This is a genomic window from Methanolapillus millepedarum (genome assembly GCF_032594115.1).
GTDB classification, from domain to species: Archaea; Halobacteriota; Methanosarcinia; order Methanosarcinales; family Methanosarcinaceae; genus Methanolapillus; species Methanolapillus millepedarum.
In genome coordinates this window covers 1151187-1266529 of sequence record NZ_CP131060.1, presented here as the reverse complement: position 1 = coordinate 1266529, position 115343 = coordinate 1151187, and the positions used below count along the sequence as shown (strand labels likewise).

The window sequence follows — 115343 nt, the reverse complement described above, 5'->3', positions numbered from 1 at the left end:
TCTTCCTCAATCAATTCGACGAATGATTTAACGCTCTCCATCGGCAGTGTGGAAAAGGCGTTTCCCATATTCAAGTTGAGAAGCAGCATGGAGTTGCCGCGGGAGTAGCGCTCCATTGTTCCCGCCGGAAGTTGGTCGTAAATCGCACGGATTTCTTCTTCAGTGTCCGGAATCGTTCCGCCGTTGTATTCTTTGACGACATTCGCCAAACTGTCGGCGCTCAGAACATACAGCTGATTTTGCGTCTCATATGTTCCGAATTCGTCCATCCACTTGAGAACGTAAGGCGACGCGATGTCTTCCGTCACAATCATGATATTAATAGCGTCAGATCCGCCCATGACGGTGTTCATGTGGTTGAAATCAACCAAAGCCGGCATGTCTTGAGGAATGTATTTTGTGTAATCTGTTTCGGCCGGAATGGTGGAATCCGCGTAAACGCCTAAAATGCCGGTGATAATGGCAATCGTGAAGATGAGTTTTTTGTGTTTGAGTGTGAAACTGACCGTTTTGTTGAGTGTGGACGTAATGAAATTCTCCGGCACATCTTCTTGTTTGACGGATCCCGGGGCCGGCGCAACATTCCCTTTTGCATCAATGACACATTGTTGTTTTTTGTATCCTTCCGGAAGCAAAAAACTTGCCACTTTGTACGGCTTTCCCGTTTTTTGTTTTTTGCTTTCCAGCCGTTCGGACAATTTGTCCAAGAAATAAACAGACAAAACGCCGAAAAACAAGGCGGCGGCGTAACAGCATACACAGCCGATAATCAGCAGTTTTCCGAAATCCTGAATCATCGGAATGGACGATGTCAACAAGGATATGAAACTGATACAAGTCACCGCAAGTGCCGTAATGACGGCGGGGCCCATATATTTAAAAGTGGAAATTACGGCTTCTTTGCGCGTCGTGCATTCTCTTAATTCTTCTTCAATGCGGTTGTGGAACTGAATGGCGTAGTCGATGCCAAGACCAATAAGAATCGGGAACGCGGCAATGGATACCATCGTCATGTTGATGCCGGCGAATCCCATAAATCCGAACGTAAAAATAATTCCCATCATCACAATGGCAAGCGGATAAAGTCTCCATCGAACGCCTTTAAATACAAAAACCAAGGCGACCAACATTAAAACAACGGCGAGAAGCAACAAAATTCCCATACTGGACGACATTTCAATATTCATGTCTTCGTTGAGAGCCGTTTGTCCGGTGACAATAATATTGTATCCGGGCGGAAATCCCGCAAACAGAACAGCTTCCTTTGAAGCGGCCAAAACATCTGATTTTTGAGTTTCCGTCAGGTTCCCGTACGTCACTAAAATTAAGGAGTGAGTGTCATCATAAATCAGCGAACCGAAAATACCGGGGGCTAACGCAATTAAAGCGTCCACTTCTTCAGCCGTCGCCGGAATCTCTGACCGGCCCGTTACCCTTTCATTTATAGATTCAACGATCCCGGCCGGACTTGTAACGGAGCTGACGCCCGAAACATTGACCATCATTTCACTAAACCGGACGGAAGCCTCCAAAAGAGCCGGATCTTTTACGTCGGCGCCTTCAATCATAATCACAACGGATTCGTTGCTGAACGACCGGGTATAAAGATCCAAATCTTGATACATTTTGGAATCTTTCTGAATGAATGTATCCATACCGGAGTACATGGCAATGGAGTTCATCCCATACATGCTGACCAAAATTAAGACAAGGAAACCGAAAAAAACAAACCATCTTTTTGAAAACGTGAGTTCTCCCGTTTTCTTGAAAAGGTTTGATAACGACAATGACATAAATTATCCTCTGTTATTTTTAAAAATTTGAAAGATTTTGACAGAATGAATCAGAAGTATAAAACTTTATTTTACATAATTTTTACATTTTTCATATCATTTTCATTTATTATATTGTATACAATTATTATTATTTTGAACAACTGATATATTTTGGATATTAAGTTTCATTTCAATTGAATGAGATATATATAACGGTGTTGTTACTCTCAGGGTAACATTTTTAAATGTGAACCGTTGTGTCGTTCCACGTGAACATTCCTCTTATTGATATCATTTCATTTGTTTTTAATCTGTTACTCCTTTTCAGGTAACACTTTATACAGCTGCAAAATGTATATAATGTATATAAAATCTGTTGTCCTTCTCAGGGTAACATTTTTAACCGTTGACCGGTTTTTGGTGTTTATGATTGATCAAGGATTAATTGCCAATTTAAAGAAAATCGGTTTTGTTGAGAACGAAGCCAAAGCTTATGCGGGGCTTGTCATGCTTCAGGAAGCCAGCGCGCGTGAGCTTCATGAATTGACAAGTATTCCGCGCGCTAAAATTTATGAAGTTCTGGACCACTTGGTTGAAAAAAAGTATGTCGATATCCTTCAAGGAACACCGGTTCATTACAGGCCGATTGAACCCGATGAAATGATTCGTATGATTCGGGATGATTTTGAGAAAACGACGGATTCTCTATTGGAATCTTTTGATCAAATGGAATTGGGTGAATTCCAAAAGGATGAGGATGCCATATCGGTTTGGTACTTAAGAAGTGATTGGACGGTCCGGAACAAAATCAAGGAATTGTTTGAAAAAACAGATAAAAGCGCCATCATCGTTTGTCAAACGCCGAAAATTTTATTTGACATCGAAGACATTTTAAAGGCTGCCAAAGAAAAAATATCATTTTTGATTTTGGTGAATGATGTCAAAGACTATGAGAAATTATCGCTTGTGGTCAATAAAGTCCCGTCTAACATCGTTTCTCTTTACAGCGATCTAATGGAGAATACGAAAACAAAGGATGGTTGTTTCATTTTCTCAAGCAACAAGCAAATCTTGTTCCTTCAATACAAAGAGGATAAATTAAACGGCTTTTATCAGGAAAACGCGATTGTCAGTTTTATTTATAAGACCCTCAGTTATATGCTTTCCAATTTAGATTCGGTGGACATTCCCGAAAATTATCATCCGGTTGTTTCCCTCCTGAAAAACGGACCAGACAAATAAACCGGAATGGCTTAACGCGAAAAACAAAAATAAGTCAAATTGAGAAATGAAAGAAATAAGTCAATTTGAGAAATGAAAAAATAAGCCAAATCGAGATATGAAAAAATAATTGAAAAGTTGAAATATGTCATTGAATCCACCGGAAAAAGAAAATGTCCAAACAAACTCGAAAAAAAAATAAAGATTTAACCAAAAAAATCGCCGAGGAACGGATTCTCAAGCTTTTTGAATTGGCGGAGATGAATCATGAAATTCATCCGGAGCGCGCGCAAAGATACGTAACGCTTGCGCGCCTGATATCCATGCGCTATAATGTTCGGTTGGAACGGGAACAAAAGCGCAAAATATGTCAGCACTGCTATGCCTATTTGATTCCGGGGAAAAATTGCCGTGTCCGGATGAAAAATGGTTTTGTTTTGACAACCTGTTTTGAATGCGGCGGACAACGGCGGATTCCGTATTATTTAAAATAATTTTTAAAAACTTTTTTGAATCTTTAATTTTGGATTAAATCTGGATAAAATCTATATTCATAGACGGCGATTAGATTTTTATGCCTGGAATTTTATTCGACGACATCGGCAGTTTTCCGCTTCCGTCCGGCGTCACAAAAGAATTTGTCAGCAACGCGGCTTTTAATCGTGATTCTGATGAAAAATTATTTCCGCTTCTCAATCAAGTTTTTGAACAAAAAATCAATGCCGGCGTTCATGTTCCGAATTATGCGCAGTTTCGAGATATGACCGAGCAGTTTCTTCACCCGATTCGCGATGAAAAGTGTTGCGACGGTCCGTTCAATCTCAAAGAGGAATGTGCCGGAACGGTTGAAATGGACGTGATTGATGCTTATTTTAAACAAAAGAAGAAGAACGGCGAACTTGGAAAATATGATGAAACCGGCGAAAAACCTCTCGTCCGGATGTGTGTCACAGGTCCGACGGAACTTTATTTAAAAGAATTCGGTAGCGCCAATTACGCTGACATTTATCAGCTGTTCGCCAAAAACGTCAATTTTTTTGTCCGAAACGCAATGAGAAAGGCAAAATATTTCAAAATCCAAACCGTTTCTTTGGACGAGCCGAGCATCGGCATCAATCCGGAATTATCGCTTCCCGCTGATGAAATCATTACGGCGATGACAAACGCCACCCGCGCGGCCGGAAAACACGGCGCTGACGTTCAGATTCACATTCATTCTCCGCTTTATTACGATTTGGCTTGCGCGACACCGACCATTAATGTCATCGGCATGGAATCCGCGGCAACGCCTTCTTACATGGACATGATTGATAAAAAAGTTTTAAGCGACACAGACACGTTCATTCGCGCCGGAATTTCCCGGACGGATATTTTTAATATGGCGGGCGTCCTGAATGAAAAATACGGCGGAAACGTGTGGAACAAGCCTGATATTTTGCAAAAAATCGTGACGGACATGGAAACCCCCAAAACGATTGAAAAGAGGCTGAATGATATTTCAAAACGGTTTGGCGATTCCATCAAATACGCGGGTCCGGATTGCGGTCTCGGTTCCTGGCCGACGCAAGAGTTGGCGGCGGCACTTTTGAAGAACACCGGCGTTGCGATTGACAAGTTCAATCAAAAACAAAAGTAAACGACACAAATAGTGAACCGGTACCTCTTTTTAGAGCTGTCTTCAAAAGCGATTGCCGTAACGCGCGCGGCGCCGACGCAAAAATAAAAAGAATTCAGAAAAACGTGAAAAAATCAAATAAAAAAGAAGAAAAAAAGATTATTTGGTGAGAGCTTTTGGGGATCTCTTCAAGTATCTTCTTTTGTGGCCGGAAGACGTAAATCTTTGTGCCGGTCCCGGGTGCGCTTTTGCGCTTAATCCGTTTTCGACTTTTTTTGCGTTTCCTTTTCTTCCTTTTACTTTAACCCAGATGATGCTGCCGGTTTTGCCCATAATCAAGCCTCCTAATTCGTTTATATATTTGTATTTCGCGTTTAATGTGATCAATTTGAATGTAATTTTGAATGATAATCATAAAAAATTATAAAGATCAAATTTGTAAAGATTGAATTGTCAATGTTGACAAAAACACGTTAATCAGTATCAATCCCGCCGACTGATATTTTATTGATACGGTGTTCGTTAAACCTTTGAGGTTTGACTATAACGCCGTTTTAATGATATAAATCTTGCGATTTTTCTATTTTAAAATTTATTTTTCATTGTTTTGGTCCCCACCCGTAAATATTAAAATATGGGATGCCTACAATTGCCGATGAAAAAAATTGAATCGGATTTGGCCTATTTTAAAGATGAATCGGACGCTCTTCTCCGTTATCCGAAGGAGGATTTCATCCGTATTGTCCGTGAGGTCGGATTTGAATGCGATTTATGCGGCAAATGTTGCACAAAAGCCTTTAACGATCATGTTTTTTTATTGGACAGCGATGTCAAACGAATTTTGGAAATTGAAGACGCAGGCGAATCGGTTCTTATACCTTCTCCTTATTTTGATTTTTGCGACCAATATGGGAATTTTTATGTATCCGGTTTTTGTTTGAAAACAAAAAATGATGAAATCGGAACCTGTTCCTTTTTGGAAAACGGCCGTTGCCGGATATATGACAAACGCCCGCTCATTTGCCGGGTTTATCCGTATATGCTTCATCGGGAATTCGATGAAAACGGAACTTATGATTGGCGGCAAATCAGCGGTCTTAATGAACATGGTTTTTATGAAACGGAACTCGATACAGAGGACGCTTCCGATCTTTATGATTTAACATTTCAATATGAAAAGGAATATATTGAACAGGAGCAGCGGTTTTTAAAGGCGCTTTCGGATCATTTTGAAAAAAATAATCTCAAATTTGCTCAAAGAATTTATGATTTGAAAACACGGGAATATGAAAAGGGAAATGAAGCGACCGTTTTTGTTTATTTTGATGGAACATTTGCCGAACGAAAAGCAAAAATGATGAATCGGGATTCATGATTTAAAATCAAAAACGATCGAACTTTTTTGAAACTCAAAAAATGTGTTGCCATAACGCGCGCGGTGCCGCTTGCCAAAAAAAGAGAAAACGAAACAGAACAAAAAAGAAAAAATGAATTTGAATCATCGTTTTATTCAAATTCAATGGTTCCCGGCGGTTTGGACGTGATGTCGTAAACCACGCGGCAAACATCCGGAATTTCCGATGTAATCCGCTGTTGAATTCTGATGAGCGTTTCAAACGGCAGATTGAGAGGTTCTGCGGTCATCGCGTTGTCAGAATCGACCGCGCGGACGGCAACAATCCAGCCGTGAATTCTTTCATCGTTTTTGATGCCGGTTCCTTTGCCGATGACGGCGGCAAATGCTTGCCAGGGCTTGAATTTTTCCATCAGTTCTTCTTCGACAATGGCATTGGCTTCGCGGACGGCCGCCACTTTTTCTCGGGTCGCTTCACCGATGGCGCGGACGGAAAGTCCGGGGCCGGGGAACGGCATTCTTTCGGAAAGCGCCACGCAAAGGCCAAGTTCGCGTCCGACTTCCCGAACGTCATCTTTGTAAAGGTAATAAAGAGGCTCGACAACGCCTTTAAATTCCATCTTTTCCGGCATGCCGCCCACATTGTGGTGCGCTTTGATGCCTTTTTCGGATTCCAACACATCCGGATAAATTGTTCCTTGAATCAGGTAGTCGGCTTTGATTTTTTTGGCTTCTTCTTCAAACACTTTGATGAAAGTTTCGCCGATTGCTTTTCTTTTGAGTTCAGGGTCTGTGATTCCTTTGACGGCGGTAAAGAAACGGTCGCTTGCGTCGATCACTTGTAAATTCATGTGAGAAAAGGCCGCTTTGACTTGTTCAGGTTCGTTTTTTCTCATAAAACCGGTGTCAATGAAAATCGGGTACAAACGGTCGCCGATTGCCCGGTAAGCAAGTTCGGCACACACGGAACTGTCAACACCGCCGGAAAGAGCAATAATAGCCTTGCCATTGATTTGTTTTTTAATTTTTTCAATTTCTGTCGCAATGAATTCTTTCACGTTCTCCATTTGAAAAGCTCCTGGCGGTTTTTTAAAAATAAATACCATTGGCAATAAACAAAAATACAGTCAGCTGCAAATTCAAATCCGGGAATTTGCGCTTAAAATGTGTTTAAAAGACCTTATTCATTCGGATACCCATGATATTATTTGAACGTTTTTGTAAATGTATTTTTATGAATATTCTCTCCCGAATTTGTTTTAAATGAACGCGGAAAAATGAAAAGTTTATATAATAAAAACGGGTTTTAGGCTTGTTTTTAAAAACATCAAGGGGCTGTAGGGTAGCTTGGTCCATCCTGCAAGGCTGGGGGTCTTGCGACCTGAGTTCGAATCTCAGCAGCCCCATTGGATTTTATACATTTTGAGATTTATTTTGGTTTTTTTCTTTCGTTTTTAAAAATCATACGATCTCCGACAATGCTGTTTCTCAAATGTTATGATTTTTCATTACATTTAACTTTAAATGTTGATTTTTTGCTTTTCTTTTGCTCTGTAAATTTTATTTTTCAGCCTCAGTCTTTTCTTTTTTATTGGATCTACTTTTTTAATATTCTAATATATATTTTTTAAAAAATTGCCCTGACTCAAACAATAAAATGTTGGAAAATAAAATATCGGGAACAGTTGTATATCCTTGTTATAATTTTTTTATTTTGTTTTTTATTTTTCCTTAATGTGAAAAAAACATTCTGAAATTGGACAGTTTTAGTTCCGTTTTAAAATCCGCCGAAAAAGTACCAAATATAGGTACACGATTATTTTTTTCATTATTATTTTATAGAATATATTAATATAAAATTTTTAAAATATAATAATGTTTTTATGCTTGTTCAAATTTTTTGAGAACTATCTCGTTTTGTTAGGATTTCAATTAAAACGATGCAAAACAGAGAGACAATTTTTGGTAATTTGACTTGTTTGAATATCGGTTGAATGTGGAGGAATCTTTATTCAAAAGAATGAACTATTGCAAATTCACGCGGATTTGGCAAGAATGAAGAAACGTTTTGAAAAACATGGCTATGTCCGTGAATTTAACGAATATTATGAGTTGAACATCAGCCCGATTCATGTTCATAAAAGTAAAGAGGAACATAAACAAGCAATCTTTGTGTTAAGTTCGGCCTTGGCTGTCGTTGCCGAGGAACAAAGTGGTGTTTATGCAGCTGAAAAAACAAGCCGCCAGCAAAGAAATATCGAAAAAGACGGTTTTGAATATCGTGAGATTGATGACATATTTGATGACCGGCACAGTCAAAAAAACAACGTTGTTCACCGCAATGACAATAAAAGCAGCAATAAAAGCAGCAATAAGAATGATAATACGGATGACAGACGTGAAAACGGCAATATTAAAAATGGCAGAAATAAAAGTGAAGTCGGTCCGGAAAAACAATGGTGAGATTTAAAATGTCTTTTAGTTTTTGACAGTGATTTATTTCGGTTTTGAGACCCATGAGATATTGTTTTATACCATTATTTTGGATTAATCTTATTTTTCTTTTTTATGCATTTTATTTTAACAGGTTATTTTATGACATTAAATCAAAAAGTCTTAGAAATTCGAAATCGGCAGCGTATTAAATCAAAGCCGTTTGACGAGCCGGCCGCTTGCTGGCTTGGGACCGACAACATTCGCGGTGAAATTTTGGATGTGTTGACGGTTATTTTTCAGACATCCGGCTGCTACTGGGGAAAAAAGGGCGGCTGTACGATGTGCGGGTACGTTTATGACAGCGCGTCCGGAGAGCCGAGCGACGCCGATATTATGAAACAGCTTGAAACGGCGCTTCTCCGCGCGTCTGAAAAACAAAGATTTATGGTCAAAATTTTTACGTCGGGAAGTTTTTTGGACCCCAAGGAAATCAATCGTGACCTTCGCGTTCAGATTCTGTCCCGGCTTTCAAAAGATTCGCGCGTCGCCGCCGTTTTGGCGGAAACGCGTCCGGAATTTGTCAATCAAGAGGCGATTGATGATTGTTTGTCGGCGATGAACAACAAACCGCTGGAATTTGCTTACGGTCTTGAGACGACGTCGGACAAAATTCGGCGTGAGTCAATCAATAAAGGCTTTTCTTTTAACGATTTCAAAAGAGCTTGCAGTCTCGCCCGGCAAAACGGTATTTTTTCAAAGGCGTATTTGATGCTTAAGCCGCCGTTTTTGTCGGAAAAAGAAGCTTTGGACGACATCTTGAAAAGTATTGATGAAGCGGCGCCTTATGCCGAAACCATTTCCATTAACTTGTGCAACGTTCAAAACGGCACTTTTGTTGAAAAAATGTGGGAAAACAAAGAGTATCGACCGCCATGGCTTTGGAGCATGGTGAAAATTTTGGCGGACGCCAAAGCCCAACATCCGGAAACGTATCTGATGTCAGATCCGGTCGGCGCCGGCGCAAAACGCGGTCCGAGAAATTGTAAGAATTGCAGCTACGATGTGGCGGATATGATTCGTGAGTTTTCAAGAACGCAAGACACGAAAACATTGGAAAAAAAGGATTGCGATTGTCGCCGCCTTTGGGAAAAAGAATTGTTGTTGGATGATGTGACTTTCGGCTCTCCGATTCGCGATTAATTTTAAATTTGATTATTGGTTATTGATTTTATTGTTAAAATTCGGGATTGCTTATTATGTCTCAAAAAAAGGTATTTGAAAAAAAAATGTCCTCGGATGCGGATGGTCTTCGGTTCGCGACGCCGGAACCGGTTGCCAAATATCGGGCAGCGCGTTTGAAGTGCCGCACAATTGCCGACATCAGTTGCGGAATTGGTGGACAAACGATTTATTTTGCGATGCAGTGTCAACATGTGTATGCGGTTGAAATTGATCCGATGAAATTGGAATTTGCCAAACAAAACTGCCAAAAACACGGTCTTTCAAACATCACATTCATTTGCGGAAACGCGCTTGATCCGGCTGTCATCGCTCAAATTCCGCCGGTCGATATTATTTTTTCCGATCCGGCCCGTCCGCCGGAAGAGGAAACCCGGAAAGTGACGAGCCTTCGTCCGGGAATTCCGGATGTCATGACCGCTTATTCGGACAAATGTCAAAATTTTGCGTTTGAAGCGCCGCCTCAGATGCCGCCCGAACGAATTTTGGAGGACGGGTTCGATTGCGAAATGGAATATTTGTCTTTAAATGGTCAGCTCAATCGATTGACGCTTTATTTCGGAAAAATCAAGCGTTACAACCGCGTGGCAGTATCGCTTCCCTCCGGAAACGCGATGGTCGACGCGCCTGTTGAATTGCCGCCGGTTGTTGAAACAGATAAATCAATGATTTTTGCGTATGAGCCGGACCCGGCAATTGTCGCGGCCGGGCTTCTCCATGAATTAATAGATGATTTGATTAAAGCGACGGGTCCGGTCCGGCTGATTCGCATTGACAAAAAGAGAGTCTTGCTCACGTCCGATTTGCTGACGATTCACCCGATGGTTAAGAACAATTATATTGTTCTTCGGACGATGCCGGCAAAAACCGAAGACGATTTTGTTTCTGTCCATGAGTTTTTGCAAAAAAGCAATGTCGGAAAAGTGGTCATTCGCGGAAATGTCGATCCGAAAGAATATTGGGATTTTCGGAACAAGTTGGAAAACGGTCTTTTCGGTTCCAAAAAGGTTCACCTGTATTTGCGCGATGGGAACGCGCTCCTTTGCGAACTGATTTATGATGAAGACTAAAATAAAAGAATGAACAAAATAAATTGAATAAATTAAATAAGTCCGACGGTATGGATTAAAATTATATACGGCTCGATTTATTTTTCTTTTTAAGTCTTTTATTTTTAAAAAAGTGGTGGACAAAAATGGATGAAAAAGAAAAGAAGACGGATATTTTGGAAAAAGGCGCCATTCTTCAGCGCGACGGTGAAACATATGCGATTGCCCCGCACAGCCCCGCCGGGCTTTTGACGCCGGAAAAGCTTCGGACAATCGCGGACGTTGCTGAAAAATACAACGTTGCCGCCATCAAGATTTCTTCTTCCCAACGGATTGTTTTGGTGGGTTTAAAAGAGGAAGACATTGACAGCGCTTGGGATGATTTGGGTATGAAACCGGGTTCGGCCATCGGTGTTTGTGTGCGAAGCGTTCGCGTCTGTCCCGGAACAACGTTTTGCAAGCGCGGCAAGCAAGATTCTTTAAGTCTCGGTCTTAAATTGGATGAAAAATATCACAGCATGCAGCTTCCCGCGAAGATGAAAATCGGCGTTTCCGGCTGCCTGTTTTCCTGTTCCGAATCCGCGGTGCGCGACATCGGTTTTATCGGCGACGCCAAAGGATTCAAATGTTATGTCGGCGGCAACGCCAGCTCAAACCCGCGTGTCGGAGAACTGATCGCGGAAGGGCTTTCGGAAGAAGACGCCCTTTTGCTCACGGAAAAAATTATTGATTATTTGAAAGCAAAAAATTCCAAAAAACGGCTTGGAAAAGTAATTGAAGAGAACGGTTTGGAACAATTTAAAAAAGAAATCGGGCTTGTTTAAAACATTGATTTTTTGTCGGCGGCAACGCGCGCGTTATGGCGACACATTTTGTTGACAACTTCAAAAACGAGGGCGCGTTTTATTCAATAAATGCCAACTTTCCGCAAGTTTATATTTCAATTCAACAAAGAGCGGTCCACAGTATTTTTAAAAATCGTGCAAACCATCCCGCAAAATCAGACGCTTTGCGTCTGTATTTTGCGGATTGTCATAAAATACAGAAATGTATGGCAGCAGAATGGTGAAGCAGATTGCACCTTACCGTTTCCGGTTTCAGATTGCATCTCCTGTTTACGGTTTCGGATTGTATTGTTGTCCGTGATATCCGTAAAATGCAGATGCTGTCGCATCTGATTTTGCGGGGTGGCTTGCCCGATTTTTTAATGCCGCCGAATTTTGTTGCTTTTCGTTTAAAAGACAATATTTTTATTTCACCCCTTCTATTAATATTCCTATGCACTCTTTCAAATCAAATAAAACAAGTAAGCCGAACATATCTGAGATCCTTCAAAAAGAAGGTGCGGACGGTTATTTGATGCATGGGAATATTCATGATGCCGACATTTATTATGCCACGCATTTTCTGGCGTCGGATTCGTTTTCTTATTTGCTTTGCGCAGCCGGCGAAATTTTACTGGTTTCCGATATGGAAAAAGAACGCGCTGACCTTGAGTCCCGGGTGCCTGACGAATATATTTTGACAACATCCGCGTTCGATTACCGGGGAAAAGCCAAGACGTTCAAAAACGGGACGTTGGCTTACGCGATGGTTTTAAAGGAAATGCTGACTCGGAAAAACATTCGAAAAATCGCCGTCTCATATGATTTTCCGGCTTATTATTTTGATCAGCTTCGGAACGATTTTGATGTGATTCTCATCAAAACGCCGTTTGAAAAAAACAGAGCTGTCAAATCGGAGTCGGAAATCAACAACATCGCAGAGTCTCAAAACGCGGCGGAAAAAGCCATGGAGTCCGCTGTTTCCATGATCCGGCGCAGTGTTCCGAATGATTCCGGCGCTTTGGTTTTGGACGGCGAGATTTTAACCGGCGAACGCATTTTGCGGGAAATTGACCGTGCACTTCTTGAAAACGGCTGCGTCGGCGATGAAACCATTGTTTCCTGCGGCGAAGACAGCGCCAACCCGCATGGAAAAACGCTTGGAACTCTTTTTGCGAATCAACCCATTGTTTTTGATATTTTTCCGCAAAACAAGCACAGCCGGTATTTCGGCGATATGACGCGGACAGTTATTAAAGGAAAAGCGTCGTTGGAGCTTTTAAAGATGTATGAGGCCGTTCGCGGCGCGCAAGAGGCCGGCGTCGCTGCGGCAAAGCCGGGCGTTTCCTGCCAAGATGTTCACAATGCGGTTTGCGATTATTTGGAAAATGCGGGCTTTCACACTTATCGGAGCGGGTCCAAAGTCGGGTTTATTCATACGACCGGTCACGGTGTTGGTTTGGATATTCATGAAATGCCCAGTGTTTCCGAAAACAATCACATTCTGGAACCCGGAAATGTCATCACGATTGAACCGGGACTTTACTATCCCGGAACCGGCGGCATCCGCATCGAAGACATCGTCGTGATTACAAAAGACGGCTGCCGGAATTTGAACCGGATGGAAAAAATATTTGAAGTCTGACCAAATGGTTTTTTATAGAACATTTATAGAATAATTTGTAAACGTAGAGTATTATTTGACACATTTAAAGGCGTTAACTCATGTTTTCTCATGCGAAAAAATTTAAAAACACAGACGAAATTCTGGAAAAATACCGCGCGGCCGGAAAAATTCATCAGCAAGTGATGAAAGACGCGCGCGACAAAATCAAAGTCGGCTTATCTCTTTATGAATACGCGACTTATATTGATCAGCGGATTATCGAACTTGGCGGGCTCTCAGCGTTTCCCGTTAATATTTCCATGAACGAAGAAGCAGCACACGACACGCCGCTTTTTGAAGATTCGCGGATTTTCGGAAACGATGTTGTCAAAATCGACGTCGGCGTTCATGTGGACGGTTACATTGCGGACGGGGCGATGACGATTGATTTGTCCGGCAAAAATTCGGCGCTTGTCAAGGCAAGTGAAGAAGCTTTAAAAGCGGCGATTGATACCGTTAAAGCCGGCGTGACAACGAACCAAATCGGCGGCGCGATTGAAGATACAATAACAGCGCTTGGATTTCAGCCGATTCGAAACTTGATGGGGCACGGCCTTTCTCAGTACACGGCGCATGCGGAACCTTCCATTCCGAACTGCCGGTTCCAACGCGATGTTATTTTGAATGCCGGCGACACAATCGCTATTGAACCGTTTGCGACGGACGGTTTGGGTTATGTGGATAACGGGAGCATTAAAGAAATCTATTCCCGAATTTCCAAAAAACAAACTCGGCTTCCAATGGTCCGAAAAGTTTTGGATCAAATCGACGCTTATAACGGACTTCCGTTTGCGAAAAGATGGATTTCCGGTGAAAAATTGGATTTTGCGCTCAACCAATTGGAACGCGACGGAATCATTACCAGCTATCCGGTATTGGTTGAAGTTTCCGGCGGATTGGTTTCCCAAGCGGAACACACATTAATCATTACGGAAGACGGGTGTGAAGTCACGACAAGGGAATTGAACGGCGATTATTGATTTGTTTGATTTTCATTTATAGAGGTGGTTTTTATGGTTTTTGTTTCGTCCCGAATTGTTTTTGGAGAAAATGCATTTACTGAAAAATTGGTTGTCGAAGACCGCGAATTTGAAGGCTTTTCGATTGCGGTTGATGTAGCGCCGTTTCTGCTCATTCGTTCCAAAGAAGGATGCATGCTTGGATGCGGTTTTTTGGACATTGAGGCGGCGGATGCGCTCAATTCCTGCGCCGTCAAAGTTAAAGGTGTGAAGACTTTTGACGATATGATGACGGCAAAGGTTGTCGAGGTCAGCAAGGCGGCCAAAAAGAAAGGAATCAATGTCGGGATGACCGGAAAGGCAGCATTGCTCAGGTTCTGAACGAAAAATCAAAATTAAAGTAAAACCAAAAAAATCAAAAAATCAAAGGATTCAGAAAGAGTTCAAAAAGGATTCAAAATGCCGTTTTCAGATGCTGTTTCTTTTCGCAATGGTTTTGTTTTTTTAGACATTGAGGTGACGCCCGGTTCTAAAATTGTTCAAGTTCCGAGCGGTTATAACGAATGGCGAAAACGCATCGAAGTGAAATTGTCGGAAAACGCTCAAAAAGGAAAAGCAAACGAACAACTTCTTTTGGAAATTGCCAATCTTTTTGATATTTCCCGCACGCAAGTTGTTTTGGAAAACGGCGCGACCAATTCTAAAAAAACGATTCGTTTGGAAGGCATTTCCGATGAAGTGGTTTGTCAGATTTTAGAAAAATCATTGAAAACAGTGTCCGGAAAAAACTGAATTTAAAAATTGTTTTTTAAACAGGTTGTATTTAAAATAAATTCAAATGTGAACCGTTTCCATTTTGGAAACAGTTTCCTCCGGTTTTAATTTTCTTTTCTTCAAGTCTCTTCTCATTTGTTTATCAAAAATCAAATAGTTCAAATATAAATGGTTTCTTATTTGTTTTTCATGCAAGCAAACATTGGCGGGATTGTTCCGCTTTCGACGGTGGATTGGCACGGTCGTTCTTCAATTGTTCTTTTTTTCAACGGTTGCCCGTTTCGCTGTCCTTATTGTCACAATTTTGATTTGATTGACCGGAAAAATCCGGTCGACTTGGATTTAATTCAAAAAAGAATTTCCGAATCCAAACCTTTCATTTCAGCGGTTGTTTTTTTGGGCGGCGAGCCGCTCATGCAAGTCAAAGAAGTGTCGGAAATCGCCAAAATCGCCAAAGAGAAAGGTCTTTTGGTGGGCGTTCACACAAACGGTTATTTTCCGGATGCGGTTTCGTCGCTCATTGACAACGGCCTCGCGGATAAATTTTTTGTGGATATAAAAGCGCCGTTTGAGCCGGATTTTTATTTAAAAGTCACCGGTACGGACGCAAATGAAAAATTCGGTGAAAAAATGATTGAAAATATTCAGCAATCGCTCAAAACGATTGATGCATCAGATGCCGAATTGGAAGTTAAGACAACGGTTTTTCCGAATTTTATCGGAAGCGAAGAAGATATTTTAAAAATTGCGGGTTGGCTTGACAAGAACATCAGTCATAAGAGAAAGTTGGTTTACGTTCTTCAGCAAGGGAACGGCAGGAACGCGCCGGATCCGGTTTTGAAAAACACGCGATTTTTTGAACCGAGAGAAATGGACCAATTGGCAAAGTCAGCGGGGTCCGTTTTAAAAAATATTCCGATTTTGACGCGGACGGAAGAAGAAGGCCAAAAAGAATTTTGTTTTAAGTCAAGTTGATTTCGGGTTGATTCAGGTTGATTCAGATTGATTTCAAGTTAAATCTTTTCTTAAATTAAAAAGTTTAGGAATATAATCCCTCGTTGAATTAAATTTTTAATATTGATATCCCTTGAATCCGATTTTAAAATATATTGCTAATATTTTAAAATCATTTTTATATTTGAAATCGACCGCCATTTCTGATGGAAAATCGATATTAGGAGAAGAGTTCAATCCGGTTTGCAGTTTAAAAAAAGGATATATACCATTAGTCCTTTTTATGTTTTGTTATCCCGTCAAAACGAATCATATGTTCATCCTTTCAAAAATAAAGCAGTTTGATACCTCAACTGTCAAAAACGGATCAAAAAACGAAATCAAAAACGGAAAAAACTTGAAAGGTTTTTGGATGTATGGAAAAACGAGTAGCCTATACCTGAAAAAAAATCTCAAAGTGTCATCTTTGGGGACTTCAAAACGAATATAACAAATAACCGAACAACCTTAACGAAAACGAAGCAAAAACGAAACCATAAAAACGAAAATGAATCGGCAAAAATCCATGATATGGAGTATAGGAAAACTTTGCCGTCATTTATCCGGGAAACAAAATAAATTTGTTCGATTTCGGTCCGAAAAATATCCACCAAAAAGAGAACAGCCGAAAGATAGATCAAAAGATTTAAAAGAACAAATTTGAACATGATGGTTGTGCCGTTTATCGAATTTCGATATTTCGGCACAAACATGCTCCATCAGAAAATTAATAGAGCGCTTCAACGTGATCATGATCAATGCGCTATCTCTTGAATTTAAATTTTATTCCGATTTTTCGGAACGCAATATATAAATAAAATAAAGAAATATGTAAACCGTTCCTTAAAATTATGTTTACAAATCATTTGCGCATACTTTAATTGCTTATTGTGCTTTTGCGCGTTTTTATAACATCCGGTGGCTGGTGATCGCATGAAATCCCCTCTTCAAGATTCCAATGTTCGAAAAGTCACCGAAAAAGACATCATCCATATTTTTTCGGAAGTTTTTCATTTTTCAAAAAAGCCGGTTTTATCCGGTTCCGAATTTGATGATTGCGCCGCGATTGATTTGAATTTTTTTGTTTCGGCAAGTGCCGGTTCCGAACCAAGCGCTGATGCATCGGCCCATTCCGCTTCTCTTCTTTTCAGCACCGACACCGTTCACCGGAAAACAGATTTTCCGCCATCAATGTCGCCTTGGCAAATCGGATGGATGTCGGCAGCCGTTAATTTAAGTGATATCGCGGCCATGGGTGGAAAACCGGTTGCTTTTTTAGCGGCCATAGGTCTTCCGGCTGATTTTTCTTTGGACGACACCCGCGAACTTGCGCTTGGCATTCATGACTGTGTTTCCTTATTCGGTGCTGAAGTGATTGGCGGCGACACGGAATTTCATGACGAACTGACGATTACCGGAACGGTTATCGGTGTTTCCGGGAACAAAAATATCATTTACAGAAAAAACGCGAAGCCCGGCGATTTGCTTTGTGTCACGGGTTTTGCCGGCTCCGCCGGTGTTGCGCTTGACATTCTTTTAAATGACCCGGCCTTTCAAGCCGCCGGCGTTGACATAAACAGCGCACCCCCTTCCTTTTTAAAGAATTTGACGGAACCGTATCCGCGCGTTTTTGAAGGACTCGCGCTTTCTAAAACCGGTGCCGTCACGTCCATGATGGACACAAGCGATGGTCTTGCGGTCTCTGTTTATGAACTTGCGGAAATGTCGAATGTCGGTTTTATTATAGATGCCGAAAAGATTCCGACTGAAGAAGAAGCTTTTCGCATTTTGTCCCGCGTTTGTCCGGATTCGAGTTCGGCAAAAGAAGTTCTTCTTCAAAAAGCGCTCTATACGGGCGGCGACTATGAACTCTTGTTTACGATTTCTCCCAATCAATTAAAGCTCGTCGAAGACGTTTTTGAAAAATTAAACGCCGCCGGCAAATCAAAGTCCGGTCTTTCGTTTAAATCAGGATACGTGTCCCGGTTTTCCGTCATCGGGCAAGCGATCGGAGAAAAAACCGTTTATTTGAGAACAAATTTGGAAAATTCAATGCAGCTAAAACCTCTTTTGAAAAAAGGGTACGACCAATTTGACAAATGAAAGAATCTTTTATCAAAAATTTGTATTAATTTCAAAAATGAGAAGTTTAAATAGTAATGAATGAAATACTCACATTTATAAGTGGTCAGAAATTCAATTTTTGTCACCATTATTTAAATTTTATTAAAGATATATATAGTTCAATATATAAAATACAGAGGTCTGTAAAAAATGTGTTAAATTTAATAAAACGGAGGGAACGATAATGAACAAAATGATATTTAAAATACTGATTGCGCTTTTAGTCCTGTTTGCGATGGCAAGCGTGGCGAGTGCTGCAGCACCAGTCATAACGTTAGGCGGCGTTAATAACGCTGGTACTGACATTACTTGGAAATGGACTGGTACAGCTGGGGAAATATACGATGTAATTATTTCTGCCGGAGTTTCTCCGGTTGGTACTGGCACGGGAGTAGAGGGTTCAACCGCAGGTGAATTTTCTTATACATTCTCTGGTGCAACCGTTGGCACGGATTACACTATCAATGTTACGAGTCGAAGTGTACCCGCAGATACAACTGAGAAAACAAACAAAATCTTAAATATTGACGATATTACAAGTTTTAAATCAACGAACAGCACCACAACAGATTTTGAAATTACATGGACCGGTTCAGGAAATCTTCAAACGTGTGTTGGAGATTTAAGTGGAGCAACTTGGACGTCACAGGGTTCTACCCCCGGTTCTTTCACAATTGCTGGAAATAATGCCAGTGATAATATCATTAACTACCGCTTGAATGATAGTGAAAATTTGAGTGCTGTGAAGAATATTACTTTCAAGAAGATCACAATTACCGACCCTACAAACAAAGGAACAGATTTTATTGAATGGAATTTTACGACAATTTCGGATTGGGGCAGCGTTGATTATAAATTAAATAACACAACAGCTGAAGTAACAAATGGTTCGAACGATTCCGGTAAAATTAATGCGACTGGTTTGACAACGAGTCAAACTTACACCATTAGTATCCGTGGAAATAATTCGACAATTGGTTATGGCTTGTGGACATCAAATGGTCCAGTTTCTCTTACAGCCACTCAACTTTTCCCATCTGACGGCGCCGGAACAACAAACTTTAACGGAGCCGGCAATCCATCCGATATCACAACTGAGGTCGGTAAAGAACTTGTCGTGAATGCAACCACCGTGGTGAACTGTAGCTTTGTTTGGACGTTAAATAATTCCAGCAATCCGAGCATTAAAACAGAAAGCAATGCAACAGATAACAAAACCGATGCATTCAAATGGACGCCAACAGCAACCGGAGACTACAAATTGAAGCTGGTTGTGACGGAAAAAGCAAACTCTTCCAATACCAAAGAATTGGTTTGGAACATTAAAGTCACCGAAAAATCCACCGGAAACCGTGTTTGGTCTGATGGAATGCCGACGACTTACACTTGGGATGCCCGCAGTTTCTCCGGTTTCTATTATAACTTGGACACCGGCGAAGGCAACGAAAGCATGACGATTTCCAACATCGGACGTTCGATCAGCAAAGGTGACATCAAATACGTTACAACACCGTCAACGACAGATTATGCCTATTCAAAATGGGGTAATTACAGCGTTGTCGGATTCATGGGTGACAAATACTTTGCCGGATATGACAGCAACAACACCATGATGAAGGACGGAAACTTGTCAAAAGTGCTGACGGATTCCGACCAAAAAACCAACGCCAACATGGGACAATATATCGCTCTTGAAGAGGGATATTCTTTAAAAGTGGATCAAATTGACCTGAAAGGAGATAAAGTCCGTTTGGTTCTTGAAAAGAACGGAAAAGAAGTGGACTCCGGTTTTGGTTCATCAAACGGCACCGTGGCTTTTAACAAATCGTTCAGCAACAAAAATTACACCATTGTTCAGGTTCACATCGGCTCTGTTTTCCAAGGAACGGAAAGCTCCATTGTGACGATCGACGGTCTTTTCCAGATTTCAGATAGTTTAACCAAGCTTGAAAGCGGAACCAAGATTGACAAAATGGAAATTTCAAGCGTCAGCTCTTCTCAAATCGAAATGACCAATCACGAAAGCGTCAGTTTGAGTTCCGGCAGCAACGTGACGTTGATGGGAAAGATGAAAATCGAAGTGGCCGACAGCGGCACACTCCGGTTCGCGCCGTACATCGAATACACCGACCCCGGAAAATATGAAGTTCGCGGGACGGTTTCCGATTTCAATAATTCCGGTTACATCGTCAGCAAATGGACGCCTCAAAACTTTGAAGGATTCTTCTATGACATCGATGATGACAATTTCAATACCGAGTCCATCAGCGTGGCAACGGATTTGAACAGCACCAGAACCATCGCCAAAGGAGATTTGGTTTACAACTCAACCGTGGTCACGACCGATTACAATTATTCCTCTTGGGGAAAATATGATGTCGTCGGATTCATGGGCGATAAATATTTTGCCGGCTACAACAGCAGCAAGAGCATGCTCAAAGACGGTTATTTGTCAAAGGTGCTTGTGGATAACGATGACAAAAGAAACGCCAACATGGGACAATATATCGCTCTTGAAGAAGGATATTCTTTAAAAGTGAGTCAGATTGACCTCAACGGTAACAGCGTTCAGTTGATTCTTGAAAAGAACGGAAAGGAAGTGGATTCAAACATTACCCGTTCCGGAAATGACGCGACTTTCGAGAAGAAAATCGGAAACGAAAACTATACCATCGTTAAAGTACACGTCGATTCCGTTTTCCAGGGAACCGAAAGCAGTATCGTCAGCATCCGCGGTCTCTTCCAAATTTCAGATTCCCCGATGAAACTTGATGACAGCGCTCGGTACGGTAAAATGGAAGTGTCTTCTCACTCCTCAACAGGCATTGAGCTGAGAAATCAGGATACTGTCGGCCTTTCTTCCGGAAACACTGTTGATTTCCTGACCGTCGGCAACACCACCATGTCTTTCAAAGTCGGCGACAACTCCACACTGAGATATGCGCCGATTGTGATTCGTGAAATCGGATCCAATTCTTCTTTGGAAGTCAAGGCGTCGCCGAATCCGGTTACTGTCGGTAAAGCCGTGAACATTACGGTTTCCGACCGCGGAACAACGCTTGAAGGTGCCACCGTGATTGCCAACGGAAGCACAATTGGCACAACCAATTCTTCCGGCATGATTTCCTACACGCCAAACAGCGTCGGAACCATCAAAATCACGGCAACGAAAGCCGGTTATGTTGACGGAAGCGCGTCATTGACCGTGCAGGCCGAAGCCAAAAACATGTCCATGTCGATTTCTCCGGATGAAGTTTATCCGGGAGCAGCGGCAACGATCCGTGTTTATGATTCTCTTTCCGGGTCCAATATTTCGGGTGCCAAAATCTATGTCGGCAGCGATAATGTTGGAACAACAGATTCCGGCGGACAGTTCAATTACACGTTCAACAACAGCGGAACCTACACCGTTCTGGCCAACGCCACGGATTATCTCAACACAACCAAGACGGTGAGCGTGGTTTCCAAAGTGAATTTCGTGTTCTCGAATTTCTCGTTAAGCCCTGAAAATTTGAGCGCCGGAAAAACCACGAAATTGTCGTTTAACATCACCAACAACGGAATCGAAAGCGGCTCTCACACCGTGACGCTTCAGTTGGTGGATTCCACCGGAAATGTCGTTGACGAAGATTCAAAAACAGTCAGCTTGGACGTTGGAAAATCCAAGGACGTTACATTGTCCGTGAAACCCAAAACGGAAGGAACTTACACCTTGGTTCTGAAAGAAGACAATAATGTTGTCAGCAATCTCCCGTCCAATATGGGAACCATCTCAGTCGGACCGTCCAGCGGTCTTTCAACGGCGGTTTACGCGGTGATTGCGGTTGTCGGCATCATCGTCTTGGCAATTCTCGGCTACCTCGGCTATCTTTTCGGCGTGAAAGGCGCAACGAGAAGCAACTATAAAGATGTCAGCCGGCAAGTGACCAGTGACTTGAAGGGTAAATTCAAAAGAAACAAATGAATCGAATGAAAAAATAAAAAAATAAAGTGAAAGAGTTTGCCGCTTTGGCAGACTCTTTTTTTTGTTTTTAATTCTGATTTTTGGATAAATTTGTTTTTAATTTTGTTTTTAATTTTGATTTTAATTTTGATTTTAATTTTGATTTTAATTTTTTGCACAAATCTATTTTTTATTTGTTTTATGCATTTATTTGCTTTCGTTTTTTTAATTTTGATTTTATTTCGTTTCTGTTAGCGTCCGATTTTTTTTGTCGCGATTTCAATCGCTTCCGTAATGCTTTCTTTGGGCATGATCGTTGTAACCGGAATCGACACGATTTTTTCCACCGTATGGCTGACAATCGGGGCGCAAACCAATGCTTTTGCGCCGTCGCGTTCGGCTTTGACGGAGACGATAATCGCTTCTTCGATGGAATTGGCCGAATATTCCTTTATTGTAATCAGGCGGCCGCCGATTTTTCTTTTGGTTTCGGTGATGGTATCAAGAACCATTCGGGCCGCAATCACGGCAATAAATTCTTCCGTTGGTGTTTCATGTTTTTTGACGGTATCGACAATTTGGCGCAACGTTTTAATGTTTGGGGCACGGTTGCCGGATAGTATTTTGTAAAGCGTGCTGTGCGGAATGCCGGCTTCTTTTGAAAAATCGACGGCGTTCATATTCAAGTCTTCTTTAATCACGCGGTGCAATACCATTTGGAATTTTTCATCCGATTCAAAAGCGGCTTTCATCAAGCGGTCGGACATGCTCATAGGGGGTCAACTCTCCGGGGGTCAATCAATTAATCAGATTAATGGACACAATGGACAATCTTTCAAAAAATCCGTTTTCATAAATATATCTTTCCGTTTTTTACAATATAATTTCCTTTTTGTCCCGATAAGGATATTATTTTTCTAAAATCGGATAGTTTTTTATATTCACTTTCAGAAATGAAGGATTTGTGTTTGGTCCGAGATTTTGTCAACAAGTCTCTCCGGCACGGTTTTAATTTATTGCGTTTCAATTGAAAATTGTTAACGTCGATTGAAACAGTTGTTTGATTAAACGTTTCAATTCCATTTGATTTTTATAAATCGTTTCCTATATTGGGAATGTACGTCAATTTCATCCGGTTCAGCCAAATGCAAACTTTACGGAAATGGTTGAACCGGCCGACAAATCACAGAGTGAGGTTAAATCATGAAAAAAGTATTATCCGTTCTTCTTATTGCGCTTTTAGCTGCAACTGTCGCGCTTTCCGGCTGTGTCGGCAATGACAGCGGAAAAAGCACAAATGTCACAATCGGCTACCAGCCGAGCACACACCAAATGGCCTACACGTCCGCCGAATCTTTGGGCTGGTGGACATCCAATTTGACAGAATTAAATGTCACCGCCGTCGGCAACAAATCCTTCCCGAGCGGTCCGTCCGAAGCGGTTGCTTTATCTTCAAATGCCATTCAGGTGGCTTATATCGGCGCCGCCCCGGTGATTCCGGCTGTTGCGCAGAACAACGCCGATTTGAAAATCGTCGCTGCCGTTCAAATTAACGGTTCTTCTTTGGTTGTTCCGGTGAACGCGACTTACAACGGTCCGCAGGATCTGGTCGGTAAAAAAATCGCGACCTTCCCGCCGGGATCTATCCAAGACACTCTTTTAAAAGCATGGCTTTTGGAAAACGGTGTCAATTTGAGTCAAGTTGAAATTAAGGGAATGGATGGCGGAGAAGCGCAAACGGCTCTTGCATCCGGATCGGTTGATGCTGTCTTTTTGCCCCACCCGACTCCTTCCGTTATTGAACAAAACGGCATTGGTAAAATTGTTTACAACTCCGGTCAAATGGAAGCCAACCACGCCTGCTGCGTGATTGCTGTCAGCCAGAAATTCATTGACGAGCACCCGGATATTGTGAAAGAAATCGTTCGCGTTCACATTGACGCCACCGAATACACCAACCAAAACCCGGAACAAGCCGCTGAATATTATGCCAAAATGACCGGCGTTTCCAAGGATGTCGTGCTGGCCTCCATCAATGAATGGGATGGGCAATGGGTTTCCGACCCGCACATGATTGAGGATTATGTTGTCTCTTACTCTCAATCCCAGTACGAGCAAGGATTAATTCCGAGATCGTTGACGGCAGAAGACCTCTTTGACACCAGTTTCTACGATGAAATCATGGCCGAAAGAAACGCTTAATCTTAATTTTTCAAAAGCAGCTTTAAAAATAATATGTAAGTAAATCTTCGGATTTACTTTTCTTTTTTATTTTTGTAATTCCATCAAATAGATACAATTTTTTTAATTTCATCAAAAGTCACACAATTTTTATAATTCCATCAGCAGGAAATCGCGCAAATAAATGTGCCGGATTCCTTCCCGCGTATTTCCGGAAAATTCGTCCATGGAAACAACAATTTTCGGATAATTGTCTTTGATTTTTTCTAAATTACCAAATTCGCGATCAATTGTTGTCTGTTCGGACAGCAGGTAGCAAGTCTGCACATAAATGGTTTCGTTTTTCTTTTTGGCAACGAAATCAATTTCATTTTGTCCGAGTTGTCCGACCTTCACGTCATAATTGTTGTACAGCAAATGGTTGTGGACAACGTTTTCAATCAGTTTTCCGATGTCTTCTTGCCGGTAGCCGACGATGGCATTTCGAAGTCCTAAATCTTCAAAGTAGAACTTTTCACCGATTTCGAATATTTTTTTTCCGACAATGTCCGTCCGTTTGACCTTATGAATCAAATAAGCGTTTGCCAAATGGCTGATATATGTGATGATTTGAGATGGAACAATGCTTGTTCGTTGTGATTTCAAGTAATCGCTGATTTTTTTTGCGGAAAAGAGTTGCCCGATATTATCCGCCAAAAAGAGGACCAAATTTTCCAAAAAAACAGTGTTTCGAACCTCGCTTCTCATAAAAACATCACGGTAAATCACCGTATTGTAAACGCCTTTGAGATAATCGTAGACAATTTCATCCTCTAATTCCAAGTGTTTCAGATAAGGAAGTCCGCCGTATTTGATATATTTCATCAAAGACTCGTTTGTATTTTCCAGTTTGTGAAATGTGAGAAATTCAGCGTAGGACAAACTGTAAATCGGAATTTCAACGTACCGACCGCTTAAAAATGTTGCCAGTTCTCCGGACAATACCGCAGCGTTGCTTCCGGTACAATACAAGTCATATTCGGGATCCAAAAGAAAGCTTCTCATTGCTTTTTCAAACTCTTTGATTTCTTGGATCTCATCGATAAATACATAATTTTTGACATTTTTTTGCGTATGAGATAAAACATAATCATGGAGGTCGGATGCGTTTTTGATATGGTCGAATTTCATATCTTCTTTGTTGATGTAAAGGATATGCGCATCGGGGTCTTTTTCAGCAATCTCGGCAGCGATTTGTTTTAAAATATAACTTTTACCGACGCGCCGCTGCCCGGTTAACACTTTAATCAGTTGCTTATCGACAAACGGCCGGATTTTATTTTGATATCGGTTTCGAGCGATCAGTTCATCTTCCATTTTCCGTCTCCGCTTTTAATGATGATTTTTCATTTTATGTTTATGTTTTGTATATATGCTAAACAATGTTGTTTAAATAAAAAGTTTTGCATATATGCTATGAAATCAATTAAAATTTCATTTTCTTATCATATATACTAAACTTATTGTAATTATTCTATTTTCTGAGCATATATGCTAAATAGAATCAAAAAACTCCGGCAAAGAGATACTCGGAAAAATAAAATAAAAAATAAAAAAAGTGAAAAAAAGATTTAAAAGAAAAATGAAAAAAAGAGAAAACAACGTGAAGTTGTTTTCAGAACGTATCAAGTTCGCCCTTGGCTACCATTTCCGTAATTCTTCGGGTGTTGGCAAGCCACTCGTCCACAATTCCTTCAGCTTCCTTTCGGACGGAATCAAACTTGGCGCCCGGCTTGGTGACAATTTGAGCGCTTGCGATGAGCGGTTGATCAATCGGGTGTCCGATTTGAGACAACAATTTGACGTAAACGTCATCTACGTCATCTAACTCGACCGCGATTTGGCGGGCAATTTGCGTCGCTAAAAGATTGTAGATCTTACCGATGTGGTTGATCGGGTTTTTACCGCTGGTGGCTTCCATGCTCATCGGGCGGTTTGGTGTTATGAGACCGTTTGAACGATTTCCGCGGCCGACGGACCCATCGTCGCCCATTTCGGCGGACGTGCCGGTAACGGTCAAAAAAACGGATTCCTTTTCGATTTCATCTGCCGTGTTTATCATCACGTCAACGTTTCTGTCGGTGTATTTCGGAACCAAATCCAGCACATAATCTTTCATTTCATCAATACAATTGACATAAGCGCCGATATCATCAACATATTTTCCGACAAGGCCGCTGCAAATGGTCAGCGTGATATCGTCGCCGTTTCGAAGACCCATAACTTTCATGTCTTCGCCGACGTATTTATTTCCTTTCTTTTTCTTAAAATCTTCAATCAAAGACCGCTCGGTATTGTAAACGATTTGTTCCAGTTCGGAAAAAGGAGCGTGACCGACTCCGAAAGACGTGTCGTTGGCCACCGGCATTTTTCCGTCCCGCCCGAACACATGCGTCAAATCCGACGACCCGCGTCCGAATTTGCAGTCTAAAATGACATCAGAGTCAACATCCAAGCTCGGAAGCGTATTTTTCAAGTAGTTGCGGGCGGTTTTTAAAGCGATGGTGTCGGTCGGAATATCAATTCCTTGAAAATCTTTCGTCGCGCGGCCCACCAATAAAATGTAAATCGGTTGAATGACTTGGCCGCCTCCGAATTTTGGGATAGATCGTCCGGCAACAATTTGAGTTTCATCGGTGTTGTGGTGCAAAACGCCGCCGCATTTATCAATATATTCTTTACACAAGGCGCGGCTGACTGATTCCGCAAGACCGTCCGCAATGCTGTCGGGATGTCCGACTCCTTTTCGTTCAACCAGTTCAATTTGTTGTTTTTCAATCGGTGTCGCCATGTAAGGCTCCACACAAATATTTCTCGGCATTAGACCCCTCTGTGTTTTCATTCGTTCTTGTTTTTAATGTCGTTCGTTATTCAATTCTGATTTCGTTTATTTTTTAATTTATTTTTTAATTTATTTTTTAATTTATTTTTTAGTCTTACTTTTTCGTTTTATTTTGGAAAGTAAACAAGGAATAGCCAGTATGTTTCAATACTATATATTGTTTACATATGAATATAACTTGCAGTAATTAAGTTTTATAAAGTTGAGTTGTTTATAAATTCGGTCAATTTGTTTTTGATAAAAGAATCATTAAGTTTTTAATGAAAAACGGATTGTATTTCTCATTCTTTGAATTGTCACTTATTGTTTATTCTGTTACCCGTTATTTATTCGAAAGGAAAATCAAAATGATTCGTATTGCTATTCCCAACAAAGGCCGTTTGCACGAGCCGACTCTCGCGGTTTTTAAAGACGCGGGACTTCCGGTTTACGGCGGCGGCAATGAAAGCCGTCAATTAATCGCTAAAACATCGGATCCGGACATCACTTTTATTTTCGCGCGCGCGGCGGATATTCCGCTTTATGTTGAAGAAGGAACAGCCGATTTGGGAATTACCGGTCTTGATTTGGTGGTTGAACGCGGTGCCGACATCGAATGTTTAACGGATTTGAAATACGGCAGTTCCCGCCTGGTTTTGGCAGTTCCGGAATCTTCTCCGGTGGCGGCAGTTGAAGATTTAAAAGGAAAACGCATCGCGACCGAGTTTCCTGAAATTACCAAACGCTTCTTCAAGGAAAAAAATGTTGACGTTGAAGTGGTTCAAGTCAGCGGCGCCTGCGAGATGACGCCGCATATCGGTGTTGCGGACGCGATTGTGGACATCACAAGTTCCGGAACGACCATGATGATTAACAAGTTGCGGCCGGTCTCCCAGGTGTTTGAATCCAAAGTTTATCTGATCGCGAACAAAGAAAGTTTGAAACAAAAAGACAAGCTTTCGGACGTTAAAACGGCGATTGAGAGCGTTCTTTTGGCGAAGACAAAGCGTTACATTATGATGAACGTGCCGGCGTCGCATCTTAAAGATGTTGAAAAAATTATTCCGGGACTCAACGGCCCGACCATCATGGAAGTTGAAGCGTCCGAGCCGACTTTTGCCGTTCATGCGGTCGTCGAAGCCGATCAAATTTTTGTCCTCATTCGGAAGTTAAAAATCGTCGGCGCGCGCGACATTTTGGTTTTGCCGATCGAACGTCTGATTCCTTAAGGTGCTGTCATGGCTGATTTTGAAATCATTCCGGCCGTTGACATGAAAAACGGAAAATGCGTTCAGCTGGTTCAAGGTGTTCCCGGAAGCGAAATGGTTTCCCTTGACGATCCGGCGGCGGTTGCCGTCTCTTGGGTGAATAAAGGCGCGAAAACGCTTCATTTGGTGGATCTGGACGGCGCTTTTGAAGGCAAACGGCGCAACGGTCCGATTATCGAAGATATTATTTCCCGGGCAAAACCGCTTGGCGTTCAGATTCAAATCGGCGGCGGAATCCGTTCTTTCGAAGACGCGAGCCGTTTGCTCTCTCTGGGTGCTGACCGTGTTATTTTAAGCACGGTCGCCATGAAAAATCCGAAGATCGTTCAAGAGGTGTCGGACAGTTTCGGGAAAAAATCGGTGGTCGTTGGCCTTGACTCTAAAAACGGCTATGTGGCGATTGAAGGTTGGACGGAAATTTCCAAAGAAAAAGCGGTTGATGTCGGAAAAAAGTTTGAGAACCTCGGCGCCGGTTACATTTTGTTTACCAATATCGATTCGGAAGGGCTTTTAAAAGGCGTTGACACGAATCCGACGAAAGAGTTGGTCGAATCGGTCAATATTCCGGTGATTGCGTCGGGCGGCGTCACAACCATTGACGATTTATTTAAATTGAGAACGATCGGTGCTTTTGGCGCCGTGGTCGGAAGCGCGCTTTACACGAACAAATTTACGCTTGAAGATGCAATTTCAGCTTTAAAGTCAATTGTTTAATACTTTGAATGTCATGTTTAAATTATTAAATCTCAAGGAATAATTATGGCACCAAAAGCAAGAAAAGCGTCTTTTTCCCGAAAAACGAAAGAGACCGACATTACGATTGACATTAATTTGGATGGGACCGGCGTATCGTCCGTTCAGACCGGTATCGGTTTTTTTGACCACATGCTGGACGCGTTTTCCCGTCACTCCGGTTACGATTTGACAGTAAAAGCCTCGGGAGATTTGCACGTCGACGGCCACCATTTGGTGGAAGATACCGGCATCGTTCTCGGAAAAGTGATGGCAGAGGCGCTTGGCGACAAGCGCGGAATTGCGCGTTTTGGCGAAGCCCGGATTCCGATGGATGAGTCTTTGGCCGAAGTGGCGCTTGACATCGGTGGCCGCGGATTTTTGGTTTTTAAAGCCGACTTTTTCGCCCCGTCCGTCGGTGATTACAGCACACAGATGACGAAACATTTCTTCGAATCATTTGCCATGTCGTCCGGTATCAATCTTAATATGAAAGCGGAAGGCGATAACGATCATCACAAAATTGAGGCGCTTTTTAAAGCGTTCGCGTACGCCATGAAACGCGCAACTATCATTGAAAGTGATTCGATTAAAAGTACGAAAGGCGTTCTTTAATCTTTTTTTATTTTTTGTTTTTCTTTTTTGGCGGGCGGCCGGCGCGCGCGTTATGGCGACACATTTCTTTTGGATTTCAAAACCATTTGCGGTTCCATTTTTGAATCAGGAAGACTTTGGCAGTTTTTTTGAATCAGTAAAGCACTTGGCAGTTTTTTTTGAATCAAGCAAACCACCCCGAAAAATCAAACGCTTTGCGTTTGATTTTTTCGGATTTCATGAAATGACAGAATTGGAGTCGGTAGATGCAAACTGTAAAATAGAAACAGTGGGTGCAAACTGTAAAATAGAAACCGCAGGTGCAAACTGAAAGTAGAAACAGCAGGTGCAAACTGTAAAATAGAAACCGTCGGTACAAACTGAAAGTAGAAACCGGCAGATGCAAACTGAAAGTAGAAACAGCAGGTGCAAACTGAAAGTAGAAACAGCAGGTGCAAACTGTAAAATAGAAACCGTCGGTACAAACTGAAAGTAGAAACTGGCAGATGCAATTTAAAAATTAAATATTCACCAATACATTGGTGAAAATCCATGTCAGAATCCACATGGAAATTCCGAAAGTCAACGGAATGGTCAGGTTGTCGTCCGCTTTCAATTGTTTGGTATAAATTTCAACAATCGCGGCGGCGACAATTGAAATAACAGACAAAATTATAAAAATCCGGCTTAAATCCAAGATAAAAGCATAAGCGATCAGAAATAATAAGGAAACTCCAATAAATCCGAGCGTTCCTTCAAGTGATTTTCCGTTTTTGAATTTGTGTTTTCCAAAACGTTTTCCGATCAAAGCGGCAAACGCGTCTCCGAAAATCAAAATGGTGATTCCAAGCATCGCGACTTCTTTTGAAAACAAAAGAACCGACAAAAAACAGCCGAGCAAAAACCAAACCGAACTCACATTTCCCGATTTTTCATTTTCGCGCAGCACCGGGGAAAAATATTTGATTTTAATGTCGTTGAGCGCCGGAAAGATCCGGCACAGCTGCTCGGCAATGACCAAGGCGATGAACAAAAAGCCGATGACTAAACATGCGGTTTCTTTGTTTGTCAAATATATGAAAATGACAAAAACAAAAGACGTCATATGCAGCAATTTTCTTTTAACTTCTTGCCGATAACTGAATTTTTTCTCCGGCGGCGTTTGGTCAGACATATTTTTTCCATTTTCTTTTCAATATATTATCTCATTTAAATTATAATTTTCATTATATGGAGGGCTTTTATCAAAATCTATATATTATTTTATAACGATTTTACGTTTTGTTTACATATTTATTTTTTCAGCAGATTCTGTTATGAAATATTGTAATATGTAATATAAATTATGCAATTTTGTAAATTTTTAAAATAATCAAAGTAAATGGAAACTGCATCATTATTGTCTGCTAACGTTTTTATGATTTGCTTTCAAGTTTAATAAATTTGTCACACTTGTTGCAGTTTCACGATTTGGTTATTCTAAAACGGCAAAAATGTTCATCCAAAACGGTTCTTCAAAAACGTTTTCGTTAATTCGTAGTATCGTTATTGTTAAATTTAATTTATATTCAGGTGAATTTCATGGATACAACTTTGATTATCGGTTTTGGAATAACACTGGCCGCTTACCTTGTTGTCTTGGTGGCGATTGGTTGGTATTTCAACAAGAAACAGAAAACTGTTGTTGACTTTTGGCTGGCCGGAAGAAAGCTTGGCGCTCTTCCGCTTGGCTTTGCGTCGGCAGCCTCTTGGATTACGGGCGGCGGTATTTTAGCCGTAACAGCCATGTACTTACTCGGCGGCCTTGGGTCCATTTGGACCTTCGCGGCGCCCAACGTCATTGCTCTCTTCTTAATCGGTCTTTTGGTCACGAAAATTAAGAGCTTGCCGGCGATTACGCAGCCCGAACTTCTTGAACAGAGATACGCCGGTTCCATTCGCGGTCCGGTTGCCGTCATCATCGCGATTGTGATGATTCTTTTCGCGGCCGCCGACATTTCCGGTCTGTCTCTCATCTTCGGTGTTTTCTTCGGCTTTGATCCTCTTTTTGCGGCGGTTCTCATTGCCGTTTCCGTTTCGGTCTATGTGTTGCTCGGCGGTCTTTCCGCTGTCGTTTGGACCGATGTGATTCAATATTTGATGCTTGCGGGAATTACCATTTTCCTTGCGATTGCGGTCATTTTTACGGCCAGCGGTGACAGCATGCTTTCCGTCAGCGATTTCATTACGACGTCCGCGCCGGCCGGTTGGTGGAATCCGTTTTCTATCGGCATTCCGATGATTTTGATTTTCTGTATCGCCATCATGCCGGGATGGGTTTCCGAACACGACCAATGGCAAAAAGTATGGGCTGCCCGTGACGAAAAATCCGCAAGAAACGGTTTCTTCTTCGGTTCATTTTTGATGCTTTTGATTTTCGGTATCTCTTGCTGTCTTTTGGGTCTTGGTCTCCGGGTTTTATATCCGGAAATCGCGGATATGGGTTCCGCTGAAGTCGCTCTTTTGAACTTCATTTCATCCCATTACGGCGCGCCGGTCATCATTGCCAGCGCTCTCGGTTTGACGGCCGCTGCCATGTCTTGTACGGACACGTTCTCCACCTCCGGCGGTTCCACCATTTCCCGCGACATCTACCAAAGATACATCAAACCGGACGCTACGATGAAGGATTTGAAAGTTGTCAACAGAATCGCCGTTTTGATTATTATCGTCGGTGCAACGATTGTTTCCTTCCTTCCGATTAACATCATTGAATTCATTCACATCGCAACTTACATCGCCAGCGCTGCGTATTTCTTCCCCTTGATGGGTGGACTTTACTGGAAGCGTGCGACGAAAGAAGGCGCTATGGCTTCTTTGATTGTCGGCGGCGTCTCTCAGATTGCCATGGTTGCGATTGACCTTTACATGGGGGCAACCAATGGTGTTTATTATTTGGAGACCATCAGCCCGGTTTTCACTGCTCACGGCGTGATTCTCGGTATGGCGCTCAGCGCGGTAGCGTTGGTCGTTGTTTCATTGATGACCAAAAAGTCTTCCGTGTACAATTTGGCGCCGTTTTTCCCGGACGAAGCCAAAGTTTTGGAACGCGATGAAGTAGATCACGTGAATGTCAATTCCGAAGAGTACAAAACCTATAAAAAGGCGCTCAAAATCGAAAAGACCGGCGAACGTGAAAGTTTCCATCTTGAATTGAAAGCATCCGCACCGCTCAACTGGGAACGTTTCACGGACGAGTTGGCAAAGTCCAGCGACGCCTGGATATCGACCGGCCGGCACACGATTTACCGCTTGACGCACGGCGACCTTTTGTCCTGCCCGACGCTTTCCCGCGGAAATAACGAACAAGAGATTTGGGTTGCGGCCGAACCGCGCCTGGAAGGGTCAAACATCGCTCAAGTGGAAGTTTTCCTGGCCTACAATGAAGTCGCGGCGCTTCTCAAATCCATGGGCATTTTGACCAATCTCATTGTGCCGGAAGCCAAAAAATAAAGCTAAGGTTTTAAAAAAGTTAAAAAAAAATAAGAGACCTTGTCTCTTATTTTTCTATTTTTATTTTTTATTTCTTTTGTTTTTGATTTCTTTGTTTTGATTCTTTTGTTTTTGATTTCTTTGTTTTGATTCTTTTGTTTTTGATTTCTTTGTTTTGATTCTTTTGTTTTTGATTTCTTTGTTTTGATTCTTTTGTTTTTGATTTCTTTGTTTTGATTCTTTTTTAAATGAACCGAAGAAGAAGCCGTTGGCGTTTCAATTTTTATTTTGAATTTTTAATTTGTTTTGTCATTTGGGAACGGCTGACAAAACGGATGTTGAAGCCATGCCGGTTTCTTTGAACCTGCGTTTGAGTTTTTGAATCACGAAGTTTCCGAAAGTGAAACTGACAACCATCATCAAAAAGTCGCCGACCAAAAGGCCGACCCAAATACCCACCAATCCGTGTCCAAAGGTAATGCTGAGCAGGTAGGCAAACGGCACTTCAAATCCGATGGTTCGAAGAAGCGTGAGGCAAAGCGACCACTTTCCCATCTTAAGTCCCTGGAGCATGGACGATGTTAACATACCGGCCGGGAAGAACAGGAACAAAAGGAACATATATCTCAAAAACTCCACGATGCTGTCATGCAAGTGAAGCGATTCTCCTGTCGCGAAAACAGCGGCAATCGGTTCGGCGAATATGAAGATTAAAACGGCGACAATAAGTTCAAGCGCCATGCCGAACATGATTGCGAAATAGTAAACGTCTTTGAGCTTTTTTATATCGTGTCCGCCGTAAGAAACGCCGGCCATTGTTGTCATTCCGGTGCTGAATCCAAGCATCGGCATAATTCCCATGGAAACAATACGCCATCCGGTTGTGTAAATAGCCGCACCGCTCGTTCCGCCGACATTGAGAACAATCGCGCTCAAAAAAATAGTTGAAATCGACATGGTCAGTTGAGAAATCATCACGGGGATTCCGACCGAGAAAATTTCTTTGACGATTCCTATATCGAATTTAAATTTGCGGAAGCTGATTGTGACATATGTTTTTCTCTCAATCAGCAGCCAGTACATCACCATCAGCATGGAAACGGCAAATGAAACAACGCTGGCGTAAGCGGCGCCGTTGACGCCGAGTCCGAGCCCCCAGTCGTAAATGAAAATCGGGTCCAGCACACAATTTAAAAGCGCACCGACAATCGTGGCGGCCATTGTTTTTTTGGAATTTCCTTCGCTGTTGAGAATGGAATTGCCGATGTTCAGCAAAAAAATGAAAATAACGCAGACAATGAAGATGTTGATATAACCGGCGGAGACATGGGCCAACGATTCGTCGGCGCCCATCAGTACGAAAATCGGTTCCATGATCGGGATTGCCAACCAGCAAACAAAACTGAGGATAACGGCCAGAACAATGGCGTGTGTGGCAAAGCTATCCGCTTTCTTTTTATTTTTGGCGCCGATCGATCGAGAAATCGCAGAGCCGGCACCAACACCGACGCCGGTCGCAAGCGCCATAAGCCCCAGGAAAAACGGAAACACCAATCCGACGGCAGCCAGCGCTTCTTCGCCGAGTCCGGCAACCCAGAACGTGTCTACCAAGTTGTAAACAGCTTGGAAAACAAGAGCGACCATGACGGGAATTGATATTTTAATCAAGGCTTTTTTCGGGTTTCCGAGAAGGTCGGCAACGCCTTTGGTCATTTTTTCCGTATCGGGTCCTTTCTCATCGGCATACCAATCGGAAGCCGGTTTTTCGGTATCTGCCGCTTTCCGATTTATTGCTGTTTGAGCCGTTTGGTCTTGAATGATTTGTTCCGCTTGGCGTTCCTCTTCCGTTTTCCTTTCTGCCTTCCTTTCCGATGTCTCTTCTGATATCTCTTTCGATACCTCTTTCGATGTCTCTTCCGATACCTCTTCCGATATTTTTTCCTGTTCTTCCTTTTCTGTCTCCGATTTCATAAAATAAGGCCTCGATTTTGAAAATGAGATTTTATTTAATTTTGCCTCTTCCTAGTAAGAAGATATATTTGTAGTTTGTTCATCTCATTTCATTTTTTTGGCAGGAGGTGCGGTGTTTGAAAATTTATGCTAAATTAACTCTTTATCCGATTTTGTTTTTGATTATTTTACTCGTTTCCGAAGATTTATATATCATGCCGATGTTTGGGAATGTTGCGATTTTGATTCAATTTGTTTCTTATTTTGATTCATTTTCGACACAATAACGCGCGAAGAAATGATTGTTGCGACGGGCGATGCCTGCTCTTTTCGAACATGACTTTTCGAAGTAGCGGTTATTCGGAGTTGACAAATATGGCAAAAATGCACACCAAAAGAAAAGGTCAAGCCGGCTCGAAAAAGCCGTTTAGAACCGAAGTCCCCGAATGGGTTAATGTATCGTCCGAAGATGCTGTCAAAGTCATTCTTGACTTATGGAAGCAAGGCGTTTCCACCAGTGAAATCGGCATGGTTTTAAGAGACCAATACGGTGTCGGCGATGTTAAACTCTTGACCGGCAAAAAAATCACTCAAATCCTCAAAGACAACCAAGTCAACCCGCACATTCCGGAAGATTTGACCAACCTCATTATAAAAGCCTTGGGCCTTCGCAAACACTTGTCCGCTAACAAAAAGGACCTTCACAACAAGAGATCCCTTCAATTGACGGAATCCAAGATCAGAAGACTTGTGAAATACTACCACAGCACAAAAGTTCTGCCGATGGACTGGGTTTACAAGCCGGAAACCGCAGAAGTTATGTTGACCCGGTAAGTTCCAAAATAAATATTTACAATTTCGGGAAACAAGTTTTGTTTCCCTTTTTTTATTTTCGAATTTACTTCTTCATATTTTTTATGTTCTGGCTTTTTTTCCTCTTTTTTAAAAATAAACGGCTGGTGCCGTTTGCTTGGCTCAAAAAGAAAAAGTGTCGCTATAACACGCGCGGCGCCGGCGGCCAACAAACAAACAAACAACAAAATAAACAACAAATGAACCAAAAAAGAAATCTAGTTATAGTTTCAAATCCTCCTTTAAATTTCCCGTCGGCGGCAAACAGGAGGAATAATTATCGAAAACTCAAAATCCATCGAAACTCAAGATCTGTTTGCAAATTGGAAACAAAAGGCGGCTCTTTTTTTCGGGAGTCAGGCGATTACGCTTTTTGGTTCGTCTCTTGTGATGTATGCGATTATTTGGCACATTACATTGACAACAGGGTCGGGCGTCATGACAACGATGATTATCCTTTGTTCTTTCGTTCCGCAGTTTTTGATTTCATTTTTTTCGGGCGTTTGGGCGGACAAATACAACCGGAAAATATTGATTATCATTGCCGACGGAGGCATTGCCTTGGCGACGCTGGCGTTGATTATCTATTTGACGGCCGGTCACATGTCTATTTCCGCGCTTTTGCTGATTGCCGCTGTCCGTTCTGTCGGCACAGGCATTCAAATGCCGGCCATGAACGCTTTAATTCCGCAGATCGTTCCGCCTGACCGTCTTGTTAAAATCAACGGCATCAACGGATCGCTTCAATCAATTGTCGGTCTCGCCGCGCCGGCGGTTGCCGGTGCCATCTTGATTTACGGTAAATTCTCCACGATCTTAATGATTGATGTCGTTACAGCCGCAATCGGTATTGTGATTCTTCTGTTGATTCCTATTTCAAAACATAAAAGAGCGCAGGAAACTGTTCAAATGAGTCATTTTGCGGATTTGAAAGAAGGATTCAAATACAGCCTGGATCACCCGTTTTTGAGGCCGCTTTTTACCATTTATGCGTTTTTCACGATTTTATGCGTTCCGGCCGCTTTTTTAAATATCCTGATGGTGACGCAGGTGTTTGGAGAAAACTATCTTTATTTAACGTTGAATGAAATGTCCTTTTTTATCGGAACTCTTTTCGGCGGCCTTCTCATCGGGGCATGGGGCGGCTTTAAAAATCGGGTTAAAACGATGATTTTCGGCTTGGCCGCGTTCGGTCTTTTTACGTTCTGTTTCGGCCTCACGCAAACCCTTTGGATTTATTTAATCTTGATGTTCATTGTCGGCTTAACGATGCCGCTTGTCAATTCACCGATTATGGGCATGATTCAGGAAAAAATAGAACCCGAGAAGCAGGGGCGCGTTTTTAGTTTGATTCAAATCATTTTCACGGCGTTGATGCCGCTTGCGATGCTGTTCTTCGGCCCGGCGGCCGACGTAATTCCCGTCCAAACCATGGTTCTCTACGGCGGAGTCCTCATTGTTATCATGTCGATTGCCATTTTTTTCAACAAAAAATTCTATCGTCAGGGTGAATTTTATCCGGCCGGCGGACATGAAGTCAAGGAATGATCTTTTCAATAAATTGATTAAATGAATTGATTAAAATGAATTGATTAAAATGAATTGATTAAATGAATTGATTAAATGAATTGATTTATGTACCGTCGAACGAATGCTTCATTTCTCGTTCAGGTTTCGGAAAATTATAGAAATAATTTTCCTTCCATAAATTTAAAAAATTATAAAAACTTTCTTCTGATCTCTATTTTTATTTCTTTTCAGTCGAAACAGTCCTTCACGATTAATCCTCTTTCTTCCATTGGAAATTAAAATTTTGTTCAAATCACATCTCTCTTTTTGAAATGAAGTTTTCCGACATCCTTTTTTTTGATATTTTAAATCACATTGAATCTATATTTCGGATTCCGTTCAAAAAAACCTATTTATTTAATTTGGCAACCGTTATTGTTTTTCCATTAGAACTAAAGGGGGGTTTTACCATAACCTTTATACACCTATACTTCTATTGGATTAATTCCAATTTCAATTCGAAATTCAACGGATTCAATCTTAAAAATTTGCCTTCCCTTTGTGCATTATTATTCATTTCTTTCCATTCACGGATTTTTCAGATTTTCAGATAAACCTCCCAAAGATGTCGCCACACCATCTTTTCAAAATGCTTTCCCATTGAAAACAATAATGGGTGCAATAAAAAAATCAAAACGGCGTTAAAATATCCGACATCAAAAATTAAAATCAAAAACAATTGACGTTCCTTTCGGTAAATTTCTTTATCATCTTTGTCACACTTATCGGCCGCTCCGTTTTTTCGGGCGTTTGCTTTCCTATACAGGAGATTAATAATTATGACCAGCTCCCTGAATCAATTATTTACCCGTCTGCTTGAAAGTGAATCCATTTTCAAGAACAAAGAAGTCCTCAGACATTCCTATACCCCTGATGTTTTGGTACACCGCGACACCCAAACCGAAGAATTGGCGACAATTCTGGTCTCGGCACTCCGGGGCGAAACGCCATCCAATATTCTTATTTACGGCAAAACCGGCACCGGAAAGACGGCGGTGACGCGTTACGTGGGAAAAGAACTCGAAAATATGAGCGAGCGCATGAACGTCAAATGCTCTGTCATTTACGTCAATTGCGAAGTAATCGACACGCAATACCGACTGCTTGCGAATTTGGCCCGCCATTTCGGGGAAGACATCCCAATGACAGGATGGCCGACCGATCAGGTTTTTCAAAAGTTCAAAGAAGCGCTCGATACTCAAGAGCAGGTTCTCATCGTGATTTTGGATGAAATCGACAAATTGGTGAAAAAAGGCGACGACGTTTTGTACAATCTTTCCCGCATGAATGCGAATCTCAAGCGCGCCAAAGTCAGTATCATTGGCGTGTCAAACGATTTAAAATTCACCGACTTTTTAGATCCGCGCGTTAAAAGTTCTCTCGGCGAAGAAGAAATCATTTACCCGCCTTATGACGCCGACCAAATCCGTGACATTTTGTACCAGCGGGCGGCGATTGCTTACAACGACAACGTTTTAGACGGGTCCGTGATTCCCTTATGCGCGGCGTTGGCTGCTCAGGAACATGGCGACGCCCGGCGCGCGCTTGATTTGCTGCGCGTGTCCGGCGAAATCGCGGAGCGCAAAGAAGAGCGAAAAGTCACCGAAAGCCATGTCCGAATCGCCCAGGATAAAATCGAAGTGGACCGGATTGTAGAAGTCGTCCGTACTCTTCCGACGCAATCCAAACTTGTTCTTTTCAGCATTGTGATGCTCAACCTCAGCGTCCAAAACCAAAATCAACTCGGGCAGCCGTCCACCATTACCACCGGTGAAGTGTACAACATTTACCGCAAAATGTGTAAATCGATTGATATGGACATTTTAACGCAGCGCCGCGTGACGGATCTCATGTCGGAACTCGATATGCTCGGCATCATTAACGCGATGGTCGTGAGCAAAGGCCGTTACGGCCGAACCAAAGAAATTTCGTTGTCCGTTCCGGTCAAAAACACGTACGATGTCCTCATTGAAGATTATAAATTAAACCCGCTTCAAGGATATAACGTCAAAGTCGGATATTTCTAAATTTCCGGCTTCTGTTTTTGTTTTTTTATTATTTTTTTCGGTTTGCTTTTCTTTTTTTGCGTCAGCGTCGACGCGCGCGTTATAGCAATCGTTTTTTTCAAAATCGTCAAAATCCGGGGTCGTTTTTAAAGCCGGTAAAAAAAGAAATGAAAAAATGAGAAAAACAAAAGAGGAAAGAAAAAATCATTTCTCCATAGCCATTTCAATCAATTCGACAATATCCATGACTTTGACGTCGTTGCCGGCCGCGTCCCTTAAATTCCGGTAGCAAAGCGGGCATGTCGTCACCAAATAGTCGACACTTTTTGGAATATCGTCCAGCCGCCGTCTCGCCATCGCCATTGACAAATCATTGTAACCCGAACGGACGCCGCCGCCGCCGCCGCAGCACCGAGATTTTTCCCGGTTGGAGGTCATTTCGATGAAATTTTTCGGACCGACAACCGCTTCGATAATTTGGCGCGGCTCCTCAAAAATACCATTGTGGCGGCCGGAATGACACGGGTCGTGGTACGTAACTTTCATATCCAACTGATGAAGTCCGGCCTTTTTCAAGTCGTCCAGGTGCGACGCCAAATATTGGGAAACTGTCACCACGGAGAATTCGATCCCCATCTCCGCCGCTAAAGATTTGTAGTTATTCCGGAGCGTATTGTAGCATCCGGCGCATCCGGCAATAATTGTGTGCGCGCCTGTTTTTTGAATTTGTTCCAGATTGTGCCGGATCAAGTTATCCGCGTCAAAACCGATGCGGAGAAGCGGTGATCCGCAACATTTTTCTTCTTCCAAAAGTCCGACGCCGAGTTTGTTCAGGATTCTGTATGTTTTTTTTGCGTTGTCCGGAAAACGGTAAGAATCAAGGCATCCGACAAAGAAAATATATTCGGGATTTTTGGGCATCTCAAACGTTTCGCCGGCAATCCAACCGCGGCGGTCGTCGGAAGAGGCTAATGTATTCCCGTAAGTTTTCACATTATCATGAATTTTGGCTTGCGTCGGCGTCATTTTGCCGAGCGCGACCAACCCGTACCGAGCCGCTTCCACCAATTCCGGTGGGTTGACGCCGGCCGGGCACGTTGTTGCGCAGTAGCCGCAGGTGGTGCAGGTATTTAAGCTGTCAAAAACCGATTCATCCGTCGCAGCGCCTTCAAACAGGTCGCGAATGAGAAGAATGCGTCCGCGCGTATTCTGCGACTCCCAGCCGCTCTGCTCAAAAACCGGGCAAACCGACCGGCAGTTGCCGCAGCTGACGCAGCGGTACAAATCCCTCTTATCCATTTTTGAAAAAGACATTCGTATATTTCCTCAATAAATCATGAATTTGAATTTAAATCAATCAAAAGTTAACTGAAACTGATAAGCAAAATGTGTTTGTTTTTTCGTTTTTGATTTTTTTGACGGCAATGCGCGCGCGTTATGACGACACATTTTTTGAAGTATAACCAAGCCGGAATCGGTTTTGTTTTAACTTTATTTTTACATGCCCAGCTTTCCGGGATTTAAAATGCCGTTCGGGTCCAGCGATTTTTTAATTTCCTTCATCACGTTAAATGCCGGACCGCATTGTTTTTCAAGATACATGCCGCGTGCTGCGCCGATGCCGTGTTCGGAACTGACGGTTCCGCCGAGTTCAATCGCCGCCAAGTGAAGACGGTCAGCCGCTTCATTCAGTTTATCCCATTCTTTTTCGTCCAGCACATCAATGAATTGTCCGACATGTACGGTTCCGTCGCCGATGTGTCCGTAAATCATCGGCAAAAGACCGACATCGTCGGCGATTTCATACACTTTCGAAAGCATTTCCGGCAATTTTTTGATCGGAACGCCTAAGTCTTCCCCGACATAGATTCGGGTTTTGGTCGGATCCATTTTAGAAACCGCGGCGCCAAGAAGACTTCTTGCGTCCCAGATTTCTTTCATTTTGGAAGCGTCTCCGGTCACCAGAACACTGTTGGCAATATCCTTACAGGCGGCCGCAAGCATTTCAGCGGACTCGTCCACCGCGTTTTTGCTGCCGTCCACTTCAAACAAAATGACGTCGCCGTCTTTGGGCAAAATGACATTCGGGTCCAGCTTGGTCAATACTTGAATGGATGTTTTGTCCAAAATTTCACACGCTGACGGCGTCACGCCGGCCGCAAAAATCCGGGAAACCGATTGTCCGGCCAGTTCCGGTGTTTCAAACGACACCATGATCAGTTTTCGGGATTTCGGAAGCGGGGCAATCTTCAGCGTCGCTTTTGTGATGACGCCGAGCGTTCCTTCCGAACCGACGAAGAGCCGGGATAAATCGTATCCGGCCGATGATTTCAAACATTTAGATCCGGTATTGATGACGGTTCCGTCCGCCAGCACCACTTCCAAATCCAGCACGTAATTTTTCGTCGTTCCGTATTTAACGCAACGCATCCCGCTTGCGTTGTTGGCAATCTGTCCGCCGACGGTGCAGGTGGCGGAACTGCCGGGATTTGGGGGAAAGAAAAAGCCGTACGGTTTGAGTTTTTCGTTGAGTTTGTCTTGAACGACGCCCGGTTCCACCACGACTTGAATGTTGTCGATGTCGATTTCAAGAATCCGGTTCATTTGTGTCATATCCAGAACAATCCCGCCCGCCAGCGGAACAGAGCCGCCGGCAAGACCGGTTCCCGCGCCGCGTGTCGTCACCGGAATTTTTTGAGCATTGGCAAACGCCAAAACTTGGGAGACTTCTTCGGTCGATTTCGGAAGCGCCACAAATTCGGGGCGGCCGCGCACCTGCGAGCCGTCGGCTGAATAACAGCAAAGGTCGGACGACGCTTTTGTGACCCGTTCTCCAAAGATGCTTTTGAGTTGTTCGTAAGTGTCCATTGAGAATCAACAACAATCGAATTTATATGAATTATATTGATAAAATTTTATCGCCAATTTTATTGTAAACCTTATTTTTAATTTTGAGATTATTTTGGGTTTATATTTATGATATTTTTCATTCTTCATGTCGAATCCGTATATATATTTTGTTCAAAGAATAGAAAATTCGATTCAAATGTTTATCGAAAATGGACCAAATATTTTGGGTGGAGACAATCGGAAAAAAATAAATAACCTGCCAAACTGTTTCATACAAAGATAAATATGAAAATAAAAGTCAACAATGTCAACTTATTTTATGAAAAATCCGGCTCCGGCACACCGCTCATTCTTTTGCATGGGAACGGAGAAGATCATCACATTTTCGATGAACTTTCAAAAAAACTTCGCCAAAACTTTACGGTTTATGCCGTTGACAGCCGAAATCACGGAGAAAGCGAAAAGACGGACGATTATTCTTATGAAACAATGACAGAGGATGTTTATGCGTTTATTTCGGCGCTGAATTTGGGAAAAGTGAATCTGGCCGGATTCAGCGACGGTGCCATCATCAATTTACTTTTGGCGATGCACCATCCGGGAGTGGTTTCCAAAATGGCGCTTTTGGGTCTCAATTTAAAACCATCTGACTTTACTGAAGAAAACATTCGCTTCATCTCGGAAATGTATGAAGAAACCAAAGACCCGCTGTTTCAATTGATGTTGGAGCAGCCGAATATCGAATTGGAGAGTCTTAAAAGCATTTCTGTTCCGGCATTGGTCATCGGAGCGGAATTTGATCTTTTCCGGCCGAGATTGTTTGAAGAAATCGCGGCGGCGCTTCCAAATGCTGAATTGCTCATTATGAAAGGGCATGAGCATGACAGTTACGTGACGCATCAAGATGTTTTGTATCCGAATTTTGTTTCTTTTTTTAGTGAATGAGGAATGGATGATTGATTTTTGCTCAGTTTTGTTGTTTTTTCAAACGGTGCCACCGCGCGCGTTGCAGCAACATGTTTTTTGAACGTTGCGATAAAACCGGGGTTTTATTTTTTAATTCGGATTGGCCCGAACAAGAGTTTTTTTATTCATGAAACGTCTTTAAGAATTCATGACGAAATTTTTTGAAGTCGAGGAGCGGGACGGCGCAGCCCGCATCGGCAAACTCCTTCTTGAAAAAAGTATAAAAACGCCTTTTATGGTGGATTCCGCTCTTTTGGCGTCTGATTCCGATTATCCGTTTCAAAACACGGGAACGCTTTGGAAATTTAAGCCGGATGATTCGGAAGAAATCAAATCGGCGGTTGCTGAAATTCAAAAAAAAGGAAATGAGTTCGGAAACAAACAATTGTTCATTCTTCCGCGCGCGCAATTCACATTGACTTATCCGGAAGAAGACGACGCTAAACGAACTCGAAAAATTCGGGAGGCGGTTCTTGAAGCGGATATTTTGGGAAAAATTCCGCTGGCGGGAATGGTTCGTCCGAAACCGGCTTTTTCAAAGCATTTCAGTTCCGTTGCGGTGGACAGCTCTTTTGAAATCGATGCGGATTCCGATTCTGAGACCGATTATGAAACGGATTCTGTATTTGAAAATGACGATTGCTGTTCTTCCGAAACAGTTGTTAAATCCGTTGCCGGAAACGCTTCCGGCTCCGGCTTCAATTCCGGTTCCGAAAAGTTGGGATATGACGTTTATATCATGGAAGGCGCCGGCACATTTGAAGACGATGCCATCGGTTTTTTTAATGCGTTTTTAGACGTCAAAAACCGAATCCCGTACGATTCGGCGCTTTGGCTTCCGAATCTTGCCACGCCGGAAAATGTTGCTGTTTTGGTGTGGCTTGGCGCCGACATTTTTGATTCAACGCGCGCTGTTATTGCCGCCTATAACGATCTGTATATGACAACGGCCGGAACTTTTTATTTGGAAGATTTGGCGGAACTGCCGTGCCGATGTTCAGCTTGCGTTGGAAAATCCGCGAAGGAGTTGCGGGAAATGTCTAAAAGCGAACGTGCCGCCTTGTTGGAAATTCACAATGTGGGGGCACTTCTGGCAGAATTGTCTTTGGTCCGTGAAAAAATTCGGGCGAACCTTCTCCGGGAATATGTGGAAGGACAATGCCGGACAAAAACGTGGCTGACCGGGCTTCTCCGTTTGTATGATCGAACGGGTGGTTACGCCGAAAGGAATGCGCCGACATTCCGGCGGGAAACGCTGTACGCGACGACAGCTGAATCTCAAAACCGCGCCGAAATCGTGCGTTTTGCCCATCGGATTGTTGACCATTATGAAGCGCCTCAAAAGGAAATTTTGATCATTTTTCCCTGCGCCATGAAAAAGCCATACTCGATTTCGAATTCTCACCAGCGTTTTATTCAAGCGATTGAACGCAACCGCAAATATGTAAACGAAATCATCATCACATCGCCCGTCGGGCTTGTGCCGCGGGAACTTGAACTCACCTACCCGGCGGCGCACTACGATACAACCGTCACCGGACACTGGGATTTGGAAGAACGGGCTTGGGTCGGCGGACTTCTTGAATCTTATTTGATCAAAAACAAAAACCAATACAAACACATTATTGCGCATGTGGAAGGCCCATACCGTGAAATTTGCGAAGCGGTTTCCAATAAATCGGGAATTCCCATCATTTTTACCGGCAAAAAAAGCCTGACGTCGCAGGAAAGTTTGAAAAATTTGAGAGCAACGTTGGATGGTTTGGTGAATGCATCTATTCCGGCCGGCAACGAAAGTGAGGATGCGGATTCTGATGGAAATATCAAAAACCAAAACTTAAGCCAAGATTCAAATCAAAAACCAAACCGAAAACAAAAGCAAAAGCCGCTTCTTTTGAAACGGAATCCGAATGAGGAAAAACCGGATCAAGCGCGTGCGATTATCCGCTACCAATTCGGTCCGGTCGGCGAGGCGCTCTTTTCGGAAAAAACCATTGTCAAAGGCAATTTCCCGAAATTTCAAATTTTTGACCAGAACGAGCAGTTGGCAACGCTGGTTCCCCAATTCGGACAGCTCGCGATTTCCATTGCCGGCGCCGAAAAAATCATTCAATCGCCGGACTATTCCGGACAATACACGGTTCGGATTGACAATTTCCTGCCCAAAGGCTCGCTTCTCGCACCCGGAATTATTGACGCGGATGAAAATATCCGTGTCGGCGACGATGTGATTATTCTCGGCGACAATGTAATCGGCGTCGGAAAAGCGAAAATGTCGGGTATTGAAATGAAGACGGCGACAAAAGGCGTTGCGGTTTTGCCAAGGCACACGAAATGGATGGTTGAGCCTGAATAATAAATGCTGGAAGAAGCTATTATGATCCGCCGGGAAGAAATCCTCGTTTATGTCAAAGAAAAATACGGCGTCGATCCCGACTATCCGTGGATGCGGACGCCGAATTACGCCATTTTAAGACATGAACATAACCGCAAATGGTTCGGTGCCATCGTTGATGTTTCTGAAAAAAAGTTAGGTTTGGAGGGAAATCGAGTGGTTGACGCGATGAATTTGAAATGCGATCCTCTTTTGATCGGTTCGCTGAAAAGCGAGCCGGGCATTTTGCCGGCCTGGCACATGAATAAAGAGCACTGGATTACGGTTTTGTTGGAAACCGTTTCCCCGGAAAAAATGTACGGTTTGATTGATTTAAGTTATGCGTTGACGAAGTAAAGTCTGAATTCAGACAATATAAATTAATTCAAAAACCAGTCAATGGATCTGTTTTCATTAAATTTGAATCTATTCAAAAAAATTGAAACAAAATCTTTTATATATTTCTTGGACAATTGATTCGTGTCCGGCTTCTCCTTTTCGGACGATATGAATTGTAAAACCCAAAACAAATTTAAAAACCATTTTTGAAAGGATTCCTATGACTCCGCCTTACCCAATTATCCGTCGTTATCATCCCAACGATGAATACAGTATTCTGATACTGGAGGCGGAAGCTTTTGAGGAACACAATCCGTATGAATACATTCAATTTTATGAGTTCCTGCAGGACGGTTTTTTCGTGTGCGCCATCGGTCCCGATGTCGTCGGTTTTGTTGTCGGGTACGCGCTTTCGGACGCCGAAGGACATATTTTCTCGCTTGCGGTCAGCAAATATCACCGCAATCAAGGCATTGCTGAACTTTTGGTGGACCACATCTGCACGTACTTTTTGCTCAAAGGCCTTCAAAAAGCGTCATTGGAAGTCCGAATCAGTAATGAGCCGGCTATCAATCTTTACAAAAAACTCGGATTTACGCCGACATGGATTGAGTCCAAATACTATTCGGACGGTGAAGACGGTTATGTGATGATGGTCAATTTGAATTCCTATTTCCATCAAAAAGAGCAGCTGCGTTTGTTTGAAAGCCGGAGTGGGAAGGCAAATTCCGAGAAGAAGAAAATGAACTGAGGAGGCAAATTCATTTTTACACGCTTTTTAAATATCAAAACAACATCTTAGTTTCAATTATCATTTATCATTTTTATTTTTAAACTGTTAAAAATTGTTTTCAAATCACTCTTCAGGAAATTATTATGGTTATGGATAAATTAGGCGATTCGCTTCAAGGCGCTCTTCGAAAATTAATCGGCGCGAACCGGATCGATGAAAATGTTGTCAATGAAGTGGTCAAAGACATTCAGCGGGCGCTTTTGACGTCGGACGTCAATGTCAAACTCGTTATGGATATGTCAAAGAGGATTAAGGACCGCTCGCTTAAGGAAGAACCGGAAAAGGGCGCCGACCCGCGTGAACATGTCGTCCGGATTGTGTATCAGGAAATGATCGGCATCATGGGCAAAGGCGCCAATATTGAGCTTAAGCCGCAAACGATTATGATGGTTGGTCTTCAAGGAAGCGGAAAAACAACATCGGTTGCGAAATTGGCCCGCTTTTTCCAAAAGAAAGGATTAAAACCGGCGGTCATCGGCGCGGACAATTTCCGTCCGGGTGCTTACCAGCAGCTGAAAATTTTGTGCGACAAACTGAATGTTCATTTCTACGGCGAAGAAGGTGAAAAAGACGCTGTCGCGATTGTCGAGCGCGGTCTTAAAGATATTGAAAAGTACGATATCAAAATTATTGACACGGCCGGGCGCCACGCTTTGGAAGCGGATTTGATTGCGGAAATGGAAGCAATCAATGACAAAGCAAAACCGGACCAGAAGTTTTTGGTTCTTGACGCCGCCATCGGCCAACAGGCCGGCGTTCAAGCCAAAGCGTTTAACGATTCTGTCGGTGTGACCGGCATTATTATTACGAAGTTGGACGGAACCGCCAAAGGAGGCGGCGCACTATCGGCTGTTTCCGAAATCGGGGCGCCGATTGCTTTCATTGGAACGGGAGAAACGCCGGACGACTTTGAAAAGTTTGATGCCGACCGGTTTATTTCACGTCTTCTCGGCATGGGCGACTTGCAATCGCTTCTTGAGAAAGTTCAGGATTCGATGAAAGAGTCCGACATGAGTGTTGAAAACATCATGAAGGGACGTTTTACGCTCAACGATATGTATGCGCAGTTGGAAGCGATGAACAAAATGGGTCCCTTAAAGCAGATTATGAAAATGCTTCCGCTCGGTTCCATGGGTCTTGGCGGCGCCAAGCTTTCCGATAAGGATTTGGATGATACCGGACAAAAAATGAAAGTGTTCAAAGTCATCATGGATTCGATGACGGAAGACGAGCTCAACGATCCAAAAATCATCAGCGCTCACCGGATTTCTCGGATTGCCCGCGGCAGCGGACGCAGCCCGGATGACATTCGTGAACTCCTCAAGTATCACAAAAACATGCAAAACGCCTTTAAGAATTTTGCCGGAAAAGGCGGCGGCCGAAGCATGCAGAAAATGATGAAAAAAGGAAACATGGGCGGAATGGGAGATATGGGAAAATTCCCGTTCTGATTTTTTCCTTTTTGTTTTTCTTTTTTGGTGAGCGGTTGCGCGCGCGTTATGGCGACACATTCTCTTTTGAGTTTTCAAAAAACCATCCTCTGTTTTTTATTTTAATCATGCAAACCGCCACGCTTAATCAGACGCGTATCGCGTCTGATTAAGCGGATTCCGATGAACGGGATTGGGTACAGTATGGCAGATGCAATTGGAAATTGAAAACAGCAGATGCAATTGGAAATTGAAAACAGCAGATGCAATTGGAAATTAAAAACAGCAGATGCGATTGAAAATTGAAAACAGCAGATGCGATTGGAAATTGAAAACAGCAGATGCGATTGGAAATTGAAAACAGCAGATGCGATTGGAAATTGAAAACAGCAGATGCGATTGGAAATTGAAAAAATAAAACTCGGGGACGATTTTAATTTTTGAATTTGTTTAACAAATCGTCCCGGTTGAGTGAAACTTGTTCGCCTGTTTCCATATTTTTCAGTGAGAAAAGTCCCGATTCCAACTCTTTTTCACCGACAATCAGCACATAATCAGCTTTTATTGTGTTCGCAAACTCCATTTGCGCTTTGAAATTCCGTCCCATGATGTCGGTCTGAACGGAGACGAATTTCCGAAGATCATTGGCCAGCTTGATACTTTCCGCTTGCGTTTCCGGTTTTGAGACCAAAACAATGCTCGGGATTTTTGGGACTTGTTTGTCGCAAATTTCCATAATCCGGTCAAAACCGATTCCGAATCCGGTTGAAACAACATCGCCGCCGCCAAAAAGGCTGATCAGCTTGTAGGAGCCGCCGCCGCAAACTTGTTTTTGGGCGCCGAGTCCGTCGGCATAAATCTCAAAAACAATTCCGGTGTAATAATCAAGACCGCGTGCGACACCGAAATTAACGGTATAATCGTTGATGCCGTAGGCGGACAAAAGCGTCAATGTTTTTTCAAAAGCGTCCAATTCCGGAAGCGGTCCCGCGATTTCACGGGCTTTTTTGACGGCGGCCAAACCGTCTTTTCCGGTCAATAAAATGACCGCTTTGATTTTTTCAATCAATTGCGGCGCTGCCTTCATTTCGGCCAAAAGCGCGGTCAGGTTTTTTTCTTCTTCCGGATCCTTAGTCATTTTGTCAATGATCCGCATCACCTTTCCTTGTGATTCCAAATCTGTTGTCACTTGAGAAAGCAAATGGCGAAGAACGGACAGATTTCCGATATTCAGATCTCCTTTGACGCCGACCGCGTTTAACAAGTTCATCGCAAGCGCGATTACTTCGGCGTCAGCTTCCGGTTTTGCGCTGCCGATCAGTTCTGTTCCAAACTGCCAAAATTCTCGGAAACGTCCTTTTTGCGGGCGCTCGTAGCGGAAACAATTTTCAAAATAAAACAATTTGACCGGCTTTGGAAAGGATTGCATTTCATTCACATACGCGCGCATAACCGGCGCTGTCAGTTCCGGGCGCAGCGTCATTTCGCGGTCGCCCTTATCTTTGAAATTGTAAAGCTCCCCAATGATACCCTCGCCGGACTTCAGCGTAAAAAGCTCCAGTTCTTCAAACGTCGGCGTGATGATTTCACCGTAACCCCATCTTTTGACAACGTCCCGAAGTTTGGATTCGACGCTTCGCCGGCCGGCCACTTCTTCCGGTAAAAAATCTCGCGTGCCGCGCGGTTTTGAAATTTCCATAATCATGCTCCGTTGGTTATTTGATTTTTATTTTTGAATGACGATTGACAAAACGTCGCCGTCTTTGAGTTTGTGGTCCATACCGACCCGCTGTCCCGGATGTTTGGCGGACGGACCCCAAACGTAGGCGAATCTGAATTTTCGCTTGAAATCTTTGTGCAGCCGTTCGCAAATTTGGCCGATGTTGGTTCCGTCAAGAACGATCATCGGCTCTTCCATATCAGCCGCTTCGCCTTGCGGTTTCATATAAATGCGGATAAATTTAAGGCGTTCATAAAGCACGTCTTTGAGTTGTTCCAAATTTTGGCTGTTGTGAGCGGAAATAAAAACGGCTTCCGGATACATTTTTTTTGCATCTTCAAGCATTTTCGGGTAAGCCAAGTCTACTTTGTTGACGACAATCATGGACGACACATAACTGCGGTTTTTGGAAACGACGTCAATCAACTGGTCCACATTGATATTTTCCCTGAAAAGGACGGTTGCGTTATGGATTTTGTATTCGTCGAGAATCGATTTGATGGTTTCTTCGTCCAAATCCAATTCCACCGTCGAATTGATGCGAACGCCTCCGCGGTCTGTTTTTTTAATGACAACGTCGGGCGGGTGCTGGTCAACCCGGATGCCGGCTTCATACAGTTCTTCCTTTAAAACCGGCAAGTGAAGCGGCTGAAAAACGTCCAGCAAAAACAAAACCAAGTCCGAGTTTCGAATGACGGCAATGACTTCTTTTCCGCGGCCGCGGCCGGAAGCGGCGCCTTTGACAAGTCCGGGAACGTCTAAAATTTGAATGGTGGCGCCTTTGTATTCCATAACGCCGGGAATCACGGTCAATGTCGTGAATTCATAAGCGCCGACTTCGGAATGAGCATCGGTCAGCTTATTCAGAAGCGTTGATTTTCCGACGGACGGAAACCCGACCAGCGTCACGGTCGCGTCGCCGGACTTTTTGACACTGTATCCTTCTCCCGTTCCGGACGCCGCGCTTTTTTTCTCAACGTCGTCGTGAAGTCTGGCCAACTTTGCTTTTAAACGGCCGATGTGGTGGGAAGTGGCCTTATTGTAAGACGTTTTTTTAATTTCTTCTTCAATTTCTCGAATTTGTTCTTGTATCGTTGCCATCGTATGAATCCCAAAAAAAATTGATCATAGGAAAATGAATTGAATGTGTTTCAAATAATGACATTTTATGAATGAGATGTCATTGGTTAATTTGGATAAAATTGAACGCGTTTTCTCATTCAATTTTGAAAGCTTCGTCCGGTGTGTATCCTTCGTGAACGATTGCGTGAATTCTTTTGACAATCCGTGTCGGGTTTTCGGATTGGAAAACGTTGCGTCCGATCGCAACGCCCGCGCCGCCCGCTTCCAGAGAATCCGCCACCATTTTCAAAAGAGACATTTCGGAGTCCATGTGCGGGCCGCCGGCAATGATCACCGGAACCGGACATCCGCGAACAACCGTCCGGAATGTGTCGATGTCGCCGGTGTAGTTGGTTTTAACGATATCGGCGCCAAGCTCCGCGCCCAGCCGGGCAGCATGCGCGACAACGCTTTCGCTGAACTCGGACGTGATTTTCGGGCCGCGCGGGTAGACCATGGCCAAAAGCGGCATTCCCCATTCATCGCATTTGGCGGCAACCTTTCCGAATCCTTCCAGCATCTCCGGCTCGTCTTCAGCGCCGACATTGACGTGAATTGAAACGGCGTCCGCACCGACTTTGATGGCTTCCTCAACGGAAGTGACCAAAACTTTGTGGTTGGCGTTGGGTCCAAGAGACGTGGAAGCCGACAAGTGAATAATGAGTCCGACATCGTTTCCGTATTTCCGGTGACCGTGCTTGGCAAGTCCCATATGTCCGAGAACCGCGTTGGCGCCGCCGAGCGCCACTTTATCCACAGCTTCCGGAAGGCTGGTCAAACCTTTAATCGGTCCCGCGCCGACGCCGTGGTCCATCGGAATGATGATTGTCCGGCCATTATCTCTTTTGACGAATCTTTCCATTCGAATTGCTTTTCCGATTGTGCTCATAAAAATTCCTTTGATAAGATGTGATCATAAATAAAATGTTGGCGTGAAAAAGTGATTGAGATATTTTCTGCTTGTATTTAAATTATGTTTAAAATCCGTTCAAACGGGTATCGGTTCGATTTGTTTTTTTGGCTTTTGATTTGTTTTTTATTGACTTTAGATTTTGTTTTTGAATTACTTTTTAGATTTTTTGTTGACTTTTAATCCCTTTGTTTTCGAAAACCCGAGTTTCCATCCGGATCGACAGATCGCGTTATTTTTTGAAGTTGCCGAATTTGACGTTGGTAGTACAAATAAATTCCCAAAACGGCAACGGCCAATAAAATGCCGGCGATAATCATGTACATCGGCGCTTTTTCATTGTAATATTTGACAGAAACGTTTCCGGTGGGCGCGTTCCACTCTAAAACTTCGCGGGTATCCTCGTCGCCTATTGTATCGGGTTTTGGTGAGGCGGTACCAAGAATTCGGTTTCCGGTTGTCGTGTTCGGCGGCAGCGTTATTAATACGGCTTTTGCCCCGTCGTCAACGACAATTTTATTTTCGCCGGCCGATTGAACCAAGGTATAGGCGACGATTCCGGAAAAGTTTTGGTCAAACTCCAAAGTTGTCCCGGAAGTTTTGCTTTTCAGCGTGTAAGATACATTTGCAGGCACCGGGTTGGCATAAATTTTATCCAAACTGTCTTGAGTCATTGAAAAGTTATCTGTTGTCAAAAAATAAACATCTTTGATTTCCGGTCCGCTGAACACCAAAAATCCGGATTCTTCAATCACCGGCATTTGATTTTTGTTATCCACCAGCCGAATAACTTGAACGCTGCCGGTTTCTAAAATGTCGTATGAGCCGGATTCGACAACTTCAGACGTGTTGTTGATGGTTGGAACAAAGACGGATATGTTGTAAATGTCGGATACGTTGGCATTTTGGTTTGTGCCGTTTTCCGTGCTGTTTTCCGAGCTCAGAGGCGACAAGCAGCCGGCTGCGGTCAGAACGGCGGCCAGCGCAAACATCAAAAATAAACTTTTAAGCCATAATTTCATAAACGTCAATGTGTTTTGAATCTTAAAAATCTATTGTCGGTCTCAAAATCAAAAAAATAGGGATTTTTGGATTAATTTTCGTTTATTTTTTAGAAATCGCTCAGCTTTTTTTGTTTTATTTTGTTTTGACCTTTTGAATTTTTTCGAATGGCTTCCGAAATCTCAGGCATTTTGTAAAGAAGTCCTTGTTTTTGGCAAGCTTGCTTAAACGCGGCAGACAGTTCTTCGGCGTTTTGGGCGGCGCATTCGTATTTATTTCCAAAAAGGGTTTCATATTTTTGCCGGACGTTGGGAAATCCGCCCAAATTTTGATAGAAGTAGTCACGGTTTCCTTTCCGAAGAGTCACGCCGAAAAAACACATAGCATATTTGGCGCCGGCCGCCGCGGCCTCGTTCACAATCTCAGATATGTTTTCTTTGGAATCGGTGATGAACGGAAGAACCGGGTTCATGTAAACGCCGGTAAAAAGGTCCGCTTCGGATAACTTTTTCATGGCGGAAAAACGTTCTTTTGACGTTGAAACGTTTGGTTCTATTTTTGAGCAAACAGTGGAATCGATTGTGGTTACCGTGATTGCGATATTGACCGGCGAATGTTGATTGATTTTTAAAAAAAGATCCAAATCTCGGGCAACGAGCGCTGATTTTGTGGTCACGCTGACGCCGCATTTATACCGATCGAGGATGTCAAGGGCGCCCCGCGTCAAACACAGATCTTTTTCAAATGAATTATACGGGTCGCTCATCGCTCCTGTTCCGACAATGATTTTTTGAGCGTTTCCATCTTCTTTTTTTGTTCTTATTGATCCTTTTGCTCCGGCTTTTGATTTTGCCGACAGTTCTTTTTCAATCAAAAAAAGTGCGTTTTCTTTGGCGCGGACTTGACTAAAATTCTCAATTTGGTAACACACGCTTCTGGAATCACAGTAAATGCAGCCATGGTTGCACCCGCGGTAGATGTTCATGTTGTGCGTGTGCGCCATGTAATCCGTTCCTTTCGGGAGCGGCGTAATGATTTGTTTGGCGGGAACAAAATTAATGGCGTCAACGGGGTCCAATATTTTCGCTCCTGTCCCTTTTATTCCATTAAACCCAAACTTTTGAGTTGTTCATTGATTTCTTTGGCGGCGTTTTCCTCCGCGGCGGCTTTGGAACTTCCGGTTCCGATGCCGGTTATGTCGTGGTCCAACCGTGTTATCTCTTTGGGGAGAGTGTATCCCATCACAAAAGTCATCTCATGAGGGATGCCTTCTTCGTGAATCAAAAAAGATTTCGGTGTAAAACCGTCGTAATTTTGCTGGCAGAACTCGCTGAGCCGGACTTTTTCTTTGATCAAATTTCCGAGATAACTGTCAATATCCTGCGGTAAAATGATCATGCGGTAGACAAATTCCCGCATCGGATTCATGCCGCCGTCCAAATAAATGGCGCCGGCGACCGCTTCTAAAAACGTAGCGTTTCTTTTCCGGGCGCTGCTGGTTGCGCCTTTTTTAAGAATTAAATGAATTTCCAAATCATTTTTATGAGCGATTTCATTGAAACGTTCGTCGCTGACAACCAGCGCCTTGAGCCGGGTGAGGCCGCCTTGGTCCATTTCCGGATAATTTTTAAACAGATATTCCGAAACAATAAAATCCAAAGCGGAGTCCCCGAAAAAGGCGAGCGTCCGGTTGAGTTCTTGATATGTGGCCGTTCTTAAAAATGTCCGGTCTTTGAAAACATATCCGATTTTTCGTTCAAATTCGCTCATGAGAATCACTTCAAAGACAAAGAAGTTCGTTTGTTTGTTTACTTTCAGTTTTGAGAATAATGTTTTCAATTCATTATATATTTTGAGAATCCGGTCTTCAACAGCCAAAATATTTCTCAAAAACCTCAACAATCTTCTCAGCTAAAACCCGGCGGCTGTCTGCGATCTCATCCTCACTCAAATGCCGAAGGCGTGTTTCTTTTTGGAGCCCGGCGATTTCAAGACGCATTTCTCTGGAATTCAAAAGGCCTTTTGTAAACCATTGGGCATGAGATTTGATGTTGACATGAGAATACAGATTATATTTGTCCAAAAGAAAACAATATCTTTTAAAATCCGAAATCCGTTGGCGAAACTCTTCGCCGGGGTCAATTTCAAAATCTTTTCCCGAAAGGGATTCTTTCATGCGCTCAAAGACGGCGGGGTTTCCGATCGCGCCCCGTCCGATCATAAATCCGTCGCAATCGGTTTCAATTGCTTTTTTCAAATCATCCGGCTTGAAAATATCGCCGTTTAGGATGACCGGAATCGACAGATTTTCTTTTATTTTTTTAACGATTTCCCAGTTTGCTTTTCCGGAATATCCTTGAGCGGCAGTCCTGGCATGAACAGATAACCAAAAGGCTCCGGCATCTTCAAGGGATTCTGCCAAAGAGATTGTTTTTTCTTCATCCCGAAAAACACGGATTTTAGCGGTCACGGGAGTTTTCAAATTTTCAGATAACGTTGAGATGATGGCCGGCGGAACTGACATATCGTTTAAAAGATAAGCGCCACATTTGTCTTTTAAAATTTTCGGAGATGGGCAACCCATATTTATGTCAATGACCGATGGATGCAGTTTCTCCTCAAGACCGAGAGCGGCTTTAAGAATTGAATTCGCCGACGGACCGACAATTTGAATTCCATACGGTTTTTGATCCAAAGAGATACCCCTTTCCATCGCTGAAGGATCATCGCTTAAAAAACCGGCGGCGTTAATCATTTCCGTCAACGTGAAATCCGCCCCCTTCTCATGGCAAAGCATCCGAAAAGCCGGGTTGGTCACATCCGCCATCGGCGCCAAAAAAAGAGGATGTTTCGGAAAGTGGGAAAACATGATTTTTGTCATAACGTTTTAAGTAATTAAATGTTGTCAAAAGTAAAATCAATATCCGCAGATACATTATTTTTATAATAATAATGAATTAATTATAATGCTGTTATTTAAATTAACTGTGCTTATAAAAATATCATGATTATTTATATTCATTGAATTAATCGGATTAATACCAATTCTTCCGTTTGCGCTTCTGATAAAATTAAAAAGTTTATGTTATATATTTTTGTCGCCTTTTCAAGTTACTGATATGATTCTTCATATCAAAAATAAATCGTATTTTTTGTTTGGATTTTGTTTATTTTTCTTTTGAGAAATGATCGAGTCGTAACAAACCAAACAAGAAAGTCAAAAATGTAAAAACAACATCAATTCATTCGTTATGTGGTTTTTCGAAATGTTATGGTGATTTTATGACAAAAGAAGAAATTTTAAAAGCACTGGCTGACGCGGTTATTGCCGGCGACGACGATGAAGCCGTCGAATACGCCGAAAAAGCGCTCAAAGCCGGAATTGATCCCCAAGAAGCAATTGTAGAAGGGCTTGCCAAAGGAATGTCCATCATGGGCGATAAATATGAACGTGGAGAAGCCTTTGTCCCGCATTTGATGATTGCGTCCGCCGCTCTTTACGAAGGAATGGACGTCCTCACCCCGCACATCAAAGTCGACCCGTCCAATCGTGCCGTGACCGGTGTGATCGGAACCATTGAAGGCGATGTTCACGACATTGGAAAGAACTTGGTCAAAACAATGATGGCCGCTGCCGGATTTACAATGATTGACCTTGGAAACGACGTTCCGATTGAAAAATTCATCACGACTGCCAAAGAAAACAAAGTAGATTTGTTGTCTGTGAGTGCTTTGATGACAACAACCATGACCGGAATGGACAAAATTTCGGAATTGCTCCTTGAAAACGGATACCGCGACTCTTTAATCTTCATGGTCGGCGGCGCGCCGGTGTCGGAACAATACGCAAAAAGCGTCGGAGCCGATGGAACCTGTAAAGACGCCGCAACGGCGGTTGCCTTTGCCAAGGAAAAGACGTCCAAACTGACGCCGGCCAACGAGCGCTGGAGCGACGCCAAATTGAGTATTACCAAAACCAAATACAAGGACGCAGTTCTCAAAAAGAAGGCGGCTTCTAAGTCCGGTTCAAACATCTCTCTTGAAACTGCGAAAAAGGTCAAGGCAGAATACGAAAAAGTCGGTACCAAAAAAGCGTCCAAAATGTCTCACAAAGACCGTGTTTTCGGTGCGCTCGGCGACAAAAAAGTGGACAGACTTCCCTGCTACCCGCTGGCATGCGGTATTACCCGTAAATTCGTTCCGGCTTCTTACAAGGAATATGCCACCAATCCCAAAGTGTTTTCCGACTCGGCTTACGCCGCCGTGAAATACTTGGATGTTGATACGTTTGTCGGTTTGACAGACTTATCCGTTACCAGTGCCGATGTCGGTGCCGGCGTTTCCTATCCGGAAGAAGACACACCGTCGACAACCGGACACTTGCACGAATATGATGAAATTGTGATTCCGGAAATCAAGAAAGGAACCCGCATTTACAACCACATTCAGGCCGGAAAGCAAGCTTTGGAGAAACTCCACCGCGATGAAATTAACGCGCCGTTCGTCGCTTTCCATGAAGGACCGCTTCTGACGTTGACGCAAGCGATGGGTGCTGACCGTGTTCTTCACGACATGAGCACAAACCCCAAAGAAGTTCACAAGGCGCTTGACAGAATTACGGATTTTGTCTGCGACATTTCGACCCAGTTCTTTGAAGAAGGCGCTGCCGATGCCATTTGTGTGGACAACTTGTGGTCAAACAACGTGATTATGAGTGCTGACCAATACTGGGAATTCGACGGTAAATATGTGTACGACCGGCAGATTCCGATCTTTAAGAAGCACAATGCACCGTACGTGATTCACAACTGTGCCGACGCTGTTCACTTCGACATTCAAATCCGCAAGTTCGGAACGTCGCTTTACAGCTACGCCTACTATGAAAAGAACAGAAACAAAGGCTCAAAGAACTATGCTGACTTGATTCCGGCTTACTCCGACATCTGCTGTATGATGGGAGAAGTGGACCCGATTCAGTTCATGAACAACGATGAGCAGACATACCAAAACATTCGGAATGATACGGTCAAATTGATGGACGGTGTCTTGAAGACTCTCAAAGAAAACGGAAGACAATCCAAATATGTGCTGTCAACCGGTTGTGAAGTGCCGCCGGAAGGCTCACTCGTGAGCGTCAAAACAATGGTCGACACGGTCAAAGAAGTCGGTGAAGACATGTACAAGAAAATCATCGGCTGATTCCGTAAAAAACAAAAATAAAATACAACCAACATAAATCAGACGTAAGACATAACTCAAAACCATAAACCAAAATTGTAACTCTGCCCGACCGACGTTGAATTTGTGAAAGAAGACAAAAAAACCTCTCCTTGAAAAACACATCTTTTTTCACAAATCATTTCGGTCTTTTTGGAAAAATGCCCCCTCAATTTTTTTCCAAAAAGGGAAGAGAAAAAAGAAGAGAAACAAAAAATGAATGAAATTGGCATTTTCATTTGTTTCTCTTCTCCCCCCATTCATGAAAAATTTAAAAAATTATAATGCCAAACCCCCAAATTCCAAACCCCCTATGTCAAAATAGACTCAAAAAACATCCATTAAAGTCTGACAAAATCCAAACTTCGAACTTTGATCAATATGATTCATGAATGTTTCATCATTCAAGGTCGAAATTGAATTAAAAACGGAAAATAACTCTCACGTAATCCGACGGTCTGAGTACTACATATATCTAAAACCAATATCTAAAACCAATATCTAAAACCAATATCTAAAATCGAAAATAGTCAAAATCTCTCCAAGATTTGAAAAAGCCGCCGATTTCCGGCGGTTTTTTTCAAAAATTAATCGTTTTCAAGAGTATCCGGCTCTTCTTTACTTTTATTTTTCATTTTTATTTTCATTTTCATTCAAATAACAAAAAGCCGAATCATTTCATTCGGCACCAAAAAGGGATGTGTTTCTATGAATCTTGGTCTCGGAATTGATACCGGCGGTACGTATACAGATGCTGTTTTGATGGACTTGTCAACCGGCGTTGTCATTGAAAAAAGCAAAGCTTTGACAACATATCCGGACTTGATTGCCGGAATTTCAAATGCGATTGACGGACTCAATCCGAAAAATCTTAAGGAAATCAAATTTACATCGGTTTCAACAACGTTGGCCACCAACACAACACTTGAAGGAAAAGGCTATCCGACCGGACTTATTTTAATCGGTTATGCGGTGGAAGGCGACTTGCCGGTGGAAGATATTCTTGAAATCCGAGGCGGGCATGATACCGAAGGAAACGCGCTTGACGATCCGGCACTTGATTTTGAGATTGTGGAAGAATTCGTGAAAAGTACCCATACCAAGGTGGCTTCCTATGCCATTTCTTCTTATTTCAGCGTCCGAAATCCGGAACATGAACTGGCCGTCAAGGATTATGTTCAAACGCTGACGGATTTACCGGTCGTCTGCGGTCATGAATTGTCCCGCGCCCTTGGCGTTTATGAGCGGACGCTCACCGCTGTTTTAAACGCTCAATTGATTCCGGTGACGCATCAATTTGTCAAATCTATTTCAACGGTCATGAATGAAAAGGGCATTTCGTCAAACATGATGATCATGAAGTGTGACGGTTCGCTCGTATCGATTGAAGAAGCGCTCAAGCGCCCGGTCGAGTCGGTCTTTTCAGGGCCGGCGGCAAGTTTGGTTGGCGCCGCTCACTTGACCGGCAAAAGCACTTGCGTTACCATTGATGTCGGCGGAACAAGCACCGATATTTCCATGATTCAAAACGGCATTCCGGCCATCAGCGACTCCGGCGCCATGGTCGGCGGCTGGAAAACAATGGTTAAAGCCATTCAAATGAGCACGTCGGCGCTTGGCGGCGACAGTCACGTTTGGTTCTATCAAGATATTCATATCGGTCCGCGCCGTGTGGTTCCGCTCTCGCTTGCAGCGGCAACTTATCCGGAACTGGTGGCCAAACTGAAATGTGTAGACCGCCCGTCCGACCGCATTTTAGACGCCGTTATTCAGGGAACCTCTTTTTTCATGGGTTCCGATCCGTCTTTTTCACTTGACCTTGCGCTCAGCGCGTATGAGCAAAAAGTATACGATGTTCTTTCGGCCGAAAAAGTTCCGATGTCCGTTTATGAAATCTCCGAAAAAATCGGCGACCATCCGTTGATGTTTGTGAAAGCGTTGAACGCGTTGATTTTGAAGCGTTATGTGACTCACATCGGCTTTACGCCAACGGACGCGCTTCATGCTCTCGGTATTTATACAAAATGGAACCAAGAAGCGGCAAAGGTTGGCGCGAAAATTTTAGGGGATTACATGAACCGAAAACCGGAAGATGTTTGTGAAAGAATCCGGGACATGGTTTCCGAAAAAATGGCAGCAGATTTAGCGGCCTTTTTCCTGCCGTCGATGCGGTCTGAGGAGATTCGGTCATTGGTTCTCAGATCGCCGTTTACCAAGCTGAGACTCAATATGCCGGTTGTTCTTATCGGGGCGCCTGTTCCGGCTTATCATGAAAAATTGTGTCAGCTTTTGGACATAGAATTGGTTCTTCCGAAAGATTTTGATGTCGGAAACGCTGTCGGCGCGTTGGTCGGAGATGTCATTTTCCGGTCCGACGTTTTAATTCGTCCGAAATCGGTCGGATCGAATGTGTATATTTCATTTAACGAGTCCGGAAAAACCGAGTATGAATCGTATCAAGAGGCCATTTCCGAAGGAAAGAAGTGGATTGAAAACCGGATTTATGAACATATGGGAGCGTACGGACTTTTTAAGGATGCCGTTCGGGTCGAGATTCAGCAAACGGACATTAAAGCCGGGTACGCCATTGAAAAGCCGCTTGAAATCCGTTTATTCGGCGTCGGTGTTGGAACGCCGAGGAAGGTTGACTTGGACGCGTCAACAAAACCGGAACCGAAAAATGAAAATAAAATCACGGTTTAAGATCAACCAGAGTTAAAATCAAGGAGGCCTCTTTCGTGTCAACATCTCTTCCATCCGGTTTTGCCGGTCAAAATTCAGGATTTTCAAAAGCATCGCCTTCTCCGATCCCGGACGAATTGATCCGGGTCCTTCGGGAGCGGTCCGTCACTGAGGCGGTCGGCGAAGACCAATTGATGTTTCATATTGAGACGCTTGTATCGGATATTTTAAAAATGGTGGCTTCTTCCTATGGTCCTTTGGGCATGAACAAATTGATTGTAAATCCGGTCGGCGACGTTTATTTGACAAGCGATGGCAAAAACATCATCAAAGAAATCGATCTTTTACATCCGGTGGCCGTGTCGCTCAAACGGCTCGGTCAATCCATGGACAAATCATGCGGCGACGGGACGAAATATGCGCTCATTTTAGCCTGCGGTTTACTTTTGAACGCGGTATCGCTCCTTCGGAAAAAAGTTCATCCCATGACGATTATCGATGGATACGAACTGGCGATGGGAAAAGCGTACGAAATGCTGGAATTCGTGAGCGAAGACGCTGACGACGATATGATTTTTTCAGCCGTCAAAGCGGCCGCTTTTTCAAAGGGAATTGAAGAAGGACAAGCCACCGCTTTGGCAAAAGCCATGATTCAAACGGTTGCGGAAGTGGACAAATATTATCCGGATTCGTTTTTGGATTTGGAAGATAATGTCAAAATTTTGAAAAAAACCGGCAGCCCGGATATTTTTTCTTTTCAAGGCGTTATTTTGGATGAAACACCGGCTCGGGAAGACATGCCGAAACACATTTTATCTCCCCGAATTTTATTGCTTCGAAGCGATTTGAAAGTGAAAAGCGGGTATCTGAATCCGGAACATTTCGTTCGGATGGATAATCCGATGACAGCTTTTGAATTTAAAAAAGCAAAAAATGATGTTGCTGAAACATTTGCCGAAAAAGTTCTCCAAAGCGGCGCCAATCTTGTCTTTTGCGAAGGCGAAGTTGATTCCGTGATCGAAGAAGCATTTTCCCGCCATCATATTTTATTGTTTAAGCGTCTTAAAGAAGTTGATTTGGATTATATTTTCAGAGCGTCGGGCGCTCAATTTTCAACGATTGCGGATGATTTGACGCCGGAAGTTCTCGGATATGCCGATGAAATCGTTGTCAAAAAAACCCGGTATGAAACGTTTGCTTATTTGGCCGTTTCCGGTCCGGTCACGTCCGTTTTGATTCATGAGCCCGCCAAGTACGGCCTTGGAAAAATAGAAGAGGCAGCCGACGACGCGCTCAACACGGCGGCGCTTCTTTTGAAAAACCCGAGCGTTGTGACGGGCGGCGGCGGAACGGAATATTTCCTGACACGTTCGCTTCGTATTTTTGCGAATACATTGGACGGAAAACATCAGTTGGCGGTTTTGGAATTTGCCAAAGCGATGGAAGCCGTTCCGAAATTTTTGGCGAAAAATATCGGCATGGACCCGGTGGATTCCATGATTCAATTATCGGCGATGCAGGAAGAAGGCATTGACGCCCGAGTTGACGCGTCCGGCAAGGTTATTGCGAACAGTCCGACTGTTTTTGATTGCGCAATGGTTAAAAAATACGGGTTGGTTGCGGCTGTGGAATGTGTTTCGAATGTTTTACGCGTGGATGAGATTTTGTTGAAGAAATGAGATTTTTAGAGAAAATTTAAATTTCCCACATGCTTCGGCATGTTTTCTTTCTCTTTTTTTCTTTATTTTCCTCACAGCTTCCGCTCATCCAAAAACTATAAATAAAACAAGTTCTATTCAAGGTATTGTAAACCAGAATACAAAATTAGGTTTACATTTAACAACAAATCCGAATCGGGGAAACAACACCCCAATTCGAATCTGCTGAAAACAACAAACAAAACTAAACAATCAAGGAATAGATATCCATGAATATAAAACGATCGGTCGGGATTTTTATTGTCTTATCCTTGGTGGTTGCAACGATACCGATTGCAGCCGCAACGGAAGGCATGAAAACAATGACGCATCCGGCCGGCGGAATGAAGCAACACATTCTGACGGAAGAAGAATTGGCAGCGCTGGAAAATATGACGGAAGAAGAAAGACAAATTTATGTCTTGGATCAAGTCAAAGAACAACTTGATTTTCAGGTCGCTGCCGGCGCTCTCACTCAAGAACAAGCGGATGAAATTTACGCGCATTGCGCCTCCGGCGAATTCAGAAAAACGGACAACGGTCTCTATGGAATGAAAGGGAAAAACTCTCTGATGAAAAATCCCTCAAAAAGTATTCCGATGCTTTCCGAAGATGAAATTTCAGCTTTTGAAAACATGACCGATCATGAGAAAAAAGAATTCATGCTTTCCAAAATGAAAGACAGATTGGATGCCGATGTGGCGGAAGGCGTTTTGACGCGGGAACAAGCGGACGAAATCTATGAACAAATGTCTTCCATGGACATTTCGTTCGGGCCGGAAGGCAAATCCATGACAATGGACGTCAAGGCCGGCATTCAAATGCCCGGGCCGACGGTGTCCAAAGAAGAACTGGCCGCTTTTGAAAGCATGACCACGGATGAAAAGCAAGCCTTCCTGTTGGCTCAATTAAAAGAGCATTTGGAATCTGACGTCAAAATCGGACGGCTGACTCAAGAGGAAGCCGATGAAATTTATGCACACAGTGAATCCGGCGGTTTTAAAATCGGATTTTTAATGCCGCCGATGGAGCCTGTTGAAAATTAAAACAATAACTCAATACGCGCAATGTTGGTGTTCTCGGAACACGGGAGGTTTAAAAAATACGAAGCAAAGATTCCCATTCATAGTTTAACCCACATAGTTTAACCCACCCTGTAAATTAAAAAACATTAAAAAACAAATAAACACATAATTTAACCCACAAAAAACGTAAGCGAATAAAAACGAAGGACGAATACCCCAAAATAAAAGAAAGGCTGAAATGTTTTGGCCTTTCTTCTTTTCGTTTTCATAAATTCTCAGTTTTCAAAACTGTTTTCAAGGCAGTTTTCAAAATATTTCTCCAAAAATTCCAAAAAACAAACAAATCCCCCTCCGAAAGGTGGGGTCATTTGTTTGATGGCGATTTTTAAGTTTCAATTAAATGCTATCGCTTTTTTAAAATATTGACTATTCAGCGGTTGATTATTCAACAACTAGAAATATAAAAAAACCTTTTTAAATTAAAATCCAAACATTTCCGTTTAGGTTTGTTAAAAAGGTAAAACCATGAGACTTCAAGATCAAATCTACGACTTAAAAAAAGCTTATGAGAAAAGCGTCCGCTCCCCGGAAGAAATTCTGAATATATACAACGGCATTGAGGACAAAAATGCGATTGACGAATGTTCCGGAAAAAACGCGTTGATTCATATGGCGGCCAGTTACGCTGACGGGAAAAATATCCGGCGGTTGGTTGAAGGCGGCGCGCAAGCCGGCGTTGTCAATGCTTACGGGCAAACCCCGCTTCATTTGTTGTGCGAATCCACTCATCTCGGATTTTACCGGCCAAGCGACGATGAGATTTATGACGCGGCCTGTGCGCTTCTGGACGCCAAAGTCAGTGCCCTTCGTAAAAATGACCGTGGACAAACATGTTACCATCTGGCGGCCGATAAAGGGGTTTACCCGATGATTCAGGCCATGATTGACCGCGGTGTTAAAATCAACATGACCGATAAAGACGGCTGTACAGTTTTGCATCTGGCTGCTCAAGGCGTCCGGCATCCGCTTGAAAGCCGCAAGTATCGCGTCAACGATTATGAACGGGCGAAGGCAGAAGCAGCCAAACCGGATGTCAGTCCGACTTTTGATAAAATAAATCAAGAACAGCTTGAACGAACAGAAAAAGAGTTCAAACAAAATGAACACCTCATTGACAGTTATTTCAAAATCGTTAAAGCGGTTGTTGATGCCGGTTTAATTGACCCGGATGAAAAAGACAATTACGGAAAAACAGCTTTGGATTACGCGATTAAAAGCAATTCCAAAATCATTGCCGCCTTCTTAAAAGGCGAGTACGATGAAAACAATCCGGACAGCGCGGCCACGGGCGGCATGACGCTTCACCAAGCGGTGGACAAAGGCGACATGGTTGCCGTCAAAGCCATTCTCGCAAGCGGCGCGGATATTCACGACGTTTTCCATGAACCGTACAATAAATTGAATGGCAAAACACCGCTGGCCGTTGCCTGCGCCAACGCAAATGCCGAAGCGGTTCAAATTTTACTCGACGCCGGCGCCAACCCGAATTTCAAGTCGGGTGAAGGCGGCTACACGGCTGTTCGTTCTCTGATTTTGAATTTAAAAGACAACCATTTCCGGTCAACCGGAAAAGACGTGGAAACGATCCTGAAAAGCATGGTCAAAGCCGGTCTTGATATCAACGGTTTTTTGGATGACAACGAAAACACGGCTTTGATTGAAACATGCAACGTGATTTACAGAACGAATCTGAATGAGTCCAACAATAAAGAAGGCATGCTTTTTCATACGATTATGAACCTCGGCGCCGATGTGAATGTTACCAACAAAAAAGGTCAGACGCCGCTGATGATTGTCGCTAAGAAGGACGCGGACTTGGAAAACGCGTTCATCATGCTTCTTGAAGCCGGCGCCAAAACGGATGTTTGCGACATGGATGGAAACACGCCTGCCATGTACGCGGCCGAAAACCGCAAGCAGAATAACGCCAAGAACTTTATTGATTTGATGGCGGCGTTTGGTGATATTAAAGCAGACGCTGTGAACAACAAAGGAAAAACGGCGCTTGAAATCGCAACCGAAAAGAATCATGAAGCGGTGGTTAAACAACTTTTATCCATGCAACAATAAAATTATGAAAGCTGAGGTGATCAACTGTATGGAAAAGACATTCGGCAAAAATGCTGTCAGAAATACCGTACAGTTGGAAATGCCTCGACATGAACTTTTGAAAAATTAACTTTTCAAAAGTTTGTTTTACACAGGCTTTAAAACATATTGTTAACCTCTTCCTTTTCAAATAAACAAATCTTTTTTCATAAAATTAATATTATATTTTAATCTGTAATCATGTCATCCGTTTGTATATTTTTGATTCGCTCATCTGTTTAAATTTTAAAACGTAAACCTTTGCCAAAAGCTTAATATGGAACGATAGAGTTTAGCATTTGTCATTATTATTAGTCACACAATGTATTACAAAAAAGTGTCCCACAGGCATTTTTTTCAAAAAACGGAAGGAAAATCGGTCAAAAATGTGACTTTGACGGTTTTTCAATTTGGTATTTTGATTGATATTTTGGTTTTGTTCAAAAACGAAATTTAAAGAACGTAAGCCATCTCTCACCTTAAAAACCATTCAAAAACGACATCTAAGTCTACTTAATCATTTTTAGAGGTTACCAGAATGAAAGAAATCAGAATTCATGGGCGCGGCGGGCAGGGATCCGTCACGGCCGCTGAGCTTCTTTCCATTGCCGCTTTCAGCGATGGAAAATATTCTCAAGCTTTCCCGGCTTTCGGAGTGGAACGCCGCGGGGCACCGGTTCAGGCTTTTACGCGTCTTGATTCCGTGCCGATTCGAATCAGAAGTCAAATTTATGAGCCGGATTATGTCATTGTTCAAGATCCGACGCTCCTTGACGTCGTCAACGTGACCGGCGGTTTGAAGCCGACCGGCGCTTTAATCATCAACACCAAAGAGTCTCCGAGCGCTTTTAAACACTTGGACACGAAAGCCCGGATTCTGACGGTGGACGCGACCAAAATCGCGATTGACATTATCGGCGTTCCGATTGTGAACACCGTTTTACTCGGCGCCTTTGCGGCGGCGACCGGCGAAGTGGCGGTCCCGTCCATTCAAGACGCTGTCCGCGACCGTTTTTCCGGCGAAGTCGGACGAAAGAATGCCGAAGCCATTCAAACAGCTTACGACGCTGTCAAAAAGGAGATGGAAGAATGAAAGTAACCATCGGAGCTGTCTGCGACCCGGGAACCGCTATGGAAAACAAAACCGGCGGCTGGAGAACATTCATGCCGGTTTTTGATTACAGCAAATGCATCCGCTGCGCGATTTGCGAAGTCGCCTGTCCGGACATGTGCATCTATCCGGATCCGGCAACGGCCAACGACAAAGGAAAGTGCTTGTACAAAGCCAATTACGATTATTGCAAAGGATGCGGCATTTGCGCGAACGAATGCCCGAAAGCCGTGATTACCATGACTCTGGAGGAGAAATAATGGCTGTCAACCCGAAAGACAAATCTAAAATGGTCGTCGTTGAAGGTTCTTACGCGACGGCTCACGCCGCCAAAGTTTCCCGTCCGCAAGTGATCTCCGCTTATCCGATCACCCCGCAAACCCACATTGTGGAAGATTTATCCAAAATGATGGCGGACAGCGAAATTCCGAACTGCGAATATATCAACGTCGAGTCCGAATTTTCCGCGATTTCCGCGCTCATCGGTGCTTCAGCCACCGGCGCCCGGACATACTCGGCCACAACATCCCAAGGACTTTTGTTGATGCACGAAGCGCTTTTCAACGCTGCCGGCATGCGCCTTCCGATTGTCATGACGGTCGTGAACCGGGCGGTTGGCGCGCCGATTAACATCTGGAATGACCAGCAAGATTCCCTTTCCCAGCGTGATTGCGGTTGGATTCAAATTTATACCGAAGACACCCAAGAAGCAGCCGACACCGTTCTTCAGGCATTTAAAATCGCTGAGGACAAAAATGTGCTTCTGCCAATCATGGTTTGTATGGATGGATTCGTTTTGTCCCACGTGTACGAACCGGTTATTTTGATGGACCAAGCTGAAGCGGACAAATTTTTGCCGCCGTTTAAACCGGACAATTATTTGGACCCGAAAAATCCGAAATCGTTCGGAACGCTCGCCGACCCGTCATTCTACACGGAATTCCGGTATTCACAGGAAGAAGCCATGAAACGCGCGCTTCCGATTATTGAACAAGCTGCAAAGGATTTCCAAAAAGTCACCGGACGCTACCACGGCGGCCTCATTGACGAATACAATATGGACGACGCGGAAATCGTTTTGGTGTCGTTTGGTTCCATTCTCGGAACAATGAAAGACGTTGTTGACGCTTACCGGGCCCGCGGTGAAAAAGTCGGCATTTTAAAAATCCGTGCGTTCCGCCCGTTCCCGACAGAAGTTATTAACAAAGCCCTTTCAAAAGCCAAAGCCATTGCCGTTATTGAAAAAGATATTTCTCTCGGCCGCAACGAAGGCATTTTGTTTACGGAAATCAAAGCCGGTATGTACAACACGCCGACCCGGATTCCGATGATCGGTTACATGGTCGGTCACGGCGGCCGCGATGTCAAACCGTCTCACGTTGAAGAAATTATCGAGGAAACGAAAAAGGTTGCAAAAACCGGAAAAATCACCATTGAATCACGTTTCAATGATGTCAAGGAGGATTTGTTATGAGCACCGACAACAAGCCTTTCAATTTGCTCACGCCCGGGCACAACGGCTGCGCCGGATGTTGTGACGCGTTGGCCGCCAAATACGTTTTGATGGCGGTCGGCTCCGACTGTATTATCGTCAACCCGACCGGCTGTTTGGAAGTGATGACCACGCCGTTCCCGAAAACCGCTTGGAACGTTCCGTGGATTCACTCGCTCTTTGAAAACGGCGGCGCTGTGGCGTCCGGCGTTGAAGCGGCTCTCATCGCTCTCGGACGAAAAGGAAACACGAAAGTGATCGGAATCGGCGGCGACGGGTCCACCATGGACATCGGAATCGGCGCGCTTTCCGGCGCGTTTGAGCGCGGACACGATATCACTTACGTTTGCGTTGACAATGAAGCGTACATGAACACCGGTGTTCAGCGCAGCAGCGGAACGCCGTTTGGCGCGTCCACCACCACCAGCCCGTCCGGAAAATCATCCTACGGAAACCCGACCAAAAAGAAAGACATGCCGGCCATTATGGCGGCGCACGGATCGCCGTATGTGGCGACGACCTCCATCGGTTACGCAAACGACATGATCAAAAAAGTCAAAAAAGCGACCGACGTGAAAGGCCCGACCTACATTCACGCCCACGCGCCCTGTCCGACCGGTTGGGGTTTTGATTCGTCGAAAACCATTGAAATCGCGAAGCTTGCCGTTGACACATGCCTTTGGCCGCTTTACGAAATGGAAGACGGCGTCGTCACCAGCGTGAAAAAAGTCAAAGATCCGAAACCGGTGGAAGACTACCTCAAAACCCAATCCCGTTTCAAACACCTGTTTAAAATGGAAGGCGGCGCAGAGGAAATTAAAAAAATTCAAGCGATGGCTGACAAGAATATTTCATACTATGGGCTTGATAAATAATATTTATCAGGCTCTTTTTTTTGTTTTTTTAATAATTCAGTTCTGATTTTAACTTCTGCATAATGGTCAATATTGGAAATATACGTAGACGTTTCAATATCTCTAAGTTCTGATTTTAACTCCCCGTCGTAAACGACGGAAACCAAGCACGGGGTGGTTTCAATATCTCTAAGTTCTGATTTTAACTTCCCCGATACCTCTAAATGTTAACGTAGTAGAACCGTTTCAATATCTCTAAATTCTGATTTTAACGAATTATGCTGATGTTGGCCTCACTATATAAAGTCCTTTCAATCCCTCTCAGTTCCAATTTAAAAAAATCGAAAACCGAACAAAAGTCCGGTTTTTCATTTCAATTTGAATTTCGGCCAGATTCAGCCAAATTTCAGCACGATGTCCATCCGCCATCCACGATCAGTGTGGTTCCGGTAATGAATTTGGAATCGTCGCTCACCAAAAACAAAGCGGCATTGGCGATATCTTCCGGTGCTCCGGCGCCGCCGTGCATGGTTTTCATACCATCCGCTGCTTTTGCTTGCCCGCGCGGGTTGGCATGGATGTGACTTCCGATTTCCGTGGCGATAGCGCCCGGGCAAATGGCGTTGCAGCGGATTTTTTCATCGCAATATGTGTATCCGACGTTTCGAGTGAGTCCGATCGCGCCGTGTTTTGAAACCGTGTAAGCGGCCCCGGCTTTCCCGCCGAAAAGTCCGCCGACGGAAGCAATGTTTAATATGGTGCCGCCATTCTCGTTTTTCTTCATGAGCGGAATCGCTTTTCGAATCGCGACAAACGGGGCTGTCAAATTAACGTTCAGAACGCTCTCCCAAACATCATCCGGGACATCTTCCGCCAATTCGAAATTATCCATGATGCCCGCGTTGTTGACCAAAATGTCCAGTTTTCCGCATTCGGACGCGGCAAAATCAATCATGTTTTCAATATCTTGTCGGCTTGAAACGTCTCCTTTGAGCGGAATAATTTTTCCCGCGAACTTATCGGCTTTGACTTGATTCTTTAGTTCTTCCAGCCGCTCCAAACGGCGGGCAACAGCGATGACCGTTGCGCCTTCTTGAGCAAATAACAATGAAATCGCATGTCCCATACCTGAGCTGGCACCTGTGACAATCGCAACTTTCCCGTTCAATTTCATCTTTTCACCTCTTCTTATAACGGACTTGAAAATCCGTTGACGAACATTTATATTTTTACATTTATAAATTTAATGCACGGTTTTCTAAGAAAAATATTTATTCGTCTTGTTCGTTGATATGAATATTTTTCTATCAGATGAAAATTTAAATCAACAAGGAAAGGAATATTCATGCAAAAAGTAACATTCAAAGTTGGCGGCATGACCTGCGGTCACTGCCAGAAACGCGTTCAAAAAGCCATTTTGGAATCCGGCGGCGTTACAAAAGCCGATGTCGATGTTTCAAAAGGCGAAGCCGCCGTTGAATTCGATGAAACGAAAACCAATTTGGACAAAATCAAAGCCGCCGTCCAGAATGCCGGCTACAAAGCTTGAAGTCATTTTGCTTAAATTTTTGTCGAAATGTTTGAATGATTCTCACCGGAGGTGTTTTTATCGGAACGAAAACCATTGGCGTTAGCGGAATGAGTTGTGACCATTGCGTTCGGGCCGTTGACAAAGCTCTATCCGGTCTTGACGGCGTTTCTTCCGTTCAAATTCAACTTGACACCGAACAGCAAATCGGAACCGTCATGATTGTTTTTGATGAAACAAAAACCGATCTGTCGGCGATATTTGATGTGATTCGGCAAGAAGATTACGAACCGTTTTTGCCTGATTCCATGGCGGCAGATTCTGAAAATTTTTTGCCCGGCTCGGTCGGTTCAGCCGCTCAAACATGCCCGTTGAATCCCGCTCTTGAAAATACCGGAAAAATATCCGGTTCCATTCAATCCGGTGATGAAAAATTAGTTTTGAAAATTGAAGGCATGAGTTGTGCGGCTTGCGTTTTAAATATTGAAAAAACGCTTCTTAAAAAAGCAGGCGTCTATTCGGCCGTCGTCAACCTATCTTTAAAAAAGGGAACTGTTTGGTACGACCCTAAAGCCGTCACGCCGGACGAAATCATTGACGAAATTAAAAATATCGGATATACCGCGTCGGCGGCGCTTCAAAAATCAGACGATGTTTCGGCGGAACTTCAAAAAGACGCTGCTCGTCAACGCAACAATTTCATCGCGGCTTTTATTTTGGGCATTCCCGTGATTTTGGGAAACATGAGCCTGATGGTCAGTTGGCTTTCATTCGTTCCGGAATTTTTGCAAAATAAATATTTGCTTTTCCTTCTGACAACGATTATTATCATCGGTCCCGCCCGCCAATATTTTACGGGCGCTTTTAAGGGTCTTAAAAATGGGCTTGCGGACATGAATCTTTTAATCGCGGCCGGAACCGGATGCGCTTATCTGGTCAGCGTCGTTTCCACTTTTTGGAATTTAGGTCCCGGGTACGGCCACCTGTATTATGAAACGGTGGCGATGCTGGTCATTTTTGTGACATTCGGCAAATATCTGGAAGCAAAAACCCGCGGTAAAACATCGCAGGCGATTCAAAAACTGATGAAACTTCAACCGAAAACGTCTCACGTTCTTCGAGACGGCGTTGAAGTTGAAATTCCCGTGGAAGAAATTCTGATCGGCGATACCGTCATTGTCCGCCCCGGTGAAAAAATTCCGGCGGACGGCGCGATTATTTCCGGAAGCTCGGTGGTTGACGAATCCATGCTGACCGGAGAAAGTTTGCCGGTTGAAAAAAGCGTTGGAAAAAAAGTCGTCGGCGCCACGCAAAATTTATCCGGATCTTTTCAATTTCGGGCAGAGAAAGTCGGCGAGGACACGGTTTTGTCTCAAATCATCCGTTTGGTGGAAGACGCGCAGACCAACAAGCCGCCCATTCAAAAGTTGGCGGACAAAGTGGCCGGTAATTTCATCGTTGCCGTTTTTGTCATTGCGCTTTTTGCCTTTTTGTTTTGGTTCCTGATCGGTTACGATTATTTTGATGTGAGCGGTTCCGCCGCGTTTTTTGGCATCAGCCCGTTTATGTTTTCACTTTTGATCGCCATTACCGTTTTGGTTATTTCCTGTCCGTGCGCTGTCGGTTTGGCGACGCCGGCCGCCATCATGGTCGGAACCGGCATGGGCGCCGAAAACGGTATTTTAATCCGGGGCGGCGACGGGCTTGAAAAAGCGCAATCTCTCAAAGCGGTTGTTTTTGACAAAACGGGAACGTTGACAAAAGGAAAGCCAAAGCTGATTGATGTTGTTTTGTTGAATCCTGCTTTTTCGAGAAATGACGTTCTCCAAATGGCGGCCACCGCCGAAAACAATTCCGAACATCCGCTCGGACAAGCCATTGTCAAAGGTGCCGCTCTGGAAAATATTTTTCCTCAAAACTGTTCTTCGTTTGAGGCCGCCTCCGGAAAAGGCATCAAATCGGAGATCGACGGACATGTGGTTTTAATCGGAACCCGCCGCTTTTTATCGGAAAACAATGTTTTTGACCGCGGCGTTTCTGCTCCGGATTTGGCGATTGACTCGCAAATCCAAACGCTTGAAAGCGGCGGGAAAACCGTTGTTTTAATGGCGGTGGATTCTATTCCGGCGGCGTTGTTTTCAATTGCCGACACGTTAAAAGAAACGTCCAAGGAAGCCGTCACGGAACTTTTAAAAATGGGACTTTTCGTTTACATGCTGACCGGTGACAACCGGCGGACCGCGCTTTCGATTGCGCAAGCGGCGAACATTCATTCGGAAAACGTTATTTCGGAAGTGTTGCCCGCGCACAAAGCGGAAAAGATTCGGGAAATTCAAGATTCCGGTTTGCCGGTCGGCATGGTCGGAGACGGTATTAACGATGCGCCGGCACTGATTCAGGCCGATGTCGGCATCGCGATGGGTGCCGGAACGGACATTGCGATTGAGTCGGCGGATATCATTTTGATTCGGGACAATCCGAAAGACGTGACAACTGCCATAAAACTCAGCCGGCTGACGATTCGGAAAATCAAGCAAAATTTGGGGTGGGCATTTGGTTATAACGCCATCGGAATTCCGATTGCGGCCGGACTCTTGTATCCGCTCACGCACACCGTTCTCATCAGCCCGGAGCTGGCGGCCGCTTTTATGGCGCTCAGTTCCGTTTCTGTCACACTCAATTCGCTGTTGATGAAACGGTCCAAAATCAAATAAAAATTAAATAAGTAGCAATAATCGAAAATTATCAATCAGGGGACTGAATATGAATTCAAATCAAGAACCGGTTCAAAATGAAAAAAAGACCCGGAAATCCGTTTTTATTGAAAGCGTTTTTCTGTCCCTTGCCGTTGCTTTTCTTTTTTTGGCGGCGGTCTTTCTCAAAATCAGATATTTTTCCGGGTCTTATACGAACATTGATGTCATCGGTGGGGCGTTTTTCGTGTTTTTCCTGAGTTGGATTATTTTTTTGATTTTACTTCCGAGAGTCAGGGATATGAAAAAAACCTGATCGGAGAATCAAAAAACGTTTATGTTTTCGTTTTTAAACTGTTTTTAAAAAGAAACACCCTTCTGTGTTTTGGTTGATATCGATATTTCCGTATTAATTCAATTTGAATATGTTGAATATGTTAAATATGTTCAAATTGATTTTTAATACAATTGTATAATGAACTTACCGGCTTAAATATTTTATGTTTTACCGATTGAATGTTCAAATGTTCTCTTTTTTGGATAAAGTCGGACGACTTTGAATCCCAATTTAATATAATTTATAAAAAAATATATATTCTTAAGACGCTTAATTTCCCCATCCGCAAAAGGAGGGATTCGCCACTTGAGAGATTTTTTATATCAGACATATGACATGGTTCTTGAGCGTTTAAAGTACGCGGAAGCCAAGAATACGATTATTGTCACTCTTCTCGGCGCGTTGGTCATCGGCGGTTTTCGTATTTACAACGAAACGCCTTACCGTCCCGACATTGCGACTTTTTATTTTTGGAATTTCATTCTTTTTGCCGTTTTGGCCATCACGGTTTCTCTTTCCTCGTTTATGCCCAACATCAAACTTCAATACCTGTACAAAGGAAAAGAGCCGGCCGATTCGGACAGTTTGATTTATTACGAACACATTTCCAAATATGACGTCGATACCTATCTGACCGCTATCAATCGCCGGTATTTTGATTCGGAAGCGACGCCCGGAAATTTGGATTTTGACGTTGCCGCTCAAATCATCATCAATTCCCGTTCCGCTTACCGAAAGTATTCGATTTCCTATTACGCCATTGTCTTTTCGATTTTCGCGATTTTGACGCCCATCATCGGCATCATTTATTTCTTCTTAAGTTCGCGCGTTCACTTGACCAACGAAGACGGAAAAACGAAAGTCCAATACGGAAAAATCAAGTTTATCGAAGATATCAAAGAACTCACCATCAAGTCTAAGCGAAAGCTCCAAAATCCGATTTCAAAAAAGCGGACGCAAAATACGCAGCATCTGGAGCAATCCAAAAATAAATTTTTCACGTCAGGCATTCCGAAAACAAAAGGTCAGCCGTCCGATCCGTCCGCTTCGTCTGTTTCCGCAAATTTGGAAAAACAGCCGGCGGATGTCTTGCCTGAAATTCCACTGACAGGTCCGAATGCGTCGTCTGCGGAGGAATTTTCAAACACAGCCGCTCCGTCACAATCCTGGCCGTCGGATCCGGAAAGTTACGGATATGTTGACGAATCATCCGGCAAAACAGAGTCCGATTCGGAAGCAGACTCCGAACGTGAAATCGTAAAAACAGAGCCGCCGTTGGTTCCGACGCACGTGTCGGATGATATGGACGATGAAAAATAAAAAAAGAAGTCGTCAATAAAAAAAGAAGTTTGTCAATAGATTATGGACAAATGTTGAAAAGAGGATATGTCAGCTGCATTTCTTTTTTAAGTTATATATTTTATGTTCAAATCTTTAAAATTAAATAAAAAAACCGGTGAAAGAAACTCTTTCACCGGCAAATCGGCCTCTCGTTTTTATTTCAGCCGCAGGCGTTTTGTTTTTGATGCCTTATTTTCATTTCTTTCCGTTTCTTCCGACTTTAAATCCGATTCCCGCTGAAATCAAAGCGATTGCGGCGGTGACAACAATCCACCACATCCATGGAATACTTTTTTGTTCAAAACCTTCTCCCGCGGCTGTTGTTGTCGGGGCCGGTTCAGTTGTTGTCGTTGGTGCCGGTGTTGTTGGTGCCGGTTCCGGTTCTGTCGGCTTTCCGCTCATCGGAACAATGGTGGCTTGTCCGAAACCGCCGCCGGACCCGCCGGATTTTTTATTAACCGTCAAGGTGATTGAATCGGAGGTTGCTGAAATGCCTTTTTGGTTGGTTACGACAACCCGGTATTCCCCGCTGTCATCGGTGGCGGCTGACAAGATTTCATGAACAGCGACGGAGTCGACAGCTTCATAATCCGATATTGTCGAATTCCACTTTTGCCATTCATAGTTCAAATTGTTCACGTTTCTCAAAATAAATGAGACATCCGTTCCTTCGCCAACAGTATCGGATGGGTCGGCATACGGCTGTTCCAAGACGACAAGCTTTGCAGAGGCGGATGCCCAGTTATCGTCCCGGGTGGTATAGGGTCCGGTTACGACAACCACATACGTTCCTCTCTCGGCCGTCGTCACACCGGATATTGTCAACTCTTTTGTGTCTGTTCCGGAATAGCTTCCGCCGTTCGTTAACGTATTATTGACGTCGACACTTCCTTTATACCATTGATACGTAAAGCCGGTGTCGTCTCCTTTCACTTCAACGGAGAACGTCACATCGTCCGTTTGTCCGTCAAAAGCAACAGCATTCACCGGTTTCGTTTTAATAATCGCGGCTTTGTCAACATCCAATGTCAGCGGATTTGAAATGGCGGAGGTTCCGTCCACCGTATCTGTGACAATAACCCGGTAACTGCCAATGGAATTCAACTTCACCGGGTCAATGACGTATTCATATCCGGTTGCACCGGCAACGTCCCTGAAATTCCCGTTTCGGTTTTCTTTCTGCCATTGATATGTCCAACTGCTGTTGTCTTCGGTTGAGAATATTACACTTTCACCGGTCAACGCTTCTTCCGGTGAAACGGTCGGCTCCGAAATGACGGTGAGTGTCACCTCGTCGGATTTAATCACATTTCCAACGCCTTGGCCGGTCACTTGGACATAGTACATATATCCGTCTTTGGATTCGTCGGCGTCAATTGTCAGTATTTTCTTGTTGCCTTGCGCGCCGGCAATTTTGGTATATTTATTTCCGCCATCGGTTGATTCAAACCACCGGTATTTGAAATTCGTGCCGGTTTCATCAGCGGCGCTTTCGAGTTCCACCGACAGCTTTGCTTCCGTTCCGTCAAAGGCGATTGTGTTCACCGGCTCGGTTGCGATGACCGGCTTTTTATGAACCGTTAATGTAATGGTGTCAGATATTGCCGTCGTGCTGTCAGCTTTTGTCACCGCTACATAATAGTCGTCGGAATCTGCCATTGCGGCGTTTGTTAATTCATATGGATTGGCGGTTGATACGGTCGCAGGGGTTGAATTATTCCACTTAATCGTATAATCCGTATCTGAAAGAATATCTCCGCGAACGGTCTTGACAGTGAAAGTCGCATTTCCGCCTTCTCCGATCTCATCGGCAACGACAGTCGGTTGTTCCAGAACCGTCAATGTCAATGCGATGGTGTCGTAGGTGTTGTCCGTTCCTTGGGCATAGACGAGGTAAACGCCATGGTCGTCGGCGTCAACAGTGGTTATTTCAAAATCATCGTCGGTTCCGTTTTGTATTTCAATTCCGTCTTTATACCAAACATAGTTTTGAACATTCGCGGCGATAACATTCATGGAGACGTCTTGTCCGTCAAAAGCCACATAATTTTTGATGGTGGCGGTGTCAATCAAAGCCGCTTTGTAAACTTCCAACGCGACCGGTCCGACTTCAATGCTTGTTCCATTGGCAGTGACGACAACACTGTACGCGCCGGCATCGGCAGAACTGACTGCGTTAATTGTGTAGGTGTCAGATGTTGCACTTCCAATGTTGGTTCCACCCTTTTTCCATTGATAGGTTGCGCCTGTCGGACCTGCTGTCTCAAAAACCACTTCCGTTCCATCCAAAGCCCGCACCGGTCTTGTTGTGATTTCCGCGCTGTCAACCGTCACGTTTATGATCGGTTTATCGTAAACCCTTAGCGTGACGTTTTCGGATGTGGCGTTGTTTCCGCCGGCCATAACAGCATCGCCGCCGCCGATAACTTTGACCTTATATTTTGTGCCGTTATCTGTTGTCGCGTTCGCATTGAATTCATACACCCGGGAAGTTGCGTCCGGAATAATCGTGTCGTTTTTGTACCATTGGTAAGTCATGCCGGTAGCTGTAACGGGTGTCACGGAAAACGTGACTTTATTTCCGTCAAAAGCGTAAGTGTTTACAGGGGGTGTTATAATGGCGGCTTTGTCGTAAACGGTTAAAATGGCGGACTCTGTTGGAAGATTCTCACTTCCATATTTTGCTCTCAATTGAGCGCCGTCCCAACTGATCGGGACATTTGTCATTGTAAGAGTTGATGTACGTGCTCCCGTACCTCCCGGAGTTGAAATTGAAATCGTTGCTCCATTTACGAGTTGGTTTGTTATATTCGGATTACTATGGCCATTGATAGCAACCCACGTGCCGTTTAATTTATATTCCCAAAAAGGGGCTGTTCCTGAAGGCCAAAGTCCCGCGGTTGTATTTCCTCTTGCAACAAAAGTTGCAGTGTTGCCGACAAGAATTGTCGAATCTGATGGATGGGTATTAATCTCCGCACCCAACGCCGTTCCCGGCACCATTGAAAACAAAAGAACCAACGTTAAAACCACAACGAACATTCTTTTGTAAAATTTTCGAATCATATATTCTCACACTCAAGTTCAATCCCTTAAAGAAAAATGGTTTGTAACCATAATACAAAAAATGGTTCGCAACCATAATACAAAAAAATAATTATATATGAAAAATATAAATTCATTAAATGGTTGAATTGTATATTTTTTATACTTCTTTATATTTACACATTTAGTCATATTTATGTGTTATTGCAAACGATTTCTATTTATTTTTTAATATATTTCATAAGAATATCATCACATTTTTTAAATATAAATATGTGTATACAATTATGATAGTCTCATTCACTTCTGCCACTCTGATCGTCATATTTTATTTTTGTCGATTTCTCTTCTTTTATTGAACTGTTTTAAACTGTCTGTTCATTATCTCCGAAAATCTTTAAATATAACTTATCACATTGTCCATCCGTCTTACTTATTAACGGCGCGGGAAAAAAACCGCCTGTTAGTTTTAATCCGGTGAGAAGTGTAGGAACAACATAAGTGTCAGGGCCAATTCGAAAGAAAGCCCGTTTTCGCCAAATCACGAACAAAAAGCAATGTTCTTGGCGGAAAAACACGAAAATGTTATTGATTTCATCAATATTTTTCGTTGTCGATGTTGCGGATTAAAATCAAAAGACGGTAACCGATCCGATTTTGGGGACACCCGGAAACTCTCAAGCGAAAAAGCCCGGTTTTCAAAATCAATATCTGTTGTGTGATATTTCATTCATTCTTACGGATTCGTATCATATATTATATGATTTGCCCGTTCAAACCTTTGGTTTGTTGTTTGAATTGCTGCCCGTTCTTTATTTTAATCATTTATGTCATCGCTTTTTGACCTTGTTGTTTTTGCTCCCGGTGATTTTAAGATAAAAATCAAACCAAAAGGAGTCAAAAAATGTCAAGCATACACAGACCTGACAGAGGTTCGCGTGCGTTTAGCCCTCGCAAGAGAGCAAAAAGCCCGGTCCCGAAATTCAGGTCCTGGCCCGCAAAAGAAGGCCAGCCGAAATTACAGGCATTTGCAGGATACAAAGCCGGTATGACTCACGTCATCATGATTGATGATGTTAAAACGAGTCTGACCGCCGGTACGGAAATTGCGGTCCCCGTGACTGTCATTGAAACGCCGGCTATCCATGTGGCCGCTATTCGCGCTTACGTCAAAGACGTCGGCGGCGAAGTGGCAGCAGCAGAAGCCTGGACCACCAAATTGGAACCCGAACTTTCCAAAAGATTGCGCGTTCCGAAATCCGACAAATCCGCGGAATCTCTCGCGAAAATTGAAGAATTGCTTTCAAAAGGCGAAGTGACCGACATCCGCGTTGTCACGTACACCACCCCAAAAGCTGTTGCCAGCATTCCGAAAAAGGTTCCCGACGTTATGGAAACCGGAATCAGCGGCAAAGACGTCAAAGCGAAATTCGAATACGCTAAAACCATCCTCGGCGCCGAAATTAAAGTGACCGACGTTTTTAAGAACGGCAGCTTTGTTGACGCCGCCGCCATCACCACCGGTAAAGGAACACAAGGACCGGTTAAGAGATGGGGCATTGCCAAAATGAAAGGAAAACACTCCCGCCAAGGCAGCTTGAGACAAATCGGTACGCTTGGTCCCTGGCACCCGGACCACGTGATGTGGCAAACCCCGCAAATGGGACAAGTCGGATACCACCAGAGAACAGAATACAACAAACGCATTTTAAAAATCGGCGAAGACGGAGCAGATGTGACTCCGGCCGGCGGATTCATTAACTACGGTTTGGTCAGCGGCGAATACATCCTTGTCAAAGGAAGCGTCCCCGGGCCGTCCAAAAGATTGATCCGCTTCAGAGAACCCGTCCGATACCACAAGGCACAGCCGGCAGAACCGCAAATTCTGCACATCAGCCTGCAGTCTCAACAAGGGTGATATTCATGGTCGCAGCAAAAATTTTAGATTTATCCGGTCAACCGGTCGGGGAAATTGAACTTCCATCCGTCTTTTTTGAAGACTACCGTCCCGACTTGATCAAAAAGGCCGTGTTGGCCGCCCAAGCAAACAGAAGACACCCCTACGGTCCGACTCTTTACGCCGGTATGCAGACATCCGCAACAGGCTGGGGTTCCGGACGCGGTGCTTCCCACGTTCCGAGAATTGTCAACGGCTCGCGCGCCGCCCGTATTCCGCACGCCAAAGGCGGAAGAGCAGCCCACCCGCCGAAACCGGAAACCGATTACTCCGAAAAAGTGAACAAAAAGGAAAGACGCCTGGCCGTCCGCTCCGCAATCGCAGCCACCTGCAGCGAAGATTTGGTCATCACCAGAGGACACATCTTCATGACGGAAGAACTTCCGATTGTTGCCGACGACGCGTTTGAAAACTTGTCCAAAACCAAAGACGTTGTCTCTTTCTTTGAAGCCATCGGCGTTTACGAAGACGTCATGCGCGCCAAACTCGGCAGAAACATTCGGGCCGGACGCGGAAAAATGCGCGGCCGGAAATACAAGAGCAGAAAAAGCCTTTTGGTCGTGACCGGCGACGTTGCCGCCGTTTCCTGCGCCGCAAGAAACTTGGCCGGTGTTGACATCGCCACCGTTTCCGAACTCAACGCGGAACTTTTGGCTCCCGGAACACACGCCGGAAGACTCACCGTCTGGACCAAATCCGCCATCGCGAAACTTGCAGAAAAGGAAGGTGTTATGGAATGATGTCGGTAGAGTATCCGTTCATTACAGAAAAGGCCATGCTTCACATGGAAGACAGTAAACTTCAAGTCATCGTTGATTCCCGCGCGAACAAGCAGCAAATCAAAAGAGACGTCGAAGAGCTTTACGGTTTTAAAGTCACCAGCGTCAGAACAATGACCACCATGAAGGGGCAGAAAAAAGCAATTATCACATTCGAGAAGTCTGAAGCCGCGCACGAAATCGCAACCAGACTCGGACTCGCATAAGGTGGTTAATATGGGTAAACGAATTATCGCACAGAGAAGAGGTAAGGGAAGTCCGACTTTCACCGCCCCGTCTCACAAATTTAAAGCAGAACTCATGCATCCGGTCGTGGCCGCAGGCGCGACACTCAAAGGAACCGTCATTGACGTCGAGCACGACACAGCCCGGGCCGCTCCGATTATCAAAGTCTTCTTTGACGACGGAAAATCCCAGCTCATCATCGCAACGGAAGGCGTCGCTGTCGGTCAAATCATTGAATGCGGACCGGCCGCTGAAGTCAAAGCCGGAAACATTCTTCCGGTCGGTAAAATCCCGGAAGGTATTCTGGTGTGCAACATCGAAGGAAAGCCGAACGACGGTGGAAAATTCACCCGCTCGTCCGGAACACACGCGATCGTCGTGGCGCACGAAGAAGGACGCACCTCCGTTCAGATGCCGTCGGGCCAATTGAAATGGTTCAACCCCGAATGCCGCGCCGTTATCGGCGTTGTCGCCGGCGGCGGACGTGTTGAAAAACCGTTCCTCAAAGCCGGAAAAGTGTACCACAAGATGAAGGTTCGTGCCAAGAGATTCCCGCGCGTCAGAGGAGTTGCCATGAACCCGAGAGACCATCCGTTTGGTGGCGGTAACAGGCAACACCCGTGCCGCTCGACAACGGTCAGCAGAAACGCACCGCCGGGCGCGAAAGTCGGTCACATTGCCGCACGCAGAACCGGAAGGAAACGTTAAAGGGTGATTCAAATGGCAGCAAAGAAAACAGGTTCATCAAGATTACCGAAACGCAAGGGTGAGTTCACCTACCGCGGAAAAACCATTGCGGAACTTCAAACATTAAGCATTGAAGAATTCGCACAACTCCTTCCGTCCAGGGAGAGAAGATCGATCATCAGAGGATTGACCGAAGTCCAAAAGAAGGCCCTTGCGGACATGCGGGCCGGCAAAGAAGTCAGAACCCACGCACGGACCATGATTATCTTGCCGGAAATGGTTGGAAAGACGGTGGCCGTCTATGACGGTAAAAAGTTTATCGACGTCGAAATCCAGCCGGAAATGGTGGCTCACCGCTTCGGTGAGTTCGCGCCGACCAGAGGCAAAGTTTCCCACGGAAGCGCCGGTGTCGGAGCCACTCGTTCCAGTAAATTCGTTCCGTTGAAGTGAGGATGATAACATGGGAAGACTTAATTACTCAACCGTCGCCATTCCGGAGAACAGCTCAAAGGCAATGGCCTCCGAACTTCACATCTCTTTCAAAAAGACGCGTGAAATTTGTCACCACATTCAGGGAATGAAAGTGCCGCAAGCCCGTGCATTCCTCGAAAATGTCGTCATACAAAAGCAAGCCGTTCCGTTTAAGAGATTTACGGAAGGTGCCGGCCACAAAAGAGGACCGATGGCGGCCGGAAGATATCCGGTGAACGCCTCGATTGAAATGCTCAAACTCCTCAAAAACGCGGAAAGCAACGCCGAATACAAAGGCCTTGAACCGGCGCACATGTACATTTCAACGGCTCTCGCGAACCGTGGAAGAACCATTCGCGGTTATTTCCCAAGAGCTCGCGGGCGCGCATCCCCGAAAAATACCGAAACCGTGAACATCGAATTGATTTTAAGCGAGGTGCAATAATATGGCAGTCGAGAGAAAATTCGTAAAAGACGGATATGTTAAAGCCTCCATGGACGAGTACTTCGCAAAACAACTTGGTCGATCCGGTTACGGTGGAATGAACATGAGCCGGACACCGCTCGGAACTCAAATCACCATCTATTCCGAAAAACCGGGAATGGTTATCGGAAAAGCCGGTAAAGTGATCCGCAAGTTGACGCAAGATGTCTCCGATATGTACGGTATTGACAATCCGCAAATTGACGCTCAGGAAATTAAAAAGACCGAACTCAACGCGCAAATCATGGCGAACCGCTTGGCGTCGTCCATTGAGCGCGGCTGGTACTTCAGAAAAGCCGGAACCAACACCATCCGCGCCGTTATGTCGGCCGGTGCGCTCGGCTGTGAAGTGGTCATTTCCGGTAAATTGACAGGTGCCCGTGCCAGAACCGAAAAGTTCGTGGACGGGTATGTGAAGCACTCCGGCCACCCGGCCGAGCAAATCGTTGACGTCGGCTACGCCGTTGCCATCAAAAAGCTCGGAACTCTTGGCTGTAAAGTGAAAATCGTTCAACCGGGCGCTGTCCTTCCGGACGCGTTTAAGATTGTTGAAGGACTTCCGGTCGAAATCAAAGAAAAACCGCCGGTTGCCCAAAAAGCCAAAGAAGAGAAAGTTGTCGTTGTTGAAGAAAAGGTTATTGCCGTTGTTGATAACGCCGGCGACGTCGTTGCCGAGGAAATCATCGAAACGGTCACCGAAATGACCACTGCGGTTCCTTCCGAATCCGATGAAATCGTCGTCGAAGACTCCGACACCAATGAGGTCAGACGGGTTGTCGGCGATGTTTGGCAGCACAAACACGACGGAATTTCCGGATGGCATCCGATGGCGCGCGTTCACAAGGAGGCGAAGAAATAATGGCAATCCTCAGAACGAGCGACATTCGCAAAATGTCCGCAGCCGAACGAATTGATGAGATCCAGAAATTAAGCAACGAACTCATTCGCGAACGCGCGTTGACTTCCGCCGGCGACGCTCCGGAAAACCCGGGACGCATCGGTGAAATTACCAGAACCATCGCACGCATCAAGACAATTCAAACCGAAATGAAAGATAACTAAACATGACTGAAATTGAGATCACGCCGGACAATTTGCCCTTTCATGAATGCATCGGGCTTTCTGTCACGGTGAAAAGTTCTTGCGACCCGACAATAACAGGTCTTTCCGGAATCATCGTCGATGAATCCCGGAACACATTTCAGATTGAAACAAACGGAAAAATAAGAACGATTCCGAAAACCGGATCTGTCTTTTCTTTTTCCCTTGTTTCGGAAAAATCAGAAAATGGCCGCATATCCGCACAAATAAACGGTAAATACATGCTCTCACAACCCCAAAATCGGATAAAGAACTTAAAGAAATCAAGAAAATGAGGTTAAATTTATGGCAAGAGATATTGGAATTGATGTTCCGGAACCCTCCAAAGAGTGCGATGACATTCACTGCCCGTTCCATGGTAAATTACCGGTCAGAGGACAACTTCTGGTCGGCACCGTCATCAGCACAAAGATGGACAAATCCGTCGTCATTGAAAGAAGATATGAAAAAATGGTATCCAAATACCAAAGATATGAGAAGCGCCGCTCCATTATGCACGCTCACAACCCGCCCTGCATCAACGCAAAAGTCGGCGACGTCGTGACGATTGCGGAATGCCGCCCGCTCAGCAAGACGAAATCATTTGTTGTTGTGAAATCTGAGGAGGCTTAAACATGAAAGCCATAAGATCCAACATTCCGCGCGCTTTAAACTCCGGCGCCCGCGTCGACTGTGTCGACAACACCGGTGCGAAAGTGCTTGAAATTATTTCCGTCAAAAACTACCGCGGTGTCAAAAACAGATACCCGAAAGCCGGCGTCGGTGACTTGTGCATCGTCTCCGTCAAGAAAGGAACGCCTGAAATGAGAAAACAGGTTCTTTTGGCGGTCGTTGTCCGGCAAAAGAAAGAAATCAGACGGCCGGACGGCTTACACGTGTCTTTTGAAGACAACGCCATGGTTCTCGTGGACGATTCCGGTGTTCCGAAAGGCACCGACATCAAAGGCCCGGTGGCCCGTGAAGTCGCGGAAAGATTCCCCAAAGTCGGTACAACCGCATCCATTGTGATCTGAGGTGACAAAAATGGCAACATCAATTCAACCCAGAAAACAAAGAAAAGCCAGATACAACGCGCCGCTTCACATGCGCCAAAAATACATGGGCGCCCGTTTAAGCGACGATTTATCTAAAAAATACAACACCCGTTCCGCTCCGGTCATCACCGGCGACACCGTTTTGGTGATGCGCGGCGATTTCAAAGGCGTTTCGGGCAAAGTTGAAAAAGTCAATCTCGCGGATTGCGTTATTCACGTGGCCGGCGTCGTTTCGACGAAGGTCAACGGCGAAGAAGTTCCAAGACCGATTTACCCGTCCAATGTGATGATTACGAAATTGGAACTCAAAGATAAAAAACGCGAAGCACGTATTCGCGGACAGGAGTGAGTCACATGCACCAGAAAAGAATGTCAATGCCGACCAGCTGGAAAGTTCCCAAAAAGACCAACAAATGGATTACGGCGACAAGCCCCGGTCCGCACAGCAAAGACTCAAGCCTTCCGCTCGTCGTGATTTTACGCGATCTTTTGAAAATCGTTGACACATCCAAAGAAGCCACCCGCATTCTTCAAGAGAAACAGGTGCTCGTTGACGGTGTCGCCCGGAAAAACTTAAAGTTCCCGGTCGGCATTTTCGATGTCGTCGCCATCCCCGCGAACAATCAATATTATCGTATGCTTCAAGACACCAAAGGCCGGCTTTATCTCAATGAAATTGATGAAAACCGCGCGAAATGGAAGATTTGCAGAATCAACGGTAAGACCACCGTCAAGGGCGGTAAAACCCAATTGAACCTTCACGACGGCTCCAACATTTTGGCGTCGGAAGACTACAAGACCAAAGACACTGTGAAACTCTCTCTTCCGGACAAGAAAATCTTGGCCCGGTTTGAATACAAGATCGGCAACACCGTGATGATTACGGGCGGCCGGCACAGCGGAATGGTCGGAAAAGTAACGGAAATCGAAACCATTCGCAGTTCCAAGAACAACGTGGTGAAAGTTTCCGGCAAAAATGATATTGAAACCATCGAAAACTATGTTTTCGTAATCGGTGAGGACAAACCTGAAATTAAAGTAGGTGAACAAGCATGAGCAATTCGGAAAACCCGATGAGAACTCCTGTTATCGAAAAAGTGATTGTCCACATGGGTGTCGGCGAAAGCGGCCAACACCTCGTTGATGCAGAAAACATACTTGCGGAAATCACCGGACAAACCGTGATTCGGGCATTTGCGAAAATGACCGTTCCGGCGTTCGGGATTAAAAAGAAAGAGCCGATCGGCTGTAAAGTCACTTTAAGAGGGGACAACGCGGAAGAATTCCTCACGACCTCTTTGAAAATTGTCGAAAACACCTTAAAGAGCTCCCAATTCGACCAAAACGGAAACGTTTCCTTTGGTATCGAAGAACACACGGATTTCCCCGGTATGAAGTATGACCCGAATATTGGTGTTTTTGGGATGGACGTCACTGTCGTCTTAAAACGCCCGGGAAACAGAATCAGCAAAAGAAGAATCGCGCAGACGAAAGTTCCGGCTTCCCACAAAATGAACAAAGCCGACGCTGTTGCATTCTTAAAGGACAACTACGGTGTGGAGGTCGTTTAATATGGTACAGACAAAAAAGAGATTCGGACGCGGCGCCAGCTGTTGCAAGCGCTGCGGTCAAAAGCAATCGCTCGTCCGCAAATATGACATATATTTGTGCCGGCACTGCTTTAGAGAAGTTGCCCCGAAGATGGGCTTTAACAAGTACAGCTGAGGTGAGGAAAAATGGTATTATTTGATCCTCTGGCCGATGCTTTATCCGTGATTAAAAACGCGGAAAACGTCGGTAAAACAACCTGTGTCATCCGGCCGGCTTCCAAAATTATCGGAAACGTCCTCAATGTGATGAAAGAAGGCGGCTACATCGAGTCGTTTGAGTTCGTCGAAGACGGTAAAGCCGGCGTTTACGAAGTGAAACTCGCCGGTTCCATCAACGACTGCGGCGCCATCAAACCGCGCTACTCGATCGGTATCGACGGCTTTGAGAAGTGGGAAAAGGAATACTTGCCCGCGAAGAACTTCGGCGTCTTGGTTTTGACCACATCCTTGGGTGTCTTGTCTCACAATGAAGCGCGTGAAAAGAATGTCGGCGGAAAGCTTTTGGCTTACGTTTACTGATGGGGTGGCAATATGGCAAAAGAATTTACAGAAATTGTCGAAATCATCCCCGGTGTGACCGTTAAGTACGAAAACCACATCATGACCGTGAAAGGCCCGAAAGGACAAAATGTCCGCGAGTTTTACTATCCGGGAATTGACATCGCCGTGAATGGCGCTGAAATTACCGTCGATACGGAAAACCCGAAAAAGCAATACAAAGCCATGGTCGGCACGTTTGCGTCCCACCTCAAGAACATGATTCACGGTGTGACGGAAGGCTTTGAGTACAAAATGACCATTGTGTACTCTCACTTCCCGATGCAGACGAAAGTGAACGGAAAAACGTTTGTGATCAGCAACTTCCTTGGAGAAAAGAAGCCCCGTATCGCCAAGATTGTCGGCGAGACGACGGTGAAAATCAACGGAAACAGCGTTGTTGTGACCGGCATCAACAAAGAAGATGTCGGACAAACGACCGCCAACATTGAACAGAAAACCAAAATCAAGAGATTTGACCCGCGTGTCTTCCAAGACGGAATTTACGTGGTGGATAAAGCATAAGGTGGTCACGATGGCAAAAGAAAATACAGTTCCCGAAACAAACGCGGAAAACACGTCTGTTGACGCGGCTTGCGCAACCAACCTCCTTGATGCGGATCCTGAGTTCAGACGTTTGTTCAACGTTCGTAAAGTTCAAAAATCAAGAAAACCGTCCTTCCACAAGCAGGGCCAACACAAATTCAAGCGGCTCAGCACCAGCTGGCGCCGCCCGCGCGGTAACCAAAGCAAGCAGCGTGCCGGTTTTTACGGCAAAGGCGCGCTTGTGACCGTCGGTTACGGCAGCCCCGCTTTGATTAAAGGACTTCACCCGTCCGGTTTTGATGAAGTGATCGTCAACAACGTGGATGAATTGTCTTTGGTCGACCCCGAATTTGAAGCCGTCAGAATTGCCGGCGGCGTCGGCGGTAAAAAGAAGGCGGTCATTGTCGCAAAAGCAGCCGAATTCGGCATTAAAGTGTTAAATCCGGGAAAGGGGGAAGTTTAAATGTCCAACTTAACCAACCAAAGAAGAATGGCCTCTCAAGTCTTGGACTGCGGTCTGGACCGTGTTTGGCTTGACCCGGAACAAAGTGAGAAAATCGCCGAAGCGATTACCCGTGAAGACATTCGCGGCCTCATTTCCGAAGGCTTCATCAAGGCCAAGAAAGTGAAAGGTGTCAGCCGCGGACGCGCGAGAATCGTCGCCGAAAAGAGAGCCTACGGCCACAGAAAAGGTCCGGGTTCCCGCAAAGGTAAGAAAGGCGCCCGAACCAACAGCAAAGAGTTGTGGATGAAAAAGATTCGCGCTCTTCGTAAGAAGTTGAAGGAAATGCGCGCGAACGAGACGCTTGACAAGAAGACCTTCTGCCGCTATTACAGAAAAGCGAAAGGCGGGGAATTCAGAAACACGGCTCACCTTGAAGCGCACATTCAAGCTGAATTGAAGAAGTAAAAATAAAAATTCCTCGCAACGCTTCGGAATTTTTCAGGGCGGTGGGAGTCTGATTCCGCGAAGTTCGCTTCGCAAAAAGGCTCCTCCCGGCCGTTTTTTATTTTTAGTTTCTTTGTTTTTTTTTTTTTTTTGGTTTCAGCGGCGCCGGCGCGCGTTACGGCAACCTATTCTTTTAAAGTTCAAGAACTGAAGGTCGTTTCTTATTTTTGTTTTCGTGGATAATCCGTTTGTTTGATATAGTATCAGGTTATTGAAAAAAAGTAAATCGGTTCGTTCACTATTTGTTTTATAATATAATCCTGTGAAATGAAATTTTCGAAACGTTTCATTAATTTTAATGAGTAATCAAACAAAAACGATAACAAAAACAAAAACAAAATAGACGATAAATATGATCACAAAAACGTCCAAAATCCTCTTATTCGCTCCCGTCCTGATGATTCTTTTCATCCTGACGGCAATGCCCGCACTGGCCAATCCGGTCACCGTTACAAACGTTACGGATGCCAATTCAAATTTGACAAATTGGGCGTCAACGCCGGGTTCTTATCAACTCATTTTAGACGCTGACGGTTGGGACACTTCAGATCCGGCAACCACAATTTCAATTCCGGACAGAATCACAGACCTGATCATCGAAAGCAACAACGACTCTATAGAATTGTCCATAAATATAGAAAAAGCGCCGGATTATTCCGGCGTTTTAAATTTGACACTTGTGAATTTGAACATCGACGCGTCAGCCATCGGTCACGGTATTGACATTGACGGCGACGACGGCACAACTCTGTTCCTGGAAGGCAACAACACAATTGTTGGAAATTTGACCGGAATTCATGTCGGTTCCGGTCACTTTTTGACAATCACCGCAAACGAATCCGTTCCAAATGACCTGATTGTTTACGGCGGAGAAGGCAGCGCCGGAATCGGCGGAAAATATGTTCCCTCAGGCATCGGTGAATCCGGCGGAACAATTGTTATTAATGGTTTTGTTGTGATTGATGAGGTTAAGGGCGGTACCGGTGTAGCAAATGGTGGCGGTGGCGCGGCAATCGGTGGCGGCGGCGCCAAAGATAACAGCGGCGGGGACGGAACCATTACGGTCTCTGATTCTGTCACCATTTTGATGGCAACAGGTGGCGATAATGGTACCGGTGGTTATGGCGGCGGCGGCGCTGCAATCGGCGGCGGTGGCGGCGGTGGCGGCGGTGGCGGCGGTGGCGGCGGTGGCGGCGGTGGCGGCGGTAACAGCAGCAATGGCGGAGCCGGAACTGTTACAATATCCGACTCTGTAACAATTGCAGCAGCAACAGGCGGCAATGGTGGCGATGGCGGCGGCGCAGCAATCGGCGGCGGTGGCAGCGGTGGCGGTGGTAACGGCGGGGCCGGAACGGCTACGGTTTCAGATTCTGCAACAATTACAACGGCAACGGGCGGTAGCAGCATATACGGTGGCGGTGGTGCGGCAATCGGTGGCGGTGGATCTTATGAAGGAACCGGCGGAGCCGGAACTGTTACATTATCAGGCTCGGTGGTGGTCAAAACGGTGACAGGTGGAGATGGCGGTTTTGGAAATGATATGCCTGGCGGCGGCGGTGCTGCAATCGGCGGTGGAGGGGTCTGCAATGGGACCGGTGGCGTCGGAGATATTACATTATCAGATTCAGCAGCAATTGAAACGGCAACGGGTGGCCGTGGTATTACAGGCGGCGCGGCAATTGGCAGTGGGGGCAGTAATGATGATGTTGGTGCCGGTACCGTTACGTTATCGGATGTTGTGGTTATTGAAAATGCAGTCGGTGGCACAGGCAGCTTCGTTGGCGGTACAGCAATCGGTGGCGGTGGGGGTTTCACCGGCGGGGACGGAATCATTACGATCTCTGATTCAGTAACAATTAACATGGCGGCCGGTGGCATTGGAAAATATGCTGATGGCGTAGCAATCGGTGGCGGCAGCGGGTCATTTGGTGGAACCGGAGATATTACGATCTCCGATTCGGTAACAATTAAAGCGATGGCCGGCGGCGGGGACGGCATCGACGGTGTGGCAATCGGCGGTGGCAGCGGTTTTTATTATACTGTTGAGGGTCGTGGTGGAATCGGTGGAACCGGGACGATTACAATCAATGGCGGGACCACCATTATCACTTCGGCCGATGGTCATGACGCAATCGGCGGCGGAAATGGGGACGTAACACCCGGAACGTCAACGATTGTCATTGACGGCGGAAGCATTTACACGCCCGGAAGCGGATCTAATGATTTTGCGACGATCCAAGGATACTCGGATACGCCGGGAAGCAACAATGTCAAAAACAGCAATGGAACCGAAGTTTTTAAAACAAAAGTTGAAAAGGGAAGTGAAAACGCAAATACATTGTATCACATTATCAACGAAGATGTAACTCCCAATCTCGAATTTGACTCTTACACAGATGAATACGGAGATTTGTATTTGTACACCGTTTCCAAAGCGGCTCCGTCATCACCCGGAAGCAGCGGCGGATTTGGTCAAGCAACTGTTTTGCCGGCAACAACACCGCAAACCGAAAACAACACGGCTGAAAACAACACAATCGAACAACAAAACGGTTCAAACAATTCTCAAAATCAAAACAATTCGCAAGTTTCAACCGGCGAAGATTATGATAACAACCGCCTTCCGTCTTGGATTTGGATTGTCGTGGCGATTGTCGTAGTTGTTTTAATCGGCGACGTTGCGTATTGGTATTTCTACAAAAGAAAATAAGAGTAAACATATTGAAAATATATTGAAAAATTGTGAAAAACGGTGCCGGCAAAGGAATAAAAAGACCTTTGCCGGTTTTTTTGGTTTTTGAAAAACGATATCTTTGTTTTCTTTTTGTAACATTTTTCTTTTAACATTTTTCTTTTAATTTTTTTATTTTTGCACTATTTTATTTCTGCTTTGAGTATTTTTGATTGTTTTTTATTATTTCCAAAAATAAAAACATAAAATTATATATTTTAAAAATTATATTTATTAAAATTATTTATATTTATTTTAAAAAATGGGGGCAAAACTTTTCCGGTTTTGTTTTTCATTTCCGAAATATTATTTTTCAAAAATCGAAAAGATCTAATATGCTCAGCTCAACTAAAAAATCAAATATTAAATCCCGTCCGGCAATTCACAGATTGCTTGCATTGCTTCTCATCTCTTTCCTCTTTTTATCGTCTGTGCCGTTTGCGGCGGCTGTCGGTCCGGTTACTTTTGCAGATGATAATTTAAGAATTGCCATTTGCGACGCGCTGGGTGAAGACAACGCAACTTATGAGCCATTGACAACCGATTTAGCAGGTTTGACAACATTATCGGCTTATTCTCGCGGCATTCAAAATTTGTCGGGACTTGAATACGCGGCCAATTTGGAATATTTGGATTTGGGGAACAACAGCGTCTCCAATATTTCCGCATTAAGCGGCATGACTCAATTAGAACAACTGTTTTTGTCCGACAACAATATTTCCGACATTTCCGCGCTGAGCGGTCTGACAAATATGACAAAATTGAAATTGTATAACAACAACATTTCCGATATTTCAGCGCTTTCCGGTCTGGTCAATTTGACCTATTTAGACCTGGGCGACAACAACATTTCAAGCGTTACGTCGCTCTCAGGTCTCACGAGTTTAACCAACTTTTATGTGAGCCGTAACAATGTTTCCAATATTTCCGCATTAGCCGGTCTTACGAATTTGGCAGAATTAAAATTGTATGACAACAACATTTCCGACATTTCATCTCTTTCCGGCATGGGCGACTTAATCTATTTGGACCTTGGCGACAACAACATTTCGAATCTTTCCGCGTTGGCCGGTCTGACGGATTTGAAGCATCTTTATTTAACCAACAATTCCATCTCCAACGTCTCAGCTTTGCAATCCTTGGTTAATTTGGAAGTCCTTGAATTGTTCGGAAATCATCAAATTTCAGATGTTTCCGCATTGGCCGGCCTGACCGGTTTAAAACGACTTGATTTGTCCGGCAAACAAATTTCCAATATTTCCACGTTGAGCAGCTTGACCGGACTTGAAGAACTTTATTTGCACAACAACAGCATTTCCAACATTTCCGCATTGAGTTTCCTTTCCAACTTGACCGTTTTAACGTTATCTCAAAATCCCGTTTCCGATGTTTCCGTTTTGAACGGCCTTTCCGAGCTCGAATTCTTAGTTTTGTCCGACAATCCGGCTTATTTAACCCAGTTGGATTTGTCGGGACCAACTGCTTTGATTTTATCTAATGATTCGATTGATGGCGCCGGTATTTTCGGAGATTACTATTATGTCGGTTTTACAAAACCTGTTTCGATCGGACAGCCCGTTCAAATCAAAAATCCGGTTTATGATGCCACCGGTATCGTTCTCAATCCGGCAGAAGGGACAATCACCTGCAACGGAACGTACAATGAAAGTACAAACGCAGTGGCTTGGAGTTATCCGGATTACACATCGGAAGACAATTATGTTTCCTACGAAATTGAAGATGATTTTTTTGTCGTTATTGAATACTTCTTAACCGCTCAAAGGTCGATTTCAAGCGGCAGCGGTGTCGGAAGTGCCATGGTTATGGATTCGGTTCCATCATCCGGTTCGGCAACGGACTCAATGCCGGAAGTGCAACCGGCGCCGACACAGCAATCGCCACAATCGCCGCAAACGGCAACGACACCAACGGATTCGGGAAGCGGTGCGGGCGGATGGACGACAACCACTTGGATTCTGATTATTGCAGGTGCTGTTGTTATCATCGCATTAATCGGCGGCGCTTATTGGTACTTTACCAATCAGACTAAGTAATTTTAAACTGAATAAATTAAAAACCAAATGAATAATCCGTTTTAGTTTTCCTAAGGCGGATTTATTACTTTTTTAGTTGTTTAGTATGGTTCTTAACTCTTTTTTTAAAACATTTTATTATACATTAAAAAATATAAATAAAAATTTTTAAAATATTTATATATATATGAATGTGTTTTATTTTTTTGCTATTCTGTCTTTAAAATTCTGAATAGTTTGGAGGATCAATATGAAAAAATATTTATCTATTTTATTTGTGTGTATATTGTTAATCTCAATTTGTAGCCATCCTGCAAGTGCATTGCTCTTACCGTGGACTTCATATGGTGTCTATAATACAACTGTCAACGTTTCTTTTACAAATGATTATAGCAGTTCGTGGAAAACTGAAATAATGGCAGCGGCTTCTACCTGGGAATCAGCAGGGTCCACCTTTGCTCGTAAACCTCAATTTTGGAATAAGTCTGTGTATAACTCAACAGATGGTGTTTCATTTAGTAAATCATCTTTTACGAACGGGTCTACTGCATTGGCTACAACAAGTTTTACAAGTATTACAAAAAATGGAAAGACTTATATTAATTCCAGTCGCGTCACTTTCAACACAAATCATAATTTCACAACAAACATATCGAATATTTCCGCTGCAGGGCGTCATCCAAACGGAACAATATATTGGGGTGTTTATGATGTTCAATCTATATCACTTCATGAGTTGGGTCATAGTTTGGGTTTAGCTGATAATACTGTTAATAACAGTTCTATTATGTATCAGCCTGCAAGAATGACACAATCTTTAGGAACTTATGACAAGAATGATTTAAAAACAATATATAATGTTCTGATTGCAAAAAGTATTATGGGTAATATGGATATTGGAAATGTTGACCTTAAAAATGAAAAAATATTTATCTCAACGTCAATTAACTATATTCCTCTTTCAGAAGATCTTATGGTTGATGTTTCTGATTTGATTGTAAAAGGAAAGGTAAAGGAAGTTTTGCCAAGTAAATGGAACACGTCCGATGGTAAAAGCCCCTCTTATGAGGATATTGGAGAGTATGGCCTGTACCATGATGTTATCATTGAAGTTGAAGATATTTATAAAGGATCTTTGCCTGATTCAACAAATGAAATCAAAATTCGAAGATTTGGAGGTTCTTTAGATAATGTGGAACATACACTGGATATGAGGGATTATTCTAAAGGGAGTGAAATGATTTTATATTTAATTGAAGGTACGGATATTTCACCTTCAACCTCAAAAGATGTTACATGTTACACCGAATTAAATGGAAATGGTCAATTATTAATTGTTAATGATATGGCCTTAAATGCCTATGGCGAATCTGTAGATATTAATAAGCAAGTTATGCCTTACGTCAGGTAACTTTTGATTAATATTTTTCTAGACCGAATCAAAAGATTCGGTTTTATTTTTTGAGGTGTAAAAATGCGTTTCAATTTGGAAAAAATTTTATTTGTTTGCTTTTTTCTTTTAATTTTCTCAATATCCATTGCATCTGCATCATTTCCTTCATCTCCTGTTCTTGAAATCGACACGGGGGGTACTTACCAATTAGGTCTATATGTTCCATGCATTATTAAAATTACAACAAGCGAGCCTGTTATTTTGGAAGGTTCCGGAAAACATGTTGAATCTGTTTCTATTTTATGTGACGCCGGTGAAAACGGAGTTCATTTGACTCTTAAAAACGTGTCTTATTCAACAAAAAGTTCAAATGATTATCTTTTTGACAGTGAATATTATTCGGCTCTTTATTTTGTGAGTGGAAATAATCAGTTAATTCTTTCGGGAAATAATATCATTAAAACAGAATTTAAAGAAAACACTTTTCGATTTAAAGGGGGCGCCGGAATCGGTGTTCCAGAGGGGTCTTTTTTAGAAATTTCCGAGGTAAAAGGAGGGGTCGGGTCATTAAGTGTTTATGGTGAAACAGGCGGTAGTGGAATCGGTGGTGGCAGCGGAGTTGAGTATTTGTCATCGGATGAAGCTGTTATCAATGATGATGGAAATGCCGGTACCATTGTTATCAGGAGTGGTTCTATCACATCTTATGGTGGCGTTTCCGGAAGCGGTATTGGAACCGGCAGTTATGGTAATTCTGGAAATATCTCCATTCTTGGCGGGAATGTAATGGCGGTTGGCGGTGACGGTGGAAGTGGCATAGGATGCGGTTTTTCAGGATCTGGTTCAAATATCAGTATTTTTGGCGGTATGGTGACAGCATCCGGTCAAAAAGGGGGTGCTGGAATTGGTGGCGGTGCCGTTAAAAGTTCAACGAATAACAGTGGTCAGCTTCATATTTTTAGCGGTGTTATTCTCGATTCAGTTTTAGCAGAGAATGCGGGAGAAATTATCCTCTCAAATTCTTCTTGTTATTGGGGAGATGGTTCAAAAATTGGGTCTGGAGGAAATTGGTCGGGTCCAGATCCCGGTGTTGTTCATCTTGAAAATTTATGGTTTGGAAAAAAAGAAGAAACAAATGCGGGAATACCTTATGAATTGCAGAACATCACATACCTTGAAGATGACCAAACTCTGACATTAACTTATACAGTTAATAATGGTATGAATGATGCTGTTTTACCAACAATTGAACAAATCAATGAAAATTTCGAAGCCTCTTTTTCACCTATCAAATCTTTGAGATGGGTAGATGAATCCGAAGAAACATATTTTCCAAACTCTAAATTTACAAAAACAAATGAAAATGGGATAAATTTGTCGGCAGTTTCCAAAAATGGATTTTGGGATTGGTTGAAATCAATTTTTTTGATTGGTAGAAAACATTCTTTTTAAATTTAAATCAGCAATATATTTTAATAATATCTTCTCCATTTTATAATCATTTCGGGTTCACATCATAACATTGAATCCGCATTCGTTTTATATAATATTTTTTTGGTGAAAATATGTTGACAAACACGTTCCATAAAGTATTCGTTTTTCTTTTGGTTTCTTTGATTCTTTTGGCGGCAACGCCGGCAGCCCTTGCCGATGACACTTTGGTGGACATACCGGATGCGAATTTGAAAAAAGCAATCAATGCACAGCTGAACCTTGATATCAATCATTCGTTGACCGTTTCCGATATGGAAAGTTTGACGGAATTGTATGCTTCCGAGTTGAATATTTCAAATTTAAAAGGTCTTGAATATGCGGTGAATTTGGATGTTCTTTATTTGGACAAAAATAATATTTCCGACATCTCTGCCTTATCCAATCTGACGAATCTTTCCGAACTCGGTCTTGACGGCAACAAAATTTCCGATATTTCAGCGCTTTCCGGTTTGACGCAGCTGGAATATCTCTATGTGGACAGCAACAACATTTCAAACATTTCGACGCTTGCGAATCTTTTGAATTTGAAAGAACTTTATATCGATGCCAATCATATTTCAAATATTTCCTCTCTCGGCAACTTGACCAACTTAGAATCGTTTTCCATTGCTGGAAATCCGATTTTTGACATTTCCATTCTTCGAAATTTCAGCGGTTTGACGACGTTGGACATGGCCGGAACAGTCGTCGAAGACGCGACACCTTTGTATGATTTAAATTTGAAAATTTTGTCCATTTCTTTTGACCAAAAACCGATTGTTGATTTGTCGAAGATAAAGACGTTGAGTTTATTGTTTATTTCGGATGACCCTGTTTACTATATTGATTTGGATGAAGATACCGTCGTGTTTACAAAAACAGTTCCGGTTGACTCCGATATTACAATTACCAACCCGATTTACTATTCGTCGGGAAATCCGATTCCACCAAAAGACGGAACAATCAGTAACGGTGGAACTTATAACGCCGCGACGAATACAATTACTTGGACGGATTTGGGTACTGATTCCAGCGTCCGGTTTGATTTCGATAATGAACCCGTGCCCGGTTTTTCCGGATCCGTTGTTTATAATTTTTCCTTTACAGAACCAAAAAGCAGCGGTTTATCGACAACGACTTGGGTGATCATCATCGCCGCCATTGTTTTGATTATCGTTGTTGTCGGCGGATTTTATCTTTATTCGTCGAAAAAGAATAATAAATAATTTGAAAGACATTTCAGTAAATATTAAAATGAGTCAAAAGCCCGTTTACGGGCTTTTTCCATTTTTTTCAAAAATCGATTCAAAAACGCTTTCCAAATATAGGCCTTGTACTATATGTCCAAAAATTTGAGTTGTTTTCATGTAATTCATTTATTTGAGTAAAAAGAAAAAAGTGATATTTATGGTTTATGAAACTAATAAGTGGTATTCTATTAATTCTAAAGAAGAATGGATTGGATTTATTCGGTATTTCGATAAGTTAGATACCGATGGAGAGTTTCAATATAAATATCGTGATCCTACACCAAAAGAGAAGTATTTCCGGAGCAAAAAAGAAATGATAAAGTATCTAAATAAGGATTGGAGAAATGTTAATCCCGTTTCAGAAATTCGATTTATCCCCGATTAATTAAATTGAAGACGGGACAAAACTCAGACATTGATAAACGAATCAAAATGAAACACACACTTTTCATGCACATGGCTTAATTTCCGTGCAGAATAAAGATTATGTGTGTGAGTACTTTTTATGTAAAGTCCAACAAAAATGATTAAGTGTTTTCAAAAGAATTTGGCAAAATCATTTTTAAAATGGTTTTTAAATCACATTTTTCCGTCGTCCAAGCTAAGCTGCCATTGGATCCCGAATTTGTCGGTCACCATTCCGTAAAACCCGCTCCAAAACGTTTCTTGAAGTTCCATCGCGACTTTCCCGTCTTTTTTCAAAGCATTGAAGAGCTTTTCGATTTTTTTCTTGTCTTTTGTGCTGTACGTCAAGCTCATATTGTTTCCGGCGACAAAAGGCATTCCGGGCATGGTGTCTGAAAACATCAGGTTGTGGCCGTCAATGTTTAAAGCGGTGTAAAGAATTCTCTTTTTAACGTCTTCTGTCATCGGAAAGTCCGGATCCGGCATTTCGCCGAATGTCATCATCGGTTGTTTTTCAACGCCGAATGTTTTCGCATAAAATTCAACCGCTTCACGGCAATTTCCGTTAAAATTGATAAATGCTTGTAAAACCATAGTGCATCACTCTTTTATTTTTGAAATTGTCTGGTTTGACAATCTGAAAACAACACGATGTTAAAATATATTAATATATTTATTTTAATGAATTCAGATGAATTAAAACCTTGGTTGAAATTAAAAAAGAGTAATTGCCGGAGCCGGCAATTTTGATTTTAAAATTAATTGTTGCAACTGAATCAACAATTGGTTATTTCCTATACTTTTTTCCGGCAACGATTGCCGCCAAACCGAGAACTGCGGCAGTTAGGAAGAAAGTGAAGCCGGGCATTTCAGCTGTTTTAACACGTACATCCATTAATTGAACATCGACCTCAGTTCTGTTTTTTGTATTTTCGCGATCATCTTCAATGCTTTGGAGTAATGCGTTGACGATCAATTCTTTTTCTTGGGGCCAATTTGTATTAAAAAGAACTTTATAATCTTCCATTTGTGTTTTATTGACGCGGTATGCTTCCGGATTTTCGATTAAAATATCAAAATAAATGTTCATGTCTGCAATCACGTGATCATATGCGGTTCCTAATTTTATCAGAATTTTTTCAAGTTCGTCCATTTGGCCGGTTAATTTCATGGCGTTTTCATAGGAACGGTTCCCGCTGACGACATCCGATGCCACAACGGCAACTTCTCCATAAAGTGTTGCCATTTCTCCATATGCGGTACCAGCTTCCTGATAACTTTGGGCGATTGTTCCCAATTTTTGCCGGTCCCCATCCTTAAGTGTTGGAATTTCCTTTTTGAACAAATCGGCTTGCTTGTTGCAGAAATCCGAAGACGCTTTGTAAACTTGAGCGCTGATATTGAGTCCGGAAATGTATTCCTGAGTTACGTTTTTCAAATAGAAATTCGTGTACGATATTTTTTGAACGGTCTCGCTGTCTTTGACAACTTCGCCGGTTTCCCCGTCAATGACTAAAACGCCTGTCAATGTGTTGTTGACCGAATATTCGACGAAGTAATACGGATGCGATTCAAGGGTGTAAAGGTTCATATCCATTTGTTCCCCGTCTCCGATTGAATAGCCGCCGGCGGTGATCCAAGCATCTTCCAAACTGATTGCGCCAAGTGCCGGCGTCAGCATCATTAAAATGAAAAGTAAAGAAAGTATTCCCATCATCATTTTTCTCATCATTGTCTAAACCCCAAATTATTATATTATTTTAAAAATAAAAGATTTAATTTCAAACATATGTTTTTTTAAAATGTTTAAAATCAAATATTGTTTTCTTCGTTCTTTCTATATTAATTCATTGGCGGCCGGTGTGTTTAAATAAAATATAATTGATTTGAGCGCAAATTGAGTTGTTTAAATTTCATTCCCGGACAAAGATTAATTTTCCACATTTTTCACATTCATATTCTAAGTTCATGGCATTCATTTTTCCTCGACATCTCGGACAGATAGGATTTTTTATTTCTTTTGAAAATTTAACAGCCCCTGTGATTCCAACATTTATTAAAACATACATCCAGAGTGTAAATTGAATATTATTGGTGAACGGAAGACGGTTTAAATAAATCACTTCATAGTGATCAAACATCAGCAGTAATAGCAGAAAAAATAAGAACCCGAAGGTGATGGTTTCTATCAAATTTTTTTGATTAATGATGTGGTTGAGATATTTTACGCCCTCCAAAATTCCGGAGATCATTTAAGTTCCCCTCCGCAAAATTGACAATCGGAATCTCCTAAATAATTGCGGTTTTGGCAATTTTTACATTTTTTAAGAGGTGTTTTTAAAATTTCAATTAAAGCAATCCCGCCAATTAATGCCATCATGATTGCAATCAAATCTTCTATGGTCTTGTTCATTTTCCCTCTCCTTTATATTTTTGAAGATTATATCTATTTAAAATGCATAAAACTATTAAATTTATTTCCAAATGTAATTCTCCCCTTTCTTTATATCTTTTACGATTTTTCGGATTTCAGAATCTTTATATACAACTAATCTGTATATAGGAACCCTTTTGATAGGCGTCTTTTCGGTTAATATTTGTTAATAAAATATGCCGGCAGCTTATGAAAAGAAAAATTAAACTTTTAAACATAAAAAAATGTTGAGGAGCTAGTTATGGCAACAGGACCAAGATATAAGGTTCCGATGAGAAGAAGAAGAGAGGGACGGACCAATTACCATTCCCGTCTTGCGCTTCTCCTTTCCAAAGAGAACCGTATCGTCGTGCGCAAAAGCACACGAAACATGCAAATTCAGCTTATAGCCCCAACACCGATCGGAGATGTCACTTATTCATCCGCCATCTCAACCGAACTCGGAAAATACGGCTATAACGGACCGACAGGAAACACAACCGCAGCGTACTTAACCGGCCTTTTGTTCGGCCTGCGCAGCATCCAAAACGGATATGACTCCGGCATTTTGGACATCGGACTTCACGCGTCCACTTCGGGATCCCGCGTTTACGCCGCCTTAAAAGGCATCGTTGACGCCGGCATTGATGTTCCGCATGACGAATCCATTTTCCCGTCCGATGAACGCATCCGGGGAGAAATTGCGGCCGAGTACAACGGATCAGATCTTCCCGCACAGTTTGACGCGGCGGTCGAAAAAATTAATGCTGAGTTCAGGTGATGAAAAATGGCATATGAAGAAGCAGAATGGGTCCCGAAAACAAGACTTGGAAAACTTGTTGCGGACGGACAAATTACAACCATGGAAGACGCCCTTAAGTCCCGCCTTCCTTTGAGAGAGCCGCAAATTGTGGATCTTCTTTTACCGGACCTGACTGATGAAGTTTTAGACATCAACATGGTTCAGAGAATGACTGACTCCGGACGGCGTGTCAAATTCAGAGCGACCGTCATTGTCGGAAACGGAAACGGTTATGTCGGTCTCGGTCAGGGCAAAGACGTTCAAGTCGGAAACGCCATCAAAAAGGCGATTGAAGCGGCAAAATTGAATATTCAGCACATCACACGCGGCTGCGGTTCTTGGGAATGCGCTTGCGGAAACGAACACACTGTTCCGTACGAAGCCACCGGAAAAATCGGCAGCGTCGTCGTGACTTTAATTCCGGCACCGAGAGGTCTTGGAATTGCCGCCGGAAGCACCGCTAAAAAAGTGCTTGAAAAAGCCGGTATCCGTGACGTTTGGACCCAAACCGAAGGAACAACCCGCACAACGTTGAACTTTGCCAAAGCGACATTTGTTGCTTTGAACAATGTCAGCACAATGAGACTTCCGAAGAAAGGAAACGGAGGAGTCTAAACATGTATGCAGTTATCAGAATGAGAGGATGTGTTGCCGTCAGAGAGACGATTGAAGACACACTCCGCATGCTTCGCTTAAACAAAGTGAACCACTGTGTTTTCCTTCCGGAAAACGACATCTACAAGGGTATGATTCAGAAATCCAAAGACTATGTGGCTTTCGGAACCGTCAATGCCGAACAAGTTGCCGAAATTTTCGAAACACGCGGCCGGCTCGAAGGCGGAGAATGTTTGACTGACGCTTATGTCGCCGAAAACACGCCGTACGGTTCGATCAAAGAACTTGCAGAAGCGTTTGTTGACGGAAAAATCGAAATCAAAGACGTTCCGTTGATGAAGCCGGTTTTCAGGCTTCACCCGCCGAGAAAAGGACACGCCGGTATGAAGAGAACCGTTCAACAGGGCGGCGTTCTCGGAAACCATGGCGAAGAAATCGCTGTTCTTTTGCACAAAATGAGGTAAGGTGGAAAACATGGGACACATCAGAACTAAAAAATACAGAGGATCACGCACCTGCGGCGGCGGTACTCACAAAAACAGAAGAGGTGCCGGAAACCGCGGAGGCCGCGGCCACGCCGGTGGAAACGCCCACCACTTTATCCGTGCCATGCGCGAAGGATACAGACCCGGTTACATTTACAAAGGATTTACCCGCCCGAAAGCGGTTGTCGACCCGGTCTTTATCGTCAATGTCGGTGAACTTGATGAACTCGTTGCTTTCCTTCACGAAGCGGAAGCCGATTACATCGAGCTTGACGGCGACACCTTTGTTGTCGATTTGTACAGCATCGGCATCGATAAAGTTTTGGGAACCGGACGCGTCACCAAAAAGATGATTGTCAAAGCAGAATCTTTCTCCGAGTCCGCCCGCGAAAAAATCGAGGCCGCCGGTGGAGAGTGCATCGAAGTCGACGGTTGCGACTGTGCCTGTGACGGCGATTGTGACTGCGCAGAAGATGAAGAATAAATTTTAAAAATTAAATTCGAAAACGTGTTGTTAAAACATTGTTTCAGAATCAGATTCATGAATAAAGAAAGCCGGAGTTAATGCCGCTTTCTTTTATTTGTTTATTTGTTGTGATTTTTTATGTTTTGATTTATCACGTTACCGAATTTTTCTGTCATTATTTTGCTTGATGTTATTTTTATAAATATCAACTGCATACAATAATATATTAATACTATTAACCGTTATCACTATCTGCATTAATTTGCGGTTTTAAGATAGATTGATTCAACTTCAGGTTTCATTCATATTTATTTCAGATTTATCTTTGACGTTATTGCTTATTGATTTGTATTTTATTGTTGTCTTATTGAGTTTATGAATTACTAATTTACAGTGAATTGAGTCTATCCATTCTATTTCAAATCAAGGTGTATTCGAATGAGTTTCAGGAGTGTTTTGGAGCCTTTTTTTAGCAGGTTACCCTCTGTCGCCAGACCTGAAAAACAAGTTTTGTTTAAAAACAAAGTGATGTGGACGCTTGCGATCCTTGCGCTTTACTTTGTTCTTTCAAACGTTCCGTTGTTTGGTATGTCGGCTGAATCGATCGATTTATTTGCGCAATATCGTGCCTTCTTCGCGGGCGCCACCGGTTCTCTCATCGTTCTCGGTATCGGCCCCATTGTGACGGCGTCGATCATTTTGCAATTGTTGGTCGGCGGTGACATTATTCACCTGGACCTTTCGGATCCGAAAGACCAAGCTTATTTCCAAGGCGCTCAGAAGTTCCTCGTCTTTGTGATGATTGTTTTAGAAACGCTTCCGCAGCTTTTCGGCTACATCAAGCCGGATCCGGCGCTTGCGGCGACTTTAGGTGTTGACCTTTGGGTCGTTACGTTGTTCTTATTCATTCAGATTTGTATCGGCGGCGTCCTCATTATGTTCATGGACGAAGTGGTCTCCAAGTGGGGTATCGGCTCCGGTATCAGTTTGTTCATCGTCGCGGGTGTTTCCCAGCAGATTGTCACCGGTTTAATCAACTGGTTGCCGGGTTCCGACGGTCTGTCCATCGGTATTATCCCGAAATGGTTCCAATTAATTACAAGCGGTGAACTTGGAACGCTCTTTTCCAGTTCTTCCGGAATAATGTATCTCTTAATCAACGCCGGTATTCTCGCGCTCATTTCCACGATTGTGATTTTCATCGTCGTCGTTTATGTGGAAAGTGTCCGGATTGAAATTCCGCTCGCCCACACATCGGTTCGCGGCGCCCGCGGAAAATTCCCGGTCAAGTTGATTTACGCATCCGTTCTTCCGATGATTTTGGTCCGCGCTCTGCAGGCCAACATTCAATTGGTCGGCGTTCTTTTGGCCGGCCGCGGAATCACTATCTTTGGTGAGTATTCCGGCGCGACGCCGGTCAACGGTATCATGTATTACTTGTCAGCCATCAACAGTCCGTCCGATTGGATTCCGACTTATGTGGCGCAAAACTTTGCGTCCATGGGCTACGCGGCGCCGGCCACCTGGCAAATCGGCCTTCACGTGCTGATTGACGCCTTCTTGTTGATTGCGGGCGGTATCATCTTCGCCTTGTTCTGGATTGAAACAACCGGCATGGGTGCCAAACAAACGGCCAAGAAGATTTACAATTCCGGCATGCAAGTTCCGGGATTCAGAAACAACATCGCATCCATTGAAAAATATATGCAGCGCTACATCCCGAAAGTGACCGTTATCGGCGGTGCTTTTATCGGTATTCTGACTCTGTTTGCCAGTTTGCTCGGTACGGTCGGAGGTGCCGGTGGTACCGGATTATTGCTCACGGTCAGTATTGTCTACCGTTTGTATGAGGATTTGGCGTCCGAACAAATGATGGAAATGCATCCGATGCTTCGTTCTTTCCTCGGAAAAGACAATTAATTAAACTAAATTTAGCAAAAAGGAAGGCGTTTGAAGAAATTCAAACGCCTTTTTTTATTCACTTTCGTTATCGTTTTTTCTTTTTCTCTTGTCCTTTTCTTTTCCTCCATGCCTTTTATTGCTTTTGTTTTGAATAATTCTTTTCAAAACACTTTTTTTTCTTAAAACGATTATTTTATATAATATTATATTTATCTATAAAATTATATAATAAAGGAGGTGGGATTAAATAACGTCTGACATAATTTATAAACTCCGATCAGCGATTAACCTAAACCCAAACTCTAAAAACGATATCTTTAAACATGATTCCACAAAAGGTTGAATCCAATGTGTCTGAAACCTCTTTAAATATTCGAAAACCGACCCCCGGAGGGACCATTTATCCTCATGGTCCCTCAATCACTTTTCTTTTCATTTTCGTATTTATGCCGCTTCCATTCTTTTTATTATTTCTTATTGTCTATTCTTTTTTAATTGACTCATCTCATTTTTTCATTTAAGTTTTTGTTTTAATATTTTAAACGAAAAATTTGAAGCAATGTTTATATATTTACTATTATATTATAAATGTTATATTTTAAAGGGGGTGAATTGAAATGGCAACAAATCAACGTGCAGATTCCAAGAATCCGAATAATGCTTCCAAAAAAGCAGCGATGGACAACAAATCCAACCAAAAAAACCCAAACAATGCGGCTTCTAAAGGAAAGAAATAATTCCGTTCATTCAATCCGTTATTTATGAATAATTCAATAGTTTCCGGCAGATGAAATCTGCCGATTTCTTTTTTTAATTTTGATGAATTCCGGGCAGGATTGATTTGCCTTCTCTCCTTTTATAATTTTACAGTTTTTTGCTTGCCATGCAATTCTTTTTATAAGAAAATGTTTATTTGTAATTACTTTCCTTCTTGTTTTAATCATTCAATTTTATATTTTCAGGTGGTATTGATGAACATTATATTATTTGGTCCGCCCGGCGCCGGAAAAGGAACGCAGGCGCAGAAATTGTCTAAAGAATACAACATCCCGCAAATTTCAACCGGCGATATCCTTCGCGCGAACGTTAAAGAAGGAACGCCGCTCGGGCTTGCCGCGAAAAGTTACATGGATAAAGGCGCGCTTGTTCCGGACGACGTTTTGATCGGAATTATCAAGAACCGTTTGATTCAAGACGATTGCAAAGGCGGTTTTCTTTTGGACGGTTACCCGCGAACAATTCCGCAAGCAGAAGCATTAGGCAAGATTTTAAAAGAAATCAACAAACCGATTGAATGCGTCATCAATATCATCGTTCCGGAAAAAGATCTGGTGGAACGCATTTCCGGCCGCTGGATGTCAGCCTGCGGCGCCAGCTACCACATCCAATTCAATCCGCCCAAAAAGTCCGGCATTTGCGACGTTTGCGGCGATAAACTTTATCAAAGAACAGATGATACGGCAGACGCGGTCACGCAACGGTTGAAGGCTTATCAATCTCAAACAGCGCCTCTTGTGGATTTTTATAAAAAAGAAGGCGTTCTCAAAGACATTGACGGAACAAAAGACATTGATGTCGTTTTTGAAGAAATTAAAAAGTTAGTGAATAAATTCAAATAAGGATAAGATATTTTCCGTTTATTTGAATTATCTTTCCCATTTCTTATGCCTTTATTTTTACATTTTATCAAAAATCAATTTAAAAGGGATTGTTTTGGCACAAACACAAAGTATCAAAGATATCGTCAGTAAAGCATTGCTGATTGTCGGTGTCATTTTATTTGTCGGCGTCATGTTTCCGAGTTTTCGCGCCGTTCTCGGCGAATTTATGGACATTGTCATGTCTCCTGTTCTCCTTTTGGTTGGCGAATCAAATTTCTTCCTTCTTTTGTCGGCCATGGCCATTATCACCGCGATTTATTCCTCTTTGATTCAGAAATATCTGGTCGATCAAAATAAGATGCGTGATTTCCAGGAAAAAATGAAGGTCTATCAAAAGGAAATGAAAGAGGCGCAGCAAACGCAAAATACTTATTTGCTCAAAAAACTTGAAGAACAGCAAGCTGAGATGATGGAAGAGCAAATGACCATGATGAAACAGCAGTTTAAACCGATGTTTTACATTGTTATTATCTCTCTCCCGCTTTTGATGTGGGTTTACTATTACATCGGCGGGCATCCGGACGCAACACTTGTTTTCCCGTTTTGGGGAACTCAATTTTTGAGCGACAAACTTTTCATCTTTACCTACTGGCTCTACTGGTATTTCATTTCGTCATTGGCGTTCAGCCAAGTGCTCCGTAAATTCATGAACATTACGACGGCCGGCGCTTGATGTTCAAAAATGAAATTAAAAACAAAAATTAAAAACAAAAATTAGGAATAAATAATAAAAACAAAAGACGGATGGCAAACGGTATTTATGTTAATCACACTCAGCGGTCTTCCGGGAACCGGCAAATCGACGGTGGCGAAGATTTTAAAAGAGCGTTCCGGTATGGATTTCATATCCTCCGGAGAAATTTTCCGCGGCCTTGCCAAGGAAATGAATCTTTCTTTGGCGGAATTCGGCGTTCTGGCCGAATCCGACCCGTCCGTTGATTTGAAAATAGATATGAAGCAGCAGGAGCTTTCAAAGACTCAAGACAATTTGATTTTGGAAGGACGCCTCGCAGCCCACATGTCAACCGCAGCACCTCCGGGAAAGCCTGTTCTTCGGGTTTATTTGAAAGCGCCGATTGAAACCCGCGTTCGCCGGATTATGACGCGGGAAGGCACGTCATCGTTTAAATTCGAGATGGATAAAACGATTGAGCGCGAAAATTCCGAAAACACACGTTATTTGAAATATTATAAAATCGATATCAATGATCTTTTTATTTATGATTTGGTCATTGACACCGACCGCCTACTCCCGGAAACGATTGCCGACATAATTCTGAGGGCGGCAGACGCCATGCAGTAAGTTCCAATTTCCCATTTTTTAATTTCTTCTTTCTTCTGTTCTCTCTTCTTCTTTCTCTTTTTTCTTTTTGTAATGTCATTTCTATCTTATCATTTCTATCTTATTTTGATTTATAATTGAGTCAGCCGGCCCTTATATTTTTTATTTATAGTTTTCGTTTTTTTCAAAATCGAAGTGAATATATACTGTCAATGTATTTTCTATTGCATAACTTAAAAATTTAAAATGAGGGGTTCTCATGAATGACTTTTTGTATTTCAAGAATTTTAAACACAGCTGGGTTTGGAATTTTTTCCAGAAAAAGAACGGTAAAAATTCTCAGATTAATTCGGTATTAAATCAAATTCAAAAAACCAATCTTTACCAAATTAAAAACATTGAAGAAATCCGAGAACGATTCGAAGCATGCCCAAAGGCAGCTAACATGCTGCTTTATGTCACAGACAGTTTGAAGAAAATATACAATTGTGGTTTAAACGGAAAAATTGACATGTTTTACGATTCAGGATTTGATTGTATTGAAATTACAGTTCCGATCACTCATTATCAAGAACGTATGAACCAAATTGATTCGGAAATTTTTGAGCTCAATCGGCAGATTCGAGAAAAATATGGCACATTTGCACAACACGTTTTTGTTGCTGTTTGAGGAGTTGAAAATATGATTTTTCCGGAACAGTTTTTAGATATATCTCGGTAGTTGGACAAACTGGCACAGAATGAAAATTGCCAATACCCGGAGTCTGCATACCGTTGCGTCATCAGCCGGGCTTATTACGCTGCTTTTTTGTCGGCACGAAATTACGCAAAGGATTTAAATCACATGGTTTTTAAGTTTAAGGAAACACATGCGGATGTTGCAAATTTTTACACGAATTCAAAAAATAAAAACCATCAGCAAATCGGAAACAAATTGTATTCGTTAAGAGTCTGGAGAAATAAAACAGATTATGATGATGTGTTGACATTCAATTTACCGATTTCAATGCAGGCAGATAAAGCCATTGAATATGCCGAATTTATTCTTGAAAAATTAAACTAAATTTGTCGTATTTTCAAAATTATTATATAATATCCTCTCCAATTTATCACAAACGGTTTTCAAACAGCCGTCTTTCAAAAACTATGAATTGGAGGAGATATTATTAAGAAAACATTGTCTATTGCAGCTTTACTCATTGTTCTTTTTGCTTGTATCGCATCCGGCTGTATGGGCGACAAAATCGTCGGCACTTGGGATGGTAATAAGACAAAAGCCGTCGCCACATTTTCAAGCGACAAAACCTTTACGATTTCTTACTATGGCGCCACAATGAACGGAACCTGGGCAAAAGGAGACGGCCAGTATCTTCTTTATGTCAACAATACCGAAATCGGAAATGCTGTTTTCGTTGACAAAGACTTGCGTATCACACTCGGGTCCGGTCTTTTCTCATTGACGGATGACTTCGTCAAAAGAAAATAATCAAATCTGAGAGATGGAAAGATCAGTTAATGGATTTTTCCATTTATTATTTTTTTTTGATTTTTGTTTTTTACTTTATGGCGTAAAATCCGGCGTCCAAATACGAATACCAAAACAATTCCACGGTTTTAAATCCGGCGTTTTTCAAAATATCCATATGTTGCGCAACCGTTATCGGAAAGTATTCCGTTCCATAGCGCTTTTTGTAGTTTTCAACGTCCGTTTTATTTTTTCCGAAATCTTTTTGGAAATCCGCCACCATCTGCTGCGCGACGATTTTTCCGGGGTTGGTTAACGGTGCCGTGTGTTCAAAAGTAATGTAAATGCCGCCCGGTGAAAGCATCCGAAAACAGTTTTCCGTTGCAGCAACCCGTTCGTTTTCGGACAGATAGTGGTGGGAAAGAACAGCGGTCATTACATCAAAGTCATTGTCCGGAAACGTCAAGTTTTGGGTGCCGACCGTTTCAAATTGGATTTTTGCGTTCATTGCCTGTGGGTTTATATTTTCGGCAAATTTTTGCCGTGCGATTTTGAGCATTTCCGCAGACGGGTCCGCAAGAATAATTTCCGATTTCGGGCATTCAGTTGCAATTTTTTCGGCAAAAGTGCCGGTCCCGCCACCGGTGTCCAGCCAACGAATCGGTTTTTTATTTTTACCGCCGGAACCGGATTGAATTTCAAAATAAGCTTTCACAAGCCGAAGTGTTTGCGTGTGAAGTAAATCGTAATTCGGAACCGTCAACCGCACATTCCTGTCATAGCCGCCGGCAGGTGGAAATTTGGCGGTGCCGGTTATTTTATTTTCAGGGGCGGTCACTCGATCATCTCATATTTGTTTTTTAAAAAATCGTCTTTGAGTTTCGTGACATCATCCGGACAGTTTTCGATTTGAAGAACAAAAATCCCGAAACACGGTTTAACATATTGAAAATAAATGTCGTTTCCGGAAATCCCAACCGGAAACGGACGGGACCCTTTCAGTGTAATTCCTTTGATTTGGGAACCGCCCGGAACAAAAAAAGCGATGTCGGACAATTCTTTGATAATCATTTCGGATTCGAATAACGTTAATTCGCTTCCGACAATGGCGCAGTTGACGTCTCTGAGACACACCATAAAACAGCCTCTTGTTCCGGTTTGTTTAAATATTTAAAACGAGAAGAGTTGATGCGTACGGTGTTTACCGGCATCAACAGATATTTCGGTGGTATTCGTCTCAATCAATGACAAGATCCTTGACTTTGATTCCGGACTTGACGATTTTTCCGACAATTTTTCCGCCGGTCATGCCGACCACATATTGGGCAACATCTTCCGGGACAATAATGACAAAGCCCATACCCATGTTGAATGTTTTGTACATTTCCAGGTCGCTGACTTTTCCTTGTTCCTGAAGGAATTTGAAAATCGCTGGCGGCTCCATCGGGTCCGTGAAATCAAATCCGAGTTTTGTGATGCGGTGAAGTTTTAAAAGACCGCTGCCGGTGATGTGGGCAAGGCCGTGGACTTCGTATTTTTTGATGACATCCAACACTTCCATATAAATGGCGGTCGGTGTTAAAAGTTCGTCGCCGATTGTCTTTTTCGGATTGTACGGACAATAATCCTGGTATTCGTACGGCGATTCTTTGATGATTTTCCGAACGAGGGAGTAGCCGTTGCTGTGAACGCCGGTGCTTTTCAGGCCGATAATAACGTCGCCTTCTTTGATTTTTTCGCCGGTCAACACGTTTTCCTTTTTGACAAAACCGATGCAAGTGCCGGCTAAGTCAAACCCTTTAATGATATCGGGAAGCGTTGCGGTTTCTCCACCCACAATCGACATCCGGGAAATCTCAGCGCCTTTAGAAAGCCCTTCTCCGATTTCGGCGGCAAATCCGGGCTTGTGTTTTTCAAGCGCCAAATAATCAACGAAAGCGACCGGCTCGGCACCGATGGCGAGAAGGTCGTTCACGTTCATCGCGATACAGTCAATGCCAACCGTATTCCATTTTCCCATTTCATTCGCAATCAGCACTTTTGAGCCGACACCGTCAGTTGTCATCGCTATCGCGAATTCGCCAAAGTCAATCAGTCCGGCATAGTGGCCGATTTCCGTGAGCGGCGCACCGAATCCTTCCCGTTTGAATGTCATTTTTTTGGTCAGGGATTTAATCGTGTCCTCTTCCATTCTAATATCGACGCCGGACGCGGCATAAGTTTGTTCTTTATCTGTCATTTTAGATCCTCTGATTTGATAAAACTGAATTCACCGGACTTACCGGCGCTTAAATTTTTATTCCTTTTTTCCGAGTTCAAATTCGTTGTGAAGCGCAAGCACGGCTTTATTGACGTCGTCAATGTTGACGACACAAGAAATGTTGTATTCGGAAGAGCCCTGGCTGATCATGATAATGTTGATGTTTTCTTTCCCGAGAGCTGTAAATACGCGGCGGGCAACACCGGGTGTTCCGGCCATTCCGGCGCCGACGACCGCGACGACCGCGACGTCCGCTCTGAACTCGACGTTATAAGAGTCTCCCAATTCGGCTTTAATCGCTTTCACGGTTTTGACGCGGTCGTTTTCATTCACGATAAACGAAATACTGGACTCGGAGCCTTGACTGATTAACCGGACGTTGACGTTTTTGTCGGCGAGAATGGAGAAAATCTTGGCCACTTTTCCCACCGATCCGACCATTTCAACGCTGGAAATGTTGATGAGCGCGATTTTTTTAATCATGCTGACGGCTTTGACAACGTTTTTGGACATTTTATTTTCCGAAATCACAAGCGTTCCGTCAAAGTCGGGTTTAAATGTGCTTTTGACCCGGACCGGAATGTGGTGCTGCATGGACGGCTCAATCGCGCGCGGGTGTAAAACTTCGGCGCCGAGAGAAGAAAGTTCCATCGCTTCCTGATATGAAATAAATTTAATGGTTTGAGCGTCCGGAACGATTTTCGGATTGGTGGTCATGATGCCGTCCACTTCTTTCCAAAGCCAGATTTCATCCGCTTTGACACCGACGCCGATAATGGATGCCGTGTAGTCCGAACCGCTGCGGCCGAGCGTTGTGATGTTCCCGTCTTCGTTTTCGCCGATGAATCCGGTCACAACTTGAATGGACGATTTAAATTCCGGGGTGAGCCGCTCATGAATAAGCGCATAGGATTTCGGAAGCGGTTTTGCGCCCCCGAAAACATCGGTGGTGATGACACCGGCTTCGCCGCCCGTGTAGTATTTGGAGGGAATTTTAAGTGACCGGATGGCTCCGGACACAATCGGCGCCGCCAAGCGTTCGCCGTAAGATGAAATATTGTCTTTGGAACGGCTGGTCAGTTCGCCGAGGTAGCAGATACCGATGAGTGCTTTTTCAAGCTCATCGATTTTGATTTCCAAGTGTTCAATGACTTCCGCGCGGATTTTTTTGTTTTCGATTGCGTCGTTCACGGCATTAAAGTGTTTTAATTTCAGCGCGGCGATAAATTCGGAAATTGTCGCGACCTTCCCATATTCGCAAGCGGCTGTCGCTGTTTCCAAAAGGCCGTCGGTGACGCCGGCCAATGCCGATGTGACCATAATCACTTGATTTCCTTTATCAAAGTACGATTTAAGCAGTTCCGCAACGTGGCGGATTCTTTTTCCGTCTCCGACCGATGTGCCGCCGAATTTCATCACAATTTTCATTTTCAATCATCCGATTCCGAAATAATAAGTATAAACGCAAACAATAGCCGTCAAAGCATCATGGGTGAAATAAAATCAACAATTATAACAAACATAACAACAGGGACAAGTTATTCTTCTTGACCTGTCTTTTTCCAAGGTAACGGATATTTAAATAGGTTATGACGCTTAGAATTTATCATCATAACAAATAAATACGTCACGATTCAAATTCAGTTAAATAAATTATATTTTCCGAAATATTCATTTGTAAAACAGGCCGGATTTTCATGAAACACATTGTTATTATCGGTGATGGAATGGCGGATTTTCCCATTCCGGAATGGAATCAAAAAACGATTCTTCAATACGCCAAAAAGCCGAGTATGGACTTTTTAGCGAAGCACGGACGCAGTGGTCTTGCCGTCACGGTTCCCGACGGGTATCCACCAGGAAGCGATGTCGCCAACATGTCCATTTTCGGATACGACCCGGCGGTTTATTACACGGGACGTTCTCCGCTTGAAGCGGTCAGCATGGGCGTCCAATTATCCGGGAACGATTTGGCTTTTCGGACCAATTTGATTACCATCGGCAACAAGGATGGAACCGTTGGCGCTAACGGCCCGGACCTTTCGGACGGTTACATTTTAGATTACAGCGGCGGGCATATAACGTCGGCCGAAGCCAAAGAGCTCATCAAAGCCGTGGACAAAGCGCTTAGCACAAATCATTTTTCTTTTTATCCCGGCATCAGTTACCGTCATTTGCTGGTGGCCAAAGATAATTTCGGTAAAAGCTGCGTGTTTACGCCGCCGCATGACGTGACGGGGCAAAAGGCTTCGGACCATTTCCCCAAAGCGGTGAAAGGCGATTTGGAATCGGAGCGCGCCGCTCGAATTTATTTGGATATGATGAAATCATCCTACGAAGTTTTGAAAAACCATCCGGTGAACGTCAAACGTGTTCAGGAAGGAAAGCTTCCGGCGAATTGTATTTGGTTCTGGGGACAGGGAAACGCGCCCAAATTCGAAACTTTCGCGAAACTTCATCAAAAAACAGGGTCGGTCATCTCGGCAGTTGATCTTCTCAAAGGAATCGGTATCTGTGCCGGTCTTGAAATTATTGATGTTCCCGGTGCCACCGGGTTTTTAGACACCAACTATGCGGGAAAAGCCGACGCAGCTGTGGAAGCCTTAAAATCCAAGGATTTTGTTTTCGTTCACATCGAAGCGCCGGACGAGTGCGGACACTTGGGCGACGCCAAAAAGAAGCTTCAGGCGGTTGAGGATTTGGACGCGAAAATTGTCACGCCGCTTCTCCGGTTTGCGCGTGACTCTCACAAGCAGGGAGAGCCGGTTCAAATTTTGGTGATGCCGGATCATCCGACGCCGGTTTCTTTGAAGACGCACACCAGCGACCCGATTCCGTTTGTTTTGTATGACACACGGGAATTGAATGCGGACAATGTTTCCGTTTTTGATGAGGAATCTGTCAAAAGCGGGTCGTTCGGAACGGTTTACGCGCCGGATTTGATTTCAATGATGCTCAAAGCGGATGATTCTTGTTAAAATCAAGAGGCAAAAGGAAATTGAGTGTGAATTATAAATATGAAATAATTTGAGAACCAATGAAATAAGATTATATATCTCGAATTCATTTTATTCTTAAGTTTTATTTCATGTGTTTTATGTTTTGTTTTATATTTTATTAATTTCATCATTGTTGATGAAGTTCATTATTATTGACTTTCATTCTATAATATAAATATAATATCAAAAACAATCTAAAAACGAAAATTATTGGGGAAATTATATGAATCCGTTTCAAAAAAAGCAATCTAAAGACAAAGATGAGATTGAGGATGAGGAGGCAGAGCCGCGTTCTCAAAAGCTGAATCAATTTTTCAACAAAATTACATCTTTCGGAAAGCCCAAAGAAGATTCTTTCGGGGAATTCCGGCAAACACCGCTCATGGACTTGATTGAACGCAAAAATGATATTGTCGTCAAAGCCGACCTTCCGGGTGTTACAAAAAAGGATGTTGTTCTTGAAATTCAGGACCGTCTTTTGACCATCCGGGCGGAATGCCTCAATGAAATCGAAGAGGGAAGCTACATTCGTCGGGAACGTTTCTACCGCAAATATGAGGGTTCCGTTAACATTCCGGTTCAAATTGACGAAGAAAAAGCAACGGCAAAGCTGGCAAATGGTGTTTTGACCGTGACGCTTCCGAAGAAAACAGACCCGAGCATTGTTGACGTGGATGATTAACGGCTCGTTTTAAAATTCATTTTAATTTCTTATTCTCCTTTTTTCTTTGTTTTTTCGCTGTTGTTTTATATTGGATTCAGTTGTCAAGGAATACTTAACAACTGCCATCTATTGGAAACCCCAAAATCTCTCTAATATAATTATCCAATAATATATATTGGTTGAAGTCCTTTTTGGGGCATGGCTTTTAAAATTGCGACAATCAAAGGAATTCCGATTTACATTCACATGACCTTCTTGCTGGTCTTTTTACTGTTTGCGTTTTTGTTTGACATTACCCGTTTTCCTTACGGGTTTGCGGGTGTTGAGCCGGCGATGCTTCGCTATCTCTTTTCAGCGGCGGCGGCATTTTTGTTTTTTGTGACGCTTCTCATTCACGAACTTTGCCATTCAATTTTGGCGACGTCGTACGGTATTAAAATCCAAGGCATCACGCTCTTTTTCTTCGGCGGCGTTTCCATGATGGAAAACCCCAAAGACGAAAAAGCTGTCGAACCATCCAAAGAACTCAAAAT

The 115343-nt window shown here is 43.5% G+C and carries 108 protein-coding genes and 1 tRNA gene (2 of these 109 cut by a window edge); 82 read left to right on the top strand and 27 right to left on the bottom strand.

Going from position 1 to position 115343, the window contains the following annotated elements; all coding sequences use genetic code 11:
• Positions 1-1793: the 5' portion of a hydrophobe/amphiphile efflux-3 (HAE3) family transporter gene (locus tag MsAc7_RS05935; protein WP_338102007.1), read on the bottom strand. 658 nt of this gene lie to the left of the window's left edge; the window shows 1793 of its 2451 coding nt (coding positions 1-1793); its start codon is at positions 1791-1793; the stop codon falls past the left edge of the window.
• 408 nt (positions 1794-2201) lie between these two features.
• Here MsAc7_RS05935 and MsAc7_RS05930 point away from each other — a divergent pair, with 408 nt between their 5' ends.
• From MsAc7_RS05930 to MsAc7_RS05920, 3 genes are all read left to right on the top strand, one after another.
• On the top strand, positions 2202-3017 hold the full coding sequence (locus MsAc7_RS05930; protein ID WP_338102006.1) for a TrmB family transcriptional regulator: 816 nt from the start codon (positions 2202-2204) through the stop codon (positions 3015-3017).
• Positions 3018-3169: 152 nt separating this feature from the next.
• Complete coding sequence (locus MsAc7_RS05925; RefSeq protein WP_338102005.1) at positions 3170-3490, top strand: ribonuclease P protein component 4; 321 nt, start codon at positions 3170-3172, stop codon at positions 3488-3490.
• An 80-nt stretch (positions 3491-3570) separates the two neighbouring features.
• Positions 3571-4632: a methionine synthase gene (locus MsAc7_RS05920; RefSeq protein ID WP_338102004.1), complete on the top strand. Its 1062-nt coding sequence runs from the start codon at positions 3571-3573 to the stop codon at positions 4630-4632.
• 138 nt (positions 4633-4770) lie between these two features.
• On the opposite strand, the gene MsAc7_RS05915 is transcribed toward MsAc7_RS05920, so the two are convergent.
• Positions 4771-4944, bottom strand: a complete 174-nt coding sequence (locus MsAc7_RS05915) for a DUF5350 domain-containing protein (RefSeq protein WP_338100360.1) — start codon at positions 4942-4944, stop codon at positions 4771-4773.
• 322 nt (positions 4945-5266) lie between these two features.
• Between MsAc7_RS05915 and MsAc7_RS05910 the strand changes: the two genes are divergently transcribed.
• Positions 5267-5986: a YkgJ family cysteine cluster protein gene (locus MsAc7_RS05910; protein ID WP_338103476.1), complete on the top strand. Its 720-nt coding sequence runs from the start codon at positions 5267-5269 to the stop codon at positions 5984-5986.
• 131 nt (positions 5987-6117) lie between these two features.
• Here MsAc7_RS05910 and guaA read toward each other — a convergent pair whose 3' ends face one another.
• On the bottom strand, positions 6118-7032 hold the full coding sequence (gene guaA, locus MsAc7_RS05905; protein ID WP_338102003.1) for a glutamine-hydrolyzing GMP synthase: 915 nt from the start codon (positions 7030-7032) through the stop codon (positions 6118-6120).
• A gap of 264 nt (positions 7033-7296) precedes the next feature.
• Between guaA and MsAc7_RS05900 the strand changes: the two genes are divergently transcribed.
• The 12 genes from MsAc7_RS05900 (at position 7297) to MsAc7_RS05845 (ending at position 21993) form a co-directional block, all read left to right on the top strand.
• Positions 7297-7371, top strand: a tRNA-Pro gene (locus tag MsAc7_RS05900).
• A gap of 577 nt (positions 7372-7948) precedes the next feature.
• The gene (locus MsAc7_RS05895) at positions 7949-8428 is read left to right on the top strand and encodes a UPF0058 family protein (protein ID WP_338103475.1); all 480 of its coding nucleotides are present in this window, start codon (positions 7949-7951) and stop codon (positions 8426-8428) included.
• A gap of 132 nt (positions 8429-8560) precedes the next feature.
• On the top strand, positions 8561-9601 hold the full coding sequence (locus MsAc7_RS05890; RefSeq protein ID WP_338102002.1) for an archaeosine biosynthesis radical SAM protein RaSEA: 1041 nt from the start codon (positions 8561-8563) through the stop codon (positions 9599-9601).
• 56 nt (positions 9602-9657) lie between these two features.
• Complete coding sequence (locus MsAc7_RS05885) at positions 9658-10710, top strand: methyltransferase domain-containing protein (protein WP_338102001.1); 1053 nt, start codon at positions 9658-9660, stop codon at positions 10708-10710.
• 125 nt (positions 10711-10835) lie between these two features.
• Positions 10836-11513 (top strand): nitrite/sulfite reductase domain-containing protein, encoded by a 678-nt coding sequence (locus MsAc7_RS05880; RefSeq protein ID WP_338102000.1) that lies wholly within the window; start codon positions 10836-10838, stop codon positions 11511-11513.
• A 454-nt stretch (positions 11514-11967) separates the two neighbouring features.
• Positions 11968-13158, top strand: a complete 1191-nt coding sequence (locus MsAc7_RS05875; RefSeq protein ID WP_338101999.1) for a M24 family metallopeptidase — start codon at positions 11968-11970, stop codon at positions 13156-13158.
• A gap of 80 nt (positions 13159-13238) precedes the next feature.
• Positions 13239-14159 carry a type II methionyl aminopeptidase gene (gene map, locus MsAc7_RS05870; protein WP_338101998.1) on the top strand — a complete coding sequence of 307 codons (921 nt, stop codon included), beginning with the start codon at positions 13239-13241 and terminating at the stop codon, positions 14157-14159.
• 33 nt (positions 14160-14192) lie between these two features.
• Positions 14193-14519, top strand: coding sequence for a YunC family protein (locus MsAc7_RS05865; protein WP_338101997.1), 327 nt, complete (start codon positions 14193-14195; stop codon positions 14517-14519).
• 78 nt (positions 14520-14597) lie between these two features.
• Positions 14598-14930, top strand: coding sequence for a DUF167 domain-containing protein (locus MsAc7_RS05860; RefSeq protein ID WP_338101996.1), 333 nt, complete (start codon positions 14598-14600; stop codon positions 14928-14930).
• Positions 14931-15101: 171 nt separating this feature from the next.
• On the top strand, positions 15102-15887 hold the full coding sequence (locus MsAc7_RS05855; protein ID WP_338101995.1) for an anaerobic ribonucleoside-triphosphate reductase activating protein: 786 nt from the start codon (positions 15102-15104) through the stop codon (positions 15885-15887).
• Positions 15888-16838: 951 nt separating this feature from the next.
• A complete protein-coding gene (thiL, locus tag MsAc7_RS05850) occupies positions 16839-18008 on the top strand; it encodes a thiamine-phosphate kinase (RefSeq protein ID WP_338101994.1) in 1170 nt (389 codons plus the stop codon).
• A 205-nt stretch (positions 18009-18213) separates the two neighbouring features.
• Positions 18214-21993, top strand: coding sequence for an S-layer protein domain-containing protein (locus MsAc7_RS05845; RefSeq protein WP_338101993.1), 3780 nt, complete (start codon positions 18214-18216; stop codon positions 21991-21993).
• A gap of 230 nt (positions 21994-22223) precedes the next feature.
• Here MsAc7_RS05845 and MsAc7_RS05840 read toward each other — a convergent pair whose 3' ends face one another.
• Entirely contained in the window at positions 22224-22745 is a 522-nt protein-coding gene (locus MsAc7_RS05840) for a helix-turn-helix domain-containing protein (RefSeq protein WP_338101992.1), read from the bottom strand.
• 430 nt (positions 22746-23175) lie between these two features.
• Here MsAc7_RS05840 and MsAc7_RS05835 point away from each other — a divergent pair, with 430 nt between their 5' ends.
• Positions 23176-24174, top strand: a complete 999-nt coding sequence (locus MsAc7_RS05835; protein ID WP_338101991.1) for an ABC transporter substrate-binding protein — start codon at positions 23176-23178, stop codon at positions 24172-24174.
• Positions 24175-24303: 129 nt separating this feature from the next.
• Here the strand turns inward: MsAc7_RS05835 and MsAc7_RS05830 are convergent, their stop codons facing one another.
• Positions 24304-25509, bottom strand: a complete 1206-nt coding sequence (locus tag MsAc7_RS05830) for an ATP-binding protein (RefSeq protein WP_338101990.1) — start codon at positions 25507-25509, stop codon at positions 24304-24306.
• A 298-nt stretch (positions 25510-25807) separates the two neighbouring features.
• Positions 25808-27013: a methionine adenosyltransferase gene (locus tag MsAc7_RS05825; protein ID WP_338101989.1), complete on the bottom strand. Its 1206-nt coding sequence runs from the start codon at positions 27011-27013 to the stop codon at positions 25808-25810.
• A 368-nt stretch (positions 27014-27381) separates the two neighbouring features.
• Between MsAc7_RS05825 and hisG the strand changes: the two genes are divergently transcribed.
• The 4 genes from hisG (at position 27382) to MsAc7_RS05805 (ending at position 29938) form a co-directional block, all read left to right on the top strand.
• Positions 27382-28242 carry an ATP phosphoribosyltransferase gene (hisG, locus tag MsAc7_RS05820; protein ID WP_338101988.1) on the top strand — a complete coding sequence of 287 codons (861 nt, stop codon included), beginning with the start codon at positions 27382-27384 and terminating at the stop codon, positions 28240-28242.
• Positions 28243-28251: 9 nt separating this feature from the next.
• The gene (gene hisA / locus MsAc7_RS05815; RefSeq protein WP_338101987.1) at positions 28252-28995 is read left to right on the top strand and encodes a 1-(5-phosphoribosyl)-5-[(5-phosphoribosylamino)methylideneamino]imidazole-4-carboxamide isomerase; all 744 of its coding nucleotides are present in this window, start codon (positions 28252-28254) and stop codon (positions 28993-28995) included.
• A gap of 45 nt (positions 28996-29040) precedes the next feature.
• A complete protein-coding gene (gene hisB, locus MsAc7_RS05810) occupies positions 29041-29628 on the top strand; it encodes an imidazoleglycerol-phosphate dehydratase HisB (protein WP_338101986.1) in 588 nt (195 codons plus the stop codon).
• A 100-nt stretch (positions 29629-29728) separates the two neighbouring features.
• Entirely contained in the window at positions 29729-29938 is a 210-nt protein-coding gene (locus tag MsAc7_RS05805) for a hypothetical protein (protein ID WP_338101985.1), read from the top strand.
• A gap of 189 nt (positions 29939-30127) precedes the next feature.
• Here the strand turns inward: MsAc7_RS05805 and MsAc7_RS05800 are convergent, their stop codons facing one another.
• A complete protein-coding gene (locus tag MsAc7_RS05800) occupies positions 30128-30781 on the bottom strand; it encodes a diacylglycerol/polyprenol kinase family protein (protein WP_338101984.1) in 654 nt (217 codons plus the stop codon).
• Between the two features lie 407 nt (positions 30782-31188).
• On the opposite strand from MsAc7_RS05800, the gene MsAc7_RS05795 reads away from it, so the two are divergent.
• Complete coding sequence (locus tag MsAc7_RS05795; protein ID WP_338101983.1) at positions 31189-33099, top strand: sodium:solute symporter family protein; 1911 nt, start codon at positions 31189-31191, stop codon at positions 33097-33099.
• A gap of 288 nt (positions 33100-33387) precedes the next feature.
• Here the strand turns inward: MsAc7_RS05795 and MsAc7_RS05790 are convergent, their stop codons facing one another.
• Positions 33388-35049 (bottom strand): MATE family efflux transporter, encoded by a 1662-nt coding sequence (locus MsAc7_RS05790; RefSeq protein ID WP_338101982.1) that lies wholly within the window; start codon positions 35047-35049, stop codon positions 33388-33390.
• Between the two features lie 354 nt (positions 35050-35403).
• On the opposite strand from MsAc7_RS05790, the gene MsAc7_RS05785 reads away from it, so the two are divergent.
• The 3 genes from MsAc7_RS05785 (at position 35404) to MsAc7_RS05775 (ending at position 39476) form a co-directional block, all read left to right on the top strand.
• Positions 35404-35862, top strand: a complete 459-nt coding sequence (locus MsAc7_RS05785; RefSeq protein WP_338101981.1) for a 30S ribosomal protein S15 — start codon at positions 35404-35406, stop codon at positions 35860-35862.
• A 264-nt stretch (positions 35863-36126) separates the two neighbouring features.
• A complete protein-coding gene (locus MsAc7_RS05780) occupies positions 36127-37428 on the top strand; it encodes an MFS transporter (protein ID WP_338103474.1) in 1302 nt (433 codons plus the stop codon).
• Positions 37429-38222: 794 nt separating this feature from the next.
• Positions 38223-39476, top strand: coding sequence for an ORC1-type DNA replication protein (locus tag MsAc7_RS05775; protein WP_338103473.1), 1254 nt, complete (start codon positions 38223-38225; stop codon positions 39474-39476).
• A gap of 183 nt (positions 39477-39659) precedes the next feature.
• Here MsAc7_RS05775 and MsAc7_RS05770 read toward each other — a convergent pair whose 3' ends face one another.
• Both MsAc7_RS05770 and MsAc7_RS05765 read right to left on the bottom strand, forming a co-directional pair.
• Entirely contained in the window at positions 39660-40769 is a 1110-nt protein-coding gene (locus tag MsAc7_RS05770; RefSeq protein ID WP_338101980.1) for a (Fe-S)-binding protein, read from the bottom strand.
• Positions 40770-40952: 183 nt separating this feature from the next.
• The gene (locus MsAc7_RS05765) at positions 40953-42323 is read right to left on the bottom strand and encodes an FAD-binding oxidoreductase (protein ID WP_338101979.1); all 1371 of its coding nucleotides are present in this window, start codon (positions 42321-42323) and stop codon (positions 40953-40955) included.
• Positions 42324-42590: 267 nt separating this feature from the next.
• Here MsAc7_RS05765 and MsAc7_RS05760 point away from each other — a divergent pair, with 267 nt between their 5' ends.
• From MsAc7_RS05760 to MsAc7_RS05740, 5 genes are all read left to right on the top strand, one after another.
• Positions 42591-43250: an alpha/beta fold hydrolase gene (locus MsAc7_RS05760; protein WP_338101978.1), complete on the top strand. Its 660-nt coding sequence runs from the start codon at positions 42591-42593 to the stop codon at positions 43248-43250.
• Positions 43251-43419: 169 nt separating this feature from the next.
• Positions 43420-45627, top strand: a complete 2208-nt coding sequence (gene arcS, locus MsAc7_RS05755; protein ID WP_338101977.1) for an archaeosine synthase subunit alpha — start codon at positions 43420-43422, stop codon at positions 45625-45627.
• A 3-nt stretch (positions 45628-45630) separates the two neighbouring features.
• The gene (locus MsAc7_RS05750) at positions 45631-46002 is read left to right on the top strand and encodes an MmcQ/YjbR family DNA-binding protein (protein ID WP_338101976.1); all 372 of its coding nucleotides are present in this window, start codon (positions 45631-45633) and stop codon (positions 46000-46002) included.
• Between the two features lie 202 nt (positions 46003-46204).
• Entirely contained in the window at positions 46205-46735 is a 531-nt protein-coding gene (locus MsAc7_RS05745; protein WP_338101975.1) for a GNAT family N-acetyltransferase, read from the top strand.
• Positions 46736-46860: 125 nt separating this feature from the next.
• Positions 46861-48228: a signal recognition particle protein Srp54 gene (locus MsAc7_RS05740; protein WP_338101974.1), complete on the top strand. Its 1368-nt coding sequence runs from the start codon at positions 46861-46863 to the stop codon at positions 48226-48228.
• Positions 48229-48640: 412 nt separating this feature from the next.
• Here the strand turns inward: MsAc7_RS05740 and hisS are convergent, their stop codons facing one another.
• From hisS to MsAc7_RS05705, 7 genes are all read right to left on the bottom strand, one after another.
• A complete protein-coding gene (hisS, locus tag MsAc7_RS05735; protein ID WP_338101973.1) occupies positions 48641-49906 on the bottom strand; it encodes a histidine--tRNA ligase in 1266 nt (421 codons plus the stop codon).
• 27 nt (positions 49907-49933) lie between these two features.
• On the bottom strand, positions 49934-51028 hold the full coding sequence (locus tag MsAc7_RS05730) for an OBG GTPase family GTP-binding protein (protein WP_338101972.1): 1095 nt from the start codon (positions 51026-51028) through the stop codon (positions 49934-49936).
• A gap of 115 nt (positions 51029-51143) precedes the next feature.
• Positions 51144-51938, bottom strand: coding sequence for a 2-amino-3,7-dideoxy-D-threo-hept-6-ulosonate synthase (locus MsAc7_RS05725; RefSeq protein ID WP_338101971.1), 795 nt, complete (start codon positions 51936-51938; stop codon positions 51144-51146).
• Between the two features lie 200 nt (positions 51939-52138).
• Complete coding sequence (locus MsAc7_RS05720) at positions 52139-52981, bottom strand: DUF5803 family protein (RefSeq protein ID WP_338101970.1); 843 nt, start codon at positions 52979-52981, stop codon at positions 52139-52141.
• A gap of 89 nt (positions 52982-53070) precedes the next feature.
• Positions 53071-54039 (bottom strand): SPL family radical SAM protein, encoded by a 969-nt coding sequence (locus MsAc7_RS05715; protein ID WP_338101969.1) that lies wholly within the window; start codon positions 54037-54039, stop codon positions 53071-53073.
• A 20-nt stretch (positions 54040-54059) separates the two neighbouring features.
• Positions 54060-54731: a ribonuclease III family protein gene (locus MsAc7_RS05710; protein ID WP_338101968.1), complete on the bottom strand. Its 672-nt coding sequence runs from the start codon at positions 54729-54731 to the stop codon at positions 54060-54062.
• A gap of 97 nt (positions 54732-54828) precedes the next feature.
• Positions 54829-55842 (bottom strand): tRNA dihydrouridine synthase, encoded by a 1014-nt coding sequence (locus tag MsAc7_RS05705; RefSeq protein WP_338101967.1) that lies wholly within the window; start codon positions 55840-55842, stop codon positions 54829-54831.
• A 401-nt stretch (positions 55843-56243) separates the two neighbouring features.
• Here MsAc7_RS05705 and MsAc7_RS05700 point away from each other — a divergent pair, with 401 nt between their 5' ends.
• From MsAc7_RS05700 to MsAc7_RS05660, 9 genes are all read left to right on the top strand, one after another.
• Positions 56244-58160 (top strand): uroporphyrinogen decarboxylase family protein, encoded by a 1917-nt coding sequence (locus tag MsAc7_RS05700; RefSeq protein ID WP_338101966.1) that lies wholly within the window; start codon positions 56244-56246, stop codon positions 58158-58160.
• A gap of 726 nt (positions 58161-58886) precedes the next feature.
• Entirely contained in the window at positions 58887-60881 is a 1995-nt protein-coding gene (locus MsAc7_RS05695; protein ID WP_338101965.1) for a hydantoinase/oxoprolinase family protein, read from the top strand.
• 35 nt (positions 60882-60916) lie between these two features.
• Positions 60917-62539, top strand: coding sequence for a TCP-1/cpn60 chaperonin family protein (locus MsAc7_RS05690; protein ID WP_338101964.1), 1623 nt, complete (start codon positions 60917-60919; stop codon positions 62537-62539).
• Positions 62540-62787: 248 nt separating this feature from the next.
• Complete coding sequence (locus MsAc7_RS05685) at positions 62788-63603, top strand: hypothetical protein (protein ID WP_338101963.1); 816 nt, start codon at positions 62788-62790, stop codon at positions 63601-63603.
• Between the two features lie 504 nt (positions 63604-64107).
• Positions 64108-65712, top strand: a complete 1605-nt coding sequence (locus MsAc7_RS05680; RefSeq protein WP_338101962.1) for an ankyrin repeat domain-containing protein — start codon at positions 64108-64110, stop codon at positions 65710-65712.
• Between the two features lie 556 nt (positions 65713-66268).
• Positions 66269-66823: a pyruvate ferredoxin oxidoreductase subunit gamma gene (locus MsAc7_RS05675; protein WP_338101961.1), complete on the top strand. Its 555-nt coding sequence runs from the start codon at positions 66269-66271 to the stop codon at positions 66821-66823.
• The gene (locus MsAc7_RS05670; protein WP_338101960.1) at positions 66820-67101 is read left to right on the top strand and encodes a 4Fe-4S binding protein; all 282 of its coding nucleotides are present in this window, start codon (positions 66820-66822) and stop codon (positions 67099-67101) included. The genes MsAc7_RS05675 and MsAc7_RS05670 overlap by 4 nt, the downstream gene beginning before the upstream one ends.
• Positions 67101-68315: a pyruvate synthase subunit PorA gene (gene porA, locus MsAc7_RS05665; protein ID WP_338101959.1), complete on the top strand. Its 1215-nt coding sequence runs from the start codon at positions 67101-67103 to the stop codon at positions 68313-68315. The genes MsAc7_RS05670 and porA overlap by 1 nt, the downstream gene beginning before the upstream one ends.
• Positions 68312-69208, top strand: a complete 897-nt coding sequence (locus tag MsAc7_RS05660) for a thiamine pyrophosphate-dependent enzyme (RefSeq protein WP_338101958.1) — start codon at positions 68312-68314, stop codon at positions 69206-69208. Before porA ends, MsAc7_RS05660 begins: the two co-directional genes overlap by 4 nt.
• 385 nt (positions 69209-69593) lie before the next feature.
• Here MsAc7_RS05660 and MsAc7_RS05655 read toward each other — a convergent pair whose 3' ends face one another.
• A complete protein-coding gene (locus MsAc7_RS05655; RefSeq protein ID WP_338101957.1) occupies positions 69594-70361 on the bottom strand; it encodes a glucose 1-dehydrogenase in 768 nt (255 codons plus the stop codon).
• Positions 70362-70532: 171 nt separating this feature from the next.
• Here MsAc7_RS05655 and MsAc7_RS05650 point away from each other — a divergent pair, with 171 nt between their 5' ends.
• From MsAc7_RS05650 to MsAc7_RS05635, 4 genes are all read left to right on the top strand, one after another.
• Positions 70533-70736, top strand: a complete 204-nt coding sequence (locus tag MsAc7_RS05650) for a heavy-metal-associated domain-containing protein (RefSeq protein WP_338101956.1) — start codon at positions 70533-70535, stop codon at positions 70734-70736.
• Positions 70737-70771: 35 nt separating this feature from the next.
• Positions 70772-73429: a heavy metal translocating P-type ATPase gene (locus tag MsAc7_RS05645; protein WP_338101955.1), complete on the top strand. Its 2658-nt coding sequence runs from the start codon at positions 70772-70774 to the stop codon at positions 73427-73429.
• Between the two features lie 49 nt (positions 73430-73478).
• Positions 73479-73724, top strand: a complete 246-nt coding sequence (locus tag MsAc7_RS05640) for an ATP synthase F0 subunit 8 (RefSeq protein WP_338101954.1) — start codon at positions 73479-73481, stop codon at positions 73722-73724.
• 327 nt (positions 73725-74051) lie between these two features.
• Positions 74052-75065 carry a Pycsar system effector family protein gene (locus MsAc7_RS05635; RefSeq protein WP_476738679.1) on the top strand — a complete coding sequence of 338 codons (1014 nt, stop codon included), beginning with the start codon at positions 74052-74054 and terminating at the stop codon, positions 75063-75065.
• 216 nt (positions 75066-75281) lie between these two features.
• Here the strand turns inward: MsAc7_RS05635 and MsAc7_RS05630 are convergent, their stop codons facing one another.
• The gene (locus MsAc7_RS05630; protein ID WP_338101952.1) at positions 75282-78152 is read right to left on the bottom strand and encodes an immunoglobulin domain-containing protein; all 2871 of its coding nucleotides are present in this window, start codon (positions 78150-78152) and stop codon (positions 75282-75284) included.
• 883 nt (positions 78153-79035) lie between these two features.
• Here MsAc7_RS05630 and rpl3p point away from each other — a divergent pair.
• The 25 genes from rpl3p (at position 79036) to MsAc7_RS05505 (ending at position 97776) form a co-directional block, all read left to right on the top strand.
• A complete protein-coding gene (gene rpl3p, locus MsAc7_RS05625; protein WP_338101951.1) occupies positions 79036-80049 on the top strand; it encodes a 50S ribosomal protein L3 in 1014 nt (337 codons plus the stop codon).
• A gap of 5 nt (positions 80050-80054) precedes the next feature.
• The gene (gene rpl4p, locus MsAc7_RS05620) at positions 80055-80828 is read left to right on the top strand and encodes a 50S ribosomal protein L4 (protein ID WP_338101950.1); all 774 of its coding nucleotides are present in this window, start codon (positions 80055-80057) and stop codon (positions 80826-80828) included.
• Positions 80825-81073, top strand: coding sequence for a 50S ribosomal protein L23 (locus MsAc7_RS05615; protein WP_338101949.1), 249 nt, complete (start codon positions 80825-80827; stop codon positions 81071-81073). Before rpl4p ends, MsAc7_RS05615 begins: the two co-directional genes overlap by 4 nt.
• 10 nt (positions 81074-81083) lie before the next feature.
• On the top strand, positions 81084-81800 hold the full coding sequence (locus MsAc7_RS05610; protein ID WP_338101948.1) for a 50S ribosomal protein L2: 717 nt from the start codon (positions 81084-81086) through the stop codon (positions 81798-81800).
• A 12-nt stretch (positions 81801-81812) separates the two neighbouring features.
• Positions 81813-82229 (top strand): 30S ribosomal protein S19, encoded by a 417-nt coding sequence (locus tag MsAc7_RS05605; protein ID WP_338101947.1) that lies wholly within the window; start codon positions 81813-81815, stop codon positions 82227-82229.
• A 10-nt stretch (positions 82230-82239) separates the two neighbouring features.
• Positions 82240-82695 (top strand): 50S ribosomal protein L22, encoded by a 456-nt coding sequence (locus MsAc7_RS05600; protein WP_338101946.1) that lies wholly within the window; start codon positions 82240-82242, stop codon positions 82693-82695.
• Position 82696: 1 nt separating this feature from the next.
• Complete coding sequence (locus MsAc7_RS05595; protein ID WP_338101945.1) at positions 82697-83593, top strand: 30S ribosomal protein S3; 897 nt, start codon at positions 82697-82699, stop codon at positions 83591-83593.
• On the top strand, positions 83593-83796 hold the full coding sequence (gene rpmC / locus MsAc7_RS05590) for a 50S ribosomal protein L29 (protein WP_338101944.1): 204 nt from the start codon (positions 83593-83595) through the stop codon (positions 83794-83796). The genes MsAc7_RS05595 and rpmC overlap by 1 nt, the downstream gene beginning before the upstream one ends.
• Positions 83797-83798: 2 nt before the next feature.
• A complete protein-coding gene (locus MsAc7_RS05585) occupies positions 83799-84110 on the top strand; it encodes a ribonuclease P protein component 1 (protein ID WP_338101943.1) in 312 nt (103 codons plus the stop codon).
• Positions 84111-84120: 10 nt separating this feature from the next.
• The gene (locus MsAc7_RS05580) at positions 84121-84447 is read left to right on the top strand and encodes a 30S ribosomal protein S17 (RefSeq protein WP_338101942.1); all 327 of its coding nucleotides are present in this window, start codon (positions 84121-84123) and stop codon (positions 84445-84447) included.
• Between the two features lie 2 nt (positions 84448-84449).
• Positions 84450-84848 carry a 50S ribosomal protein L14 gene (locus MsAc7_RS05575; RefSeq protein ID WP_338101941.1) on the top strand — a complete coding sequence of 133 codons (399 nt, stop codon included), beginning with the start codon at positions 84450-84452 and terminating at the stop codon, positions 84846-84848.
• 10 nt (positions 84849-84858) lie between these two features.
• Positions 84859-85218, top strand: coding sequence for a 50S ribosomal protein L24 (gene rplX, locus MsAc7_RS05570; RefSeq protein WP_338101940.1), 360 nt, complete (start codon positions 84859-84861; stop codon positions 85216-85218).
• 5 nt (positions 85219-85223) lie between these two features.
• Positions 85224-85925 (top strand): 30S ribosomal protein S4e, encoded by a 702-nt coding sequence (locus tag MsAc7_RS05565; protein ID WP_338101939.1) that lies wholly within the window; start codon positions 85224-85226, stop codon positions 85923-85925.
• Entirely contained in the window at positions 85922-86440 is a 519-nt protein-coding gene (locus tag MsAc7_RS05560) for a 50S ribosomal protein L5 (protein WP_338101938.1), read from the top strand. Before MsAc7_RS05565 ends, MsAc7_RS05560 begins: the two co-directional genes overlap by 4 nt.
• 1 nt (position 86441) lies before the next feature.
• Positions 86442-86594, top strand: coding sequence for a 30S ribosomal protein S14 (locus MsAc7_RS05555; protein WP_338101937.1), 153 nt, complete (start codon positions 86442-86444; stop codon positions 86592-86594).
• Positions 86595-86605: 11 nt separating this feature from the next.
• A complete protein-coding gene (locus tag MsAc7_RS05550) occupies positions 86606-86998 on the top strand; it encodes a 30S ribosomal protein S8 (RefSeq protein ID WP_338101936.1) in 393 nt (130 codons plus the stop codon).
• Positions 86999-87010: 12 nt separating this feature from the next.
• On the top strand, positions 87011-87541 hold the full coding sequence (locus tag MsAc7_RS05545) for a 50S ribosomal protein L6 (protein ID WP_338101935.1): 531 nt from the start codon (positions 87011-87013) through the stop codon (positions 87539-87541).
• Between the two features lie 10 nt (positions 87542-87551).
• The gene (locus MsAc7_RS05540) at positions 87552-88025 is read left to right on the top strand and encodes a 50S ribosomal protein L32e (protein WP_338101934.1); all 474 of its coding nucleotides are present in this window, start codon (positions 87552-87554) and stop codon (positions 88023-88025) included.
• On the top strand, positions 88026-88472 hold the full coding sequence (locus MsAc7_RS05535; RefSeq protein ID WP_338101933.1) for a 50S ribosomal protein L19e: 447 nt from the start codon (positions 88026-88028) through the stop codon (positions 88470-88472).
• 391 nt (positions 88473-88863) lie between these two features.
• Entirely contained in the window at positions 88864-91221 is a 2358-nt protein-coding gene (locus tag MsAc7_RS05530) for a hypothetical protein (RefSeq protein WP_338101932.1), read from the top strand.
• 356 nt (positions 91222-91577) lie between these two features.
• Positions 91578-93296 (top strand): leucine-rich repeat domain-containing protein, encoded by a 1719-nt coding sequence (locus MsAc7_RS05525; RefSeq protein WP_338101931.1) that lies wholly within the window; start codon positions 91578-91580, stop codon positions 93294-93296.
• A 229-nt stretch (positions 93297-93525) separates the two neighbouring features.
• Positions 93526-94686 (top strand): matrixin family metalloprotease, encoded by a 1161-nt coding sequence (locus MsAc7_RS05520; protein WP_338101930.1) that lies wholly within the window; start codon positions 93526-93528, stop codon positions 94684-94686.
• A 63-nt stretch (positions 94687-94749) separates the two neighbouring features.
• Positions 94750-96120, top strand: coding sequence for a hypothetical protein (locus MsAc7_RS05515; protein WP_338101929.1), 1371 nt, complete (start codon positions 94750-94752; stop codon positions 96118-96120).
• Positions 96121-96233: 113 nt separating this feature from the next.
• A complete protein-coding gene (locus MsAc7_RS05510) occupies positions 96234-97367 on the top strand; it encodes a leucine-rich repeat domain-containing protein (protein ID WP_338101928.1) in 1134 nt (377 codons plus the stop codon).
• A 181-nt stretch (positions 97368-97548) separates the two neighbouring features.
• Entirely contained in the window at positions 97549-97776 is a 228-nt protein-coding gene (locus MsAc7_RS05505) for a hypothetical protein (protein WP_338101927.1), read from the top strand.
• A gap of 194 nt (positions 97777-97970) precedes the next feature.
• Here MsAc7_RS05505 and MsAc7_RS05500 read toward each other — a convergent pair whose 3' ends face one another.
• The 4 genes from MsAc7_RS05500 to MsAc7_RS05485 all read right to left on the bottom strand — a co-directional run bounded on the left by MsAc7_RS05500 (position 97971) and on the right by MsAc7_RS05485 (position 100209).
• Positions 97971-98390: a VOC family protein gene (locus MsAc7_RS05500; RefSeq protein WP_338101926.1), complete on the bottom strand. Its 420-nt coding sequence runs from the start codon at positions 98388-98390 to the stop codon at positions 97971-97973.
• Between the two features lie 193 nt (positions 98391-98583).
• Positions 98584-99528 carry a hypothetical protein gene (locus tag MsAc7_RS05495; protein WP_338101925.1) on the bottom strand — a complete coding sequence of 315 codons (945 nt, stop codon included), beginning with the start codon at positions 99526-99528 and terminating at the stop codon, positions 98584-98586.
• A 181-nt stretch (positions 99529-99709) separates the two neighbouring features.
• Positions 99710-100048 carry a hypothetical protein gene (locus MsAc7_RS05490; RefSeq protein ID WP_338101924.1) on the bottom strand — a complete coding sequence of 113 codons (339 nt, stop codon included), beginning with the start codon at positions 100046-100048 and terminating at the stop codon, positions 99710-99712.
• Complete coding sequence (locus MsAc7_RS05485; RefSeq protein ID WP_338101923.1) at positions 100045-100209, bottom strand: hypothetical protein; 165 nt, start codon at positions 100207-100209, stop codon at positions 100045-100047. The genes MsAc7_RS05490 and MsAc7_RS05485 overlap by 4 nt, the downstream gene beginning before the upstream one ends.
• A 262-nt stretch (positions 100210-100471) precedes the next feature.
• Here MsAc7_RS05485 and MsAc7_RS05480 point away from each other — a divergent pair, with 262 nt between their 5' ends.
• The 11 genes from MsAc7_RS05480 (at position 100472) to MsAc7_RS05430 (ending at position 108908) form a co-directional block, all read left to right on the top strand.
• A complete protein-coding gene (locus tag MsAc7_RS05480; protein WP_338101922.1) occupies positions 100472-100990 on the top strand; it encodes a 50S ribosomal protein L18 in 519 nt (172 codons plus the stop codon).
• A 6-nt stretch (positions 100991-100996) separates the two neighbouring features.
• Positions 100997-101626, top strand: a complete 630-nt coding sequence (locus tag MsAc7_RS05475; protein ID WP_338101921.1) for a 30S ribosomal protein S5 — start codon at positions 100997-100999, stop codon at positions 101624-101626.
• Positions 101627-101628: 2 nt separating this feature from the next.
• Complete coding sequence (locus tag MsAc7_RS05470; protein ID WP_338101920.1) at positions 101629-102090, top strand: 50S ribosomal protein L30; 462 nt, start codon at positions 101629-101631, stop codon at positions 102088-102090.
• Between the two features lie 19 nt (positions 102091-102109).
• Complete coding sequence (locus tag MsAc7_RS05465) at positions 102110-102595, top strand: uL15m family ribosomal protein (RefSeq protein ID WP_338103472.1); 486 nt, start codon at positions 102110-102112, stop codon at positions 102593-102595.
• Positions 102596-103015: 420 nt separating this feature from the next.
• Positions 103016-104497, top strand: a complete 1482-nt coding sequence (secY, locus tag MsAc7_RS05460; RefSeq protein ID WP_338101919.1) for a preprotein translocase subunit SecY — start codon at positions 103016-103018, stop codon at positions 104495-104497.
• 953 nt (positions 104498-105450) lie between these two features.
• Entirely contained in the window at positions 105451-106098 is a 648-nt protein-coding gene (locus tag MsAc7_RS05455) for an adenylate kinase (protein WP_338101918.1), read from the top strand.
• Between the two features lie 94 nt (positions 106099-106192).
• On the top strand, positions 106193-106813 hold the full coding sequence (locus MsAc7_RS05450; protein ID WP_338101917.1) for a DUF106 domain-containing protein: 621 nt from the start codon (positions 106193-106195) through the stop codon (positions 106811-106813).
• 87 nt (positions 106814-106900) lie between these two features.
• Positions 106901-107443: a (d)CMP kinase gene (gene cmk, locus MsAc7_RS05445; protein ID WP_338101916.1), complete on the top strand. Its 543-nt coding sequence runs from the start codon at positions 106901-106903 to the stop codon at positions 107441-107443.
• 238 nt (positions 107444-107681) lie between these two features.
• Positions 107682-108092 (top strand): hypothetical protein, encoded by a 411-nt coding sequence (locus MsAc7_RS05440; RefSeq protein ID WP_338101915.1) that lies wholly within the window; start codon positions 107682-107684, stop codon positions 108090-108092.
• A 51-nt stretch (positions 108093-108143) separates the two neighbouring features.
• Entirely contained in the window at positions 108144-108485 is a 342-nt protein-coding gene (locus tag MsAc7_RS05435) for a hypothetical protein (protein ID WP_338101914.1), read from the top strand.
• 114 nt (positions 108486-108599) lie between these two features.
• Positions 108600-108908, top strand: coding sequence for a hypothetical protein (locus MsAc7_RS05430; protein ID WP_338101913.1), 309 nt, complete (start codon positions 108600-108602; stop codon positions 108906-108908).
• Positions 108909-108978: 70 nt separating this feature from the next.
• On the opposite strand, the gene MsAc7_RS05425 is transcribed toward MsAc7_RS05430, so the two are convergent.
• From MsAc7_RS05425 to MsAc7_RS05410, 4 genes are all read right to left on the bottom strand, one after another.
• Entirely contained in the window at positions 108979-109725 is a 747-nt protein-coding gene (locus tag MsAc7_RS05425) for a class I SAM-dependent methyltransferase (RefSeq protein ID WP_338101912.1), read from the bottom strand.
• Positions 109722-110024, bottom strand: a complete 303-nt coding sequence (locus tag MsAc7_RS05420) for a DUF1894 domain-containing protein (RefSeq protein WP_338101911.1) — start codon at positions 110022-110024, stop codon at positions 109722-109724. Before MsAc7_RS05420 ends, MsAc7_RS05425 begins: the two co-directional genes overlap by 4 nt.
• Positions 110025-110124: 100 nt before the next feature.
• Positions 110125-111126, bottom strand: a complete 1002-nt coding sequence (gene purM, locus MsAc7_RS05415) for a phosphoribosylformylglycinamidine cyclo-ligase (RefSeq protein WP_338101910.1) — start codon at positions 111124-111126, stop codon at positions 110125-110127.
• Between the two features lie 57 nt (positions 111127-111183).
• The gene (locus MsAc7_RS05410; protein WP_338101909.1) at positions 111184-112575 is read right to left on the bottom strand and encodes an aspartate kinase; all 1392 of its coding nucleotides are present in this window, start codon (positions 112573-112575) and stop codon (positions 111184-111186) included.
• Positions 112576-112844: 269 nt separating this feature from the next.
• Between MsAc7_RS05410 and MsAc7_RS05405 the strand changes: the two genes are divergently transcribed.
• From MsAc7_RS05405 to MsAc7_RS05395, 3 genes are all read left to right on the top strand, one after another.
• A complete protein-coding gene (locus MsAc7_RS05405; RefSeq protein ID WP_338101908.1) occupies positions 112845-114125 on the top strand; it encodes a cofactor-independent phosphoglycerate mutase in 1281 nt (426 codons plus the stop codon).
• 244 nt (positions 114126-114369) lie between these two features.
• Positions 114370-114828, top strand: coding sequence for an Hsp20/alpha crystallin family protein (locus MsAc7_RS05400; protein WP_338101907.1), 459 nt, complete (start codon positions 114370-114372; stop codon positions 114826-114828).
• Between the two features lie 180 nt (positions 114829-115008).
• Positions 115009-115343, top strand: partial view of a site-2 protease family protein gene (locus tag MsAc7_RS05395; RefSeq protein ID WP_338101906.1) — the 5' end (the start) only. The gene runs 898 nt beyond the window's last position; only the first 335 of its 1233 coding nucleotides appear in the window; the start codon lies at positions 115009-115011; its stop codon lies off the right edge, out of view.

Coding starts and splice junctions, on each gene's coding strand:
- guaA (WP_338102003.1), bottom strand. CDS start 7,032: ATGGAGAACGTGAAAGAATTCATTGCGACAGAAATTGAAAAAATTAAA.
- MsAc7_RS05540 (WP_338101934.1), top strand. CDS start 87,552: ATGGCAAAAGAAAATACAGTTCCCGAAACAAACGCGGAAAACACGTCT.
- MsAc7_RS05680 (WP_338101962.1), top strand. CDS start 64,108: ATGAGACTTCAAGATCAAATCTACGACTTAAAAAAAGCTTATGAGAAA.
- arcS (WP_338101977.1), top strand. CDS start 43,420: ATGACGAAATTTTTTGAAGTCGAGGAGCGGGACGGCGCAGCCCGCATC.
- MsAc7_RS05580 (WP_338101942.1), top strand. CDS start 84,121: ATGGCAAGAGATATTGGAATTGATGTTCCGGAACCCTCCAAAGAGTGC.
- purM (WP_338101910.1), bottom strand. CDS start 111,126: ATGACAGATAAAGAACAAACTTATGCCGCGTCCGGCGTCGATATTAGA.
- MsAc7_RS05830 (WP_338101990.1), bottom strand. CDS start 25,509: ATGGAAGATGAACTGATCGCTCGAAACCGATATCAAAATAAAATCCGG.
- MsAc7_RS05615 (WP_338101949.1), top strand. CDS start 80,825: ATGATGTCGGTAGAGTATCCGTTCATTACAGAAAAGGCCATGCTTCAC.
- MsAc7_RS05525 (WP_338101931.1), top strand. CDS start 91,578: ATGCTCAGCTCAACTAAAAAATCAAATATTAAATCCCGTCCGGCAATT.
- MsAc7_RS05920 (WP_338102004.1), top strand. CDS start 3,571: ATGCCTGGAATTTTATTCGACGACATCGGCAGTTTTCCGCTTCCGTCC.
- MsAc7_RS05865 (WP_338101997.1), top strand. CDS start 14,193: ATGGTTTTTGTTTCGTCCCGAATTGTTTTTGGAGAAAATGCATTTACT.
- MsAc7_RS05930 (WP_338102006.1), top strand. CDS start 2,202: ATGATTGATCAAGGATTAATTGCCAATTTAAAGAAAATCGGTTTTGTT.
- MsAc7_RS05535 (WP_338101933.1), top strand. CDS start 88,026: ATGTCCAACTTAACCAACCAAAGAAGAATGGCCTCTCAAGTCTTGGAC.
- MsAc7_RS05455 (WP_338101918.1), top strand. CDS start 105,451: ATGAACATTATATTATTTGGTCCGCCCGGCGCCGGAAAAGGAACGCAG.
- secY (WP_338101919.1), top strand. CDS start 103,016: ATGAGTTTCAGGAGTGTTTTGGAGCCTTTTTTTAGCAGGTTACCCTCT.
- MsAc7_RS05725 (WP_338101971.1), bottom strand. CDS start 51,938: ATGAGCACAATCGGAAAAGCAATTCGAATGGAAAGATTCGTCAAAAGA.
- MsAc7_RS05545 (WP_338101935.1), top strand. CDS start 87,011: ATGGCAAAAGAATTTACAGAAATTGTCGAAATCATCCCCGGTGTGACC.
- MsAc7_RS05720 (WP_338101970.1), bottom strand. CDS start 52,981: ATGAAATTATGGCTTAAAAGTTTATTTTTGATGTTTGCGCTGGCCGCC.
- MsAc7_RS05495 (WP_338101925.1), bottom strand. CDS start 99,528: ATGATGAGAAAAATGATGATGGGAATACTTTCTTTACTTTTCATTTTA.
- MsAc7_RS05660 (WP_338101958.1), top strand. CDS start 68,312: ATGAGCACCGACAACAAGCCTTTCAATTTGCTCACGCCCGGGCACAAC.
- MsAc7_RS05655 (WP_338101957.1), bottom strand. CDS start 70,361: ATGAAATTGAACGGGAAAGTTGCGATTGTCACAGGTGCCAGCTCAGGT.
- MsAc7_RS05565 (WP_338101939.1), top strand. CDS start 85,224: ATGCACCAGAAAAGAATGTCAATGCCGACCAGCTGGAAAGTTCCCAAA.
- thiL (WP_338101994.1), top strand. CDS start 16,839: ATGAAATCCCCTCTTCAAGATTCCAATGTTCGAAAAGTCACCGAAAAA.
- map (WP_338101998.1), top strand. CDS start 13,239: ATGTTTTCTCATGCGAAAAAATTTAAAAACACAGACGAAATTCTGGAA.
- MsAc7_RS05410 (WP_338101909.1), bottom strand. CDS start 112,575: ATGAAAATTGTGATGAAATTCGGCGGCACATCGGTCGGAGACGGAAAA.
- MsAc7_RS05765 (WP_338101979.1), bottom strand. CDS start 42,323: ATGGACACTTACGAACAACTCAAAAGCATCTTTGGAGAACGGGTCACA.
- MsAc7_RS05915 (WP_338100360.1), bottom strand. CDS start 4,944: ATGGGCAAAACCGGCAGCATCATCTGGGTTAAAGTAAAAGGAAGAAAA.
- MsAc7_RS05505 (WP_338101927.1), top strand. CDS start 97,549: ATGGTTTATGAAACTAATAAGTGGTATTCTATTAATTCTAAAGAAGAA.
- hisA (WP_338101987.1), top strand. CDS start 28,252: ATGGCTGATTTTGAAATCATTCCGGCCGTTGACATGAAAAACGGAAAA.
- MsAc7_RS05440 (WP_338101915.1), top strand. CDS start 107,682: ATGAATGACTTTTTGTATTTCAAGAATTTTAAACACAGCTGGGTTTGG.
- MsAc7_RS05640 (WP_338101954.1), top strand. CDS start 73,479: ATGAATTCAAATCAAGAACCGGTTCAAAATGAAAAAAAGACCCGGAAA.
- MsAc7_RS05790 (WP_338101982.1), bottom strand. CDS start 35,049: ATGAAATCGGAGACAGAAAAGGAAGAACAGGAAAAAATATCGGAAGAG.
- porA (WP_338101959.1), top strand. CDS start 67,101: ATGGCTGTCAACCCGAAAGACAAATCTAAAATGGTCGTCGTTGAAGGT.
- MsAc7_RS05875 (WP_338101999.1), top strand. CDS start 11,968: ATGCACTCTTTCAAATCAAATAAAACAAGTAAGCCGAACATATCTGAG.
- MsAc7_RS05745 (WP_338101975.1), top strand. CDS start 46,205: ATGACTCCGCCTTACCCAATTATCCGTCGTTATCATCCCAACGATGAA.
- rpl3p (WP_338101951.1), top strand. CDS start 79,036: ATGTCAAGCATACACAGACCTGACAGAGGTTCGCGTGCGTTTAGCCCT.
- MsAc7_RS05675 (WP_338101961.1), top strand. CDS start 66,269: ATGAAAGAAATCAGAATTCATGGGCGCGGCGGGCAGGGATCCGTCACG.
- MsAc7_RS05550 (WP_338101936.1), top strand. CDS start 86,606: ATGGTATTATTTGATCCTCTGGCCGATGCTTTATCCGTGATTAAAAAC.
- MsAc7_RS05730 (WP_338101972.1), bottom strand. CDS start 51,028: ATGGCAACGATACAAGAACAAATTCGAGAAATTGAAGAAGAAATTAAA.
- MsAc7_RS05630 (WP_338101952.1), bottom strand. CDS start 78,152: ATGATTCGAAAATTTTACAAAAGAATGTTCGTTGTGGTTTTAACGTTG.
- MsAc7_RS05645 (WP_338101955.1), top strand. CDS start 70,772: ATGATTCTCACCGGAGGTGTTTTTATCGGAACGAAAACCATTGGCGTT.
- hisG (WP_338101988.1), top strand. CDS start 27,382: ATGATTCGTATTGCTATTCCCAACAAAGGCCGTTTGCACGAGCCGACT.
- MsAc7_RS05610 (WP_338101948.1), top strand. CDS start 81,084: ATGGGTAAACGAATTATCGCACAGAGAAGAGGTAAGGGAAGTCCGACT.
- MsAc7_RS05795 (WP_338101983.1), top strand. CDS start 31,189: ATGGATACAACTTTGATTATCGGTTTTGGAATAACACTGGCCGCTTAC.
- MsAc7_RS05890 (WP_338102002.1), top strand. CDS start 8,561: ATGACATTAAATCAAAAAGTCTTAGAAATTCGAAATCGGCAGCGTATT.
- MsAc7_RS05785 (WP_338101981.1), top strand. CDS start 35,404: ATGGCAAAAATGCACACCAAAAGAAAAGGTCAAGCCGGCTCGAAAAAG.
- MsAc7_RS05710 (WP_338101968.1), bottom strand. CDS start 54,731: ATGAGCGAATTTGAACGAAAAATCGGATATGTTTTCAAAGACCGGACA.
- cmk (WP_338101916.1), top strand. CDS start 106,901: ATGTTAATCACACTCAGCGGTCTTCCGGGAACCGGCAAATCGACGGTG.
- MsAc7_RS05420 (WP_338101911.1), bottom strand. CDS start 110,024: ATGGTGTGTCTCAGAGACGTCAACTGCGCCATTGTCGGAAGCGAATTA.
- rplX (WP_338101940.1), top strand. CDS start 84,859: ATGGCAACATCAATTCAACCCAGAAAACAAAGAAAAGCCAGATACAAC.
- MsAc7_RS05475 (WP_338101921.1), top strand. CDS start 100,997: ATGGCATATGAAGAAGCAGAATGGGTCCCGAAAACAAGACTTGGAAAA.
- MsAc7_RS05555 (WP_338101937.1), top strand. CDS start 86,442: ATGGTACAGACAAAAAAGAGATTCGGACGCGGCGCCAGCTGTTGCAAG.
- MsAc7_RS05400 (WP_338101907.1), top strand. CDS start 114,370: ATGAATCCGTTTCAAAAAAAGCAATCTAAAGACAAAGATGAGATTGAG.
- MsAc7_RS05670 (WP_338101960.1), top strand. CDS start 66,820: ATGAAAGTAACCATCGGAGCTGTCTGCGACCCGGGAACCGCTATGGAA.
- MsAc7_RS05500 (WP_338101926.1), bottom strand. CDS start 98,390: ATGGTTTTACAAGCATTTATCAATTTTAACGGAAATTGCCGTGAAGCG.
- MsAc7_RS05845 (WP_338101993.1), top strand. CDS start 18,214: ATGAACAAAATGATATTTAAAATACTGATTGCGCTTTTAGTCCTGTTT.
- MsAc7_RS05910 (WP_338103476.1), top strand. CDS start 5,267: ATGAAAAAAATTGAATCGGATTTGGCCTATTTTAAAGATGAATCGGAC.
- MsAc7_RS05515 (WP_338101929.1), top strand. CDS start 94,750: ATGCGTTTCAATTTGGAAAAAATTTTATTTGTTTGCTTTTTTCTTTTA.
- MsAc7_RS05470 (WP_338101920.1), top strand. CDS start 101,629: ATGTATGCAGTTATCAGAATGAGAGGATGTGTTGCCGTCAGAGAGACG.
- MsAc7_RS05480 (WP_338101922.1), top strand. CDS start 100,472: ATGGCAACAGGACCAAGATATAAGGTTCCGATGAGAAGAAGAAGAGAG.
- MsAc7_RS05835 (WP_338101991.1), top strand. CDS start 23,176: ATGAAAAAAGTATTATCCGTTCTTCTTATTGCGCTTTTAGCTGCAACT.
- MsAc7_RS05840 (WP_338101992.1), bottom strand. CDS start 22,745: ATGAGCATGTCCGACCGCTTGATGAAAGCCGCTTTTGAATCGGATGAA.
- MsAc7_RS05530 (WP_338101932.1), top strand. CDS start 88,864: ATGATCACAAAAACGTCCAAAATCCTCTTATTCGCTCCCGTCCTGATG.
- MsAc7_RS05740 (WP_338101974.1), top strand. CDS start 46,861: ATGGTTATGGATAAATTAGGCGATTCGCTTCAAGGCGCTCTTCGAAAA.
- MsAc7_RS05650 (WP_338101956.1), top strand. CDS start 70,533: ATGCAAAAAGTAACATTCAAAGTTGGCGGCATGACCTGCGGTCACTGC.
- MsAc7_RS05520 (WP_338101930.1), top strand. CDS start 93,526: ATGAAAAAATATTTATCTATTTTATTTGTGTGTATATTGTTAATCTCA.
- MsAc7_RS05800 (WP_338101984.1), bottom strand. CDS start 30,781: ATGTCTGACCAAACGCCGCCGGAGAAAAAATTCAGTTATCGGCAAGAA.
- MsAc7_RS05685 (WP_338101963.1), top strand. CDS start 62,788: ATGAATATAAAACGATCGGTCGGGATTTTTATTGTCTTATCCTTGGTG.
- MsAc7_RS05405 (WP_338101908.1), top strand. CDS start 112,845: ATGAAACACATTGTTATTATCGGTGATGGAATGGCGGATTTTCCCATT.
- MsAc7_RS05750 (WP_338101976.1), top strand. CDS start 45,631: ATGCTGGAAGAAGCTATTATGATCCGCCGGGAAGAAATCCTCGTTTAT.
- rpl4p (WP_338101950.1), top strand. CDS start 80,055: ATGGTCGCAGCAAAAATTTTAGATTTATCCGGTCAACCGGTCGGGGAA.
- MsAc7_RS05825 (WP_338101989.1), bottom strand. CDS start 27,013: ATGCCGAGAAATATTTGTGTGGAGCCTTACATGGCGACACCGATTGAA.
- MsAc7_RS05700 (WP_338101966.1), top strand. CDS start 56,244: ATGACAAAAGAAGAAATTTTAAAAGCACTGGCTGACGCGGTTATTGCC.
- MsAc7_RS05490 (WP_338101924.1), bottom strand. CDS start 100,048: ATGATCTCCGGAATTTTGGAGGGCGTAAAATATCTCAACCACATCATT.
- MsAc7_RS05600 (WP_338101946.1), top strand. CDS start 82,240: ATGGGAAGACTTAATTACTCAACCGTCGCCATTCCGGAGAACAGCTCA.
- MsAc7_RS05595 (WP_338101945.1), top strand. CDS start 82,697: ATGGCAGTCGAGAGAAAATTCGTAAAAGACGGATATGTTAAAGCCTCC.
- MsAc7_RS05575 (WP_338101941.1), top strand. CDS start 84,450: ATGAAAGCCATAAGATCCAACATTCCGCGCGCTTTAAACTCCGGCGCC.
- rpmC (WP_338101944.1), top strand. CDS start 83,593: ATGGCAATCCTCAGAACGAGCGACATTCGCAAAATGTCCGCAGCCGAA.
- MsAc7_RS05695 (WP_338101965.1), top strand. CDS start 58,887: ATGAATCTTGGTCTCGGAATTGATACCGGCGGTACGTATACAGATGCT.
- MsAc7_RS05560 (WP_338101938.1), top strand. CDS start 85,922: ATGAGCAATTCGGAAAACCCGATGAGAACTCCTGTTATCGAAAAAGTG.
- MsAc7_RS05880 (WP_338102000.1), top strand. CDS start 10,836: ATGGATGAAAAAGAAAAGAAGACGGATATTTTGGAAAAAGGCGCCATT.
- MsAc7_RS05770 (WP_338101980.1), bottom strand. CDS start 40,769: ATGTCTTTTTCAAAAATGGATAAGAGGGATTTGTACCGCTGCGTCAGC.
- MsAc7_RS05605 (WP_338101947.1), top strand. CDS start 81,813: ATGGCAGCAAAGAAAACAGGTTCATCAAGATTACCGAAACGCAAGGGT.
- MsAc7_RS05860 (WP_338101996.1), top strand. CDS start 14,598: ATGCCGTTTTCAGATGCTGTTTCTTTTCGCAATGGTTTTGTTTTTTTA.
- MsAc7_RS05885 (WP_338102001.1), top strand. CDS start 9,658: ATGTCTCAAAAAAAGGTATTTGAAAAAAAAATGTCCTCGGATGCGGAT.
- MsAc7_RS05925 (WP_338102005.1), top strand. CDS start 3,170: ATGTCCAAACAAACTCGAAAAAAAAATAAAGATTTAACCAAAAAAATC.
- hisB (WP_338101986.1), top strand. CDS start 29,041: ATGGCACCAAAAGCAAGAAAAGCGTCTTTTTCCCGAAAAACGAAAGAG.
- MsAc7_RS05485 (WP_338101923.1), bottom strand. CDS start 100,209: ATGAACAAGACCATAGAAGATTTGATTGCAATCATGATGGCATTAATT.
- MsAc7_RS05585 (WP_338101943.1), top strand. CDS start 83,799: ATGACTGAAATTGAGATCACGCCGGACAATTTGCCCTTTCATGAATGC.
- MsAc7_RS05510 (WP_338101928.1), top strand. CDS start 96,234: ATGTTGACAAACACGTTCCATAAAGTATTCGTTTTTCTTTTGGTTTCT.
- hisS (WP_338101973.1), bottom strand. CDS start 49,906: ATGGAAATTTCAAAACCGCGCGGCACGCGAGATTTTTTACCGGAAGAA.
- MsAc7_RS05855 (WP_338101995.1), top strand. CDS start 15,102: ATGCAAGCAAACATTGGCGGGATTGTTCCGCTTTCGACGGTGGATTGG.
- MsAc7_RS05705 (WP_338101967.1), bottom strand. CDS start 55,842: ATGACAAAAATCATGTTTTCCCACTTTCCGAAACATCCTCTTTTTTTG.
- MsAc7_RS05760 (WP_338101978.1), top strand. CDS start 42,591: ATGAAAATAAAAGTCAACAATGTCAACTTATTTTATGAAAAATCCGGC.